We start from the raw sequence: 115,343 nt of genomic DNA, 5'->3' as shown, positions 1-115,343 counted from the left end.
TTGAAATATCTCGATGTTTCGCTACAATCAATCCAACAACATCAAAGCCACCTGTTGAAGAAGCAAATCGGAATATGATTCCGGAAGCTGCTCCGCAGATTACACCACCGAATACAGAAGATAGTAAAATATCGTCTGAAACCTGGTGTACAGGGATAATGTTCATCGCTAACGATGATACAGCTACAAAGTAAGCTGTTAAAAAGGTTGTCTTCTTGCCTAAGTAAAAGTGACTTAAAATAAGAAGAGGAATGTTTAGTAAAAAGATAAGTGCACCGATATTGTAGTGCATTAAATAACCGATAATCATCCCTACACCAGCGAATCCACCGCTAATCATGTTATGCGGGATAAAAAACATATTCATAGAAATTGCATACAAAATAGAAGCTATAAAAATAACAACCAACTGTATCATAAATTCTAAGTGAAATGTTTTAGCTGCTGGGAAGGATAAAAAGGCGGTGTCGGGAACGTAATCGGCGTCTCCTAGTTGACCCATAGTATGTTTCATCTCCATATTCATTTTTGATTACAAGAAGAGAATAAAGGTTTTTTCAAAAACTGGCAATAGTTTTATTATAATGCAAAAATTTTATAAATTTCTAATAAATCAAGCCTATTCATTGATGTGTGTGAATATACTAAAGAAAGCGAATACAACGTTTCTTAATTATTATTTTCTTGAGAAAATATGCAAAATACTTTTTTTGAAAATAAAAGGAAATAGAGAATGTTTGCCTAATGTGCTAAAATGACCTTATTAAGGATGTGAAGCGATGGAATTTTTATTGCAGGATGCAATTCTATATATATCGTTTGTAACGACGGCACTTTGTTTATTAGAAGTTTTCTTCCTTGCTAATGTTTCTCGCTTTGTGCGTCAACAAGCGTCAAGCGGTAGACAAAGAGCTTTTGCGCTAGTTGATACATGTGAAGATAGTGCGGGAAATGTACCGCTATTTTCTATTTTTTATAAATATGGAATGATTCGTTCTGTACGCAGACAAGAATCAAGTGAAGAGAATGACGAGGTCGGTCCGTATACACCAATGTTTCGCTAAATAATTACGAAACATTGGAGGAATGAACATGTTAAAATCATACCGAGCTGTGCTCGTTAGTTTATCATTATTATTTGTTTTTGTTTTATCTGGTTGCAGTAATGCAGCCCCAATTGATGCACATAGTACTGGGATTTGGGATCATTATTTTGTATATCCAATCTCGTTTATGATTCAATTTGTTGCTCATCATATACCTGGAGCTAGCTTTGGGATTGCTATCATTATTATGACGCTCGTTATTCGTTCAGCAATGATTCCATTAGCTGTTTCGCAATATCGCAGCCAAGCGAAAATGAAGAAAATGCAACCTGAACTGCAGAAGCTAAAGAAAAAGTACGGTGATGTAAGCAAAGACCTTGAAAAACAAAAGCAGTATCAAAAAGAAATGTCAGAACTAATGAAATCAGGCGGTTGGAATCCACTTGCTGGTTGCTGGCCATTATTAATACAAATGCCGATTTTCTCTGCTTTGTATTATGCGATTAGCAGAACGGAAGAGATTCGCACATCTTCGTTTTTATGGGTGAACCTAGGACATGCAGATCCATATCATATATTACCGATTATTGCAGCGTTAACGACATTTATTCAGATGAAAGTTTTCCAATCGAATATTACACCTGGAGAACAAGTACAGATGCTAAAGATGCAGCAAATTATGATGCCGGCAATGATTCTATTTATGGGGTTTGCGGCGCCATCAGGACTTGTGTTGTACTGGATAACAGGTAACTTATTTACAATGACACAAACAATTGTATTAAGAAAAATAATGGAACGTGAAGAGTTACAATTACAAAAAGCATAGAGAAACACCGCTCATTACGAGCGGTGTTTTTTTGTTAAGTCGTTAAGGAAATGTTAAGAAACCGACATTACTATAGGCATTGTATACGAAAGTGTACATGCATTAGAAATATGAAGGAGGAAATTTCCTATGAAGAAGAAAACAGTTGGGTATTTAGCGATTGCAGGTGCGTTATCATTCGGAATCATTGGAGGAGTCGGTATTCCGGCATTCGCGGCAACGAATACTCCAGCAGTGGATCAGCCTGCAAAAACGGCGAAAAAGGATTTGGATGACGCTACAAAACAAAAAGTAAAAACAATTATGGACGATACAAAGAAACAGTTAGAGGAACTAGGTGTAAAGCTTCCAGAGAAAGAGAAGCGTAAAGACATGTTTGCAGGATTAGATGAACAGGCGAAAGAAAAAGCGAAGTCCATTTTAGAGCAAGAGAAATCCGGAAAACTAACACGTGAACAAGCAAAAGAGGAATTAACAAAGCTAGGCGTGAAAATGCCGGAGAAAGGTAAGCATGGAGACATGTTTGCAGGATTAGATGAACAGGCGAAAGAAAAAGCGAAGTCCATTTTAGAGCAAGAGAAATCTGGAAAATTAACACGTGAACAAGCGCAAGAGGAATTATCAAAGTTAGGTGTGAAAATGCCAGAGAAAGGTAAGCGTAAAGATATGCTTGCTAATTTAGATGAACAGACGAAAGAAAAAGTGAAGTCAATTTTTGAGCAAGAAAAATCCGGAAAATTAACGCATGAGCAAGCAAAAGAAGAATTAACGAAGTTAGGCGTGAAACTCCCAGAGAAAAAGAAGCATGAAGACATCTTTGCAGGATTAGATGAAGCAACAAAAGCAAAAGCAAAAGCGATTTTAGACAATGAAAAGAAACAATTAGAGGCATTGAATGTTGATTTACCGCACCATAAGTTTTTTATGAAAAAAGAAGATAAATAATTGAATGAAGTCGTATCTTTCGTGTGGGCAACAGGAAGGTACGTGCAAGGGCCGATTTCTATAAGTAGAAATCGGTCCCTTTTAATGAGGCATTGAAATTCTTTTTATTGTTAGTATGTATCCGAAGACGCAGTAGAAGATTGCAAAACCGATAAACACTTCCGTATATTGATATTTACCCAATACGTAGAAGGAAACAGCTGGTATAATAGCTACCGCTAAAATGCTATAACCAGGATACTTGTTTCGATACATGATAGCGAATAGAACAGAGAGAAACGTAGCGATAATACAAAAGACAGCAATCATTATTAGTACACCTCCTAAAAGAATTATACCATTTTTAGGGAATTAGAGAAGTTTTGTATGTTCTGTTATAATATAAGAAGAGAAATATTTCCTATGTTATATAAAAAAATATATTGATTTTTTCTAACAATTCAATATAATGAACAATAACTACAAAATTCGACATCAAGAAGTGATGATGAGGACATGATCAATTTTTTACGATTCTCAGAGAGGGAAGCCTTTGGCTGTGAGCTTCCTAATACGGAAAAATGGATTACCACCTCTGAACTGCAGCAGTGAACGAGCATCTAGTAATTGCTTGCCGGCAAAAACCGTTATTTAGACTTGAGAAATTGGTGAAGTGTGTTACTTTGCGAATTGAAACAAGGGTGGAACCACGAATACAACACTCGTCCCTTTTTTAGGGAGGAGTGTTTTTTTATTTCATTTTTGCATCACACTAGGATTGGAAGGAGGATACGCAGCATGCATCATGATGAGAAGAACAAAATTGGTTTAACAGTAGCACTTTCTATCGTAGTAGGAACGATTATTGGATCTGGTGTGTTTATGAAACCAGGGAGCGTATTAGATTACTCGGGGAGTTCTAATATGGCCATTCTTGCTTGGGTAATTGGTGGTCTGTTGACGCTAGCAAGTGGTTTAACAGTAGCTGAAATTGGAGCGCAAATCCCGAAAAATGGTGGGTTGTATACGTATTTAGAGGAGATTTACGGAAGTTTTTGGGGATATTTATCAGGTTGGATGCAAACAATTGTTTATGGACCTGCTATTATCGGAACATTAGGTTTATACTTTAGTTCTTTAATGATTAATTTTTTCTATTTAGATAAAGTGTGGAATTTACCAATTGCAATTGGAACGGTTGTGTTCCTTGGCGTTATAAATAGTATGGGAACAAAATACGGAGGTATCGTCCAAACAATCACGACAATCGGGAAGATGATTCCGATCATATTAATTGTCGTGCTAGGTTTTTGGAAAGGGAATAGCGATATCTTTAACGTAGTAGTGCCGATATCAGAAAATCAAAGTATCGGTATGGCAATTTTAGCAACGTTATTTGCTTATGACGGATGGATTTTACTTGCTTCGATTGGCGGAGAAATGAAGAATCCAACAAAGTTATTACCGAAAGCAATGACAGTGGGGATTTTAATCGTAACTGCTGCTTACGTATTAATTAACTTGGCGTTATTAAATGTATTACCAGCAGCGAAAATTGTAGACCTTGGAGAAAATGCGACAGCGACAGCTGCGGGTATGTTACTTGGAGAATATGGCGGGAAAATTATTAGTATCGGTATTATCGTTTCTATTTTCGGCTGTTTAAATGGAAAGATTTTAACATTCCCACGTATTCCAATGTCTATGGCGGAACGTGGACAACTTCCATTTTCTAAGTTTATTGCAAAGGAAAGTCCGAGATTTAAAACACCAGCAAATGCGATTACTGTTGAAATCATTTTAGGAATTATTTTAATGATTATTAGTGATCCGAATAAGCTATCTGAGATTTCCGTATTCATTATTTATATTTTCTACGTAATGACGTTTATTGGTGTCTTCATCTTAAGAAAACGTAATAAGAATAAAGAGCGTGCATATAGTGTACCGTTATTCCCAATCGTACCAATCGTAGCGATTTTAGGTTCGTTCTTTGTAATCGGTAGTGCGATTATTAACGATCCGGTAAGTTGTTTCTTATCAATTGGAATTGTCTTTACTGGACTGCCGGTGTATTGGTACTTAAATAAGAAGAAAGAAACAGAATGATGGAAGGGTAGGCGTATAATACGCCTACCTTTTTTACTGTAAAAAAATTATACTTGCGTCCACTTTCTATTTTGGTTACTATAGTCGTAGTAACCAAAATAGAAAGCGTGGGGAAAGACTTGAATTTTCGTGTTTATATTTTAGCTATCGCGGCTTTCGTAGTCGGAACGGTTGAGTTAATTATAGGAGGAACGCTCGATTTAGTTGCCAATGATTTAGGAGTATCTATTAGCGCAGCTGGTCAGCTTATCACAATATTTTCGGTAGTATTTGCTTTGTCAGGTCCAGTTTTATTAGCTTTGACAGGGAAGTTTGAAAGAAAAACATTGTATGTTGGAGCATTATCGATTTTCTTAATCGGAAATATTATTTCCGCATTTAGTGTGAATTACGGAATGCTAATGTTCTCAAGGGTTATTTGTGCGGCGAGTGGTTCATTAATTATTGCACTATCTGTAACACTTGCGTCTAGTGTAGTAGAACCGCATTTTCGTGCGCGTGCAATTGGAATCATTTTTATGGGAATTAGTGGATCACTTGTACTTGGAGTACCGCTTGGTCTTGTACTCGGAAATGCATACGGATGGCGTGCACCATTTGTATTAATTTCTGTATTAACAGTTATGGCAATTGCTTGTATTTCATTGTTCTTAACGAAAGTACCACCGACATCGGTATTATCAATAAAAGAACAACTTGCTACTTTAAAAGATAAAAAAATTGTAAGTGCACAGTTAACATCATTTTTGTTTTTAACGGGTCATTTAACATTGTATGCATATTTAACACCGTTTTTAAAAGATGTTATGCATGTTGAAGCAAACTGGATTAGTGTGTTTTACTTTATTTTTGGAATCGCAGCAGTAATTGGCGGCGGATTCGGTGGATGGCTTGCTGATAAATGGGGATCGAAGAAAAGTATTATCTCGATTATTATCGTATTTGCATGTGCAATCTTCATGTTGCCATTAATGACATTCTCATTCCCGCTCTTCATCATTATGATGGGACTTTGGAGTATGCTGAGCTGGGCGATTTCACCAGCACAGCAAAATTATTTAATTGAAATTGCACCGGAATCAGCTGGTATTCAGCAAGGTTTAAATAACTCTGCGCTTCATTTAGGAATTGCACTTGGTTCAACAGTAGGTGGAGTTGTTATTGAAAAATCATCTGTTATATATAATGCTTGGGTAGGCGGTGGCTTTATTATATTAGCACTGCTTTGCGCTATTTTCTCGATTACGAGAGGACGCTCTACTCAGTTCGTGAAAGAAGAATCTATCGTTTGATAGGTTCTTTTTTATTTGTAAAAAATTGCAGGTTTTAGTAGGTAAATGGAGAAAAGGGTATATAGCGAGGTGAGGTATATGTATTCGAATTTTTCAATTATTGGTCTTCTAATTTCAATGCTCCCTTTGTTTCTTATTATTCTTGCACTTAGATGGATTCGTTTCATCTATCAAAATTCAGAGAAACAGGTAGAGCAAAATGAGAAAATCATTGAGCTGTTGATGGAGATAAAGGAACAAAATAAAAAGGAGTCTAAGTGAAAAACTAGACTCCTTTTTATTATTTAATTAGTATCTTAATTTCATTAACAAACTCTTAATTTCCTCATCTTTCATAAAGAGATCGTGGTGCTTCTGGGTAATCTTTGCAAGTGCAACGTCGTGATAGAAAAATTCTGTAAAGAACTTTACGAAAGGTTGTGACATTGTTTTCATCGCTTGCCATGACTCTTGTTCTACGCCAGCAAATAAAATTTCACGATCGTCAACGATGAGTAGTAAGTAGCGCTCTAATGCATTAGGCTCTTCAGCTGGGATTAGAAAATGCATGTTTTCTAAGTCTGTTTCTACTTCTCCAACAATAAGGGATTCAATTTGAACACCTTGTTTTGCTTTTTGTTCTAGTAAAGGGAGATATTCTAAAAGAGTATCATTCCAAGCTGAAATACGGATTGATTCTTTTGCACTTTCAATGAGTTCTTTACTTTGAACTCGAATAGAAGATTGCATTTTTAAGCTCCACACACGGTCATCTGTAAATGATTTTTTTGATATGTTTGTTTCCAGCTCTTTAATATTTGATTGGAATTCTGTCGTTAATTTTTCAATTGCTAGTTTTAGTGGTAATGCTGTATACAATTTTTTCTTTTCTGAAACAGAATCCATTACCATTCCTTTATCGATTAGGCGTGCTAGTACTTCATATATTTTTGCTTTTGGAACACCTGAATGCTTCACAATTGTTGTAGCATCTAATGGTTCATTGCTTGATACGACAACTTCATAAGCTTGGCTTTCATATTGTGAGAAACCGAATTTTTGTAACATAGTTCCCTCCGAACGAATGAGATTATATTTTAAGGATAATGAACTATTTGTTTTTGCACAAGTGGTAGTCCGTTTTCTAATTGTATTAAGGTGAGAATTAATTTCAATTTTTTAATTTTATCTATTATACTTAATATAATGATTAATAAGATTTTAATTTAATACGAAGGGGATGCTTGGGGGAAAATGTTAAGAAGTTTACGTTTAAAAATTGCGGTAGTGTTTTCAGTACTTATTTCTATGATGTTCGTAATATTGGGTACAGCTGTGTATCAATTACAGAAAGAAAAGGAAGTGCGTTCCTTAGACGAGTATTCTCAAAATGCGATGGATCTTGTGACAGAGCAACTTACGACATTTGTTCAAAGAACGGATGAAGATATGGGGTATTACGCGAACAGTGAGATGATTCGTAATATGCTTCAAGGTGGGGTTACTCCGGAAGAGGAAGCGTTTTTAACGAAAGAGTTTGCGGAGTATAAAAAGAATCATCCTGGTATTTTAGATTTATATATTGGTACGAAAGATAAAAAAACATTAAGTGCCAATCTTGCTGAAGGTGGGCAAGTGCCAGAAGGATACGATCCAACGACAAGACCATGGTATAAAGATTCAGAGGCTGATGTAAAAAAGGTCCATTGGGGACAACCTTCTTATGAAATTGCAACAGGCAAGTTAAGTGTAGGTGTTTCTAAAGCAATTACAGCTCAAGATGGGTCTGTATTAGGCGTTGTTGCGATGGATGTATCGCTTGGGACGATTCAGAAGTTGCTTCACAATATTCAATACAATAATGACGGAGAAATGTTTATTATAAATGATAAAAATATGGCTCTTGTTTATCCAGAAAAGATAGGGAAAGATGTTTCTAAAGAGCCACTTATAAAGAGTTTAAATAAAGAGGTAACCAAATATGCGGTCACTACAATAAAAGGTGAAGATGTAGTTGTTTATAGTCAATCATTTGATACGATGAAATGGACGATAGGAATCTTTTATCCGAAAGAAACGATCGATGGGCTATTAAATAGTACGAGAAATACAGTTATTATAATGGCATGTATTAGTTTATTAGTTGGAATCGTAGCTTCCTACTTGTTCTCAAGAAGATTAGCAAGACCACTGCAACTATTAAAGAATCACGTGCAAAAAGTAGCAGAAGGCGATTTAACGCTGCGAATGAAAGTGACAAGTAAAGATGAAGTTGGAGAGTTGACGAAGCACTTTAATGATATGGTTGAACAAATGAATGAAATGGTAAGTAAAATTAAAAACAGCGTATCAACGGTGCAACAATCAACGAATAGTTTACATTATTTAACGAACGAAACAGTAGCGGCTAGTAGAGAAGTTTCAGGAGCGATGGATGATGTGAGCGGAGGAGCTTCTACTCTTGCGAATAGTGTGGATGAAGTTTCAGCTCAGCTCGAGAATATGGCGGAGTCAGTGGAACAAATGAATAGCTCCGTTGGTGAAATAAAAGGAGTGGCTGGCAAAGCGGAAGAGGCATCTAAGCAAGGATTAAATACAATGAGGAATTTAATCCGTACGAGGGGACAATCATCTTCGATTGTTGTTCATACAGAAGAAGCATCGGATAAGTTAGAACAAAGAGTTGGATCGATTCAAAATGTTGTTGAGCTTATAAAAGGCATTTCGGATCAAACAAATTTACTTGCTTTAAATGCTTCGATTGAAGCTGCCCGTGCAGGTGAGCAAGGTAAGGGATTTGCGGTTGTTGCTGAAGAGGTTCGGAAATTAGCGGAACAATCAAAAGAGGCAACTGGAGAAATCACAACGATGATTGGTGATGTGCAAGTAGAAGTAAAAAGAGTTGTAGAAGTTGTAAGTAAATTGAAAGACATTGCAGATGTGCAAAATAAAGTGACGACAGAGGCAGAAATGGAGTTCCGCACAATTATGTCAGTTGTAAATACGATTAGTACTTCAGTTGAAAAAATTGTAGAAGAGGTACATAACATAGGTTACGAGCAAGGAGAAATTACAGCGGTAATGCACACAATTGCTGGTACGAGTCAAGAAAGTGCAGCTGTTTCCGAAGAGGTACATGCTGCAACGGAATCACAGGTGAATCATTTAGAAAAGGTAGCTCACACGATGGAAAGTTTGACAGAACATATGAGAGATTTAGAAAGATTAGTCGAGCAGTTTAAAGTGGAAGAGTAACATATTAGTAAAATGATGAGGATTTCGGTAAAATAGACAATGGATATATAAGAAACGATTATAGGAGGAAGACTACTATGGCAATTGTTGATGTATCGATTATTCCAGTAGGAACAGGTAATCCAAGTGTTAGTGAATATGTAGCAGAAGTACAAAAGGTACTAGAGAAAAATGCGGATCGCGTGAAGTATCAATTAACACCGATGAATACAATTATTGAAGGAGATCTTCCTGTCATTCTAGAAGTAATTCAACAAATGCATGAAGTGCCTTATACGAAAGGTGCACAGCGTGTTGCAACAACAATTCGTATTGATGATCGTCGTGATAAAGTAAGCACAATGGAGAAGAAATTAAACTCTGTTCGATCAAAATTATAAGAAAAAGCAGCGATTTTCGCTGCTTTTTTCATATAGGAGGTAAATAAGATGAGTGAAAAGTTTAATGAACAATTTGACGGGTTGTTAGAGAAATACACGGAATTATTACTTGGAGAGAGCAATGAAGAGAGAAAAGAGCAGGTGCAGAAGTGGGCACTTTATTCTTACATAGCGAAGACGATGCCAGCTTTAGTGAAGCATTGGAATGAGACATATCCAGATGCGAAAGAAGAGATGGTGCAGTTAATTACGGATATTAAAAGGCTGAATGAAGAGAAGCGAAATGAGCAGTGAGAAAACTTGAGGTGAATGTTACCTCAAGTTTTCTTTATTAATATCCTTATATAATTTACATGGAATATTAAGGGTTTTATAGGCATGTCGAATATTTTCGGTATGCCTATTTTTGCCCTAGTAAACCCGTTTTTTCTAAATGTCGAAAAATATTCCCTTCATATTTACATGCGAGAATATAGGTTTTTAAATGTTTTTATAGTATTTTATAAATTATCTAAATAATTATTTGTATCCAATAATTTTAAACAATGATATAATTTTGAAGAGGGGTAAAAAACAGATAAATTACAGTCATAGGGGTGAATTACATGGAACAATTAATGCGAAATTCGTTTCTTTTCTTATCTAAAAATAAAGCGCTAACAAAACTGGCTAAAAAGTACGGTTTACGCTTTGGTGCAGGTCGCTTCGTCGCAGGGGAGACGATTGAATTAGCGACAGCTGCCATTCAGGCATTAAATAAGCAAGGACTTTGTGTAACAATCGATTATTTAGGTGAATTCGTTGATAATGAAGCGGAAGCAAATGAAATGGCTAACCAATCGATTGAAGCGATCCGTGCAATTGGAAGAGAAGGTCTTGATTCGCAGCTTTCTTTAAAGATGACTTCTATGGGATTAGATATCTCTGATGAAATCGTAATGAACAATATGCGCCGTATTTTAGAAGCGGCAAAAGAAAATGGTGTGTTCGTTACCATTGATATGGAAGACTATACACGCTGCGGGAAAACAATTGATATCTTTAAACAATTAAAATCTGAATACGATAATATTGGTACTGTTATTCAAGCTTACCTATATCGTACAGAAAAAGATATTGAAGATTTAAATGCTTATAATCCTAATTTACGTCTTGTAAAAGGTGCTTATAAAGAACCTGAAGAAGTGGCGTTCCCGGACAAGAAAGATGTAGATGACAATTATAAAAAAATTATTAAAATGCACTTATTAAATGGGAATTATACTGCAATTGCTTCACATGACGAAGCGATTATTGAATATACAAAAAAACTTGCCGAAGAACACAACATTCCAAGGGATCAATTTGAATTCCAAATGTTATATGGTATTCGTAATGAGCGTCAACTTGAGCTAGTAAAAGAAGGTTACAAAATGCGTGTTTACGTACCTTATGGAAACGACTGGTACGGCTACTTCATGCGTCGTCTAGCAGAGCGTCCAGCAAACGTTGCGTTCGTATTAAAAGGTATGGTTAAAAAATAACCAAGGAGAAAATACTCCTTGGTTATTTTAATTGCTGAAATGCGTAATGCGCCATTTTTTTCGTATCAGGATATAGTTGCGCGCGAGTAGAAGATAATACGACGTTAATGACGCGTTTACCGTCTTTTTCATCCACTGTTACGACTGTATATTTGCCGAGTGCTGATAGACCGCTTTTACTTCCAATCGCATATGGATCGTCATATAGTTCTTCTCGTCCATAGTTTGCGATGTTTGGAGAGCGTTCTGAAGTATGTAGAGTTGTACGTGTTGAATTCATATATTCTAAAACAACTGGATACTTTAATGCTTCTTTCGTAATAATAGCAATGTCATATGGTGATACTTTATTCCCAATTGCATCAGCACCACTTGCGTTCTTGAAAGTTGCATGCTTTGTACCAAGTTCCTTTGCTCTAGCATTCATCATTTTCACAAATTCATTTTTTGATCCTGCGATATGTTCTGCAATTGATTCAGCTATTGGATCTGCACTAATGATAAGCATAAGTTTTAATGCCTCATCACGCTTTAATTTTTCTCCAGCACGAAGTTTAATTTTCTTGCTTTGACTTTCTGTTTTAATTGCATTTTCTGTAACCGTAATTTCTTCATCTTCTTTTACATTCTCTAGTAAAAGAAGGGTTGTCATCATTTTGGCTATACTAGCCGGATAAGAACGTTCGTCTTCGCGTTTCCCATACAAAATTTCACCTGTGTTTGCATCGATTGTAACCCCATATTGCCCAGTAATGTTAGGTTGATCAGCTCTTACAGCTTGTTGCCTTTGTGCATAAGAGAAGAAAATCATCCCTGTAAATAGTGTAGCAATCATTACAATCATAACTATTGTTCGTTTCATCATCGTTCCCTCTTTTGTTTTCCATATGTACAAATAAATTGGGCAGAAAAAGTAGCCATTAATCATTATGCCACGTTCTCTGCCCAAAAATATAGCGTTATTTTTCGCCCATATTATGCTTCTTATATTGTTGGTTATTACCTTGGCGTCCTTTTTCAACACCGTGATTATGTGGACCTGCGTTTCCAGTTACACTAGCTGCACTAATTCCAGCCTTTGAAGGGTTCTTCTTAAGTTTTGCCATATATATTCCTCCAGTTTCGTCAGATTATAAAAAGGAAAAGTGCATTTAAACAAAGAAAATACACATGTATAGCATAGCCAAATGAAAGAAAAATATTTATTTCAGAAAATTTTATCAATAAATATATTGCGAAAATTTAAACAGTATCATATATTTATTAGTAGAGGCTCACTCATTGATTGCGACTTATGTCGAAAAATTGAATGAGCATTCATTCAAGAATAGGGGGAGAATTGGATGTTCCAAATTAAAAAGGCTGCTGTTCTAGGTTCAGGCGTAATGGGTTCGGGAATTGCGGCACACTTAGCTAATATTGGTATTCCGACATTATTGCTTGATATTGTACCACCTGCGCTTACGAAAGAAGAGGAAGCGAAGGGACTTACATTAGAACATAAAAGTGTGAGAAATCGTTTTAGTAATACGGCTGTACAGAAACTATTGAAGCAAAAACCAGCTCCTCTGACAGTGAAAGGAAATCTGGCACTGATTGAAGCAGGTAACTTAGAAGATGATCTTGAGCTTCTTGCTGATGTAGATTGGATTATTGAAGTAGTAGTTGAAAACTTAGATATTAAAAAGAAATTATTTGAAAAAGTAGACGCTGTTCGTAAACCAGGTTCTATTGTAAGCTCGAATACGTCAGGTATTTCAGTTGAAAAAATGGCAGAAGGTCGTTCAGACGACTTCCAGAAACACTTCTTAGGCACACACTTTTTTAACCCACCACGATATTTAAAACTTCTAGAGGTAATACCGACGAAAGAAACAGATCCACAAGTATTAAGCTTCATGAAACTATTTGGCGAAGACGTTCTTGGAAAAGGCGTTGTTATCGCAAAAGACACACCAAACTTTATTGGAAACCGCATCGGTACGTACGGTTTATTAGTAACTCTTCAAGAGATGATAAAACGCGGCTACAGCATTGGGGAAGTTGATTCTGTAACAGGTCCATTAATTGGTCGTCCGAAGAGTGCAACGTTCCGTACATTAGATGTTGTCGGTTTAGATACATTCGTACACGTTGCAAATAACGTATATGAAAACGTACAAGAAGAAGAGCGTGATGTATTTAAAGTACCAGCTTTCATGCATGACATGCTTGATAAAAAATGGCTTGGAAGCAAAACAGGTCAAGGCTTCTTCTTAAAACAAGGAAAAGAAATTTTAGAACTAAATCCTGAAACGATGGAATATGAAGCGCGTAAAAAATTAAAAGCTGCATCCGTAGAGTTAAGTAAACAAGAAAAAGGATTAGCGAATAAATTGAAAGCGCTTGTATACGCAAAAGACCGCGCAGGAGAGTTATTATGGAACATCATTACACCAACTCTTTTATACTCTGCAAAACTTCATAAAGAAATTGCTGACGATATCGTTGCAATTGACCAAGCGATGAAGTGGGGCTTCGGCTGGGAGCAAGGACCGTTTGAAGTTTGGGATGCAATCGGCGTTGAAAAATCTGTTCAAAAGATGGAAGAAAACGGCGTAGTCGTTCCTACTTGGGTGAAAGAAATGTTAGAGAAAGGTTTCACTACTTTCTATAAACATGATAACGGCGATAGCTACTATTACGATAATGGCGAATATAAGCTAATCGAGCGTAATAAAAAAGCAATTTCTCTTAAGCAATTAAAAGCGAAAAATGGTGTATTAAAGAAAAATAGCGGAGCGAGCTTAATTGATTTAGGTGACGGCATCCTTTGCTTAGAGTTCCATTCGAAGAGCAATGCAATCGGTATGGATATTACGCAAATGATTAACTACGCTGTTGATGAAGTAGAAAAGAATTATAAAGGTCTTGTTATCGGTAACCAATCGAAGAACTTCTGTGTTGGTGCGAACCTAGCAATGATCTTAATGGAAGCACAAGACGACAATTACTTTGAAATTGAGTTGGTTGTGAAAAACTTCCAAGATGCAATGACGAAAATTAAGTACTCTTCTAAGCCAGTTGTAGCAGCACCATACGGTATGACGCTTGGCGGAGGTACAGAAGTTTGCTTACCAGCAGCTAGCATTCAAGCTTCTAGTGAAACGTATATGGGCTTAGTAGAAGTTGGTGTTGGCTTAATCCCTGGCGGAGGCGGTAATAAAGAGCTATACATTAAACACTTAAATAAAATGCCAAACGGTGTAGAGTTTGATCTGCAAAAAGTTGCGAATAAAGTGTTCGAATCTGTAGCGATGGCGAAAGTTTCTACATCAGCACAAGAAGCTGTATCGAACAACTTCTTAGGCGATAAAGACGGTATTAGTGTGAATGGTGATCACTTACTATATGATGCGAAACAGAAAGCACTTGCTTTATATGAAGCTGGCTATAAAGCACCGATTCGTAAAAAGATACCAGTTGTTGGTGAAACAGGATATGCAACTCTTGTACTTGGTGCAGAAGCAATGCATTTATCAGGTTACATTTCTGAACATGATCTTCACATTGCGAAGAAACTTGCATATGTCATTGCGGGCGGAAAAGTGCCGTACGGAACAGAAGTTGATGAGCAGTATTTATTAGATGTAGAACGTGAAGCATTTATTAGCTTAGTAAGTGAGATGAAATCACAAGCAAGAATGCAGCACATGCTTGTAAAAGGAAAGCCATTACGTAACTAATAACGAGGGGAGATATCGTTCATGAGAGAAGCTGTCATTGTTGCGGGAGCAAGAACACCAATTGGAAAAGCAAAGAGGGGTTCATTAAAAACAGTTCGTCCTGACGATCTAGGGGCGTTAGTAGTAAAGGAAACGTTAAAGCGTGCAAATTATGAAGGACCAATCGATGATTTAATTTTCGGTTGTGCGATGCCAGAAGCAGAACAAGGTTTAAATATGGCTCGTAATATCGGCGGACTAGCAGGACTTTCTTACGATGTTCCAGCTATTACAATTAACCGTTACTGTTCTTCTGGTTTACAAAGTATCGCTTACGGAGCAGAGCGCATTATGCTTGGTCACTCTGAAGCTGTATTATCAGGCGGAGCGGAATCAATGAGTTTAGTTCCAATGATGGGACACGTTGTTCGTCCGAATAGTCGCCTTGTAGAAGCGGCTCCGGAATATTATATGGGTATGGGACATACAGCAGAGCAAGTTGCTGTGAAATATGGAATTTCTCGTGAAGAGCAAGATGCATTTGCAGTAAGAAGTCATCAACGTGCTGCCAAAGCATTAGCGGCAGGAAACTTTGCTGATGAAACAGTATCTGTAGATGTGACGTTACGCTCGGTTGGCTCAAACAATAAACTGCAAGAAGAAACAATCATTTTCGCACAAGATGAAGGTGTAAGAGCAGAGACGACGCTAGACATTTTAGGTAAATTACGTCCAGCATTTAACGTTCGCGGTTCTGTAACAGCTGGTAACTCTTCACAAATGAGTGACGGTGCAGCATCTGTACTATTAATGGATCGTGAAAAAGCAGTGAGCGATGGCATGAAGCCACTTGCGAAATTCCGTTCATTTGCAGTAGCTGGCGTACCACCAGAAGTAATGGGAATCGGCCCAATCGCAGCAATTCCAAAAGCGTTAAAACTAGCTGGGTTAGAGCTATCTGATATTGGCTTATTCGAACTAAACGAAGCATTCGCTTCTCAATCGATCCAAGTTATTCGTGAACTTGGTTTAGATGAAGAAAAAGTAAACGTAAACGGTGGTGCAATCGCACTTGGACATCCACTTGGCTGTACAGGAGCAAAACTAACACTATCTCTTATTCACGAAATGAAACGCCGCAACGAACAATTCGGTATCGTAACAATGTGTATTGGCGGCGGAATGGGAGCAGCGGGAGTATTTGAATTACTATAAAAAGTGGAAACGACCGACTGTTCTAGCCACTGGAACTGGATTATAAAAAAGTGTAAGCGGCTTGCTCAGAACGAGACGACGCTAAAGCAAAGAATGGAAGCAACAAAGGTTTATAAAAAATAAACGGGAGAGCCAGCTTCTTTCAAAAAGAGAGAAGCTGCTCATGAAAATATGAAGGAGGAAATTTTCATGGAAAAAACAGTAGGAAATGCGGTTAAAGGCGGTAGCTTTTTAGTTGATGAGATTACGATTGATCAAGTGTTTACGCCAGAAGATTTTTCATCTGAGCATAAAATGATTGCAAAAACGACAGAGGACTTTATCGTAAATGAAGTTCTTCCAGAGCTTGAATATTTAGAGCAACATGAATTTGATCGTTCAGTTCGTCTTTTAAAAGAAGCTGGGGAGCTTGGTTTATTAGGCGCTGACGTACCAGAAGAGTACGGCGGAATTGGTCTTGATAAAGTAAGTTCAGCGTTAATCGCAGAGAAATTCTCTCGCGCTGGTGGTTTTGCAATCACTCACGGTGCTCACGTAGGTATCGGATCTTTACCAATCGTATTATTCGGTAACGAAGAGCAAAAGAAAAAGTATTTACCATTACTTGCAACTGGTGAAAAATTAGCTGCATACGCATTAACTGAGCCAGGTTCAGGATCTGACGCATTAGGCGCAAAAACAACTGCACGTTTAAATGCAGAAGGTACACATTATGTATTAAACGGTGAAAAACAGTGGATTACAAACTCTGCATTCGCTGACGTATTCGTTGTATATGCAAAAATTGATGGAGAGCATTTCTCAGCATTTATCGTAGAGAAAGAATACGCTGGTGTATCTACAAGCCCTGAAGAGAAGAAAATGGGTATTAAATGTTCTTCAACTCGTACGTTAATTTTAGAAGATGCGTTAGTACCGAAAGAAAACCTACTTGGTGAAATCGGTAAAGGTCATATTATCGCATTCAACATTTTAAATATCGGTCGTTATAAATTAGGTGTTGGTACAGTTGGATCTGCAAAACGTGCAGTAGAAATTTCAGCACAATATGCAAACCAACGTCAACAGTTCAAGCAACCAATCGCTCGCTTCCCATTAATTCAAGAGAAACTTGCGAATATGGCAGCAAAAACATATGCAGCTGAAAGTTCTGTATATCGTACAGTAGGTTTATTCGAAAGCCGCATGAGCACATTATCTGAAGAAGAAGTAAAAGACGGTAAAGCAGTAGCAGCTTCTATCGCTGAATATGCAATCGAGTGCTCTTTAAACAAAGTATTCGGTTCTGAAGTATTAGACTATACAGTAGATGAAGGTGTTCAAATTCACGGTGGTTACGGATTTATGGCAGAATACGAGATTGAAAGAATGTACCGCGATTCTCGTATTAACCGTATTTTCGAAGGAACGAACGAAATTAACCGCCTAATCGTACCAGGTACGTTCTTACGTAAAGCGATGAAAGGTGAATTACCACTTCTTCAAAAAGCACAAAAATTACAAGAAGAGTTAATGATGATGATGCCAGAAGAAGTAGGCGATGAGCCATTAGCACTTCAAAAGTATTTAGTAACTAATGCGAAGAAAATAGGCTTAATGGTAGCTGGATTAGCTGCTCAAAAATACGGTAAAGCATTAGATAAAGAGCAAGAAATTCTTGTGAATATCGCTGACATCGTAAGCAACCTATACGCAATGGAATCAGCTGTTCTTCGTACAGAAAAAGCAATCAAAACAACTGGTCTTGAAAAGAATAAACAAAAAGTGTTATACACTGAAGTATTCTGCCAAGAAGCATTTAACGAAATCGAAGCAGACGCGAAAGAAACACTTATCGCAGTTGAAAACGGCGACATGCTGCGCATGATGTTATCATCATTACGTAAATTAACTCGCCACACACCACTTAACGTAATTCCGAAGAAACGTGAAATCGCTGCGAAAATTTTAGAAGATGAGCGTTACACAGTTTAATATCTTTAAAGAACAGTAGTCGTTTATACGGCTACTGTTCTTTTTTTTTGAAAAAAAGAAATTTTTAGTGACATAAAACTAATACCATTAGTATAATAAAACTAATGGTATTAGTTTTCGTGAAAAGGGAGATGGGACTATGAGGGTGATACATGAAAAAACGTTATATCAATTGTCATTTTTGCCAAGAGCGTTTCCTGTAAATTGTTACTTTGTAGAGGAAGATGATGGTTTAACTTTAATTGACGCGGCTTTGCCATATAGCGCAAAAGGTATTTTACAGGCGGCTGAGAAAATAGGAAAACCAATTACTAAGATTGTATTAACACATGCGCATGATGATCACATCGGTGCATTAGATGCATTAAAGGAAGTACTTCCTCATGTTCCAGTCCATATTTCTAAGCGGGACGCAAAGCTGTTAGAAGGAGATACGACGTTACAAAAGGATGAACCGAATATACCGATAAAAGGCGGTGTACCTAAAAAAGTAAAAACGGTACCTGATGTTTTATTAGAAGATGGCGACCGAGTTGGATCGCTTCTTGCGATTATGACACCGGGACATACACCAGGATCCATGTCGTTTCTTGATATACGAAATAAAGCTCTTATTGTTGGGGATGCATTTCAAACAAGAGGAGGTATGGCTGTTTCGGGACAAATGAAATTTTGGTTTCCGTTTCCAGCGATGGCAACGTGGAGCAAAGAAATATCATTACAAAGTGCACAGAAGCTAAGTGAATATGAACCTTCCTTGCTTGCGGCAGGGCACGGAAAAATGATAAAAAATCCAGGGGCCGTCATAGAGCTTTCTATTAAGGAAGCGAAGCGGAATATAGAAAGTAAGAGAGAGGGGTAATTTATGTCACCGAGAATCGGACTTACATTACAGAAAATTGTAGAAACAGCTGCAGAAATTGCAGATACAAATGGAATACAAGAAGTAACGTTAGCTTCATTAGCGCAAAGGTTAGGGATACGTTCGCCCTCACTATATAATCATGTAAAAGGGTTACAAGATGTACGGAAACATCTTGGTATTTACGGAATACAACAGTTGCATAACAAACTGGAAGAAGCGGCCGAGGATAAACAGATGGATGAAGCAATTCATGCATTAGGAGAAGCATATGTAGCATTTGTCCGAAAACATCCTGGACTATATGAAGCAACTTTTTTACGAGATGAAGAAGTAAGAAAAGCAGGTGACGGAATTGTAAAGCTTTGTCTTCAGGTTTTACAACAGTATGGCTTAGAAGGAGAGAATGCACTTCATGCGACACGTGGATTTAGAAGTATTTGTCATGGGTTTGCGTCAATTGAACAGCAAGGTGGATTTGGTTTGCCGTTAGATTTAGATACAAGTTTACATGTATTATTGGAAACGTTTATTAAAGGATTACGTGAATAAGAAACGAGGCAAACAAAAACCTTAGAAGTGATTCTAAGGTTTTTTAGTGCATATGATTCGAAAAGAGCGGTAGGCTTTTTCTCATTACATGATATTATTTAGCAGGTTTGAAAAATGTGTATATAGCTACGGAAAGGCAAACGAAAATAAAAGCAATAGGATCTTGATATGGACTAGGCTCAGAGCCCTTCTGGATTTCTGTAAGGAAGTCATGTGTTTTCATGTTCATTGCTCCTTTAACTAATAAATTTTATATGATGCGAGGGTTATGGTGGATAGATAAGAAATTTTTGGAATTTCATCTAATAATTATTCTATAGTAATCTAATTCCAAAAACTATATAATACAAAGCTTTCATGATATGTAAAATTGCATATTATTCTTTTTGAAAAAATTGTTATATTATCTATATATTTGTATTAAAGGTTTTTCGTTAAGGTAATGAAAACAAATGGAGGAATAGTATGAGAAAAACAGTATTAGACGCGTATAATGCAGAAAGAGAAGTAGATAACATAACATATAAAAATCTAGTTGTAACGATTGCTAGCATTCTAGGGTTCTCACTCTTAGGGGGATTATTCCTTGCTTTAGCCCTTGGAATTTTTGGAGAAGAGGTATTACGTGCTAATTTAGAGGGATATTATTTACTTCTATTTGATGCAGCTGTTGTTACTATTGTTTTATTTGCGTATAAACCAGTGCTTCATTTTATTAAGAACATATGGGATGTATCTATTTTAAAAAATGGGAAAACCTACTTGTATTTATTAATAGGTTTTATCATCATTGCATTAACTCAGTATGTAATGTTAGAGTTGTTTAGCTTTGAAAGTGCAGAGCAGCAACGAGATCAATTAGGGAGCTTAGGGCTTCAAAATAGTCTACAAAGTATTATATATGTGTTAAGTGTTGCTATAATTACACCAATTAAAGAAGAAATTTTATATAGAGGTATTTTGTATCGATTTTTTGAAAAGAAATATAGTTTTCTAGTTGGTATCATTATTTCTTCCTTTATCTTTGGGATTCTTCATGGTGGTTTTCCGGTTACGGCAATGATTATGGGGATTGTATTTGCTATGTTATACAAAAAGACGCAATCTATTATACCTAGTATTATTTTACACATTATATGGAACTTACTTGTGAGTATAAGTATGATTGTTTCTTTATAAAATTGAATGAATATTCATCTTTTATTTTGTTTATATGTGGGAAAAGTTGATGAATACAATCCAAAAAGAACCAAATACTAATGATGAATGAACAAAGAAAGGCGGGTATGTTATATGCAAAACTTAACAGAGCTTGAAGTAGAAAACTTACGTCATTTAATTGGTGGACATGCAACGATTATTAACAAGTTGGAGCAGTATGCACAGACGTGTACAGATCCACAACTGAAACAAATGCTACAAAAAGATGCGCAAGATGCACGAAATACGAAACAGCAATTAATGACTTTCCTAGGATAGGAGGAAGAGAAAGATGAATGAAAAAGATATGGTAAATGATTATTTAGCAGGATTAAATGCAAGTTTAACAAGCTATGCAAATTATATTGCTCAGTCTGATAATGAACAGTTACATCAAACGTTAATTCAAATTCGTAATCAAGACGAGGCGCGCCAACGTAATATGTATGAGTACGCAAAGCAAAAGAGTTATTACAAACCGGCAGCACCTGCTAATCCGATGATTGTACAGCAATTAAAAAGTCAATTAAGTGCGGAACAATAGGGAAAAGAAAACGAGCGAATCTATTCGTTCGTTTTCTTTTTGTATATGTCAATAAATACATAATAAATATTTTTCCAGTTGTAACAAATATGACGAAAATGGAATATGACAATTCACAAAAAGGACAAAAACTTTGCTCAATATTTCACAAAGTATCCATGGTTTCTATCGTGAGAACCTCTATAATTAGGAGTGTAAAGAACAAAAGAAATAGATTATATGATCACTTAGGAGAGATTGCTATGAAAAGACATACAAGAAAAATTGCAATTATCGGTACTGGATTAGTTGGATCAAGTTGTGCGTATTCTATTGTGAATCAAGGTATTTGCGAAGAGCTATTATTAATTGATATAAATCATGAACGTGCAGTTGGGGAAGCAATGGATTTATCACATTGCATTAACTTTACAAATACAAGAACAAAAGTATATGCAGGAAGCTATGAAGACTGCAAAGATATGGACATTGTTATTATTACAGCAGGGCCAGCACCAAAACCTGGACAAAGTCGCTTAGATACTTTAGGAGCGAGTGCGAAGATTATGGAAAGTGTTGTTGGTGGTGTAATGGCAAGTGGATTTGATGGTATTTTCTTACTTGCATCGAACCCAGTTGATATTATTACATATCAAGTGTGGAAATTATCTGGATTACCTAGAAATCGCGTAATCGGTACTGGTACATCACTAGATTCTTCTCGCTTAAGAACAATTTTATCTGAAATGCTACATGTAGACCCTCGTAGTATTCATGGGTATTCATTAGGAGAACATGGTGATTCTCAAATGGTTGCTTGGTCTCATGTAACTGTTGGTGGAAAGCCAATTCTGCAAATTTTAGAAGAACAAAAAGAACGATTTGGTGAAATAGATTTAGATGAAATCGTTGAGAAGACTGCAAAAGCCGGATGGGAAATTTATAAACGTAAAGGAACTACTTATTACGGAATCGGAAATTCTCTAGCATATATTGCAAGCTCAATCTTTAATGATGATCACCGTGTCATTGCTGTATCAGCCATTTTAGATGGTGAGTACGGTGAATATGATATTTGTACAGGAGTACCCGCTATTATTACTAGAGACGGTATAAGAGAAGTTGTAGAACTCAATTTAACAGAGGATGAAGAATCTCGATTCGCAAAATCAAACGATATTTTACGTGATTATATGAAAACAATTGGTTACTAACTTATAGGAGAAGGTGAAACAAATGAAGGAATATATAATGTCTCGTGTATTTAAAGCATCTGCTGGTATCGCACAAGGTATTTTCGTATCCCTCGGAATTGGTTTACTAATCGAAAATATAGGAAGAATTGTTGATATACCATTACTTATTACAATCGGAGTTGTTGCAAAATCACTAATGGCACCAGCGATTGGTGCCGGCATTGCTTTTATGCTCGGTGCAAACGGTCTTGTAATCTTCTCGGCGATGGTAGCCGGAGCGATTGGTGCCGGATCCATTTCAATTACTGAAGCTGGTCTAATTATTAAAACAGGTGAGCCAATCGGTGCATTATTAACAGCAACTTTAGCTGTATATATTGGTAAACGTTTAAGCGGAAAAACTGCTTTAGATATGATGCTCGTTCCATTTGCGGCCATATTAGGTTCTGGTTTAGTTGGTATTTGGTTATCTCATAATATTACTCCTGTTTTAAATGCAGTTGGAGCGTTCATTAAAGATAGCTCAGCTGGTAGCCCGTTTATCGCTTCTATCGTCATTGCAGTAGTTTGGGGACTATTACTTATCTCTCCAGCTTCATCAGCTGCGTTAGCGATCGCACTTAGCTTAGACGGTGTTGCAGGTGGTGCAGCTCTTGCCGGATGCGTTGCTCAGTTTATCGGATTCTCTGTCATCTCAGCAAAAGAAAACAATTTAGGTGGCATATTAGCTCAAGCTCTTTGTACTCCGAAAGTACAGTTGCCAAATATCACTAAAAATCCAATGATTCTCGTCCCAACTGTCGTCGCCAGTGCTATAGTCGGTCCGGTATCCGCATTAATTTTCCAACTGGAAGCAGGAAAAGAAATTGCAGGTCTTGGATTAAGTTCTCTTATCGCACCAATTAATTTAATTTCCAGCGAAGGATGGGAAGTTCTCCCGGCGATGGTAATTACTTATATCGTCATTCCAGTAGCTGTTTCTTATATACTTTACATTGCTCTTAAAAAAGCAGGTCGTATTCATTCTGGTGATATGACTGTACCGCAATCTTAAATTGAACATCTCCTTAATAATAGATAAAAGCAGACTGAGAAGCCACAGTCTGCTTTTTTTTCATGTTACATTCTATGATTTTGTTTTACTGGAACTCTTATTGATTCTTTGGCCAATAAGAGTTGAACGCCGAAGTATAGTATGCTTGCGAGTGTCATTCCAGAAACGGCATCTACAAAGGCATGTTGCTTCGTAAATAGCGTTGATAAAATAATAAGTGTACCGAAGAAAGTAAGGATGTAATATTCAAAAGCATGTTGCTCTCTACGCTTAAAGGCAGCTAACATAATTACAAATGTAGTAAGAACGTGAATGCTAGGGAAACAGTTTACCGGTTGATCGATACTATAAATATAGCGAACTAGTTCAGAAAATACATCTGTTCCAACGACAGTCGGACGCGGTACAGTTGTTTGCCAAAAATAATAAATAGAAAAACAAGCAAGCTTTCCAAAAATAACACTACTTAAAGTGACATAATATTGCTTTCGGTCAGCGAAGCAGTAATAAATAAGTGCGCCGTATAAGTATGGAAACCAAAGTAAATAAGGAATAATAAATGCTTTTACAAATGGAATCCAATCATCTACTACAGTTGTAACGTCTACTGCGTGAACAGTCGATTTATTTAATACGTCGTAAAGGGGACTTACGAGTACGAGTAGAAGTATATAACTTAACGGAAGAAAAGATGAAAGTTTAAATTTCTTCATGTTGATCTCCTATGTTTAGTAATGTAAGTAAATTCAATTGATTATAATATAGAAACGTGAATTGGGCTATCGATTTTACTTACATTTTCTTGAATTAACCTTACGTTTTTGTCACTTGACTAAAAAGAAGGGTGAGGGTGCTAAATGAAGCGTTTATCATATTTTTTAGTTTTTATATTGTTATGCCTAGTAGGTGCTGGGTGTGCAAAGAATAACGAAGGAGAAAAATTAGAATATAACGGAAGAGCACTCGTAATTGGAGTTGTTGGAGAAAAGCCGAAAGATACGTTTAGGAATGTAAAGTTTGAAAGTATAAAGTTAGAAGAAATGCAGGAGAAATCAGCAAAAGTTGATGGTTTTTTCGTTATGAAAGAATACTTTAAAGAGGCATCAAAGGAGCAGTATACGGACTTATTTTTATCGTTAAAGAAGCCGGTATTTTTTATTGGTTTGCAAGATAGACCGTATTTAATTTTTACTAACAAGGATTTAGATTATGATAATACCCCGAAGGATAAAACGATGACGTATACGCAAGGGTTTGTAAATATGGGGAACCCTGAAGGTCAATATTGGGGTATGGGATTATATAATGATACTGTTTCCGATCGAAATATTCATAATATGTATATAGTCGTATTTCAAACCATTTCGGATTACTTAAGTCGATGATGAAGGAGCCTGTAAAAAAGGCTTCTTATTTTTTAAAAATAAACGTTTGTTTAAGCTGTATGCTCGGTAGAAAGAAACTCATGTAGTTCAAAGGTTAAGAAAGAAAAATAAGAAATTAATCAAACGTTTGTTTAAGCTGTATGTTCGGTAGGAAGAAATCGATGCAGCTCAAAGGTTAACAAAGAAAAATGGAGAATTAATCAAACGTTTGTTTAAGCTGTATGTTCGGTAGAAAGAAACTCATGTAGTTCAAAGGTTAAGAAAGAAAAATAAGAAATTAATCAAACGCTTGTTTAAGATATATGTTTGGTGCAGAATCTAAAAAAATTTATATATTTATTTTTTTCTTAACAAATGGCGGAAAAATAAGAAAAATTCGCAGGATTATTAAAAATTATCACGAAATAAGTAAAAGTTTAGCGAATAATGGTTTGAAATAATAAAACGTTTTCTATATGATAAAGGTAAAGGTTAGTAAAAAAGTAGGTGAATTTATGACAGTAACATTTTATTCATATCCAAAGTGTGGCACATGTCAAAAGGCAAAGAAATGGTTTGAGGCAAACGATGTAGCATATGAGATGATTCATATTGTTGAAAATCCACCATCAAAAGAAGATTTACGTAATTTACATGAAAAAAGTGAATTACCATTAAAAAAATTCTTTAATACAAGTGGAATGCGTTACCGTGAACTTGGTCTGAAAGATAAGTTGAAAGATGCAAGCGAAGACGAAATGTATGAGCTTTTAGCATCTGATGGCATGTTGATCAAACGTCCAATTGTAACAGATGGAACGAATGTAACACTTGGTTTTAACGAAGAGCAGTTTGAAAGTGTGTGGAAAAAGTACCAATAAGGTATTTTTACATAATTAATACATTCACTGGAGGTACAGTCATGAGCATTCCAAATAATTTACGTTACTCTGAAGAACACGAATGGGTAAAAACTGAAGGTAATGAAGTTGTTATCGGTATCACTCACTTTGCACAAGGTGAGCTAGGTGATATCGTATTCGTTGAACTTCCTGAAGTAGGTGCAACAATCGAAGCTGACGAGCCATTCGGAAGCGTAGAATCTGTTAAAACAGTTTCTGAGTTATACGCACCTGTAAGCGGTAAAGTTGTAGCAGTAAACGAAGAATTAAGTGACCAACCAGAACTTGTTAACGAATCTCCATACGAGGGTGCATGGATGGTTAAAGTTGAACTTTCTGATGCAAGCCAAGTTGAGAAGTTATTAACTGCAGAAAAATATGCAGAAATGACAAACCAAGACTAATTATAGTCGACTAAAGGACAGCCTTTGTGCTGTCCTTTTTTATTTTGTGTAAAATAATGAATGTAGAATCATATACTAATTATCGTGTAGGAGAACGTTTTTTGAAAAAACTTTTTCGTTTAATCTTTATGCAGGTCTAGCCGTTTTTGTTTTTCGTTGTCTAGCTCCAGCGACTAGATTGTTCGGTGGCTTCGCTTCTTCCTACAAGGCAAAAAGCGCCTCTACGTCAGAAGCTCCATCCCCCTCACAATCTAAATGAGCCGCTTGCGCTTTTCATTGTCTAGCTCCAACTCCTAGCCCTTCATGTCTAAGAACCTTCCGCACGAGAAGACAAAAAGCGTCTTCTGTACGGAAGAACCTTAGCCAACAGGGCTAAACAGTCGGTTTCGCTTTTCTTTTGCAAAAATAAACAGGAAACAACATGAAAATAACGAATATACTATATACTAAGTTCAAGGTTGTATAGTATATGGTGATCGGGTGATGACATATGATTTATGTGGAAAAAGTCATTATTGTAGAAGGTACATCAGATAGAAGAAAGATTGAATCTATTATTCGTGAACCAGTGGAAATTGTTTGTACAAATGGTACAATTGGTTTGTCGAAAATGGATGAGCTCGTTGATCAGTTTTTTGATAAGGAAGTGTATGTGCTAGTGGATGCTGATGATGCTGGAGAAAAGTTAAGGAAACAATTTCGAAAAGAATTTCCGCAAGCCGAGCATATCTATATTGATCGCTCGTACCGAGAAGTGGCAACTGCGCCATCTACACACTTAGCAAATGTATTATGGGGAGCCGACATTGACGTTTATACAGAATATTTACGGTAAGGAATGATAGAAGTGATCGATTGGACAGGAGCCGAAGCTACAGCCCTAATAGAGAATGAAGAAAAAACAGTGTTATATGTATATACTCCAATGTGTGGAACATGCCAATTAGCAAAAAAGATGTTAACAGTCGTTGAGATGACAATTGAAGGCCTCAAAATTGGGATGTTAGATTTAAATTATGCTCCGCATTTAGCGAAAGAGTATGGGATTGAAAGTGTACCTTGTTTACTTGTTTTTGAAAATGGGACACTGATGAAGAAGATATATGCATTTCATTCGGTTGAATATTTATATACGGAATTAAAGTAGGCGGCAAAATTTTTGCCGCCTCGACATATTTCTTGGGAAATATGTCGAGATGCAGGATGGATACAGTATTTGTCGAGCGAAAATAACAGGATTGCTCTTTAGTGAGAGGGAATGGTATGTAATAGAAAGTGATATGAAGGATGTGATTTAGGGTGAGATTATATTCTTTGCTTCAATCATTTGTAAATTACGCTAATGGTCAATATCATTTAGAGCCACTTTTAAGACAAGAAGAAAAAACTGTTAATTTCCGCTTTAGAGATGAAAGTTGTTCGTTACAAATTTCAAGAGATTATATAGAGCTGGTACATGAGGAAAGAGGAACGGAACAAATCATTTGCTTAGACGAAAAGGATATAGAACAATTGGTGAATGGAAATGTACGATTGCAAATGTTAATGAATGATGGACGTGTACAATATTCAGGAACGTACCGAACGATGTTATTAGTGGAATCGATGTTTCATATATGTAAACCGATGTCAGTAGGTGCTTAAAATTCTGAAGTTTCATTTTTTACGAAAATTTCTGTTGACATGGTGAGTGTATATTGATACAATTCAAGTCATAAAATATAGACAATTTCATAAATTTCAAATCAGACGAAAATTGAATCTGATTTCTCTTATCAAGAGAGGTGGAGGGACTGTGCCCTGTGAAGCCCGGCAACCGTCAACTTATGTTGAAATGGTGCCAATTCCTGCAAAGCGAATGCTTTGAGAGATGAGAGAGAGGGATAATGTTGTTATATACGCATATAAACCTTTCTGCTTCTCTAAAGCAGAAAGGTTTTTTTATTGTTTGAATGTGGAGGACATTCAAATAATAAAAGTAATGATAACAGTGGACTACACGCATTAAAAATAAAAAATTGCGGAGTCGATCTAAACAAAAAAGGGGTGAACATCATGATTCTATTAGAGAATGTAAGGAAAATATATAAGGCGAAAAGCGGTGATGTCACTGCTGTAGATAACGCCAATTTAAAAATAGAAAAAGGCGAAATATTTGGTGTTATCGGATATAGCGGCGCTGGGAAAAGTTCTTTAATCAGATTGTTTAATCAGTTAGAGAAACCGACTTCTGGCCAAATTACAATTGCGAATCGTGTTATATCAGCAATTACAGGAAGTGAACTTCGTAAGGCAAGGCAAGAAATCGGAATGATTTTTCAGCACTTCAACTTACTTTGGTCACGAACTGTACGTGAAAATATAGAGTTTCCACTTGAAATTGCAGGTGTTGATAAAACGAAGAGAAGAAAACGTGTTGATGAATTAATTCATCTTGTTGGATTAGAAGGAAGAGGAGACGCGTACCCATCTCAGCTGAGCGGGGGACAAAAACAACGCGTTGGGATTGCAAGAGCATTAGCTAACAACCCACAAGTACTTTTATGTGATGAGGCAACGTCAGCTCTTGATCCAGAAACGACAGATCAAATTTTGGATTTACTATTAGACATTAATAAGCGCCTTGGTTTAACAATTGTACTCATTACACATGAGATGCACGTAATTCGAAAGATTTGTAATCGAGTGGCGGTAATGGAGAGAGGAAAGATTGTAGAAACGGGTCCAGTACTTGATGTATTCCGTAATCCGAAGCAAGATATTACGAAACGATTTGTACAGCAGTTAACAGATTCTGAAGATACAAATGAAACGATTGAAAGTTTAATTGAAAAATATCCAGATGGAAAAGTGATTCGTTTGCAGTTTATCGGTGAGGCTGTAGAAAGACCAGTGCTTCAACGATTGATGCAACGCAGTGATATAGAAGTTAGCATTTTGCAAGGAAATATCGCACAAACGAATAACGGTTCTTACGGTAGTTTAGTTGTTCATTTAAATGGTGAGGAAACAGCGATCCAGCAAGCAATAGAAGGAATTCATCAAGATCAAGTAGAGCTGGAGGTGATTGCACATGGATAAGTTACTCGCAAATGTTGATTGGAATCAAATGTTAGAAGCAACTGGTGAAACGTTATATATGACGGCAATCGCAGCTCTTGCGACATTTGTTTTAGGACTAATTTTAGGATTGTTACTCTTCATGACAGCGAAAGATAATTTATGGGAAAACAAATCAATTAATACGGTGATTGGAGCATTCGTAAACATATTCCGTTCTATACCGTTCATCATTTTAATTATTTTATTAATCCCATTCACAAAGATTCTTCTTGGAACAATTCTTGGAGCAAGTGCAGCGCTGCCAGCTTTAATTATTGGAGCGGCACCATTCTACGCGAGAATGGTTGAAATCGCACTTCGCGAAATTGATAAAGGTGTAATTGAAGCTTCAAAAGCAATGGGAGCAAAAACAAGCACAATTATTTTAAAAGTATTGATTCCAGAATCGTTACCAGCATTAGTATCTGGTATTACAGTTACGACAATTGCTTTAGTAGGCTATACAGCAATGGCGGGAGTTGTTGGTGCTGGTGGTCTTGGAACACTTGCTTACTTAGAAGGATTCCAGAGAGGGAATAACGATGTAACAATCGTTGCGACAATTTGTGTATTACTAGTTGTATTTTTAATTCAGTGGATTGGTGATAGTTTAACGACTCGAATAGATAAACGATAATAAAAAACGGGAGGATGTTTCAAATGAAAAAATTATTACTTACGGCACTTATTTCAACTTCAATTTTTGGTTTAGCTGCTTGTGGCGGGAAAGATAAAGATGAAAAGAAACTTGTTGTTGGTGCTTCTAACGTACCGCACGCTGAAATTTTAGAAAAGGCAAAACCGTTACTTGAGAAAAAAGGAATTGAGTTAGAAATTAAAAAATTCCAAGACTACGTATTACCAAATAAATCGTTAGCGGATAAGGATTTAGATGCAAACTACTTCCAACACATTCCGTATTTAGAAAAAGAAATTAAAGATAAAAAATATGACTTTGAAGTAGCAGGAAAAATTCATTTAGAGCCAATTGGTGTATATTCTCAAAAATATAAGAGCTTAAAAGAACTTCCGGACGGTGCAACAATCATTATGAGTAATTCAGTTGCTGATCATGGACGTGGTTTAGCGATTTTACAAAAAGAAGGCATTTTAAAGATTAAAGACGGAATAGATCCAGTTAAAGCAACTCCAAAAGATATTGCAGATAATCCGAAAAATCTAAAATTCAAAACGGATATCGAGCCTGGTTTATTGCCACAAGTGTATAACAATAAAGAAGGCGATGCTGTTTTAATTAACTCTAACTATGCAATTGATGCAAAGTTAAATCCGGAAAAAGATGCCATTGCAATTGAAGGAAATGATTCACCGTACGCAAACATAGTAGCTGTTCGTAAAGGCGATAAAGATAAGAAAGAGATTAAAGCTCTTGTAGAAGTATTACATTCTAAAGAAATTGAAGACTTCATTAATAAAGAATATAAAGGGGCAGTTGTTCCTGTAAAAGAATAATTGCTGAAAAGGGCTGGTCTGATGCCAGCTCTTTTTCATAACTACATAACTATTGGGGAGAAGGGGACATCATATGAAAAAGATTCTATTGTCAGTTGTTACAGCGCTGTCTGTATTTACATTAGCTGCTTGCGGAGGGAAAGATGAGAATAAGCTTGTTGTTGGAGCTTCTAACGTGCCACACGCTGTTATTTTAGAAAAGGCACAGCCGATATTAGAGAAAAAGGGTATTAAATTAGAAATTAAAAAATTCCAAGATTATGTGTTGCCGAATAAAGCGTTAGCGGATAAGGAAATTGATGCGAACTACTTCCAACACATTCCTTACTTAGATAAAGAAATCCAAGAAAAAGGATATAAAATTGTAAACGCAGGAAAAATCCATTTAGAGCCAATGGGCATTTATTCTAAGAAATATAAAAGCTTAAAAGACTTACCAGATGGCGGGACAGTGATTATGAGTAATAACGTAGCGGAGCGTGGCCGTATGTTAGCATTGTTACAAAAAGGCGGCGTGATTAAGCTTAAAGATGGTGTAGATGTGGTTAAGGCGACAGTAAAAGATGTAGTCGAAAATCCGAAAAACTTAAAATTTAAAACAGATGTTGAACCTGGACTTTCACCGAAGTTGTATGAAAATAATGAGGGAGATGCTTTATTCATTAATTCGAACTATGCAATTGATGCAAAATTAAATCCAACGAAGGATGCAATTGCGATTGAAGGAGCAGACTCTCCGTATGCAAACATCATTGCAGTTCGTAAAGGTGATGAGAAGAAAAAAGAAATTAAAGAGCTAGTAGAAGTGTTACATTCAAAAGAAATTCAAGATTTTATTAATAAAGAATATAAAGGTGCTGTACTTCCGGTAAGTGAATAAATATAAGGAAAGGACTGGGAAATTACCAGTCCTTTTTTCTTTATATAAATAAGAAGAAAGGTGTATCATAGAAAGATGTAAAGGAAATACTTATATACATTTGTGAAAAAACGGTTACTTTTTTTCGTCGTTTGCGATATCATTTTATTTGATATAAAATTAGAATGAGAATAAAATGAGAATATGAACGTTTTAGGAATTTTTAAAATGTATATATAGGATTAATGGAGGTATTGAGATGGCTGGTTCTACATTAACGGTTAAAGACTTACACGTATCAATTGACGGCAAAGAAATTTTAAAGGGTGTAAACCTTGAAGTAAAAGGTGGAGAAATCCACGCAATTATGGGACCTAACGGAACAGGTAAATCAACTTTATCTTCTGCAATTATGGGTCACCCAAAGTATGAAGTAACAGAAGGTAGCATCATCATTGACGGTGAAGATGTATTAGAAATGGAAGTAGACGAGCGCGCACAAGCGGGTCTATTCCTAGCAATGCAATATCCAAGTGAAATTAGCGGAGTAACAAACGCTGACTTCTTACGTTCTGCAATTAACGCACGTCGTGAAGAAGGCGATGAAATTTCTCTTATGAAATTTATCCGTACATTAGATAAAAACATGGAATTCCTAGAAATGGATCCAGAAATGGCACAACGTTACTTAAACGAAGGTTTCTCTGGTGGAGAGAAAAAGCGTAACGAAATTCTTCAATTAATGATGATTGAGCCAAAAATCGCAATCTTAGATGAAATCGACTCAGGTCTTGATATCGATGCATTAAAAGTTGTATCTAAAGGTATTAACCAAATGCGCGGCGAAGAGTTCGGTTGCCTAATGATTACGCATTACCAACGCTTATTAAACTACATCACTCCAGACTTCGTTCACGTTATGATGAACGGTCGTATCGTTAAATCTGGTGGCCCTGAGCTTGCACAACGTCTAGAAGCTGAAGGTTACGACTGGATTAAAAAAGAATTAGGTATTGAAGACGAAACAACAGAGCAAGAAGCGTAAGAGAGGAGCATAAACATGACAATCGGTACATTACCTTTCGATCAAGAAACAATCCGTCAACGCGCAAGCGAAGTAAACGAAGCTGCTTGGTTGACTGAGTTCCGCTTACAAGCTCTTGCACAAGCAACAGAACTTCCAATGCCAACGCCTGATAAAACGAAAATTGAAAAATGGGACTTTATCGGAAAAGGCGACGCTGCTAAGCAAGAGCCTGTAAGTTCTTTAACAGAGCTTCCAGAAGCAGTGAAAAACTTAATCGATGAAAATAACAGCGTATTAGTGCAACGTACTGGTACAACTGCGTTCGTTTCTTTAGCAGACGAAGCAAAAGACAAAGGTGTTATTTTCACAGATATCGTAACAGCTGCAACAGAGCATGCTGAACTACTACAAAAGTATTTAATGAAAGACGGCGTGAAAGTAGACGAGCATCGTCTAACTGCACTTCATGCTGCATTAATCAACGGCGGTGCATTCGTATATGTTCCGAAAAACGTTGTTCTTGAAACTCCACTTCAAGCTGTATTCTTAGTAGACGGCGAAGAAGCTAACGTATATAACCATGTATTATTCGTAGCTGATGCGAACAGTACTGCAACTTATGTAGAAAACTATGTTGCAAATGAAAATGCTAAAGGTATTGCAAATATCGTAGCAGAAGTAATTGTGGAACAAGGCGCACAAGTGAAATTCGGTGCGGTTGATCTATTAGCAAAAGACGTAACAACTTACGTTAACCGCCGCGGTGTTGTTGGACGCGACGGCCGCATTGATTGGGCTCTAGGCCTTATGAATGATGGAAACACAATTTCAGAGAACGTTACGAACTTAATGGGCGACGGTTCATATGCTGATACGAAAACAGTAACAATTGGCCGTGGTAACCAAACACAAAACTTTACAACTAAAGTTGTTCACTTCGGTAAACACTCTGAAGGTTGGATTTTAAAACACGGTGTACAAAAAGATAGTGCAACATCTATCTTTAATGGAATTGGTAAGATTGAACACGGTGCATCTAAATCAAATGCACAACAATCTTCTCGCGTTCTTATGCTAGACGAAAAAGCTCGCGGTGATGCGAACCCAATTCTTTTAATTGATGAAGATGATGTTATGGCAGGTCACGCAGCTTCAGTAGGCCGCGTAGATCCGTACCAATTATACTACTTGATGAGCCGTGGTATTCCAAAACGCGAAGCAGAACGTTTAGTCATCCATGGATTCTTAGCACCTGTAGTTAATGAGCTTCCAATTGAAGGAGTAAAAGCACAGCTTGTTGAGGTAATTGAAAGGAAAGTTCGCTAATGAATATTCATGAAATACGCAAACAGTTTCCAATTCTTGATCAAAAAGTGAACGGCAAACAACTTGTTTATTTCGATAGTGCAGCAACTTCTCAAAAACCAATTCAAGTCATTGAAACGTTAGAACGTTACTATAAAGAATATAATTCTAACGTGCATCGCGGTGTTCATACGCTCGGTACGAAAGCTACCGACGCGTATGAAGGTGCACGTGAGAAAGTTCGCAAGTTTATTAACGCGAAATCAATGGAAGAGATTATTTTCACGCGCGGAACGACAACTGCATTAAATACAGTAGCAGCTAGCTATGGTCTTGAAAATGTAAAAGAGGGCGATGAAATCGTTATTTCTTACATGGAGCACCATAGTAACATCATTCCGTGGCAACAAGTTGCGAAGAAAACTGGTGCAACTTTGAAATACCTTCCGCTTCAACCAGACGGTACAATTTCTTTAGAAGATGTTCGTCAAACTGTTACACCGAATACAAAAATCGTTTCTATTATGCAAGTATCAAACGTACTTGGAACGATTAACCCTGTAAAAGAAATCGGAGCAATCGCACACGAAAACGGAGCAATTATGGTCGTTGATGGTGCACAAAGTACACCTCACATGAAAGTGGATGTACAAGATTTAAACTGTGATTTCTACGCATTATCTGCTCATAAGATGTGCGGACCTACAGGTATCGGCGTATTATATGGTAAGAAAGAATTGCTAAACAATATGGAGCCAATTGAATTTGGTGGTGAAATGATTGATTTCGTAGATTTACAAGAATCTACTTGGAAAGAGCTTCCGTGGAAGTTTGAAGCAGGTACACCGATTATCGGTAATGCAATCGGACTTGGTGCGGCAATTGATTTCCTAGAAGAAATCGGTCTTGATAATATTGAAAAGCATGAGCATGAATTAGCGCAATACGCTTTAGAAAGACTATCAGAAGTAGATGGCGTTACAATTTATGGTCCAAAGCATCGCGCTGGTCTTGTTACATTTAATATTGAAGACGTACATCCTCACGATGTAGCGACTGTATTAGATGTAGAAGGCATTGCAGTTCGCGCAGGACATCACTGTGCACAACCGCTTATGAAGTGGCTAAAAGCTTCTTCAACAGCACGTGCGAGCTTCTATTTATATAATACAAAAGAAGAAATTGATACATTTGTTGAATCGCTAATCAAGACAAAGGAGTATTTCACAAATGTCATTTAATAATTTAGATACGTTATATCGTCAAGTTATTATGGATCATTACAAAAATCCTCGTAACCATGGCGTGTTAGAAGATAGTGTTACCGTTAACTTGAACAATCCAACTTGCGGCGATCGTATTCAACTTACGATGAAAGTAGAAGAAGGTATTGTGCAAGAGGCGAAGTTTGAAGGCGAAGGATGTTCAATCTCAATGTCTTCAGCTTCAATGATGACACAAGCAGTAAAAGGTAAGAAAATTGAAGAAGCACTTCAGCTTTCGAAAATTTTCTCTGACATGATGCTAGGAAAAGAGTACGATGACAGCATCGATTTAGGAGATATTGAAGCATTACAAGGCGTATGCAAGTTCCCTGCACGTATTAAATGTGCAACATTAGCGTGGAAAGCGTTAGAAAAGGGCTTAAACGAAGATAAGTAATGTTAAAGGTTCCTAAAAATGAGGTTATCTAAGGAGGGACACACCAACATGGCGAAGCAACTGCCAGATATCGGCGATTACAAATATGGTTTCAAAGACAAAGACGTTTCGATTTTCCGTGCTGGACGCGGTTTAACAAAAGAGATCGTTGAAGAGATTTCACGTATGAAAGAAGAACCACAGTGGATGTTAGACTTCCGTTTAAAATCACTGGATAAGTTCTATGAAATGCCAATGCCACAATGGGGCGGCGACTTAAACGACTTAGATTTCGATGAAATTACGTACTACGTAAAACCATCTGAGAAATCTGAGAAGTCTTGGGATGAAGTACCTGATGAAATTAAAGCAACATTTGATAAATTAGGTATTCCAGAAGCTGAGCAAAAATATTTAGCTGGTGTATCTGCACAGTACGAATCTGAAGTTGTATACCACAACATGAAAGAAGACCTAGAAGCTCTAGGAATCGTCTTCAAAGATACAGATAGCGCATTAAAAGAGAACGAAGATATTTTCCGTGAGCATTTCGGAAAAGTAATTCCACCAACAGACAACAAATTCTCTGCATTAAACTCTGCAGTTTGGTCTGGTGGATCATTCATCTACGTTCCAAAAGGTATTAAAGTTGATACACCACTTCAAGCGTATTTCCGTATTAACTCTGAAAATATGGGACAATTCGAGCGTACGCTTATCATCGTAGACGAAGGCGCACACGTACACTACGTAGAAGGTTGTACAGCACCTGTTTACACTACTAACTCACTTCACAGTGCGGTAGTAGAAATCATCATTAAAAAAGATGCGTATTGCCGTTATACAACAATCCAAAACTGGGCGAACAACGTATACAACCTAGTTACAAAACGTGCGGTTTGTGAAGAAAACGCAACGATGGAATGGATTGATGGTAACATCGGTTCTAAATTAACGATGAAATACCCAGCAGTTATCTTAAAAGGCGAAGGCGCTCGTGGTTTAACATTATCAATCGCGATTGCTGGTAAAGGCCAACACCAAGATGCTGGTGCGAAAATGATTCACTTAGCACCAAACACGTCTTCAACAATCGTTTCTAAATCGATTGCGAAGCATGGTGGTAAAGTAACTTACCGTGGTATCGTACACTTCGGACCAAAAGCGAAAAACTCTCGCTCTAACATCGAGTGTGACACGTTAATCATGGATAACCAATCTACATCTGATACAATTCCTTACAACGAAATCAAAAACGATTACGTTTCACTTGAGCACGAAGCGAAAGTATCGAAAGTATCAGAAGAACAATTATTCTACCTAATGAGCCGCGGTATTTCTGAGCAAGAAGCTACAGAAATGATCGTAATGGGCTTCATCGAGCCATTCACTCGCGAACTTCCAATGGAATACGCAGTTGAAATGAACCGTCTAATCAAGTTTGAGATGGAAGGTTCTATTGGTTAATAGATAAAGTAGAAGCGCCCTGCTGTGCAGGGCGCTTTTTTGTTTTGCGGATTTGTCGTGGCTTGGGAGAGGATACCCGGGTGGGTGTTCAGCTAAATATATCAACGATTTTTCAAATATATCGATCATAAACGGGAATATATCAACGATTATTTCAATATATCAACGTTTCGACAAGGAATATCGATTTGTCGACAAGATAAGACAAAAGAAAATCCTCACATACCCCAAACATTTTATAAGAACAGAGAACGACTAGGTTTAAGACAAAGATACTGACAAATCCACTTGAACAACCACCCACTGAATTCTCTATTAAACTTTTTGACAAATCCACCCCTCCCTCCACTATCTGGAATTCTTTCCTGCATTAGCAAAAGTTTCTCATATGAAAAGGACAATCTTTTGCTTTTTCTCACAATGCGAGTACAATGTAAAATAGCAAGAAAAGACGAAAAGTATTTACAGGATTATTGTGTGCGCATAGCGTAAATGGCAGTAAGGAACTGAGAGGAGGTTTTTTCTCTGAATACAAATAAAGAAACAATCATCCACCTTTATCATACAAACGATATACATAGTCATTTTGAAAATTGGCCGCAAATTTCTCGGTTTGTTCTAGGGGAGAAAAAGCGAAGACAGGAAGCGGGAGAGACTGTTTTGACGGTTGATATCGGTGATCATGTGGATCGTTTTCATAGTATTTCGGAAGCGACAAATGGCCTTGGGAATACGAAGCTTTTAAATGAGGCGTTATATGATTATGTAACGATCGGCAATAATGAAGGCATTACGTTAGCGAAGGAGCATTTGAATCGTCTATATGATGATGCTGGATTTGAGGTGCTCGTTGCGAATTTATTTGAAAAAGAAGGGGTACGTCCAGCGTGGGCGAAACCTTATAAATTACATACGACGACAGATGGGATTATCATTGCTTTTATCGGATTAACGGTAGCTTATCCAGAGTTTTATCATATGCTCGATTGGCATATTGAAGATCCGCTTATCCATTTAGAGTCTATTTTAGAAGAAGTGAAAGATGAGGCGCATATTACCGTTGTCCTATCTCACCTTGGAAAAAGTATGGATGAGTATATGGCAGAGCATTATGATATAGATGTTATTTTAGGTGCACATACGCATCATTTATTTGAGCGTGGTGTTCTACTGAACAATACTTTACTTTGCTGTTGTGAAAAGTGGGGACGTTACGTTGGCCACGTTCAGCTTACTGTGGATAAAGAGACGAAGAAGCTGTTGAAAAAAGACGGTAGAGCGATTAAGACGGAACGGTTAGGTGCTTATAGCGAGCCGTTATCCACAATTGAAATACTGCAGGAAGAAAGTAATCATATAATGGCAGAGCCTGTCGTTCATTTAAAAGAGTCATTACCGGTTGATTGGTTTCAGGAGACGCCGTTTTCTCATATGTTAGCAAGTGCGCTGAAAACATGGTGCGATGCAGAGATTGGCATGGTGAACGCCGGTGTACTTCTTGAAGGGCTAGAAGAGGGTTTTGTAACGCGCGGAGATATTCACAGAATTTGTCCACATCCAATTAATCCGTGTGCTTTGAAAGTTCCAGGAAAGATATTAAGAGAAGTTATTTTGAAAGCACGTAAACCGAACATGGAGAAGCTTGAGGTGAAAGGATTCGGATTTCGGGGGAAAGTGATGGGGAAAATGATTTATGCTGGTGTAGAAGTCATTCCAGATACGATTCCTGGCAATAAAATTTTATTAGAAGATGTATTGATTAACGGCGAATCGCTGGAGTTAGACCGTATATATACGGTAGGAACAATCGATATGTTTACGTTTGGATACTTATACCCAGAGCTATCCACACTTTCTGGCAAACAATATTATATGCCAGAACTACTTAGAGATGTGTTAACGGATATGTTAATAACTCATACAACTTCCGTTAAACTATAGGCTAGTTAACTTGTAACACTCATTTTTCTCTTGTCATACAGATAAGAAAGAGAGGAGTGTGAACTATGGTTAATGTGGAGCCAATTATAATTGATAATTATACGTTTATTGCGGTTAGCGTGAAACTTCCAAAGACGAATTTGCTAGCTGTAATGAGCGATAAAGGATATATTATGTGTGGTGCATTAGATGTAGGTCTTTTAAATGAGAAATTAGGTGATCGAGGAATTATTGCTGGCCGTGCGGTTGGTGTAAGAACGATTGAACAACTTCTTGAAGCGCCACTAGAATCGGTAACGACTGGAGCTGAAGCGTTAGGCATTCCAGTAGGAACGATTGGAAAAGAAGCATTATTAAAAATGAGATAAGCATATATCGTCCCTCCTTCTTGCATAGAAATGATATAAGAAGGAGGTTTTTTTATGAGTATATTTCGCTCGAAAAACTCGCGGTTTCGAAGGGGACCTATTGCCTTTCGGTATATACTGCTTATGTCGTTTATTCTTTTTGTTATATTACTTACGCAAGGGTTGTGGATTGTGAATAATAGTATTCAGCCGACCTTAATTAAATATGGGGAAGTAGAGACACATAAAATGGCGACAGCAATTATGACGAAGGCGGTAAAGGATAGAATTAATGAAGGGTTCGATGTCGATTCATTAATGAAAGTACAGAATGATAAAAACGGAAAAGTATCCACAATTAATTTAAATACGAAGCAAGTAAATGAAATCGTAACGTCAACGACCACGTACATAGAAAAATATTTGCAACAAGTAGAACAAGGAAAGTTGAAGGAGCTAGGTATTTCTGAAAAAAACGGGGCGACTATGGCAGTTCCTTTTGGACGTGTAACTGATAATGCACTTCTTGGTAATATAGGACCAGATATTCCGATTCATTTCACGCCAATTGGGCATGTGAATACAGATATTAAACAAAAAATTGAGCCGCATGGAATTAATACTACAGCGATTCAAATTGTTATGGAAATGGAAGTAACATTGCAAGTAATTATTCCATTTCATACGAAAGAGATAACTGTGAAACAAAATGTTCCGATTGCGACGCGTATCGTTCAAGGGGAAGTGCCTACGTATTATGGAAGCGGAAGTGTTGCTGTACCTGATAAAAAGAAAACAGATAGTTAGTTGCATATAAAGTAAAACTCGGCTGAGCCGGGCTTTTACTGGATAAAAAATAACCGTAGCAATGCAGCTACGGTTATCTTTTTGTATTTGCTCGTTCTTTGCGTTCCCAAAGGCTTAAATGCATGTATGGATCGAAGGCCCATTCTGTATAGCCATTGTCTTTATATATGCCAAAATGTAAGTGGGGTGGGAATTTTCCGGCTGTACCAGGAGGTCCATAACCAGTGCTACCAACAAATCCAATTACTTTTCCTGGCTCAACAATTTGTCCAAGCTGTATTTCTTTTGAGAACCCGCCTAAATGAGCGTAATAATGGTAATTATTATGAAGGTCACGAATACCAATGCGCCATCCACCAAGGCGGTTCCAGCCTTTTGTTTCAATAATGCCATAGCAAGTCGATCTTACTGGCACGCCATATCCGGCGAAAATATCGGTTCCTTCATGAATTCGTCTTCCGCCAAAACTTCTTCCAGCGCCGAAAGTACTACGGTAGCTATGGTCACTACGAATCGGAAGAGGAAAAGCATTTCCTTCTAAATTAATACGTCCATAATGTTTATAAATTTGGGCGTACTCGCTAATTAAATCAACTGTTTTTGCACGTCTATAATATTCCCAAAGCATAATTTTAATACGGTCTTCTGACGTTCCTTGTTTCCTTAAAATAGTCGCTGCAGTATGCAGAAGATCACGGTCGCTATTTGCATTTGCAAATCCATCTTTGTCACCATCTAAACCTATTCCGCCAAATAGAGAAATTGTATGGGGGAGAGTATCGTTACTATTAACAGGTCCAGCCCATATTTCTGGTTTGAAATAAAGGGAAATGATGGCATCTGGTTTTTTTGGAATATCTTTTCTTACGCTCCGTATATTTCTTTCATATTGATCCATTGCAGCTAAGTAATACCATGGAATGCCTGAAGATTGCTCGGTTTCTTTATATAGTGCCATGCGCTTTTCGTATATGCTTTGCTGATTATCTTCACCGTAAGCGATGTTTTGGTGGAGAAGAAAACAAATAGAAAGCAAAAGAGAAATTTTTCGAAGCATGAAATAGACTCCTTTCACAACATCACTCTTTTTAGTGTGGGATATACGGAGTATTTCATTATAGGGAACGATTGGAAAAAATCTTAGAATCTTCATTTGAGCAAATCGCTTTCATACGTTAGAATAGATATGTTACATTGAAAGAAGCGAACACGGTAAACTATTTCATATTGTGCGGAGTTGATAACCATGACAAAACAAACAGAATATAAGCGCAAGCCCGAATGGTTGAAAATTAAGTTAAACACGAATGAAAACTATACAGGCTTAAAGAAAATGATGCGTTCTAAGAATCTTCATACCGTTTGTGAAGAGGCAAAATGTCCGAATATTCATGAATGCTGGGCTGTAAGAAAAACAGCAACATTTATGATTTTAGGTGCGGTTTGTACACGTGCTTGTCGTTTTTGTGCGGTTAAAACAGGCTTACCAACTGAGCTTGATTTACAAGAACCAGAACGCGTAGCAGATTCAGTAGTACAAATGGGCTTAAAGCACGTTGTTATAACAGCGGTTGCACGTGATGATTTAAAGGACGGCGGAGCAGCTGTTTTTGCTGAAACAGTACGAGCAGTACGTCGTAAAAACCCATTCACGTCTATCGAAGTATTACCATCTGATATGGCTGGGGTAGAAGAAAACTTAAAAATGTTAATGGATGCAAAACCAGATATTTTAAACCATAACATTGAAACAGTACGTCGATTATCTAACCGAGTTCGCGCTAGAGCAAAGTATGACCGTTCATTAGAGTTTTTACGTCGAGCAAAAGAAATGCAGCCTGATATTCCAACTAAATCGAGCATTATGGTCGGCTTAGGTGAAACAAGAGAAGATTTAATTGAAGCAATGGATGACTTACGTGCAAACAATGTGGATATTTTAACTCTTGGACAATATCTACAACCATCTAAGAAGCATTTACCAGTTATTAAATATTATCCACCAGCAGAATTTGCAGAGCTTAAAGAAATTGCACTTAGCAAAGGATTTAGCCACTGTGAAGCTGGCCCGCTTGTGCGTTCTTCTTACCATGCGGACGAGCAAGTACGTTCTGCAAAAGAAAAAACAGCAGAAGCTAAATAATGAAAAAAGAGAGCTAACGATCAGCTCTCTTTTTGTTTGTACTCTAAAACGGTATTTGTACATGTTAATAAAATCTTTTTTAATTCTTCTGTGGATAATTCAATTGTAAATTCAGGTACACCAGGTGTAATTAAAATTTTATCGTACGTATAAACGGAACTGTCCACAATAATTGTTACTTCTTGTGAATAACCAAAAGGAGCTACACATCCTGGAGTACAGCCAGTTTCCATTCTTAGTTCATCAGGAGAACAGAGCGATAAGCGTTCTCCCGTTATTTCTTTCATCTCTCCGCGATTAAGCCGATTTCCTTCTAACGTAAAAAACACATAAAAATTTCCAGATGTTGATTTTAAAAATAAGCTTTTACTTGGAGTGCCTTGTAAGCCAAGTCTCTCGCGTACGATCCGATCCGTCTCATAATCGAGTACTGGTTCGTGTTCGAATTTTTCATAAGAAACATTTGTTTTATGTAGTAAAGCAAGTACGTCTTCGTACATATGAAATAATACCCCTTTCTATTGTTAGAACAGTCTCTTCTCGTGGCGTCAACTGAATGTTTTGGAAAGGGATATTACTTGGACGATGCTTCCCATAAGCGTGTTATGATACATTGTTCGTCGATTGTAATTTCGTAAATATCAGGATTCGTTAAATTTCTCCATTCATTAAAACCAATCGTATGATCAAAATGCTTTAAAATGAGTGTAAGTAAATTGCCATGTGTAACAAGTAGTGTTGTCGTATGGTTTAATTGTAAAACGTCTTGAATAAGCGATATGGCACGGTCTGTTGCTTGTTTTGTGGACTCTCCGCCTAAGAAGGCAATATCTATGTTCGTAAAAGTGGATTCTAGTTTTTGCATCCAATCATCCATTGGAACGTTGCTCAATATGCGTTCAGTTAATCGTTCATCTTCTTGGATAGATAAGTTAGCTTGGAGCGCATAGGGCCGAATGGAATCGATAGCTCGGACAAATGGGCTTGAAATAATATGATCGATTTGTAGAGTATTTTCTAAGAGGAATGTAGCAAGGGTATTTGCTTGGTCTTTTCCATCGGTCGTTAATTCAGCATCACATTCTTGCCCAATTGCTGAACAATGTCGTATTAAAATAATTTTCTTCATAATTCATCCCCATCTTTCAAGTTGACGCTATATACTTCGACAAATGTGGAAATAATTCCTTTTTATTGGAAACAGCATATGGATTTAAATATGTGGAAAAGTAATGTGGATAATAAAAAATTGAGGTGCAATGATGAAAAAAATGATATGTATCGTATTCATTATTTGTTTTCTTGCGCAATTGTCCACAACATATGCAGAATCCAACCGAAAACTAAATTATCCAAGCAATCAAAATAAGTCATTTGTGAGTGAGGATGTTTTTTATAAACAGTTAGATAAGAAGATCTATAAAGAATACAAAAATGCAGCATATAGTGTTCGGAAAAAAATCTTATTTAAAGAAGTGCCTGATGAAGAATTTTCTTTCCTACAAAAAACAGCTGTCGGTTGTCGAGGTAGAGTGGTACTTCAAGATTTTTTTGTTCACTCTGATCGCCAAGTATACTTTTTCGCTTCTTTTATTCAAAATGAAGTAGGAGAGTTTCATAAGTACATCGTTATAGATGCAGAAACAAAGAGGGAGTTGCGAGAGGGTAAAAGTTATCATCAGTGTGGTAATCCATATAAAAAATAAACCACCAATTTTGGTGGTTTATTTTTTACTCCGGTACACTCATTAATTTCTCTTTCATTTTGCGAATAAGAACGACAGCGCCAATTGTACACAGAAGTGTAATTCCTTCGGCAACGAAGATGTTGATTGTTTTTGTTTGGTAAAGTGCCGCGAAAAAGTCTACAAATGCGTGGAATAGTATAGCGTATACTAGGAAGATGTATTTCTTCTGTTTGACTGCGTATAAAACAAGCATTGTAAAGGCGATTTGAAGCACGAGTGCCATAATTCTTTCTAAGCTACCAAGGAAGTATAAGTAGGCAGGTTGCTGAATTAACATGTCCTGTAAAATGCTAAGCTCGGGTTTTTGTTCAATCAGTCGAGCGAAGCTACCATCGTTAATAGAATTAGCAAAGATTAATGCTTGTAATGCAGAAAAACCGCCAATTAAAATAGATTCAATTCCGCCGTGACCAATTCCATAAGCGAAGCCATCTTTATATTCTAGATATTTTTTTAGTAAGAAGAAGAAGGCAACGAAGCGTCCTAATTCTTCAAAAATACCAGCAGTCAATCCGCCATAAATTGCGAAGACAAACGGATTTTCTAAAAATGGAGCGATTGTTGAATTACCGCGCATAAATAGGTGGAATGGTGTTTCAAGAATTTGGGTGAATCCGATAAAGATAAGAACACCAATGCCGACCACTTTCCAATTAATATTATATTTTTTACGGAAATAAACGAGTACGATAATTGGGACCAGAATCGAGACAATGAGTTGAAAGATGATGCTGGCAATTACAGTATTTGAAACCATACTTTCACCGCTTTCTAATATATGTACATATCTATTATGCATGAAATAGGGGAGAGATGAAACTTTTAGAAAGAAAATGAATTTACTTATTGACTCTAACGTTGCGTCATACTTTATCGTATGTACTAAGGGGGAGATACAAATGACAATGAGAGTAAAAGAAGTAGCTGATTTAGTTGGAATTAGTGTGCGCACACTGCATCATTACGATGAAATTGGGTTGTTAACCCCAGATGAGACGACAGAGTCTGGATATCGTCTGTATTCCAATAAAAATTTAGAGACATTGCAGCAAATTTTGTTTTTTAAAGAGCTTGGCTTCCCTTTGAAGAAAATTAAAGAGATTATCATGAGTCCATCATTTGATCGCGAAGAGGCACTACAGCTTCATAAGAAGATGCTTCTTGAAAAGCGTGCCAGATTAGATAAGGTGATTGCGACGATTGATAAAACAATTCAGCATACAAAAGGAGAGATTGAAATGACGAACAAAGAGAAGTTTGAAGGATTCGATTTCAGCCATAACCCATATGAAGAAGAAGCACGTGAAAAATGGGGAAACGCAGCTGTAGATAAAGCGAACGAATATGCAAAAGGTATGTCAAAAGAGAACCAAGAGGAGTTTAATACTATTTATAGAAATTTAGCAACGCTTAGACACGATGCACCAGATTCTAAAGAGGCGCAGGCAGCTATTAAAGTATGGTACGATTACTTGCAAAACTTCGGTGAATATTCGTTAGATGCTTTTAAAGGACTCGGTCAAATGTACGTCGCTGATGAGCGCTTCACGAAAAATATCGATAAGTTTGGTGAGGGGTTAGCGCAGTTTATGTGTGATGCGATGGAGGTTTATGCGGATCGTAATAAAAAATAAAAAGTAAAACAGGTGGAGGTTCTCTCCACCTGTTTTACTTTTTAATCATATTATTTAAAGTCTGATCCCCCGTATTGTTCAAATGAGGATTTTTACTCATTTCACGTTTTAGCATATCGAGGCTTTGCGTATATTCTGTATCATTTAATGCGCCAGATTGAAGCCCTTGAATTTGAGAAATCAACTTTTGGTCTGTTGATACATATGCTTTATAATAGCGAGGGACGATGGACAAAGCGGTTTTATATACTTGATCTGCTACGAGTTTTGGATCCGTTGTGTTTGCACGGTATACAACGAACACTTCATCATCAGTAACGAGTGTAGCAGCGTTTGTAACGTCAGGAAGTTTGACTGTCATGCTTGTAATCATTTCAGCGACCTTCTCGCGATTAATGGCCCCTACTTGTTTGTTAGATACTTCATGTTTTTGTTTAGATGAATAACCGACTCTCGTGAGCCTTGTATTTGTATTTTCTGTATGATACATGTCGTTTTTATTGGAAACAAGAACACGGCTTCCTTCTTCGCGCTCCATTTCGGCTTTATTATTTGTTTGGCAGCCTGCAAATAAGGAAAGAGTGAGAAGGGAAAGTAAAATTTGTTTTTTCACGATGTATCACCTCCTTCTCCATAGCATGTACTAATTTGCAATTTTTTGTATTTGAAATTGTTGGTTGTTATGCTTTGTGATACGATAAAAAGAAGAATGCTTAGAGAGGAAGTTAATGATGGAGCAAAAGCAAGAGCAAGAGATTCATGCTACGGTGAGCATTAATAATGTTCAGTACGAAGTAATTAAAAACTTTCGTGACGGTTTTAGTGAAGAAGCATTTAAAGAGCGCTATGCAGAAATTTTAAATAAATATGATTATATCGTTGGAGACTGGGGATATGAGCAACTTAGACTGCGAGGATTCTTTGATGATAGTAACCAACGTGCGACATATGATACGAAAATTAGTACGTTAACGGAGTATTTATACGAGTACTGTAACTTCGGTTGTGCACACTTCGTATTACGAAAAGTGAAGAAATAAAAAAATCCTCTTACAATTGTAAGAGGATTTTTTACATATTCTCGCTTATAAACAAATCGAGATATGATCGCCTTCAGAAAGTATTGCATTTGGTTTCATTTGTTGTCCATTTAATTGAATATCCCCATTTTTAATTTTATCCACAATGCGTGTACGGCTCCAGTCGGAAATATATGTGGATAAGGCTTTATCAATGCGGTGGGAACCGAAAACGATATCTAATACGATCGTGATTTCAGCTACGCCACTTTCTTTATGTTGCGTAATAGAAATAGTAGTACTTGTTTCTGTTTGATCTTGCTGAGTCATATCGATCGTTTCAACGTGATCAGTAAATGATTTATAAATACGCAGTTTTTGATTCCACGTATGATCTTTCGAACATTTATAAATGGCAAAGCGGTATATGTTTTTTCCATTGGCGTTATGCCTACGAATATTCGTATCAGTAAATAGGGTAGTACGTCCGCAATTTTTACAATATTTTTCGATTGTGTGTTGCTGATTTTCATATAAACTCCAAGAAAGTTGTACTTTCTGCATTTTCCTTCACCTCTTATAGTAGTGGCAAAGAAACGTAATACAGCTATTTGGATGTCTTGTAGTATGAAGACATGAGAAAAAGACAAAAATAAAAGGAGGTTCCCCAAAGAGGAACCTCCGTAAACATCATACTACAGATGCAATACGTTCCTTTGTAATGGGAATGGGCAGACTACTCCCTTGAAAAAGCGTGGTGCTTTTTTGAGAGTAATGCTATCCAATTGCTGGTCCATTACAAAGTAAATGTTGGCATACGTAGATAACGTCCTTTCTATCCAAATAGATTTATTCTTCATTATAACATATAATACTGAAAATTCGAAATAATAAAGGCGAAAAAACACCAGCTAAAATAGCTGGTGCATACGATAAATTATATAAGTTCAAATAAAAATGAGCGTAATTCTTCTGCAATTTCTTCAGTCATAGAAAATGCGTGCTCTAAGTAGCCTGGTTCGTTTAAATCGTCAGCACCGATAATTGCAAATTTATTACTTTGCATATCAAGTACAATTGTTTTACCGTAATGACGATCGGAGTATAAAAGCGCTAAATCGTGACGCTCATTTTCTCCCATAAAGCTAACGAAACGAGTTTTTGTAGCGACAGTGTCGTCGTACAGAAAGAAACGTTCTTCCATACACATGGCTCCTTTATTAAATATCTAAGTTTAAGTGTGGTTTATGATCTAAATGGTGATGTGTTTTAATGAATCGTACTGTTCTTGTTTTGTAACGCATTACGATAGAGTATGTTTCAGCTAAATCTCCGCCAAGGAATTTAACACCGTCTAATAACTCACCAGCAGATACACCAGTTGCTGAGAAGATTGCATCATCCCCAGATACTAAGTCATCTAACATAAGAAGTTGACGAGGGTCTTCTAATCCCATTTCACGACAACGAGCTTCTTCTTCTTCGTTCATTGGAACTAAGCGAGCTTGCATTTCACCTTCAAGGCACTTTAATGCTGCTGCAGAAATAACACCTTCTGGAGCTCCGCCAATACCTACGAATAAGTCGATACCCGTTCCAGGTAGTGCTGTTGCGATTGACGCACCAACATCACCGTCACCAAATAATTTTACGCGTGCACCTTTTGCACGAACACGGTCAATAATATCTTGATGACGTTCACGTTCTTGAACGATAACCGTTAGGTCACGAATCTTTTTATTGTTAGCTTCTGCTACAATTTCAATTGTTTTTTCAATTGGATCATCTAAGCTAATTTTACCAGCTGCTTTTGGACCAACCGCGATTTTTTCCATGTACATATCAGGAGCATGAAGAAGGTTCCCTTTGTCTGCGATTGCAATAACTGCCATTGCATTTGCAAGACCTTTTGCAACGATGTTTGTACCTTCTAATGGATCAACGGCGATGTCTACTTCCGGACCGTTACCTGTTCCTAGTTCTTCACCAATATACAACATCGGTGCTTCATCAAGTTCTCCCTCACCAATTACAACTGTACCTGCCATGTTTACTGAATCGAACATATCACGCATTGCTGTAGTTGCTGCATCATCTGCTTCATTTTTCTTTCCGCGGCCCATCCACTGTGCGGATGCTAAGGCTGCTGCTTCTGTTACACGGACAATTTCTAGTGCGAGTTCACGTTCCAAGATTCCATTCCTCCAATTTCAAAAATCATACAAATATAACTATAACAAATAACGGAGAAAAGGTGAATTCGAAAAATTGTCGATTTTTTCAGAAGAAAGCGTTACAATTAAAATGTAAATGCTTTAATTTCCAGGTAGGTGACATTCATGTATTTTGTAGACAGAAAGAAAATAGAACAAATGCTAGTATGTTTAGAACGAGCAACAAGTACATTTCAAGAGAAAAAGATATATGAAACCGAGTTTGAATTTTACGCATTAGAGCGCATAGCCCATCTGATTATTGATACTGTATTAGATGTAGGAAATGCGATGATTGATGGATTTATTATGCGCGATCCAGGAAGCTATGAAGATATTATTGATATTTTAATGGACGAGCGAGTGATAAGTGAAGAAGATGGCCAAGGGATGAAAGAAATTATCCTTCTTCGAAAAATGCTTACGCAAGATTATATTCAAATGAATCATGATGAATTATATAAGACGATTCAAAAACATATTGCAGTGGTGGAAAAGTACCCAGCAAATATTCGCAGTTATTTAGAAAAGGAATTAGGACCTGTATCTGCATTTGTACCAGAATAATTATGCTTATAAGATCCCCAGAGAATACCTTTTGGGGATCTTATATTGTATGTGAGAAAGAAAAGGGAGAAGGGTGAAGTATGGGGGAAGCACGTACTACGAAAGACGAGATTGTACAATTGTTGAAAGTAAAGGGAGAGCACACAGTAGCTGAACTAGCTGACGTTTTAGAGATTACAGAAATGGCAATCAGAAGACATTTAAGTAATCTTGAGAAAGACGGACTCATTTATTCTAAGATGGTAAGGCAACATGTCGGAAGACCAACTTATTTGTATGGATTAAGTGAAAAGGGAGAAGATACATTCCCGAAAGAGTATAAGCAATTTGCGATTGATATGCTAGAAGATTTAGCTCGAATGGGCGATGAAAAAATACTTCGTTACGTTTTAAAAGAGAGAACGAAGCGAATGGAAGAACAGTTGCAAAAGAGAGTAAGTAATCAAAAGAATTTAGCATATAAAGTGCAAGAGATAGCAGCTATGCAAGAGAAAAATGGTTATATGGTTCAAATAAAGAGAGATGGAGAGAACTCTTTCGTAATTGAAAAACAAAACTGTCCGTTAAAAGAAATTGCAGAGAGATTCCCACAAGTATGTGAAGATGAAAAAGAGATGTATAAGCGTTTATTTACGAACGCAGATGTGAAAACGCTAGCAAACATGTGCGAGGGCGATTGTAGTTGTTCTTACCAAATAAAAGAGAAAAAATGAACGTTATGGGGCGCTTTAAGGTAAAGCGTTTTTTTCTTTGGAAAAAGCGGGTAATATAAGAGTGGTATGATAGGTGAGAACGTTAGCATAGAAGGAGAGACATAATGATGTATAAAGGTTACTTAATTGACTTAGACGGTACGATGTATCGCGGAGAAGAACAAATTGAAGAAGCGAGCGACTTCGTAAAAGCTTTAGGAGAGCGCGGCATTCCTTATTTATTCGTTACGAATAACTCAACGCGTAAACCAGAACAAGTGGCAGAAAAACTTGTTCGTTTCGATATTCCAGCGAAAGCAGAGCAAGTATTCACAACGAGTATGGCGACTGCGAACTTCATTTATGAACGTAAACAAGATGCAACTGTATATATGATTGGTGAAGAAGGCTTACACGATGCACTTGTGGAAAAAGGATTTGAACTTGTGGATGAAAATCCTGATTTCGTTGTTGTTGGTTTAGATCGTGACATCACATATGAAAAGTTAGCAAAAGCGTGTCTTGCTGTGCGTAACGGCGCAACGTTTATTTCCACAAATGGGGACATTGCCATCCCAACTGAGCGCGGGTTATTACCAGGTAACGGTTCATTAACATCGGTTGTAGCAGTATCGACAGGTGTGGATCCAATCTTTATCGGAAAACCAGAATCAATCATTATGGAACAAGCTTTAAAAGTTCTTGGTATAGGAAAAGATGAAGCATTAATGGTTGGGGATAACTATGATACAGACATTTTAGCAGGAGTAAATGCTGGTATGCATACGCTTCTTGTCCACACTGGAGTCACAACTGTGGAGAAGTTAACAGAATACGAAGTTCAACCGACGCAAGTTGTGCATAACTTGACGGAGTGGATTGAGAAGATGTAATGAAAAAAGCTGTTCCAAACTTTGGAACAGCTTTTTTTATTTCGTTGTGACTAGTGTCGATTTTTGTCGGTAAGTCGATATATTTGAAAAATCGCCGATATAATCTGAGTTACGCCGATATATTTAGAAAATCGCTGATATAATCTGAGTTGCGCTGATATATTAAAAAAATCGCTGATATAATTTTATTAGAATGCACGATTCACAACGTCTTTTACTTCTTCAAGATATTGTTTACGCACATCATTATCCACAGAAGGGACACTTGTATAGAATGTATGCTCAAGTGTTTCAATACCTGTGAATTCAAAAATACCAACATCCGCTGTTTTCTTCATTGCGTCAAACATGCCGCCTGCTGTGTATGCTTCTTTCGTATTTCCCATTGTAGATAATAACAATCCTTTTTTACCGCGTAATAACTTTTCAATACCGTTTTCACCGTAAGCATAAGCGAATCCGTGGCTAAATACACGGTCAACGTATCCTTTTAAAATAGCAGGAAGTCCCGCCCACCACACTGGATAAATAAATGTAATGCTATCCGCCCAAGAGATATGCTCTTGCTCTTCTTTAATATCTTCTGGTGTATTTCCTTGAGAAAATGAGATGAAATCGGAAGCGCCTAATACTGGATTGAAGTTTAATTCGTATAGATCGCGAACGCGTAATTCATGACCTTTTTCTTCTAATTCACGTTTTACCGTTTCTAAAATCGCATGGTTGAAGCTTTCTGTATTTGGGTGTGCATAAACGATTACATGTTTCATTGTTCTTCCTCCTATTTGTGGATATGTGAATAGCTATTTATATATCTGTAACTATTATGGTTACTACTTTTATAGAAGTCAAGTAATACATATGTATGTATAAAAAGACGCTCGAAAATCGCCTTTTTATACCCCGCTCATACAAAGTACAAAGAAGACGAATAAAATGATAACAATACCAATGCCAAAGTTAAATACGAGAGTACTATCCATATATGTAGCCTCCTTGTTTGAAAGTAAAAAGCACTCTAGTTAAGAGTGCTTTTTTATTTTGAATCTACTTTATAACTTTTAGAAAGTTATTCATGCGTGTAATGATTTACATTATTTTATGTATTTATACTTTGAAATGAGTAAGTCCTTGTTGGATATAGAAAAAAAGACACTCGTTCGAGTGTCTTTTAAGATGACAAAATGTGCCAATTGCTTGAGGTTGATAAGACGCTAATTTCCGTGTTAACGCCTTTTCTTTAATCAAGAAGTGTAGCAACAGCGATTCAAATAAATTGTACCATCTGTTTAATCGCGGTGCGTATGCAATTGTGCATATTATGATCATGAGGTAGGTAATGAACTGTGAATAATTTGAAGTGATTTATTTACGATTTCTTCTGCGGCATATATGCCGATTGCGTCTGTTTTTAAAATATGGGGTTGTAAGTTATCATGCATTGCCCCTAACTCACCATGAAGTGGTGCGAAGGCATGGTTCGCCTTTTCAAGCATGCATAAATCAAGTAAAGAATCCCCAGCTGTAATAATCGTATCTATTTGCAAAATTTCTTTTATATATTGCACGGCGTCCCATTTATTAATTGGTTTTGGTACAAAGTATAGCTTTCTACCTTGAAGTGAATGATTCCAGCCTTGTTTGTCTAACCAGGAAGTGAAGGATGATAATTCATCATAAGGAATGTTCTCCCGTTTAATAATGCAATAATGGAATAGATCATCAGCTGTTTTTTGTGATATAACCCAATCTTTATGAGCTATTTGTCCAAATTCCTTTAGTATGTCGTTTCTCTCTATACATTCAACCGATAGTCTTTCTTTTACTGTCCTGTTCCAAGTACCATCTTGTTTCCCGTTATGAAGGATATTGCCGCCGTTACTTGTAATGGCGTATTCGGGAATGATTTCGTTTTGGAATAAAGCAATACGCTGAAACTGCTCAATAGTTCTTGTTGTAACTGGGATGAAATGTGAGTGCAGTTGTAATTTTTTTAGTAGTGAAATGGTTTTATGTGATATGAAAGAAATTTCTTTTCCATCTAAAGTTTCAATGAGTTGAATTGATTCATCTTCTATAGGGGCACGAAACGATTTCCGGGAATAAATAAGCGTTTGATCAAGATCACTGGCGAAAATCATATTGTTTCCCTCCTAAGAGGCTTAATGAGCCCACAACATGAATAAGCCATATTCTCATAGATTTCAATAGGGACATTCTTTTCTTTAGCGAGAAGTAAAATATGCTTTAAATCGGGATTGTTTTGCTGGCGTATTAAAATTTTCCACGGTATTCTCCGGAGTAATACGCGAGTTGTTTCACCGACTCCTGGCTTAATTAAGTTAATATCGTCAATTTTAAAGTGATTTTGGATAGACTGTATATCTTTTAATCCTTGCCAAGATGGATCAGTGTAAGTTGAAGTAATATAACGTAATTGATTATCTATATGAGAATGAACAGAAGGGAATAAATCTGTTACCTCATCAACGAAGAAATTTGATAAATCTTCTTGCTCTAGCTCTTTATAATATTTAACACCATGAAAATCTTTTGGACCGATATAGGTGTCATTTAGTACAGTGCGGCTAATTAGTCCAGAGACTGTTGCATTTAAGCAAGCGCTAGGAATAAGAAAATCTTCACGTGTACCGTAAATTGAAGTACAGTAACCGGGATCAGCAAGCACAGCCATACAATGAGAAATGTGTGTATTATTTCGTTCGTTAAATGTGTGTACTGCATATTCTAATTCTTTTTTTATTGCACCTTTTCCAGTCCACCCATCAATGAATTGAATTGTTTCTTTAGGGTGATGTTCCAAAATATAATGGAGTGCATTTTCATCAATACCGCGTCCGCGAACAATAGAAATACAATAGTGAGGTACATCAAGGTTGTATTGATAGCGTATGTAGCGTTTGATAAGAATGCCAATAGGTGTACCAGCACGAGCTAATGAAATGAGGACAAGGTTAGTTCCTTTAGTTTGTATAATCTGTTCGGCGACAACTCCAACAGCAATGGCTAGTTTGTGTTTGTATTGTTGCAGGGAAGAAAAGAATAAATCCATATACGCTTTAGATGGTTTATATTCCATTGGTAACATTTCGGAATAATGTGTGCCAGCTTGAATTGCTTGTTCTCTAGTTTCCGTGGAACTTTCTTTCATTAAATCACTAATATCTTTTAATAGAAAAATAGCATCATTTGGATTGTAACTACTAATATGAGAATTTACTTTTACCATAATTATCAACCTTCCTTTTCTATGCTATTTGAAAATGAGACGATATGAATAAAGGGAATAACTGTTTGTAACTGCTGTAGAAGAGGAAACAGGGCTTCTTCTCCTAAATCACGCTCAATAAAAACAAATACTTCATCGTAATCATGAGGTGAAATATTATAAAAGTAATTTGTAATAGTAGAATCTTCAGGACTTGGATATGAGAAATGATTATGAATGGCATAGTTCACATCATTTGAAACAGGATGGATAGGGCTTCTTGTTGTAGATTGATATAAAATATTTTCACCCATTTCAGCAGCAATTTTCATTGGGATATACATAAATTCACCTGTTCCGAGACAGAGTGTTCGTTTTCCAATTCTTTCTCTTTTTAAAGTTTTTCCCGCTTCTTTAGCGAAAGAAAGAATGGGCTTTTGTTCATATGCTGAAATGCCAAATCGCCCAGTATATTTTATATAATTTGATGTATAGGGTGATTTTGGGCAGGTAAGGGTATGCTTTTTGAAATCAGGTTTTGTTTCTTTAATTTGAATATCTGTTTTTGCAATATTTAATGGTTGGCCAGTTGTATGAATACTGCCTTCTAATAAAGAAATAACATGAATCTTAATTTGAAGTTCTTCTTCTAATTGTTTAAATTGTTTTCTATTAGTATGAGAACGCCAGTCTAATAAAGAAGCAATTATATATTCTTCTCTTGGGAATTTATTTTGAATAGATCTAATAATATTTAATGCTGTTTTTCCTGTTGTCATCTCATCATCTACGAGAACAATTGGATTGTTGTTTTGAAAAAAACTTTCATCTACATAACAACGGTGCGATGTTGCATGAGAATGTTCTTCCTCAAATGTAATGACAGATTCTAGGTGGGGTATCGATTCCCTAGTTGTATGCACATACTTTGCATTTTGAAAGCATTGAAACATAGAATGACCAAGTGCTGTCGCTGTTTCAGCGAATCCGATGAACAAAACTTCTTCTTGCAGAGGATATTGATAACGAAATACTTCCTCTGGGATTTCATGAATTTCTAATGAAATGAGATTTAAAATTTCTTTTTGAAATGGATGAGAAGTATTATGTAGCATTTCCATATATCTTGCAGCGAGAGCAAATCCACTTGATAGAGAGACTGCAGGTTTAATAGGAAGATGCTTTCCAAGGATTGTACTCACAAATAAAAAACTACGTTTCTTATTTATTCTCGCAGCCATTTGAAACAGATTGTCTAGCGCTAAATTATATGGATTATCACGTACTTCTACATGAACTTGTATATTATTTAAAACGTTATACGTGTTGCTTTGCGTTTGTAATAAGGAGATCGGTGAATTGTTTGTTTTCATGTAGCACCCCGTAAATATTAGATTTTAAAATGGTTTTGCGAGCCCAGCCATAATGAGGTTTTACTTCATTCATTTTGTTAGAAAAGCTGCTTTTTAGCACTCCATTATACGTATCTGCATTTTGTAAAATGGATCTCGCATCTAAATAATCTTCCATTGTGACAATATGCATTGCCTGTACAACTTTAATATGAGATGGGTGAATAACTGTCTTACCGATTAATCCATTTGCATGGTCGAGTGATACCTCTTGGATGAGCCCTTCTTCATAATCATTAGAAAAATATTCCCATACACATCCTGAAATAATATATTCATTTGTTGCCCTTGAGAAAACGTTAATAATGTCCGAAATACAATCACGAACAACAGTAATATGATAGATAGGTGTGTATTTATTACGCCGAATACTAAATATACTTGAAAAGTCAGTAGCACCAATACGTACATTTAAGATGTGATCACGATAGGAGTCTAGTAAATCCTTTATTTGTAATAATGATTCTATCCGTGTTTCTTTATACATAATTTCTGGTGATTCTAAAATCGGCATTCCATAAAGTGATAATGAGTATAACTCGTTTATATATGCAAGCTGATTGATATAAGCCTTTCCATTAATCGGTGTGAATTTTGGAAAGACAAAACCACATAAACAATGAACAGCGCTACCTAATTCAGTAACAATTGTCTTCATTTGACTTGGCTGTCGAACTCTAATAAAAAGAAGTGGGATGTCTGCTTGATTTAGTATGTTGGCACTGACTAAGTTGGCGATTTGCTGTATTTGAACGACGATGTTTTGCTCTGCAAGTTTTACTTCTTCATCGCTGATAGCGTCCTCTAGACAAAGAATAATTGAGGTAGCATCCACATGTTTCTTTCTAATTATATCTTCCGCAATCGTTTCTTTCGTGCCAGGAGTATATAGTGTGGCGCCTAGTGCGTAAGCTAGTTGTTCTTTCCCTATATTTTTTGAAAAACTAAGAGGTTCTTTATAGAAAAAATTTTGCCGTTCTTCTAAGGAGAGGTAAGAAAAGTAATTCAAATTGTCACCACCTTATTTGTAATGATTCTGTTTAATCGTAACATAATAAGAAAAATCTTCCATAAAAATGAAGCGAGAAATTAAAAAAATATATTGAGAAAGATGAATTATAAGATGAATATCGAATATTGTTAATAGAAATATAATAGGGGGAAAGAGAAAGTGGATATACATAAGTTAACAGAGGAAGAAGCAAATGAGATAAATACGTGGACGTACGAGGAACCATATAGTTTATATAGTTTTTCAGGCGAGAAAGAAGTAATAGAAGAGCTATTAGATGGAACGTATTATGGCTGTTGTGTCGATCAAGGAGAGTTCATCGGCTATTTTTGTTTTGGAGAAAATGCACAAGTACCAGGTGGAAGAGATGCTAATTTATATGGTGGAGAAGATGTGATTGATATCGGACTTGGTATGAAGCCGGCGTTAACTGGGAAAGGAATGGGGAAAGAATTTTTCCAAGCTGGAATAGCGTTTGCCACGAAAGAGTTTAACGCAAAAATGTTTCGATTAAGCGTAGCAACATTTAATACAAGAGCGATTACGCTATATAAAAATATCGGATTTAAGCAAGGGCCTATTTTTTTGAGTCGCGGAAGAGAATTTATGCTTATGGAATACGAAAGACCGTCAGCATGAAACTGACGGTCTAGAAAACATTATTATTCCGAGTGATCAGCTCGGTGCGCTAAACGGCTTGAGGCAGCGGCAGCAATTCCGCCAACGATATCGTCAAGGAACGTGTGCACCTTTCCGGTTGATTTATCATTTAAGTATTCTAAAATACCAGGTTTTAATTTATCAATATATCCAAAGTTTGTGAAACCGATAGAGCCGTATACATTCACGATAGAAAGTGCTATAACTTCATCAATTCCGTATAAGCCTTCATCACGTTTTACAATATCTTGTAACGGTTCACTTAGCATTCCTTTTTCAGCAAGGACATCAAGTTCGATACCTGTAATCAGTGCGTTTTGTACTTCACGTTTTGATAGTACACGTTCTACATTGTAACGGCATTCTGACATCTCTAAATTTGGATGGTATTTTTTTTGAAGAAAATGAACAAGTTCAGCAATATCGTCAATTGTTACACCGCGTTCTTGTAATAGTTGTAATGCTCTTTCTTGTAGTTGATTTGATTCTTTCATGTTTATCACCTTTTTTTCTTTTTAGTATTTGTATACGTTTCGTTGCTTTATCATGTGCATAGGAATGAAAGGCGAGCACAAGCTCATATATATAAAGAAAAACCATAGGTGGCGACTGCGATGATTCAGCATATTTATGAGCATTATCACATGCATGTTAAAGAATTAATCCCCCTTGGCCCCTATAAAAGCTTTTGGATTCGCAACAAAATTTATGTACTTGTTCCAATTGGAGAAATGGAGGAAGAAGTACTTGTAGAGATGAAAAAGCTCAGTGATTATATGAACCAGCAAGGGGATATAACTGTAGCGACTTTCGTTCCGACTATACACGGCTACTATGTAAGTGAGATAGAAGAACAAAATTACTGCTTATTAAAAGGTATGCGCACGTTAGAACGACATGCTATGTCATTAGGAAGTGAACTTTCTATATTCCATAAACGAGGTGCATTCTTTCCAGAAGAAATCGAGCAATTAAGCCGCATTGGTGAATGGAAAGCGTTATGGGAAAAGAGACTCGATCAGTTAGAAAAGTTTTGGCAATCGCAAGTGATGAACCACCCTACAGACGTATTCGATCAATTGTTTATTGAATCCTTCCCGTATTACTTAGGAGTTGCAGAAAATGCCATTCAATATGTTGTTGATACAGAAATGGATGATACGCCGCAACTAACGGATGCAGCGACAATTTGCCAAGAACGATTCACACCTTTATTATGGCATCAAACGAAGCGTCTCAAACTCCCTTTTGATTGGGTGTATGATCACCCAACTCGAGATATAGCAGAATGGATTCGCTATATGATGATTGAAAAAAAGAAAGACTGGGATCAAACAATCGTTCAATTTGTTACAGATTATGAACGAAATTACTCGCTGTCCTCATTTGGTTGGCGCTTATTATTTGCAAGGCTCCTGTTCCCGCTTCACTATTTTGAAACGGTTGAACGATATTACCAAACTGGAAACGAAGAACAAAAAAGCATATATAGAGATCGCTTAGAAGCCATTTTACACGATGTGAACCGCTCAGAGCAATTTATGAAGCATTTTTATGGCTCACTTCGTTTACCAGTAGATAAGCTCGGGATTAGAAAATTAGATTGGCTATCCTAAAAATATAAAAAAGAGACCGAGTGAGGTCTCTTTTTTATATACCACAATTTTATGTAATACATTATGCCCCTACCTGCTGATCTGTACATATATTTAAAACGAATTGATGCCTTTCGAGCTTTTCATTTACTTTACCTAATAATTCTTGCTGGATTTCTTTAAATAAAAATTGATAGCTTGTATTCCATGTTGGTATAACGGATGAAAGGCCTAATAAATACTCTTTTTTCTTTTCTAGTTCTTGAATTGTTACAAAAGTGTTCCCCATTTTTGGCATCTGTCGTCCCCCTATGTTTTTTTACTGTATATGTGTGAACGATTCACTATATAGTATTAATTATCGCATTTTTTGAGAGGGATTTCCAATTTTGTTTTATGATGTTAACGGATAAATGTGATTTGAATAAAAAAAGGAGACCAAATTTGGTCTCCTTTTAGCAAGTGACTTTGAACGAGCCGCTTCCGCTTTTAGATTAATATCTAGCTCCAGCGGCTAGAACAGTCGGCCATTTCGCGCCTTCCTGTGAGGCAAAAAGCGCCTCTTCGTCAGGAGCTCCAATGACCTCCTGTTCTGAACGAGCCGCTTCCGCTTTTAATTAAAATACTTGTTCTACTTCGATAACGCCTGGTACTTCTTCAAGTAACGCGCGCTCGATCCCAGCTTTTAGTGTGATTGTAGAACTTGGGCAGCTTCCGCATGCACCCATAAGGCGTAGTTTTACGATACCTTCTTCAATGTCTACTAATTCAACGTCTCCGCCATCGCGAAGTAAGAATGGACGTAATTTATCTAATACTTCTAATACTTGTTCTTGCATATGTGGGTTTTCCATTTTTATCGACTCCTTTCATCAGTTTTATTATAATCAAGATAGAGGGGAAAATCTATTTTTTCTCTTCTTGTTTTATTGTCGAAATATTGTATCGTGTTTTTTCAGTATAGGGGTATGGAATAAGTTTGTAAAATGATGTGCTTATGTAATAAGACATCTGAATATACTGTTGGGACAAGAAGTGGGGGAGAAGAAATGGTTAATGTTCAAGTGTATGGGACGAAAGTAATTTGTGCGAGCTGCGTCGGAATGCCATCTTCAACAGAAACGTTTGAATGGTTACAAGCGGCAATTGGTCGTAAATATGAAGGACAAGAAAATAAATTTAATTTCGAGTATATTGATTTCCAAGAAGAACAAGAAGATGCAGATAAAAAAGCATTCGCAGAGCGCGTAGTGGAAGAAGATTTATTTTATCCGGTCGTTCTTGTAAATGGAGAAATTGTTGGAGAAGGAAATCCTCGTTTGAAGGATGTTTATGAAGAAATCGAGAAATATTTATAAAACAAGAAGTCTTTGCGAATTTGCAAAGGCTTTTTTTATTGGAGGGATAGATATGAAAAATGGAGTGAAGCATGCGTTACCAACGGAAGTACAACAGTTAATGGAGCGGTACACAGTAGAATTAAAAGAAATTTTTTTAGATGAAAAAATAGTAGGGGTATATATTTACGGCTCCATCGCACTTGGTGCATTTTATGCAGAAACGAGCGATGTTGATTTTGTTACAGTGATAAGTGATTCCGTGAATGAAGCTGAAAAACAGCAGCTTGTGGAACTACATAAGAAACTTAGTGATAATACGCTAGGTAAAAGAATGGACGGTATGTATATTCCGCTTGCTGACTTAGGGAAATACAATGATGAAATGAACGAGTACGTGTATTGTGCAGATGGTAAAGCTAATGTTGGTCATTGGGACATTAATGCGGTCACATGGTGGACGTTGAAAAATCAAGGCATTACAGTTACAGGAAAAGAAGCAGAAGATCTTCCGCTGCAAATACAATGGAATGATGTAGTAAATACGATGAAATACAACGTAGAACAGTACTGGAGTGAAAAGGTGAAGAAGCCATATTTATTTTTTATAGAAGAGTGGGTAGAATCAGCTGTCGTTACGATGGGACGCATTTTATATACACTAGATTATAAAACAATCGTTTCAAAAGATAGAGGATTGCAATACTTGTCAGAACGTTCAGCGGAAGAATGGGAGCTCTTATTAAAAGAAGTAGCGAGAATACGGCACAATCCAAAAGAAAAGCGAATGCTCTCAAGGTGGAGAAGAGCAGATATGACGAAGAGGTACTTACTGCATTTAATTGAGACGTGTAGAGAGAAATGGTAGGGAAGAAAATGGACAATACAGTGGGGGGTATTGTCTTTTTTATGTTCGATTTGGTATATAATGGTTTAAAAGGTTTAATTATACTGGAGGGGATAGGATGAATATAGAATTAGCTACATATGAAGAAAAGAATGAACAAATGAGTATGCGCCAAGTAATTAGCATTCTATTAATTATTTTTGGGGTCATGCATGGAATTGGTTTTTTGAACCTTTTATATGATTCTTCCTTATATCCATGGTATGTAAATCATCTTATTCCACCTTTCACGTTTTGTATGATTATCGTAATGTATGCACCGGCAAGAAATTGCTGCTTACATTTAATAAAATCATTACAATTCAATAATTTTAAACACTATGTAACGATAGTAATGACAGCGATTGTAATGCTTATATATCTTGCAATATTAAATTTAGTTTTACCACATGGGATTGGTGTGGACGAGTCTAGTATAGTAATAAAGCCTACTAAAAATGAAATCATTTTATATGTAGTTGTGCTCACCATTTTTGCACCGATTTGGGAAGAACTTTTATTTCGGGGGATGTTTTTTACGAAATTATCCCAGCGCTTTTCTGCACTTACTAGTGCTGTTATAAGTGCTTTCATATTTACTTTTGGCCATCCCCTTACAGTAGGTAGTATTTTATATATTTTTGGTATGGGTATATGTTTAGCATACACATATAAGAAAACGAAGAATTTACTCGTTCCAATTGGGATTCATTTATTAAATAATTCGTTTTATTTATTATTGAATTTTCAACTATAAAAAGACGCCTTTTTGAAAAGGGCGTCTTTCGTATTTTGTAGTAAGTAGAAAGGGCTTTACACGCATTGTGTAGAGGCAAGGTAATACAAAATATAAATAGTTTCATGTGAAACATTTTTATTATCAAATATACAAAATGATTAACTTAGTGTATTAAACGTATCATTCATAAGTATTCTAATATATTTAAAAGTAAAATGAAATAAGAAACGGATAATTGTCGGAATATATTCGATTTCCGTTCATTTTTATGAAATATGTGTACTTTTTGTTAGATTCCTTCATTTTGTCCATATACAATAAATGTATATAGAAATAAGAAAAGGATGATGTACGTGAAGGACACTGTTTTACAAGAAACGATTTCTCCACAAGAATTACATAAAGTTGTTCAAAAGAATACAGCTTATTATGATTTTAAGTGGGGTAAAGTAGAAAACCCTGCGCAAGGGAATACATGGAATTGGGTAGCCTTTTTCTTCCCAACCTTTTGGTTAGCTTATCGCAAAATGTATAAGTTATTTATTATATTTGCGTTATTGGCTATACCTAGTATAGTTATAACCCCTTTTATAGATATTCCAGAGGGGATTTATGTAACATTTAGTTTAGCTCTTCAATTAGGAATGATGATATTTACTGGATGGCAAGGAAACCGTTTATATTATAAGCAGGCTGTTCGTGTTTTTCGTAAGGGAGAAGATGCGTCTGATCATGAGAAGGCGTATTTCTTACAATCTAAGGGTGGCGCTAGTGTAGCTGGTATGATTGGTTTACAAGTTATAGTCGGGATTGTGTTTGGCGGAGCTATGCTCGGACTTTCTCTTTTACCAACTGAGCCGAATATTAAAAACGTTGTTCGTTCAACTGGTGAAGGGGTTACTTTAGAGATTATGACTGATAATCCAACCTGGAAGTTTGTGAAGAAAGAAAAAGATTATGATGTAGTAGAGTTTACTGGTTATGATTATACAGAGAAGAAAAACGTTAAAATTAAATTTGCTGTTTATTTCGATGAAGATTATTTCGAGTGGCAAGAGGTATATGAAAATAATAAGAAGTTAAGTGAAGAAGAAGTAGAAGAATATCAAATTTATATTGAAGAAAATAATTGGGGTTTCTAGAGGGAACTCGTTCATTTTGAAAAGAAGAATCTTGTGAAGGTTCTTCTTTTATTTATTAGGGGGAGAGAAATAATTTCAGCATTAATAGAAGCTCTAATAGGATCTATTAGTTTAAGTACGGGTTTACACACGAAAAAGATTGATGCTAACATACTTTACTTGCAGCAGTATGAATGGTTTCGAATGATATATGAAGACGAAAAGTATCGAAAGTTATTTATTACGAACTACAAAGTTCGCTCATATTTACAAAGTAAGTTAAGAGTTCGATTGCTCGTAAAAAATAAAAATGCACAACGAAGATTTTTAAAATTAGTAGAAGAACAAATAGAAAAAAGGCATACGAATTGAAATTTTGTAAAATACAATAAAAAATGAGAATTTGAGGTAGGCTTGTCAATAACGTGAGACTATGGCACTATAAAGAAATGCTATACAAATTTTATTTATCGAGATGTAAACATCAATTTTGATTTTTACGTATAAATAATGAACGGAGGAAATGAATTTATGGCTACTTTACCAAATTGTCCAAAATGTAATTCAGAATATACGTATGAGGATGGCGTTCTTTTCGTATGTCCAGAATGTGCTCATGAGTGGGGCCAAGACGCAGAAGCTGAAAATAATGATGGTGCAAAAGTTGTAAAAGATGCGAACGGAAACGTTCTTCAAGATGGCGATGCAGTTACTGTTATTAAAGACTTAAAAGTAAAAGGAACTTCTTCAGTTGTGAAGATCGGTACGAAAGTAAAAAGTATCCGTCTAGTTGATGGCGATCACGATATCGATTGCAAAATCGACGGTTTCGGAGCTATGAAGTTAAAATCACAGTTCGTTAAGAAGGCGTAGTACAAATAAAAAGAGGAGGCGAATAGCCTCCTCTTTTTATTATGTCACTTTTGTCGGTAAATCGATATTTCGTACAAAATCGTTGATATATTCTGAGTTATGATAGATATATTTGAAAAATCGTTGATATATTGCAAGTTATGATAGATATATTGAAAAAATCGTTAATATAATTTCATTCATCGTGAACTACGCACGATTCACCGTGCACCATAGTCAATTTCTTTCAACTGACATCGCTTATTAAAGAACGTTTTATATCCAAGCTGTAAAAAGATAATGACAGCAAAGGCAGTACTTCCTGAAATACCGAGTATGATAGCGATTTGATATTGAATGGCTGTGAATGGTGATACACCGGATAATATTTGACCAGTCATCATGCCTGGTAAGCTTATAATCCCCATTCCGACCATAGAATTAATTGTTGGTAAAATAGCAGAATCAAAAGCGTCTCGAATGAGCGGAGCAGCAGCTTCTTTCGGTGTTGCTCCGAGCATAAGTGCACCTTCAATTTGACCTCTTTGCGACTTCATATTGTTTAAGAACGTATTCGCGCCGAGAGAAACACCAGTCATGGCATTCCCAACTAACATTCCTGTAATAGGGACGATATATTGCGGAGCATACCAAGGGTCATGACCGATAATAACGAAGATAAATAGTAGAAGTGGCCCAATTGATCCGGCGACCATGGAAAGGGCGGCTACTCGTTTTAATTCTTTAGACATCGGGATGTTAACTCGTTTATAAATATTAAAAATTGCAAAGGTAGTAATAGAAGTAATGAGAGCAATTGTATAAAATGGATTACTGTTTTCAAATACGTATGTAAGGACATATGCAACAAGTACGAGCTGAATGGTCATACGGAATGTTGCGAGCGCGATTTGTTTTTCGCGAGGTATTCCTTTTAATTTTACAAGTCCAATTAAAATAAGAATAAAAATATAGGCAGCTGCAAGTTGCCAAATTTGGAGTTCAATAACGCCCTTCAACAGAGAGCACTTCCTTTCTAGTTGCACCGTTTGCTTTACTAATCTCAATAATGTCGTCTGCAATTTCTTCTGGAAGTTGTTGTGAGTGTGTGATGAAGATAATTGTTTTTTTCTTTTTTCGTGCTAGTTCAGTAAATTGTTTCATAACGCGGCGTTCTGTATCACTGTCTAATGCTGAAGTTGGTTCATCTAATAAATAGACAGGCGGATCCATAAGTACGATACGTGCAAAGGCAAGTCTTTGTTTTTCACCGCCGGATAATGAGGAGGCGCTATCTTCTAATTGCTTGTCTAAGCTAACGGTTTGTAGTGCGCTCCGCAGGGCATCATCATTTGGAAATGGTTTTTCAGAAAGACGAAGTCCCATTAATAGATTTTCTTTAACGGTTCCATCAAAAAGAGGTGGAGTTTGCCCAAGCATAACTACGTCACGACGTAATTGAATAGGCGGATAATCAGAAATTAACTTTCCGTTATATTCAATTGTGCCGGATGTTGGAGATTGTAAATCGTTTAACATGCGAAGCAATGTGCTTTTTCCGCTTCCGCTTTCACCGATAATGCAAGTGATCTTTTCTTTTTGAATCTGTAAATAAGGAATGTGTAGTATATCTTTATATATAACGTCTTTTAATATAAACATAAATCGCTCCTTTCTGATTCTAGTTATATCGTATCAAAAAAGAGGGGGAAATGGTTATAACGAACAACGTTTTTTCTGCGTCTTGAGTTTTATTAATAAGTTAAGTAAACGATCTAATTCTTGGCTGAAAGAAATCACTTTATCATGAGTGAATCCGTATCGTTCAACGAGATAGATTAACTCTTTCTTTTTCGCTTCTATTCGATTGTTTAGTTTCGATAAGTTCATAAGTGGAATGTAATGCCTCCTACAAAAGTATTTATAACATAAAAAATAAGACCGAATGAATTCGGTCTTCAAGGAAATAATAAAACAACTTACAAATAGCATACACTGTTTATCAATAGTTTTTAATATAAAAATGAAAAATAAATCATTATACATATTGAGAAAGATGTGTCTGATAATTTTTAAAAACTGATGCAAAGAAGCTGCCTACATAGTAGACAGCCTGTAAAGTATTAACCTTTATGATATTTGTACATCCAAAGAAGGCCGGATTTTAATAATCTTGGTACACGTCCCATTAACGGTTGATTTGCGAGTAAACCGAATCCATGCTTCTTACCAAGAGATCCTAGAACACCTTTTAATTTAATAACAGGTAGTTCATCAGGGAGTGGTTCATTATTCCAACGTTTTAATAATATTTGGACAATTTGTTCTCCTTGACCTTCAGCAAGTTGGGCAGATGGTGCATGTGGAAGTGCTGCGCAATCTCCTACAACGTAAACGTGCTCGTTGTTTGGAATATTGTGATATTTCGTTAAGACAACCCGTCCGCTACCATCTTGTTCAACTGGAAGGTTTCGAACAACTTCATTTGCTTGAATACCAGCTGTCCAGACAATTGCATCACATTCAAGTGGTTCATCGTGATTATACACAATATTTGGTTCCACTTTTGTAATGTTAGAGTTTCTTATAATATTAACTTTATGTTTTACGAACCATTCTTCTACGTATCTACTTAATTTCTCTGGATACGGGAATAAAATTCTATCTTTTCGATCAAATAAATAGATTTTTAAATCAGAACGGCTTTCGCGAAGTTCACTTGCAACTTCCACACCACTTAAGCCAGCACCAACGACAGCTACTGTTGCATTTGGTTCTAGACTATTTAATTGTTCATATGTTTTACGTGTTTGTTCAATTGATTGTAGACTATGTGTATATTCCTTCGCCCCAGGAACGTTATGATATTTATCTTCACAGCCAAGTCCGATAATTAAATCATCATATTGGATTGCTTCGCCGCCATCGAGATGAACCGCTTTTTCTTCGAGGTCAATATTTGTTATTGTGCCGTATTGAATATTGAGGCGTGGGTGCTCAGGAAACGGTATACGAATATGCGTTTCTGAAATAGTACCCGCAACTAATGCATAATATTCAGTTTTGAAGCAATGATATGGTACTTTGTCGATTAATGTCACTTGTACATCATCTGGAAGTTGGTTGCTTGGAAGTAGCCTTTGTAGAATTCTCATTCCACCGTAGCCGCCACCTAGTATTACGAGGTGTTTCATGATGGATTACCCCTTTTCTGTTGAAATATCCCCTAATCATAAAATTTTATATTAATAAAATATTTTGACTTTACTCAATCAAATTATATCGAATTTGTGAACAAATAACAATGCATGAATGAATACTCTGTTGTACAATAAGAAGAAAAGTAAAGTAAACTGTTTTGCCCTTTTAGTTACTATTTCATTGCAAGTAGCATGTTATATAAAATAAAATCATCTACTTTGAAGTGAAATAGTGAAGTAACTAAATAGTTTAGGATGTATAACGAAAACAACAAGAGACAGCTTAGTTTTCTTCTTATAGATGAAGTCAGAAGGTAATTTGTTTTGTAGTACAGGGGGGAGAATTTTGATTAAACCATTAATTGAATTTTGTGTAGGTAACCTTGCAAGTGGTTCACAAGCAGCTCTAGAAAAGTTAGAAAAAGATCCAAATTTAGATGTAATGGAGTATGGTTGTCTAGGATATTGTGGTATTTGTTTTGAAGGACCGTTTGCACTTGTAAATGGTGAAGTTGTACAAGGTGCAACAGTAGAAGAGCTTGTTAATAATGTATATGAGTATTTGGATGAAAATCCAATGTTTTAAGGTGTTGCGAATGAGCAACGCCTTTTTCATTTTATTTTAGATAAAACGTTATTTTGGAGGGTAGTTTAATACTATAGATAAATAAAAAAAGGCCCTTTTTAGAAGGGCTTTTTTCTTACACAATGTGTGTAAGAGTGGCTCATCGCCAAACGTTGTCAAATATGAGAAACGGGGGACATTCATATTGTGTTCTAAAAGCATGCATTCTATACTTAAAATAACAAATTATTTTTGGAGTGAATACAAATGAGCCAATTTTCTTTTACAAAAATGCATGGTCTTGGCAATAGTTATATATATGTAAATATGTTTGAAGAGCAAATTCCCGAAGAAGATTTAGCTCTTGTGGCGGAAAAGGTTTCAAATATTAATACTGGTATTGGAGCAGACGGAATGATTTTAATTTGTCCGTCTGATGTAGCTCCGGTGAAAATGCGTATGTTTAATAATGATGGATCAGAAGGAAAGAGCTGTGGTAATGGTTTGCGCTGCGTAGCGAAATATGCGTATGAGCATAAACTAGTAGAGGAAACAGTTTTCACAATTGAAACGTTAGCTGGCATTGTAACGGCTGAAGTAACAGTAGAAGATGGTTTCGTGACATTAGCGAAAATCGATATGGGAGCACCGCGTCTAACACGTGCAGAAATACCGATGCTCGGTGAAGGTGAAACACCATTTATTCGTGAAAACTTCTTATATAATAATCATCGTTATGCATTTACGGCTGTTTCAATGGGGAACCCGCACGCGGTTATTTTTGTTGAGGATGTAGAGAAGGCACCTCTTACAACACTTGGTCCAGTTCTTGAGACACATGAAATGTTCCCAGAGCGAGTGAATGTTGAATTTATCGAGATTTTAAACGATGAAGAAATGAATTTCCGCGTTTGGGAACGTGGTTCTGGTGTAACGCAAGCTTGCGGAACAGGGGCATGCGCTGCCGTTGTAGCTGCTATTTTGAATGGCAAGATGGAACGTGGTAAAGAAATTACAGTCCATTTAGCTGGCGGCGATTTAATGATTGCGTGGACAGAAGAAGGAAACGTGTTAATGAAAGGACCTGCGGAAGTAATTTGCCGCGGAGTGTATGAGTACAAGATAGAAGCGTAAAGATGTATAATAGAATGAGAACAGAAAGGATGGTGTATTTCATGATTGAAGTAACAGAACAAGCAGCTTTTCAAATTAAAGATATGTTAAAAGATGCTGAAGATGGAGAGAAGTATGTGCGCCTTGCTGTACATGGCGGCGGATGTACTGGCCTTTCTTACGGCTTAGGATTTGAAGTAGAACCAAAAGAAGACGACACAGTTCTTGAGTTTTTCGGTGTTGAATTTGTTATCGATACAGAAAGTGCTCCAATTGTTAAAGGAGTAAAAATTGATTATAAACAATCTATGCTTGGTGGCGGATTCACAATCGACAATCCAAACGCAATCGCATCATGCGGATGTGGATCATCTTTCCGTACAGCGACGAATGCTGGTACGCCAGAAGAGTGCTAAGGTTTTAGCCGAAATAGAAAAAGACCTTTTTAGCGATGGAATAAAATCGTTAAGGAGGTCTTTTCTTTTGCCGTAAAAGCCCGATTACCAAGGTTAATCAATATTTCACTTTATTTTTGCATAGATGCAAGTATCAGTTAGTTGTTTGCCGTCAGCTGAAAAATCTTCATTACGTAATATCCCTTCAAGTTCAAAGCCTAGTTTTTCAGGGAGTGCACGACTTTTCGTGTTATTACATTCACATCGTATTTCAATCCTTCTAAATTTGAATAACTGAAATCCAAGGTTTGTTAACGCACTTACTGTTTCTGTCATATATCCACTGCCACTAAATTGCGTGTTAATCCAGTATCCAATTTCACATTTAGAAACCTTCCAATCAATTCGATGAAGGCTAGCTGTTCCAACAAAATCATTCGTCTCTTTATGATAGATAAGATAGCGAAAGCTTTCTCTTTTCAAAAAATCTATATGTGCATTTCTCAGAAGAATTTCCGTTTCTTCAACAGTAGGAATGGACTGAAATAAAGACAACCATTGCTTTAATTCATTAATGGAATCTTTAATAGCTTGTTGTACTATATCCCCTTCACCAGCTTGAAGTGGTGCTCGAAGAATGAGTCTGTCTGTTTCTATTTGTAACGGAACATCTAATAAAATAGAGTTCATATCATTTCTCCTCTCGAAAACTTTAAATTAGGACAGAATGAAACTTATATCATAAAAAAACTTTCACCCAAAAGAAATAATTCTGGAGGACGAGAGTTGCAATTTATAATAAATGAATTGAAAAATACTTTATCTCACTAATAGAAAATCACGTCACAGCATCACCATTAGTTATTATAGAACTGTGCGAAGTACAGGAATATAGTAAAGCTTATCTCCCATAAAGGAACCTCTCAAAAACGCGTAAACAATAAATATATATTCAATTCATTATTTAGAAATCCCTTTTCACATATTGAAAACTAAACTATCAGTTGGTACAGCAACATTAGGTTGTTAAACTAATGAATAGGTTAATTGAATAAGAAATTATTATTTTTTAACCTGCTTTAAATTGAACGCATAATTCACGATTGATTATCTAAACGCAATCGCATCATGCAGATTTGGATCACTTTTCCGTACAGCGATGAATGCTGGTAAGCCAGAAGAGTGCTAAGTTTTTAGCCAAAATAGAAAAGACCTTTTTAGCGATAGAATAAAATCGTTAGAAAGGTCTTTTCTTTTGGCGTTAAAACAGAAAATGCATGTAAAGTTACTTTAGAATTTAATTTGAATGTTATTATATAGAGAATATATGATAATTGTTGTGAATTCGACTTTCATATTGTTCGTTTAAGACAAGATTATGCAACAGAAATGTAAATGAATAGAAGAAATATACTATTTATTAGTTATATTTAATGTTAATATTTGTAACGAAGATGATTGGTGAGGGCTGATTAAAGTTTCACTTTATATAAAAAAGGTGCATGAGAGAGAAGGCTATAGCAAATTGTATAGAACTGAATAGTTCCGTATTAATTAAAATACGTTGATTACTAGATATTAAAAAATACCGGGGGGATTAGAGTGAAGTCATTTAAGAGAGTACTTATAGTAGGGATGGCGTTGACTACAGTATCGATTTTGGGAGCTTGTTCTAGCGATACAGACGTATTAACAAAAGTAGGAGCAAAGCAACCAGCGAAGGCGGAAGGTGACGTACTAAAAGATCAGAAGAAAACACCTATGACTACGAGTAAACGTGAAAGTATTAAAAATGAGGACGCTTCATCATCACAGAAGCGTTATATTTCTCATGATGAATCTCAAAAAATTGAGGAAGGTATGACGTATACGGATATTCTTAATACGATTGACTACGGTGGTGAGAACATAAAATATTATAATAACAATGAAAAACGCGTATTTTATACTGAAAAAGATACGGATGGTACATATGAAATTATGGTTGAATTAAATACATATGGTTACGTTGTGAATATTGAACGTACTGCTATAAAAGATACAGATACAGATAAAGATAAAGATAAAGGTAAGGAGAATCGGGTATCTACGAAACGTATTGAAGAGCCTGTAAAGGAATATGAAGAAAAAAACGATCGTGTACCGTGGTATAAAGATGTAAATAACAATTCGGCAGCAGTAAGTTACAATCAATATTTGAAAATAAAAAAAGGTATGCCCGCGAATCAGGTAAAAGCTGCAATTGGACAGCCACATGTGATTGAGAAATATAAATCTTATTCAGTATATGACTATACTGGTTATGGTGGAGAAGGATCATTACGTGTAATCTTTGAACCGAATGGAACTGTTACGGATGTAGTGGAAGACGGTTTACCACGATAATAAATTAGTTACGGGAAGAGTTGTAGTAAAGTTGTCTTTGATTTTATAAAGTTTTTGGGAGCACCCCCAAATATAGATGAAAAAATAATTCTCTTAGCCATGTTATAGTATTAGTATTTACCGAAGTTTCTTCCAAATTCAATAGCGTTATTGTGGATGTTGTTGTCGTATTATTTTTGCTGATATATACCGCAGTAGGGCAGCAATTGTAATTGGACGTAAAAGGACGCGGAGGAGTAGCAGTTTCCTTTTTGAAAAAAGGAGGGAAATATGGTGGAGGATATTCTTGAATTCATAAGGAGATACGTAATTAAACCTATTATTAATTTAGTAAGATATCTTGTAATAGAGATTATAATTGAGGGCATAATAGAAGGCGTAATAAACGGTATAAGGAAATTACGTGATAAGTGGCGAAATTGGCGTGAAAGACGTTATTGGCGGTAGTGTAGCTGATGAGAGTGTGAAACAAAAACGTTATACAGAAGTTATGAAGAAGTTTAATGAAATGATAGCAAACCACCCGCATTTAGAATCTGTACTCGTTCCAATTGGTGATGGAATGACAATTTCTAAAGTGAAGAAATAATTATTATCTTACAAAAGTGTAATGTTCATGTCATGTTTTTGAATTTCTTCTTTAAGCTCTGGGCTTTAAGATAAGAATATAAGAAAAAACATATGAGGTGAAGGAAATGAAAAGATACATTGCACTATTTAGTATTTTAGTTGTATTCGCAAGCTTGTTAGTTGGTTGTGATTTAAACCGTATGGGTAAAGATGAGTACTACGTTCAAATTACAGTAGATGGAAAAGAAGTTCATAGTAAAGCTGATAATGGTCAAAAATTTAAAGATTATGAATATAAGTTGACTGGCTTTGATAAAGACGGTAAAGAGAAAGAATTAGAATTTACAGCTCAAAAAAATCTTCGTAAAGAAGCATTCCTACGCGTATATCACTCAGATAAAAAAGGTGTATCAGCTTGGGAAGAAGTAAAGAAAGACGAGCTTCCAGCGAAAGTGAAAGAAAAATTAGGCGTGAAATAAGACAGATAGAAAAGGAATTGACGAACAGGGTCAATTCCTTTTTTTGTTTTCAAATTCTTCTTCTGAAATGACTTTAAATCCGTGTCTTTTAAATAAAGCAGTAGTTACCCCGTAACCAGTTTGCTTATTGCCATTAAATTCACCAGTGTAAATCGTAGAACTGCCACAAGATGGACTACGTTCCTTTAAAATAATATATTCTGGGTGTAAATTTTTAATTTGTCCTAATGCTTTATAAGCACCATTTACGAAAGCTTCTGTGACATCTTCACCATCTTTTGTCATCACTTTCGCTTTTCCGTCCAAAACGTCGTCGCCATTCCCGCCAATAATTTCAGCAGAAGGACGAGGTGTTGGCAGTCCTCCTAATACTTCAGGACAAATGAGGACTGTATCTTCTTTTTGTAGTAGCTCCTCTATTTTTGAAACGAGATTGTCATTTCCGTCATATCGACAAGCTATACCACCTAAACAAGCGCTAATTACGATCATATTTTCATCTCCATTAAAAAAATATTAAATTCCACGCCAAATTCTCTTCCTGCCTCTTACTTATAAATGAGGTGATATAAATGGGAAGCTTATATAATTTAATGAAACCATACAGTGAATTTCGAAGTAAAGAAGAGTTTAATACATATCAAAAACAAGTTTTGAAGTGCTATCGATTTCAATTGAATAAAACGGATGCTACCATTATTCATTTTTTAGGAAAATATGCGGTGAATGAGAAACAAAAAACAGTAGGGGTCGCCTGTCCGTTAATGGAGACGATTGCGAAGAATGTTGGAAAGAGTATTCGTACAGTACGCCGTTCAATTGCAAAGTTAGAGGAACTAGGAATTATAAAGCGTGTTGCAACAAAAGAAAGACATAAGCGCGGCGGGTATAGTGCGAACTTATATATTTTTCTTATATCTGCAATTGACCGCATGGATGACCGTATGAAAATGTCCGCATGTGAAAGTGAGGATTATACAGCTGGCTGTAGCGGAAAGGAGCAAAAAAGCGAAAGGGAAACAATTCTTTCTAAAAACATTCCACAAATAAAAGAGAAAAGAAAAATAACGTACGAGCTTGATGAGACATATTGCCGTCATGATATACCGAAGCCTTTTATATACGCACTGGTACCGATGACGAGTAATCCGCAGAAAATTAATATATTTTGGAGTAAGGTCGAGCTTGCGTATAAAAAGAGCGGGTTACTAGAACAAGGTGTTTTACTAGAGCAAATATTAGCTGATGAAGAAGTGTATGGAAATTTCATTTGGCGAGTGAAGAGTGTTGTGAGAGCTTATAAATATGGGGAAATCCGTAAAAATGTGAAGGCACTTTTATATAGTACAGTGCGAGATCTATTTTTAGAGGTTGGATTAGAGTGGGGAGCTGCATTAAGGAGAAGTAAGGGGATAGTGCTGTTTGACCCATTTAAAAAAGAGCCATGCGTATAATACATGACTCCAAGTAGCTAGTCGAACTTTCTTACAACTGGAACACGAATCGCTACAAATAGTACGAAGACGATAACAGCAATTGCACCGCTTTTCATAACGGTTACGATTGGAATTCCCATTGCAAGTGCGATTGATGTGAATGCATAAGAGAGCGGGATAAAGCCCATTGATGATAGCATAAGTAAGCTCATTACGCGTCCCATCATTTCCTCTTTTACTGTCGATTGAATCATCGCCATAAGCGGAACGATAGCCATTGCGATTGTAATACCGTAAAACATGCCGGCTAATAATGCTTGCCAAAGTACGGTGCTAAAGTTGATGGATAAGAAGAATACACCAGACAGTAGCATCATGATAATGCAAAATAGTCCGCGTCTACGATTAATATTTTTTAAACCGACAATGACAGCGCCTATTGCCATTCCGCCGCCTACAGATGCTTCTAAGTAACTGAAATGGAGCGAGTCACCGTGCAGAACATTTTTAACGAAAAGCGGGAAACCGACTTGCATCGGACCAATTAAAAATAAATTTAAAAAGGCGCTACAAAGAAGGAAAGTTGAAAGGAATGGCGATTCCTTTACATATAAGATTCCTTCTTTAATGGAAGTGAACATACCTTTATCTGTATCTTTTAGTTCTGGCATCGTAAATTGTATTTTTTGAACGAGTATGGCTGCGACAATCAGTAATAAAATTGTAATAGAAAATATTGTCTCGTAGTTTGTAAATTTGATCAGAATTCCGCCAAGTACAGGGCCTAAGATGACCGATGCTTGGTTCGTCATTTGTGTAAGTGAATTCGCTTGTGTTAACCGGCTTTTTTCTACCAATTCAGGTAAGATAGATCCATCTGCTGACCAGAAAAAAGCATCAGCAAGTCCAAAGAATAAAGCGAATAAAGCAAATGTATATAGTGTTACATCACCAACGATAAACCATGTGAGAATGGTTGCGACAAGAATCGCTCGAATAATATTGGAGTAAAACATAATGTTTTTTTTCGGGAATTTATCAGCTACAGCGCCGCCGATAATCATAAAAATAAGCCTTGGAACACTAAGAGCTACGAAAACAACACCGAGTGAAGCTTCAAGGTTTAATGTTTTTGCTATGTACCACGTTTGTGAAAAAGTAAAAAAGGCTAAAGCAAAGCTTGAAAAAAGAGTAGCTGCCCAAAGAAAAAGGAAATTCGTATTTTTTAATAACGGTTTTCCGCTTCCTTCTAAAGCAGTTTTATTTTGTTGTAGTTCCTCCATATTGCTTCCTTTCTATGTGACAAATTTAAACTAAAAAAACAGTAAACGCCCGATTGGTGAGGGCTAATACTCAATGGGAGATGTCCCTCACTGATTATAGTTTCACTTTATACAGTTTCTAATATTTCTATACTGCACTTTCTCATTGTAGACAATAATAATGAATTTGCCCAGTAGCTATTTAACGACAAAAAAAAGATGCCGAATGGGCATCTTTTTTTAGGTTAACGCAATATAAATATCCAATTGTGCATGATTTGGGTCTAATGCTCTTTCGTCGTAAAGCTCGAAGTCTGTTGTGAAGGCACGTTTATTTTCTTTCGACCATTGCCAAATATATTCCCAAGCTTCGCAAACGACTTCAACAACTGGTCCCTTTCTCGTTGTAAATACAGCATATGTAGCAGCAGGTATTGTTAAAGTTGTCATATTTTCAGGAACGTCTTCTAATGAAGAAACGGGCGTACCGATTGTAAATGTATATGTACCAGTTTCATCTGACTCGTAGTTTGAGTAGAAAGCGAATGTTTCTTTCGTTTTTTGATTTGGGATGTGATGCATCATTTGTTCTTGAAAGTATCGGTTCCAGAGCTCGGGAATTTTTCCTTCAGTAGATGCCTCTATTTCGTTAGTCGTCGTAATCGAAACGCCGATTGCTTGGAAAGCTTCTTTTTTTACGATAATGGGTTCGTTTATCATTACAAATTCCTCCTTCAAAATAAGAACATATGTTCTTTAATAATATAACATATTTTTACATGTAACGGTTATTGTTTTTTGAAAATTTTAATCATAAACAACAAACTGAAATAACTAAAAAATGGTAAAAATTCTATTGTATGTATGAATAGGTTAGGGAGTATGTTAAGATTTTTATGTATCCTTTAACTGTTATATAAACCTATACAGTAGAGCGTTTTTACTATATTAAAAAATGGTAAAGGTTTGTATAAGTGTCCGATATATATGCTATTTTTGATAAATTAAAATAGTAATATTCTATGAGATTTATATTGTTGAAATTGGGATTTCAACGATACATTTTCGTAGGGCGGATTGTTGCGAGTGGATATATATTGCTATGTATACGGCTACGAAATTAAGTAGACGGATAGCAAGTATATAGAAAGGAGAAAGGTAGAAAATATGAAGCAAGTATTGAAGTGTTTTAATGTCGTAACGATGATCACACTTCTCCTATCCATCATATTGCCTTCACCCAGTGCTTTTGCTACAGAGATAAATAAAAAAAGCTGGGATGAGTTACAAGGAAATGATGTGAAAATTAAGGCAGAGCAAGTAAATGCTGAAATATATAAGGGAGAAGTAGCGGAGAGGGAGCACGTATTTCAATATACGATTGAAAATACGGGAGCTACACCAATTCAAGAATTGGTGCTTAAACAAAATAATGAAAATGAAATTACGTTCCCTTCGCAATCTGTGAAAGTAAACGGAGAGAAGTTACCTGAAAATAAGGTAGCGGATTTCTATGTAGAGGAAAAAGATAAGGGAGGAAAGGTTCTTTCTTCTAATCTTAAAATTAAAGATTTAAAATCACATGAAAAAATGACTGTGTTAATAAAAGCTCGTCGTGCACAACATTTTAATAAAGAGTATAAGCAAAAAATTAGTGTGCAAAAGGATCAACTACAAATAGGAAACATGTCTGTAGATGTTGAAGGGATTCCTTCTGAAGACAAGGTTGAAGCTAATACCGATGATGAGGCTGACAGTAGTAAGAAAGAAATCGGATCACCAGCTGATGCTAAATCAAAAGAAGTGGATGGAAAATTAAAAGTATCTGCAGGAGATAAAAATAAACCTACAGCGAACACGGAACTAGTGAAGCAGCCAGTAGATAAAGATGAGAAGAAACTAGAAAAAGAAGCGGAAAATCAGAGCGATGCAAAAGTACAAGCTGCATCAGAGAATGCTTCGAAGGTTCAAATGCAAACAGGGGATAAGCAAGGATTTGGAGATCCACTGTATTCTACAATTACTGCTGGTAATTTAGTACAGACTGGCAATGTAACACTTGGTTTGACGACTGATCATTATGGCAGACAAAGTATGGGTTATAAAACGAATAAAATGACTGTGGACGTTGATAACGATGATAGTACTTTTAATTCGTCAACAGGTGCATTTCCTAATATTCCTGCCGGAAGTAAAGTGAAAAAGGCTTACTTATTCTGGACAGCAGCAATGGGGTTACCAGGAAATATTGCTGATAGAAAGGTTACCGAGGATCAAGTAAGACAACCAGTCAAAATGAAAATGGGAAATAAAGAATATGCAGATGTAACTGCTGATAGCATACGAAAAGCGGATTACCTACCTTATATTTCTAATTACTCAGGTAGTGGCGCAGGATATGTTGCGTATGCAGATGTAACAAATGTAATTGCACAGCAAGGGATTTCACAAACGTTGACAGTTGCAAATGTGCCACAAATTAAAGATGTAACAGGTGGCGGCTATTACTGGGGTAACTGGAATCTTATATTAGTTTATGAAAACTATAAAGAAACAGTAAAAGACATGAAGATTTGGGAAGGGCTAGTCTCTCAAAAAAGTACAGCCTGGACAGATATTAGTGTTAATAAAATAAACACACCAAAAGAAGGTGCTTTTAAGGCGAAATTTAGTTATTTTTCATCGCAAGGTGACCCAGCTGAGAAAGATGGATATGCATATGATTATGGAGAATATGATTTTGGTGCTGGATATATAAAGATAAAAAATATTAACGGTAAAGACAATGATGCGAATGATTCGTCTATGACAGAAGTACAAGTAGACGGTACTAACGAGTTTGTTACAAAAAAATATCCAGGATATAACCCGGATTGGACAAATTCATTCAGTACTGACATTCATACGTATCATCTTGAAGGACCGACTCAAGTAAAAAATGATTTAAAAGAAGCAAAAATGCGTTTTAGAGCAAATGGTGGCGGTGGTGATATTTACGTATTAAATAACGCTACATTCGTTACAGAACATAATGCTCCAAACTTACAAGTTGATAAAAAGGCATTAGATAGTGCCGGTAAAGAAGTTAAGGAAATTAAATCTGGTGAAGAGTTTACGTATCAAATTGAAGTGAAAAATGATACGAAAAATAACCAAGCACCTGTATCTAATGTAAAAGGTTTTGATAAATTAGATAATCGTTTAGAGTATGTTCCGGGGTCTATACAATATATTTCTGGAAGTAATAAAGGAAATAAAACAGATAATGCAAGCGATGATGAAGCAGAGTTTGTAAATAATCAAATTGATTTCCGTATTGGTGAAGGGGCAGATGCTAAAGACGGCGGTGTTTTAAAACCTGGTGAAAGTGCCATTATTACATTTAAAGTAAAAGTGAAAGCTTCTGTACAATCAGATACAACAATAAAAAATATCGTTGCTGTAAAGGGAAAAGATAGTACCGAGGTAAATTATGAAACTACAGATGATGCAAATGTTACGGTTACGCTTCCGAAAGAAGTTCCGGGAGAAATAGAGGCAAGAAAAATAGCTTCTAATAAAACACCGAAGCTAGGTGACGAGGTAGAGTATCGTATTACATTTAAAAATAAGACAAAAGATGGACGTCTAGATGTATTGACAATTGAAGACGAATTACCAAGTAGTCTTGAATACGTGAAAGATAGCTTGAAAGCAGAAGGTGCAAAACCAGAGCCAGTAGAGCTGAAGTTTGAAAATGGTAAAGTAATGGCAAAGTATCCAGAAATTATGGATATGGAAGAAAGAAGTATCGTCTTTAAAACAAAAGTAAAAGAAACTGCAAAAATTGGTGAAGAAATTGTTAATAAAGCAACCGTTAGTGATAAAACAAATCCACCACAGGATTTAGAAGAGAAGATTACACCACACCATAAGGCCGGTAAAATTGCTGCAAAGAAAAAAGCAACAAATAAAAAGCCGAAGCTAGGAGAAGAAGTTGAATATCAAATTAGCTTCAAAAATACGGTGGAAAACGGAAAACTAGATGCAGTTACAATAGAAGATGAAATTCCATCTAACTTAGAATTTGTTCAAGGTAGTGAGAGAGCTGAAGGTGCTGAACCAAATCCAGTAGAGTTAAAAGTAGAAAATGGTAAGGTAATCGCAAAATATCCAGAGATTACGGATACAAAAGAGCGAAGCATTTCCTTTAAAGTGAAAGTAAAAGAAGAGGCAAAAGCCGGAGAAACGATTGTTAATAAAGCGGTTGTGAGTGAGCCAAATGGACAAACTGAGCATCCAGAAGAAAAGATTACGCCGGATTATAAATACGGTAAAGTGGATGTTGAAAAAAGCGTAACGAATCAAACACCAAAACTAGGAGAAGAAGTGGAATACCGAATTACATTTTATAATACGGTAGAAAACGGAAAACTAGAAAAGGTGCTAGTAGAAGATACACTACCTAAAGGTGTTGAATACGTGAAAGATAGTTTGAAAGCTGAAGGTATAAAACCAGAGCCAGTAGAACTAAAAGTGGAAGACGGCAAAGTAATGGCAAAGTATCCAGAAATTACGGATACAGAAAAAAGAAGTATTGTCTTTAAAGTGAAAGTAAAAGATTCGGCAAAAGTAGGGGAGGCGATTGTAAATAAAGCAATTGCAAAAGATCCGAAAAATGAGCCTGCTGAATCGAAGGTTGTTATTACACCACAAAGTAAAAAAGGTGAAATTGCTGCTACAAAGGTAGTTAATAATAAGAAACCGAAGCTAGGCGAGGAAATCGAGTACCGCATTAGTTTTCATAATACGGTTGAGAACGGAAAACTAGAAGAGGTGCGAGTGGAAGATACAATTCCAAAAGGTCTTGAATATGTAGAAAATAGTATCAAGGCCGAAGGAGAAGCACCTGAACCAGTAGAATTAGCTGTTGAAAATGGAATAGTCAAAGCTAAGTATATCGATATTATGGATATGAAAGAAAGAAGTATCGTCTTTAAAGTAAAGGTGAAGGAAGAAGCAAAAGTAGATAAAGAGATTGTCAATAAAGCAATTGTTGATGATACGAAAAATCCACCGATTGAGCCGGAAGAAAGAATTACTCCGCAATATAAGGGTGGAATAATTGATTCGAAGAAGACAGTAGATAATCCATCACCAAAACTAGGAGAAGAAGTAGAATACCGAATTAGCTTTAAAAATACGGTAGAAAACGGAAAACTAGAAAAGGTAACGATAGAGGATACAATTCCTAACGGTTTAGAGTATGTAAAAGGCAGTGAAAAGGCTGAAGGTGATAAACCAGCTCCATTAAAGTTAAGTGTGAAAGATGGAAAAGTCATTGCTGAATACGACAATATTACAGATATGAAAGAAAGAAGTATTGTCTTTAAGGTAAAGGTGAAGGAAGAAGCGGAAGTAGGTAAGGAAATCATCAATAAAGCAATTGTTGATGATATGAAGCATCCGAAAGAACCAGAAGCAAAAATCACACCATTACACAAAGATGGAAAAATTAAAGCGAAGAAAATCGTAAATAATGAAACACCGAAGTTAGGAGAAGAAGTAGAATACCGAATTAGTATGAAAAATACGGTTAAGTACGGAAAGCTAACAGACGTGATAATAGAGGATACTCTACCAGAAGGTTTAGAGTATGTAGAAAATAGTTTGAAAGCAGAAGGTGCCGGAACAGATTCAGTAGAGCTGAAATTTGAAAACGGTAAGGTAATGGCAAAATATCCAGAAATTATGGATACAGAAGAAAGAAGTATCGTTTTTAAAGTGAAAGTAAAAGAAGAAGTAACAGTTGGTAAAAAAATCATTAATAAAGCAACTATTGATGATTCACAAAACAAGCCAGTTAATCCGACAGCGGAAATTATTCCTCAGTATAAAGATGGAAAACTTGAAGCGAAAAAGATGGTAAATAATGAAACGCCGAAGTTAGGAGAAGAAGTGGAATACCGAATCAGCTTTAAAAATACGGTAGAACATGGAAAGCTAACAGAGGTAAAAATAGAAGATGATTTACCTAATGGATTAGAGTATGTGAAAGATAGTGTAAAAGCAGAAGGTTCTAAGCCAGATCCAGTGGAATTGAAATTTGAAAACGGTAAGGTAATGGCAAAGTATCCTGAGATTACAGATACAAAAGAGAGAAGTATTACCTTTAAAGTGAAAGTAAAAGGTAAAGTGAGCGATTCAATTGTTAATGAAGCGATTGTGAGCGATACGAAACATCCGCCAGAAACACCGACAGCAGAAATTATTCCGCAACATAAAGACGGAAAAGTGAAAGCGAAGAAGACGGTAAATAATAAAACGCCGAAGTTAGGAGAAGAAGTAGAATACCGAATTAGTTTTAAAAACACGGTAGAAGATGGAAAACTAGCAGAGGTGAAAATAGAAGATACTTTACCCGAAGGTTTAGAGTACGTAGAAAGCAGTGTGAAAGCAGAAGGTTCTAAGCCGGATCCAGTAGAATTGAAAGTGGAAAATGGTAAGGTAATGGCGAAGTATCCAGAGATTACGGATACAGAAGAAAGAAGTATCACTTTTAAAGTGAAAGTAAAAGATGAAGTGAAAGTCGGTAAAAAAATCGTCAATAAAGCAATTATTGATGATACGAAAAATGAGCCAGAAACACCGACGGCAGAAATTACTCCACAGCATAAAGACGGAAAAGTGGAAGCGAAGAAGACGGTAAATAATGAAACGCCGAAGTTAGGAGAAGAAGTGGAATACCGAATTAGCTTTAAAAATACGGTAGAAAACGGAAAGCTAGCAGAGTTAAAAATAGAAGACGATTTACCAAATGGATTAGAGTATGTGAAAGATAGTTTACGAGCAGAAGGTTCTAAGCCAAATCCGGTAGAACTGAAAGTGAAAGATGGAAAAGTAATCGCAAAATATCCAGAAATTACGGATACAGAAGAAAGAAGTATCGTCTTTAAAGCGAAAGTAAAAGAAGAATTTAAGGTTGGTGAAGGCATTGTCAATAAAGTAGTTGTTGATGATACAAAAGATCCAACAACTTCAGAAGTAACAATTACGCCAGAATATAAAGACGGTAAGCTTAAAGCAGAGAAATTTGTAAACAATAAAAAACCGAAATTAGGAGAAGAAGTAGAATACCGAATTAGTTTTAAAAACACGGTAGAAAACGGAAAACTAGTAGAGGTTAAAGTAGAAGATGAAATTCCAGCTGGATTAGAGTACGTGGAGAACAGTTTACAAGCAGAAGGATCTAAGCCTAGTCCAGTAGAATTGAAATTTGAAAACGGTAAGGTAATGGCAAAGTATCTAGAAATTACCGATACAAAAGAAAGAAGTATTATCTTTAAAGTGAAAGTAAAAGAAGAGGTAGAAATAGGTAAGGAGATTGTTAATAAAGCAATCGTAGTAGATACAAAAAATAAGCCAGAAGAGCCTCATGTGGAAATTACTCCGCAATATAAAGATGGTAAAATTGCTGCGCAGAAAGTGGCAAATAATCATAAACCGAAACTAGGAGAAGAAGTAGAATATCGAATTAGTTTTAAAAATACGATAGAAAACGGGAAACTAGCAGAGGTAAATATAAAGGATGCCTTACCAAATGGTTTAGAGTATGTAGAAGGCAGCATCACAGCAGAAGGTTCTAAACCGAAACCAGTAGAGCTACAGGTGAAAAATAATAAAGTAATGGCAAAGTATCCAGAAATTACAGATACAGAGGAAAGAAGTATTGTCTTTAAAGCGAAGGTAAAAGAAAGCGCAAAAGTGGGAGAAGAAATCGTAAATGAGGCAATTGTAGATGATACAAAGAATCTACCAGAAGAGCCTTATGTACCGATTACACCACAATATAAAGATGGAAAAATTGAGGCCAGAAAAGAAGTAAGTAATCGTGAACCGAAGTTAGGTGAGGAAATCGAATATCGAATTATTTTTAATAATACGGTGAAAGATGGAAAACTAGTAGAGGTAAAGATAGAAGATAAAATTCCAGCTGGATTAGAGTTTGTAGAAGGAAGCGAAAAGGCTGAAGGTGAAGAGCCAAAACCAGTGGAGTTGAAAGTAGAAAATGGTAAGGTAATGGCAAAGTATTCAGAGATTATGGATACGAAAGAAAGAAGTATCGTCTTTAAAGTGAAGGTGAAAGATTCGGTTACAATAGGTAAGGACATTACAAATAAAGCGATTATCCACGTTGATGATCCGAACCACCCTATAACTGAACCGACAGCGAAAATTACACCGCAATATAAAGACGGTAAAATTGCTGCTCATAAAAAGGTGAATAATCATAAACCGAAGCTAGGTGAGGAAATCGAATACCGAATTTCATTTAATAATACGGTGAAAGATGGACAGCTGGCAGAAGTGAAAATTGAGGATGAAATTCCGTCTGGTTTAGAGTATGTGAAAAATAGTCTAAAAGCAGAAGGTGATAAGCCAGCCCCAGTAGAGTTGAAAGAAGAAGCTGGTAAGGTTAGTGCGAAGTATGAAAATATCACTGACATGAAAGAAAGAAGTATTATCTTTAAAGTGAAGGTGAAAGATTCTGTTGAAGTGGACAAAGCAATTGTAAATAAAGCAATTGTTGATGATACAAAAAATCCACCAGAGCGACCGGAAGTAGATATTACACCGCAGCATAAAGCTGGTAAATTTAAAGCTGATAAAAAGGTAAGCAAAAAAGATCCAAAGCTAGGAGAAGAAGTAGAGTACCGAATTAGTTTTAAAAATACGGTAGAAAACGGAAAACTAGCAGAAGTGAAAATTGAGGATCAATTACCAACTGGCTTAGAGTATGTGAAGGATAGTTTAAAATCAGAAGGTAATGAGCCAGCGCCAGTAGAGTTAAAAGAAGAAGCTGGTAAGGTTAGTGCGAAGTATGAAAATATTACTGATACAGCTGAGCGTAGTATTCGCTTTAAGGTAAAAGTAACGGAAGCAGTAAAAGTCGGTAAGAAAATCGTGAATACGGCAATTGTGGATGATGATAATCCGAAGAATCCGCCGCAAAAACCAGAAGCGATTATTACGCCGGAGTATAAGGACGGAAAACTAAAAGCTGAGAAAACAGTAAATAATCCAGCTCCAAAATTAGGAGAAGAAGTAGAGTATCGAATTACTTTCCGTAACGTAGTAGAGCATGGAAAAGTAGCGAAGGTGAAGATTAAGGATGAATTACCAACTGGCTTAGAGTTTGTAGAAGGTAGTGAAAGAGCCGAGGGAGAGAATCCGAAACCGTTGTATGTGAAAGTGAAAAACGGCACAGTACTCGCAGAATATCCAGAAATTACGGACATGAAAGAAAGAAGCATCGTCTTTAAAGTAAAAGTGAAAGATAAAGCTAAAATTGGCGAAGCGATTGTGAATACGGCGGTTGTGGATGATACAATAAACCCACCAGAGAAACCGAATGTCGCTATACAGCCTCAACATAAAGATGGTGCATTACAAGCAGAAAAAACAGTAAGTAATCATGAACCGAAGTTAGGAGAAGAAGTAGAATATCGAATTAGCTTTGAAAATACGGTAGAGAACGGAAAACTAACTGAGGTAAAGGTAGAAGATGAAATTCCAGCCGGTTTAGAATACGTACAGGATAGTATAAAGTCTGATGGGCCGGAACCAAATCCAGTAGAACTTAAAGTTGAGAATGGAAAAGTAACAGCAAAGTATCCAGAAATTACGGATACGAAAAAAAGAAGTATCATCTTTAAAGCGAAAGTACAAGAAACGGTACAAGTAGGAAAAGAAATTATAAACAAGGCGGCTGTGGATGATAATAATCCGACAAATCCACCGGTTGAGTCACTTGTACCAATTACACCGCAATATAAAGATGGGAAACTAGAGGCAAGGAAAGAAGTAAGTAATCATGAACCAAAGCTAGGGGAAGAAATCGAATATCGAATTACTTTTAACGGCATAGTAGATGGCGGGAAGTTAGTTGATGTAAAGATTGAAGATGAAATTCCGTCTGGTTTAGAGTATGTGAAAGATAGTCTGAAGGCTGTAGGTGATAAGCCTGTACCAACAGAACTTAAAGTTGAGAATGGAAAAGTAACAGTAAAGTATCCAGAAATTACGGATACGAAAGAAAGAAGTATCATCTTTAAAGTAAAGGTAAAAGAATCAGTAAAAGTTGGAGAGGAAATAACAAATAAAGCGATTATTCACGTAGATGATCCAAATCATCCAGTTATGGAACCGACAGCGACAATAAAGCCAGAATATAAAGATGGTAAGGTAAAAGCAACGAAGACAGTAAGTAATAAAGAACCGAAGCTAGGAGAAGAAATCGAATACCGAATTAGCTTTGAAAATACGGTAGAAAACGGAAAATTAGCTGAGGTAAAGATAGAAGATGAAATTCCAGCCGGTTTAGAGTACGTGCAAGATAGTATTCGATTTGAAGGGGCTGAACCAAATCCAGTAGAGTTAAAAATGGAGTTTGGAAAAGTAATAGCGAAGTATCTAGAAATTACAGATACGAAAGAACGTAGTATTATTTTTAAAGCGAAGGTAAAAGCAGCACCAAGTAAAGGGATAACAAATAGAGCGATAGTGGACGATAGAATAAATACACCACTTGAGCCTACAGTTACAATTTTACCGAAAACAAAAGAAGATTTTAAGATACCGGAAGATCCGAAAGAACCAGAAGTGAAACCGGAAGAGCCGAAAGAGCCGAAGGAGCCAGAAGTGAAACCGGAAGACCCGAAAGAGCCGAAGGAGCCAGAAGTGAAACCGGAAGATCCGAAAGAACCGAAGGAGCCAGAAGTGAAACCGGAAGATCCGAAAGAGCCGAAGGAGCCAGAAGTGAAACCGGAGGATCCGAAAGAACCGAAGGAGCCAGAAGTGAAACCGGAGGATCCGAAAGAACCAGAAGTGAAACCGGAAGATCCGAAAGAACCGAAGGAGCCAGAAGTGAAACCGGAAGAGCCGAAAGAGCCGAAGGAGCCAGAAGTGAAACCGGAAGATCCGAAAGAACCGAAGGAGCCAGAAGTGAAACCAGAGGATCCGAAAGAACCGAAGGAGCCAGAAGTGAAACCGGAGGATCCGAAAGAACCGAAGGAGCCAGAAGTGAAACCGGAGGATCCGAAAGAACCGAAGGAGCCAGAAGTGAAACCGGAAGAGCCGAAAGAGCCGAAGGAGCCAGAAGTGAAACCGGAAGATCCGAAAGATCTGAAGAAACCGGAAGTAAGACTGGAAAAGTTAAATAAAGACTCGCAAGTAAAAGTAGAAAAAGAATTACCGAAAACAGGGGCAGCACATCCATGGATGATGTCAGTTGGTGCGGGAATTTCATTCTTAGTTGGCGGAGTATTATTCGTATTAGGTAGAAGAAGAAAACAATAATTTTTGTAGACGAAAAGCACACTGAGTTCGATAGTTTATAGAATTCAGTGTGCTTTCGTGGTATATAAAATAAAAGCTCCTTCCGCGTATGGAAGGAGCTTTTATTTTTACATATTAAAACATGCTTGAGCTATGCATTGGTTGAAGTTTTGCATTTGGATCGAAGTAAGCTTTTGCATTGTTTACTGCTGTCGGTGCTTCGCCAAATCCACAAGCGATAAGTTTTACTTTTCCTTCATATGTACAAATGTCACCAGCAGCGTAAATGCCAGGAATATTTGTTTCCATTTTTGAATTCACAAGGATGCTATTTTTTTGTATATCTAAGCCCCAGTTTTTAATTGGGCCAAGAGAGGAAACGAAGCCGTAGTTTACAATTACATCATCAACATCGATGATAACTTTTTCTTCAGTTTTTACGTGCTGAAGAACGACTTGTTCAATTTTGTCATCACCAATGAGTTCAACTGGAACATACGGTGTACTTACTTCTGCACGAGAATTCATTAAGTTTTCGACGCTATGTTCATGTGCGCGGAATTTATCACGGCGATGAACGATTGTAACTTTGTCAGCAATCGGTTCTAACATCATCGTCCAGTCTACTGCTGAGTCGCCACCGCCAAATACTACGACGCGCTTGCCAGCAAATTTATTCATATCATCAACGAAATAATGTAAGTTTTTCTTTTCGTATTTTGCTGTACCTTCTAATTCTAAGCGGCGTGGTTGGAAAGCACCATTGCCGGCAGTAATAATGACTGATTTAGAATAGTGAGTTTGTTTATTCGTAACAAGTTTAAATATACCATCAGCTTGTTTTTCAAGCGTATCAACAGCTTCTTCTAAGCAAATGGTTGGATCAAATTTCTTCATTTGCTCTCTTAAGTTATCAACTAATTCTTGTGCGCGCACTTTTGGAAATCCAGCTACATCATAAATGTATTTTTCAGGGTAGAGTGCGGATAATTGTCCTCCAAGTTGAGGTAAGCTTTCAATGATTTTTACACTTGCTTGTCTCATCCCGCCATAAAATGCTGTGAATAGTCCTGTTGGACCACCACCAATAATTGTTATGTCGTAAACTTTTTGATTTTCTGCCACTTTCATTCCCCCTATAGATGGAATTTTGATATTGATTTCATATATTGTTCATATGTACACGAAAATCCTGCAAATGATGACACTTTCAAATAAATGATAGCATATTTGAGTTCATAATACTTCTGAAAACGACTGAATTGTGTGTAAGTTTTCGCATAGATGCTTTTTGTATTGTATAAAATATACAGAAAGGAAAATACATGAAAAAAAGGCTGAAAAACCCTTGAAAACGCTATGTTATTTTAAAATATTGATAATTCTCCAGAAGCTTGAATTCTGGAATAAAACCGACTAATATAGGGAAGTATTATGTTAAATTTCTATGACAAAATTCGTACGATTTTTTGACTGCGTTTTGTTATGATATAGAATGTGATAAATTCCACATTCTTGACAAATAGAGTTTTTAGTACTTGGTATTATTTCTCATTACTATTATATAAAGAAAAGGGTTGTGATTTGGTGAAGACTCCAAAAATCGTAGTTTTAGGTGCAGGTTATGGCGGGATGATTACGACTGTTCGTCTGCAAAAAGCATTATCTGTAAATGAAGCTGAAATTACGTTAGTAAACAACAACAGCTATCACTACCAAGCGACTTGGTTACACGAGAGCGCAGCTGGTACATTACAAGATGAAAAAATCTGTCTAGATATTCAAGACGTTATTGATACAAATAAAGTGAACTTTGTACAAGACACAGTAGTAGAAATTAAAGCTGCTGAAAAACGTATTATCTTAAAAGACGGCGAGTTAGAGTATGACTACTTAGTAATCGGTCTTGGTTTCGAATCAGAAACATTCGGAATTACAGGATTAAAAGAGCATGCATTCTCAATCGCTAACATTAATGCAACTCGTGAAATTCGTGAGCATATGGAAGCTAGTTTCGCTAAATATGCAGCTGAAAAGCGCGATGAGTTAGTAACAATCGTTGTTGGTGGTGCTGGATTTACTGGTATCGAGTACGTAGGTGAGCTTGCAAACCGTGTTCCTGAACTTTGCAAACAGTACAATGTACCACGTGAAAAAGCACGTATCATCTGTGTAGAAGCTGCTCCAACAGCACTTCCAGGTTTCGATCCAGCATTAGTAGAATATGCTGTAAAACAACTTGAGAAAAAAGGCGTAGAATTCCGCATCGGTACAGCAATTAAAGAAGCAACTGAAGAAGGTATTATTGTTGCAAATGGTGATGATACTGAATTAATTAAGTCTGAAACAGTAGTTTGGGCTGCAGGTGTTCGTGGTAATGGTATTGTGGAAGAGTCTGGCTTTGAAGCAATGCGCGGACGTGTAAAAGTTGATGAGTACATGCACGCTCCAGGATACGAAGAGGTATTCATGGTTGGTGATGCAGCGTTAATCATTAACGAAGAAATTAACCGTCCTTACCCACCAACAGCACAAATTGCAATTCAACAAGGTTACAATATTGCACACAACTTAACTGTATTAGTTCGTGGCAAGGGCGAAATGAAAAAATTCGCATTCGATAATAAAGGATCTGTATGTTCTTTAGGTCATGACGATGCAATGGGCGTTGTTATGGGTAAAAAGTTAACAGGTTGGAAAGCTTCCTTCATGAAGAAAGTAATCGATAACCGCTACTTATTCTTATTAGGTGGACCTTTATTAGTTCTTAAAAAAGGTAAATTAAAGTTCTTTTAATATATAGTAGAAAAAGCAGAAACGGCGAAGCGCCGTTTCTGCTTTTTTTTCATATAATACATGTTTTCGATATAACAATAGAAAGATGGGAGAAATGTTTTATTTGAACATTGCCTTATCATGAAATGGATGAATCCAATGTTTTATTTTCTTCATAATTACATTTCTGCATCTTGATATTTTTTTGTTAACAGTATATCGACAAAATGGGTTTTTTCACTTTTTGAAAAAAGGAAATTTCACAGCGAATTAAAAAGTATAGTATAATATATAGAAAAGAAAGAATATTCTGTCCGTTCGGATGGAGGAGGATGCATCATGGGGAAGCGCGGGAAAGTATGGTTAGCTGTTAGTGGCTTAGTAGCTACAAAAGATGGCAGGTGGCTATTCGTTAAGAAGAAATACAGTGGATTAAAAGGGAAATGGTCTTTACCGGCTGGTTTTGTAAATGAAGGTGAGACAGTTGATGAAGCTGTGAAACGCGAAGTGTTAGAAGAGACAGGCATTGTCGCTCATGTGAAGGGGATCATTGGTGTTCGATCGGGTGTTATTCGTGATGAAATTAGTGATAATATGATTATTTTCCTTTTGGAGCCTGAAGGAGAAAATATTATTGTACAGGAGAAAGAATTGTCTGAAGTGGCGTTCTTACATCCAGATAAGATTGCGGACGATCCGAATACGTCTGTACTTATTAAATATTTGTTAGAAGGAAGATCAGAACTACATCTTGAAGTGGACAAAACATTAAATCCAGGAGAACCATTTGGTTATACAGCCTATCACGTATTTACGGCACGTGCGAAGGAGAGGGAGAAAGAGTGAGTATACCGGTACTACTTATTTCAATGATGTTATTTTTTATTTTGTTCTTTGGAATTGGATTTTTACTCAACATGATTTTGCGAGCTACTTGGGTAATGGTTATTGTGTATCCGATTGTTTGTATGCTTATTATTAATAAAGCGAGTATGTGGGATTATTTTTCAAAACCGAAAGAAACATTTTCTTCATTTGGGACAAGTGTATCGCACTTAGGACAAGCAGACGTGTTTATTCTATCTACTGGATTAGTAGGGGCTGCTTTAGCAGGAGTCGTGATCAAGAAACTTCGGAAAAGCGGATATCAAATGTTTTAATCTCCAACTAAGTTGGAGATTATTTTTTGCATATTCCTTCATCGTATAGGGAATGATTAACGATGAAGGAGTGTGGAATATAAAAATGTTAAAACGATATTGTATTCGCATTATGATGACTTGTTTACTTGCATTTGCATTATGCGTAACATGGAAGGCTTTCACTGGAGTTTCTTTATTAGAGATTGTAAAGACATATGAAGGAATGAGTGCAAAAGAAGTACATGCAGCAGAAGTTAAGAGAAATGTTGCTCCGAGTAAAGAAGTGATAAATGCTTTAGAGCAGGCAAACGACTGGTCTAAATATCGTTCAATTGAAATGACTGCAACAGGTTATACATCGGGGATTGAGTCAACAGGTAAGAGGCCAGGGCATCCAGAGTATGGTATTACATATTCAGGTGTTAAAGTGAAAAGGGATTTATATTCCACAATTGCTGCGGACTTACGCGTATTCCCGATTGGAACGATTCTCTTCGTGCCAGGTTACGGGTATGGTGTAGTAGCTGATAAGGGCGGAGCAATAAAAGGAAACCGTCTTGATTTATATTATGATACGGTGAAAGATGTTTATAGCCAATGGGGTAAGAAAAAAGTAAATGTGTATGTAGTAAAAGTAGGAAAAGGTAAGTTTACAGAAGAAGAGTTAACGATGTTAAATCAAGACGAAACGATGCAAGTGTTTCGTGGTCAATATTTAAAGCAAAGATAGTCTAGTCGTAATTACGCTAGACTTTTTTTCTTGGCTTATTTCATAATAGAGGAGATTTTACACGTCATATAACTGTAGTTAGAATTGTCGCATTTTATCGAAAATAAAGTTATAATGGTGGTAGAGAAATTTAGGGGGTCTGAACATGTTTCAAGTACAAAAAGAATTAGCAGGTCACGAAGCAGTAATTGTCGCTTTATTTGAAGAAGAGAAAATGAGTAGTTTTGTACAAGAACTGGACAAAGCGTTTGAAGGACAATTACAAGTTTTACTAGAAGAGAAAGAATTATCTACGAAGAAAAAGGCCATTTCGAAAGTACATAGCTTAGGAAAAACAAATGTGAAACGGTATTACTTTGTTGGTTTAGGCAAGAAAGATTCTTGCACGACAGAAACGTTACGTGCGGCTCTTGGTAAGGCATTTAAAACACTACAAGCAGCAAAAGTACAAGATGCAGCAATCTTACTTGATTCTTTCGTAACAGAGAAATTAGACGCGATTGATGTCGCTCATATTGCAGCAGAGGTACAAGGCCTTGGTACATATGAATTACAAACGTATAAATCAGATAAAAAGGATCGTGTAGAGTTAGAGAAGTTCACGGCTATTACAGCGGAAGATGCACAAGAAATTGAAGCCGCATTAACAGTTGGCTACGTACATGGACGTGCAACAAATTCAGCTCGTACACTTGTAAATATGCCGCCAAACGTATTAACAGCGACAAAGCTTGCTGAGTATGCTGTTGAGTTAGCGGAGAAGTATGATATGGACTATAAAGTTCTTGAAAAAGAAGAGATGGAAGATCTTGGTATGGGTGCGTTACTTGCAGTAAACCAAGGTAGTACAGAGCCACCCAAAATGATTGCTCTTATTTATAAAGGAAAAGAAGAGTGGACAGATGTCATTGGATTCGTTGGAAAAGGTATTACATACGATACAGGTGGTTATTCTTTAAAACCACGTGAAGGCATGGTTGGTATGAAAGGTGATATGGGCGGTGCAGCTGCTGTATTAGGTGCGATGGAAATTATCGGAGAACTGCGCCCAGAACAAAATGTGATCGCTGTTATTCCTTCAACAGATAACGTTGTAAGTGGTACGGCATTTAAGCCAGACGATGTAATCACATCTATGAGTGGAAAAACAATTGAAGTATTAAATACGGATGCAGAAGGTCGTCTAGCTTTAGCTGATGGTATTACGTATGCGAAAAAACTTGGCGCAAACTACCTTGTTGATGTTGCAACATTAACAGGCGGTGTAATTGTTGCACTTGGAAACCATACGACAGGCGCAATGACAAATAATGAAGAGTTGTTTGAGCAAGTACTAGAGGCTTCTATGGAAACAGATGAACCAATTTGGCAACTACCGATTTTTGATCGTGATAAAGAACGTGTGAGAAACAGTAAGTTTGCTGATTTAAATAACTCACCAGGCCGTGAAGGACATGCGGTTATGGCAGGTACATTCCTAGGCGAATTCGCTGAAGATACACCGTGGGTACACTTAGATATCGCTGGAACATCAGAAACAAAAGGCGCGCACGACTTAGGTCCAGCTGGAGCAACTGGTGCAATGGTACGTACACTTGCAACACTTGTGGAGCGTTTCGGAGAAGAATAAGAGTATAAGTGAAGACTGTTCCAATATTTTGGAACAGTCTTCTTTTTTATAGGTTTGTTTATCCCGCTATTTGCCGGACAGTAAGACCCTAACCTCAAAATTTAGTGGAAGCAAAGAAGTGAGGTGGGGTTGCCCGTAAACGCTCAATTGGTGAGGGCTGATTAAAGTTTCACTTTATAAAGAAATTGTATACAAAATCCCATTTAAAGCAAAAGAAGTACGGCCCGTTTCTTCAGAGACAACTAATATAAGTGCATCACTCTTTTCTGATAAGCCTATTGCAGCTCTGTGACGCGTTCCTAGCTCAGAATCAACTTCTGTACTTTTCGTTAAAGGAAGAATATTAGCAGCTGAGACTATATGATTATTTTTTACGAGAACGGCACCGTCATGAAGAGGGTTACCTGGGTAAAATATTGATTCGAGTAATGGCGCAGTTAAATGAGCGTTTAATGTCGTTCCAGTTTGAATGAAAGCTTCAAGCGTTTCATTTCGTTCCACAACGATAAGAGCACCATGTTTTCTAGCGCTTAAATGTTGGATAGCTGTCGTAATAAAAGATGAACTTTCCGTATAAGGTGATAAATATGCCTGAATATAGTATGTAGCTGCCAATGTTTGTACATTTGCCAACATATGATGAATATCTTCCATTTTGCATAAAATACATTCATCTTCTTTATCGATTGCGTTTCTCATAATCGATAGTTCTCTTTCAGCAATTTCAATCATTTGCTTTGTTTGTATTTTGAGCTCTTCTGACAAGCCCCATTCTTGCATAATCCTCATTCCCTTTAGTGGAGTATTTAACAATAGTGTATACAAATATTCCTAGTAAAATCCTGCTAGATTTTATAAAATATTGAGATACAGCATATTTTTTTCATATAATAAAGATATGACAAGCGGGAGGAGAGAGAAGAATGAATTGGAAACAAGAATTTAGTCGCTGGCTTTCTTACGCACAATTAGATGCAGAATTAAAAGAACAGCTAGAAAATATGAAGCAAGATGAGAAGAAAATCGAGGATAGCTTTTATAAAAATCTAGAGTTTGGCACAGGTGGTATGCGTGGTGAACTTGGTGCTGGTACGAACCGTTTAAACGTATATACAGTTCGTAAAGCAACAAAAGGATTAGCAAGCTTTATTGAAAAGTTAGGTGAGGAAGCGAAAAAACGAGGTGTTGTTGTAGCCTATGATTCTCGACATAAATCACCTGAATTCGCAATGGAGGTCGCTGCAACACTTGGCGCACGCGGTATCACAACATATGTGTTTGAAAGCTTACGTCCAACGCCAGTGCTTTCTTTCGCAGTTCGTCATTTACATACAGTAAGTGGAATCGTCCTTACGGCAAGCCATAATCCGCCTGAATATAACGGATATAAAGTATACGGTGAAGACGGTGGACAGTTGCCTCCAAAAGAGGCAGATGAGTTAATTAGCTACGTAAACGCAGTAGAAGATGAATTAACAGTTGAAGTCGCTGATTTAGAGCAATTAAAAGCTGACGGTTTATTACATATTATTGGACAAGAAGTAGATGATGCATATGCTGCAGAATTGAACAATGTTATCATTAATAAAGAAATGGTACAAAAGGTTGGTAAAGACTTAAAAATCGTCTTTACACCATTACACGGAACATCAAATATTTCTGTACGCCGTGGTTTAAAAGAAGTTGGATTTACAGATGTAACAGTTGTAAAAGAGCAAGAGTTACCAGATCCAAACTTCTCTACAGTAAAATCACCGAACCCAGAAGAGCACGCAGCGTTTGAGTATGCAATTCGTGACGGTGAAAAGGTAGGCGCAGATGTATTAATCGCAACTGATCCTGACGCAGATCGCCTTGGTGTAGCAGTTCGTAATCATAATGGTGAGTTCCAAGTATTAACAGGTAACCAAACAGGTGCATTAATGCTTGATTACTTACTATCTCAAAAGAAAGAAAACGGAACGCTTCCAGAGAACGGTGTCGTATTAAAAACAATCGTAACGTCTGAAATTGGTCGTACAATTGCAAAAGCATACGGTTTAGATACAATTGATACGTTAACTGGATTTAAATTTATCGGTGAGAAAATTAGACAGTATGAAGAAAGCGGACAATACGAATTCCAATTCGGTTATGAGGAAAGCTATGGTTATTTAATCCGTCCATTCTGCCGTGATAAAGATGCAGTACAATCTGTCCTATTTGCATGTGAAGTAGCTGCATACTACAAATCACAAGGGAAAACGTTATATGATGGTCTATTAGAAGTATTTGAGAAATACGGATTCTTCCGTGAAGACCTTGTATCGTTAACGTTAAAAGGAAAAGATGGAGCGGAACAAATCCAAGAGATGATGGCGACGTTCCGTGAGAATCCTCCGAAAGAAGTAGCGGGCTTAACAGTCGTAGCAGTTGAAGACTATAAAGCAAGCATTGTTACATCTTTACAAGATGGACATAAAGAAGAGATTCACTTACCGAAATCAAATGTGTTAAAATATCAATTAGAGGATGGTTCATGGTTCTGCCTACGTCCATCTGGAACTGAACCGAAGATTAAGTTCTACTTTGGTGTAAAAGATAGTTCTTTACAAAATAGTGAACAAAAGTTACTTACTATTAAAGAAGATATTATGAATCGTTTATAATATAAAGTAATTTTAAGTAGTAGGGAACAAAAGGGAGCGAAATCTCCCTTTTGTTTTATGTAAGGAAATGATCGTTATTGATTCTGACAGAAGAGAGGGTATTTTGTGATGAAAAAAGTAAGAAAAGCCATAATCCCAGCAGCTGGATTGGGAACACGTTTTTTACCAGCAACAAAAGCAATGCCGAAAGAAATGTTGCCGATAGTAGATAAACCAACTATCCAATACATCGTAGAAGAAGCAATACAATCAGGAATCGAAGACATTATTATCGTTACTGGTAAAACAAAGCGCTCTATTGAAGATCATTTTGATAATGCATTTGAGTTAGAGCAAAACTTATTAGAAAAGAAAAAGTATGAGTTACTTGAAAAAGTACAGGCTTCTTCAAAAATGGTAGATATTCATTATATTCGTCAAAAAGAACCAAGAGGATTAGGACACGCTGTTTGGTGTGCACGTAAATTCATCGGTGATGAGCCATTTGCTGTTTTATTAGGCGATGATATCGTTCAAGCTGAAAAACCATGCTTACGTCAATTAATCGAAGAATATGATAAAACGCTTTCTTCTGTTATTGGTGTACAAACGGTTCCAGAAAATGAAACACACCGCTACGGAATTATTGATCCATTAGAACAAGAAGGTCGTCGTTACCAAGTTCGCAATTTCGTTGAGAAACCAGCACAAGGTACAGCACCTTCAAACTTAGCGATTATGGGCCGTTACATTTTAACGCCTGAAATCTTTATGTTCTTAGAGCAGCAACATGTCGGTGCTGGTGGTGAAATTCAGTTAACAGATGCAATCCAAAGCTTAAATGAAATCCAACGTGTATTTGCTTACGATTTCGAAGGAAAGCGCTACGACGTAGGTGAAAAGCTAGGATTTGTTCAAACGACAATCGAAATGGCCCTGCAACACCCAGAATTACGTGATGACATGGTTGTAATGATGAAGAAAATTTTAGAAGAACAAGTGAATCAAGAGTCTTAATATAAAAAAAGAGTTATTGCAGCAAGCTGCAATAACTCTTTTTTATTATGAAATCGTCGAATGAGAATGCTGATAAGCAGAACGACGCACAGCATAGTATATGCGAGGGGCGATAATAGCACCGATAATTGTAAATACAATATCTTTTACTGCAAACCACATCATAATCATCCAAGCAGCTTTATAGCTCATATTACCGCCCATAAAGAGATTGACTGCCCCGTACATGTAAGTAGTACCGATTATATAAGTTAAAATAATTCCTGTGAAAGAGGCAATCGCGAATGTAATGAATGTTGGTCTTTCTTTTTGTTCTACTAGTTTCCCCGATACGTAAGCAACGATAATAAATGCGATAATAAAACCACCAGTAGGATCTAAAAGTGCTCCAAATCCAGCCTTGAAGTTAGCGAAAATTGGTGCGCCGGCTACGCCAACGAGCATATAAACAGTCATGGATAAAGCACCAAGTCTACTTCCAAGAAGAAGACCTGCTAAAATTGCGAAAAATGGTTGCATAGATAATGGGATACCTGCTACTTGAAGGAATGGTGCCCAAGATACAATATTTGCACCGATGGCCATAAGAGCAACGAACATGGCAGCTAATGCTAAATCTAAAACATGTAATCTTCTCATAATGTTAACCTCCTGTTGTTTTTAGGTTAACATTATCGTAGCTAAAATATTTACTTGTTGTCAATCAAAATATTTTGATAAGAAGGCTTTAAATAGTCTCTTAGCAACGTATATGGAATACGAAATTGCGGAATTCCACTTGAATACGGAGCAATCTCATATAAAGGGAAATAAATGATGAGATTGTCTGGCTCTAAAAAGAAGTGAAACTTTTTCATACTCATTACCTTTTCAGTTGCATCAGGAAAATAAATACTTTCATTTTGTTTAATTTGTCTTACAATCTCTGCACGGATTACATCTTTATATTTATCTTTTTGTTGAAATAAATCGTCTAAGTGCAGTAGCTTTTTTTCTTTTAAATCAAATGTATTTGCCTTCCACGTATAAAGACCGTGTGCTCCGCCAGTATATTGATAGTAATTCACATATAGGCTAAGAAAAGGTGGTTTGTTTAAAGAGACTTTATAATCAACATTTGCTACGTACGGATGAAATGGTGTACTAGATCCTTCTGTCTCTTTATAGTATTTTTTTGCTTCTTTTTCTAATTTGTTTTTAAATTTGTCAGTGGACTTTTTGTAGTATAAATTGAGCTTATTTTGAAATGTAGAGTCAGAAAAGTTGTGAAAAGAAGGCCTATTTATTTGATATTCTATATAAGGTTTCTTACCTTTTTGCGTTACAGTATTAACATCGATTGTCAGGTTAGATGCTTTGGCTGTTATTGCACAATTTGGTACAATAGTCAGCAAGGAGAACATAAGCAGTAATATACAAAATTTCTGTTTCATTTAGGTGAAGCCTCCTTATATAAGTGTTATAAGTAGTTTGAAAATAAATAGGTAAAATTATACATTTAATTAAAGCAAGAGAAGGAGGAAGCGATATGGCAAAAACTTTAATGGATTCACTTGGAATTGAGTTGTTAGAGATGACAGAAGATAAGGTGGTTGCTACGATGCCTGTTGATGAGCGTACGCATCAGCCATTTGGATTTTTACATGGCGGTGCATCGGTTGCATTGGCAGAAACAGTGGCAAGTGTTGGTTCATACAATTTAATTGATCAAGAAAAATGTATTTGTTTCGGATTAGAAATTAATGCAAACCACATTCGCTCAAAGAAAGATGGAATTGTAACAGCGATCGGAACACCGATACATAGAGGACAATCGACAATGGTTTGGGATGTTCGTATTATTGATGAAAATGATGATTTACTATGTATATCAAGATGTACAGTAGCAATTAAAGAAAAACGTGAAAAGTAAAAAAGAGGCGCTCTTATGAGCAGCCTCTTTTTCTTATAATTAGAACTGGATTTTCTTCTCTAAGAAACCTTTTAGTTCGCTAATTGGCATACGAACTTGTTCCATTGTATCACGGTCACGTACTGTAACAGCTTTGTCTTCAACTGAGTCGAAGTCGTATGTGATACAGAATGGTGTACCGATTTCGTCTTGACGACGGTAACGTTTACCGATAGAACCAGTTTCATCAAAGTCTACCATGAAGTCTTTAGCTAATTCTGCGAATACTTCAGTAGCACCTTCAGATAGCTTTTTAGATAATGGTAAGATAGCTGCTTTGTATGGTGCTAAAGCAGGGTGGAAACGAAGAACTGTACGAGAATCGTTTTCTAATTGCTCTTCTTCATATGCATCACATAAGAATGCTAATGTTACACGGTCTGCGCCTAAAGATGGCTCGATGCAGTATGGTACGTAACGCTCATTCGTTTGTGGATCGATATAATTAAAGTCTTCGTTTGAGTGTTCCATGTGACGTTTTAAGTCGAAGTCTGTACGAGATGCAACGCCCCAAAGTTCGCCCCAACCGAATGGGAATTTGAATTCAATGTCAGTTGTTGCATTACTATAGTGAGATAACTCTTCTTCACCGTGGTCACGAAGACGCATGCTCTCTTCAGTCATACCAAGTGAAAGTAACCAGTTTTTACAAGTTTCACGCCAGAATGCGAACCACTCTAAATCTTCACCAGGCTTACAGAAGAATTCAAGTTCCATTTGTTCGAATTCACGTGTACGGAATGTGAAGTTACCAGGCGTGATTTCGTTACGGAAACTCTTACCGATTTGGCCAATACCAAATGGAAGCTTTTTACGCATAGAGCGTTGAACGTTTTTGAAGTTTACGAAAATACCTTGTGCTGTTTCAGGACGAAGGAAGATTTCGTTTGTGCTAGACTCTGTAACACCTTGGAATGTTTTGAACATTAAGTTGAACTGACGGATTTCAGTGAATTCTTCACTACCGCAATCAGGACATTTTACTTCATGTTCTTTCATTAAGTCAGCCATTTGGTCGAAAGTAAGACCATCAACAACCATTTCGATGCCTTTTGCATCTAAAGCATCCTCAATTAATTTGTCAGCACGGTGACGAGCTTTACATTTTTTACAGTCGATCATTGGATCGTTGAAGTTACCAACGTGACCAGAAGCGATCCAAGTTTTAGGGTTCATTAAAATAGCTGCGTCTAAACCAACGTTGTATGGAGATTCTTGAATGAATTTTTTCCACCAAGCTTTTTTAACGTTATTTTTTAATTCGATTCCAAGTGGACCGTAATCCCAAGTGTTTGCAAGACCACCGTAAATTTCAGAACCAGGGAAAACAAAACCGCGATGTTTCGCTAAGTTTACAACTTGTTCCATTGAATACATAAGAAAATCCTCCTTTTGAAAGTTAACGTATTGGCGATGACATACTCTGATACTTTGGAAACGAGCAGTATAGCTAAAAAGAACATAAAAAAACGCTCATCCCAAGGCTTATTTGCCTAGGGACGAGCGTTTGCCCGCGGTTCCACCCTAGTTGATACACAAAGGTGCATCCACTTTATCATGTATTGCTCGGGACTGCCGTTTCCTTGCGGCTTCAGGCTTTCACTATCCCTGAATCGCTTTTTATGCAAGTACTTATAAGTCCGTCATCGCTACTTATATTAGTAATAATGAACATATTCTAACACGTTCTTTTTTAAATCTCAATAGAGGAACGCGTCTATCTATGATAGAGTCTCGCCTATTTTTTCATTATTTATTCCGTAATTTTCTTTAATATGCTTAATTGCTTCACGCTTACTTAATGGAGCGAGCTCGTTGTTTTGCACGTATTCCCAAACTACATCCGGATTTGTTTTTGCATATTCACGAAGGACCCAGCCAATCGCTTTTTGAATGAAAAATTCTTTTGAAGAATGTAGTTGTCCAATAATCCAGAAAAGAAGTTCCTCATCCATCTTTTGTTTATATTTCAGTTGGAATAAAATAGCGGCGCGTTGTAACCATATGTTATCTGATGCAATCCATTTTGGAATATAAGCAGAAATCAATTCTGGGTGTTTTAAAAAGATAGTACCTAAGAATGTAGGGACGATGCTATCGACAGAGTCCCACCAAGATTTTGTGACAATAAGTTCTTCTAAGAAGGGGATATGAGTTTCGTTTATATGCTTTTTATATTTTTGCATAATATCAAGTGCGGCCGCTTGGAATTCACGTTCTGGTAAGTCCCAAAGCTCACGTACGATAATTTGGAAGTCTTTTTTATCTGGGAGAGTATGTATTTGAATGACGTCTTTTAATAATTGGCGTCTTTCCGGTGTTTGAATACCTAGAAATGGGAAGTGATTTTTCATATAACGAGCCATAGGTTCTGCTTTTTCAGGATTTTTATGAGCTGTGAAATGCTCTTGTAATGCTTTTACAAATGGATGCATAAGTGTTTCTCCTCTCTTATTCTCTTTCTTCTCTTATTATACAAAGAGTTTGGATAAATTTTAAAACATAACTTGCAATGTAATGAAATATGTTGAAAGTAGAGAGGAGAGGATAAGATGGAGGATCAAGGCGTACTAGCAGGTTTCTTTGCTCTTAGTTTTGCGTTTATTCTTGTTATATTGATTTGGGCAATTATTTCATATTTGTTAACGGCTTTTGCACTTTATTCGATGGCGAAAAATGATGGTGCAACAGACGGGGTGCTTGCGTTTATTCCGTTTTTGAATAGTAAGACGTGGGGTGACTTAGCGAAAGATAAATTACCAGATTTTTTGAAAGAAGAAGCAGGGTGGAAAGTATTCGGTATATATGTTGCATGTTTCATTTTTAATTTCGTACCAATTATAAGTTTACTAGCAACAGCTGTATCGATTGTATTGTCTATTTATCTTATCTACGCTATTTTAGACAGATATGGAACGAACTCTATATTATTTACGATTATTCATGTAATCACATTTTCGGTGTTCTTACCGATTCATTTATTTATTATTCGAAATGAACCGGTGAGATATAAAGAGTAGATTTTTCGTTTTTGTTGATAAGTCGATATATTTTAGATATAAGTAAAAAAGCGCCCTGATTATCAGAGCGCTCTTTTTACTACATAAGGTAGCGTAAATAAATATAAATGTGAGAAATGATTAATGAAACGATCATAATTGGGAAACCGACTTTTAGGAATTCCATGTAACTAAATTTATGTCCTTCGCGGCTCGCAATACCTGCAACGATTACGTTAGCAGAAGCTCCGATTAATGTTCCGTTTCCACCGAGACAAGCACCTAGTGCTAATGCCCACCATAATACATCGATTTGTGCGTCAGATGGTGATAAGCCTAGCCCGACTGCCATATCGTTAATAAGTGGAATCATTGTTGCGACGAATGGGATGTTATCAATTGTTGCAGAGGCGATACCAGATACCCATAAAATAAGGATGGATGCGTAAGAAATATCTCCGCCTGTTATACCAATTACTTTTTGAGCTAACATTTTGATAAGACCGATATCGATAAGTCCTCCAACAAGTACGAATAGCCCTGCGAAGAAGAAGATTGTTACCCACTCTACGCTTGCAAATACTTCTTCAATTTCATGCTCTTTCACACCAATTAACATAAGTACAGTAGCACCAGTTAAGGCAATGATAGCCGCATCAATATGGAAAATAGAATGAGTCATGAAACCTACAATCGTAAGTCCAAGCACCGTTAAAGATTTTTTCATTAATACTGGATCTTTAATGTATTGTTTTTCATCTAAGCTCATTAATTTTTTAACCTGTACAGGATCGGCAATTAATTGTTTACGGTACATGAAGTAAAGTATTGTTGCTGTAACTCCAATAATAATAATTACGATTGGTGCTAGATTCAATAGGAAAGCATTGAAGTCTAAATGCTTATTGGCAGAACCAATCATAATGTTAGGTGGATCACCAATTAATGTTGCCGTTCCCCCAATGTTTGAAAAAATAATTTCAGAAAGTAAATATGGAACAGGATTTACTTGCAGTATGCGCGTAATAGATAAAGTAACTGGAACAACAAGAAGTACAGTTGTAACGTTATCTAAAAATGCGGAGCCAAGCGCGGTAAGTAGGGAAAGGGAAATTAAAATTTTAATTGGATTTCCTTGTGCCCCTTTTGCTGCTTTAATGGCAACGTATTGGAAAACACCTGATTTACTCGTAATGTTCACCAAAATCATCATACCGATGAGTAGCGTAATCGTTCCCCATTCAATATGTTTCGTAAAGGCGTTATGTAAATCGACGACCCCCACAATTACCATGAATGCTGCACCAAGAAGTGCGATGACAGCGCGATTAATTTTTTCAGAAATAATAATGGCATATGTAATTAAAAAGACTGCGATAGCAAAATAATACTGCCAGTTAGCGAGTTCTTGCGTTGTTTCGTGCAAAAATCTCATCTCCTTTCATTCATTTTTCTTAGTGTGTCAAATATTAACTAGATGAAACACACATAACGTCATTATAAAGTAGAAAAACTGCGGATGTAAATGCAAGGAGGGATTTTGTCATATTTTCTGCATAGGTCATTTTTTCTTATTTTTTAAAATATTTGTGGGCATTTGACATATATATAAGATACATCCAATCTGAATATTTAAAATGGAATTAGCATTCGAGCTTGTTCGTGTAGGAGTGTCAAATAGAAAGGAATGATAAAAATGATAAGGAAGGGATCGTATGGATGAACAACGATTTTTATTTTTAGACTTTGAGTTTACGATGCCCCAGCATAGAAAGAAACCGAAAGGATTTTTTCCGGAAATTATTGAGGTAGGACTCGTTTCAGTTGCTGGCTGTAAGGTGGAAGATACGTATTCATCACATGTCAGGCCGAAAACATTTCCCTCTTTAACGGATCGATGTAAGAAGTTTTTAGGAATAAAACAAGAAGTCGTGGATAAAGGGATTTCATTTCCTGAACTCGTTAAGAAGCTTGCGGAATACGAAACGAAATGTAAACCGACAATTGTAACGTGGGGAAATATGGATATGAAAGTGCTGAAGCATAATTGTGAAATGGCAGGGATAGCTTTTCCATTCTTCGGACAGTGTCGTGATTTATCGCTTGAGTATAAGAAGTTTTTTGGAGAAAGAAATCAAACAGGATTATGGAAAGCAATTGAGGCGTACGGAAAAGTAGGGACAGGGAAGCATCATTGTGCGCTTGATGATGCGATGACGACGTACAATATTTTTAAACTAGTAGAAAAAGATAAAGAGTATTTAGTAAAACCAGCACCTCCAACATTAGGAGAACTCGTTGATTTTTCAAAAGTGTTAAAGAAAGTGAGCACACAGTAACGACCAAATTGCACATTATGTAATTTGGTCGTTTTGTTTTTTAAAGTTTGTAGTCTTTCTTTAACTGTTCTAATGTTTCTAGACTACGCTCTGCAAAAGGTGAATCATCTTCAGAAAATGAATTCATTTGGGTTTCTAATGCTAATTTTAGTGACTCGGTATAATCCGGAATTTCTCCTTCATATTTTTTCACCATTTGCTCTGGAATGTTCGTCTGTTCACGGAAAGCTAAAGCGCGTCTTTCATGGAAAAATGGTACGGCAGCTTGTTTTACGTTATGTAAGTCACCTTGCACCGGATGTTTTAAAACAGCTAATACTTTTACGACGTAACTGCCAGGGCGGCTATTTGTAACTTCGCCGATGTATTTGCCAGTTTTATAAATGCCAGTAACGATTTCACCAATTTCAAATGTTTCTCTCATATTTTTCACCTCAAGTTTATAGTAAGGAAAGTAGGAGAAGGAGTCAAAGAAATCATTCGCTTTCGGAACGCCCCCTTGAGAATATGGATAGGTTCCACTATAATTTAAAGTTATATAACAGAAAATTCTGATGTTTTACAAATCCTATAATAAGGAGTGTTCTATATGATGCCTTTATATTTTCCGGAAGATAAAACAGAATATATTATTCCAGGGATTGTTTGCGTGCTATTTATCATTGGTGCCGTTGCTACGTGGCGTATGTTCATTCGTGTATCAAAACGCGAAGCAGAGCGATTACAGAAAGTTGAAGAAAAACTATTAGCTGAAAAGAAACAGTAACGCATTTTTGTATGTTTCCCTCTATGCTCGGACAATCTAAGGGCAGAATATATTTTGGAGGGAATGGAATGAAGAAACGGCTTTTTTTCAGTTGTTGTTTATTATTTCTGATGGCAGGTTGTGACCAAGGAAAGCCGAAAGAAATTGAAGTGAAATTACATAATGCTTCAGGAGATGAAGTAGGGACTGCGAAAGTAGTGCAGCAAACAAGTGGCGTGAAAATTACGATTAAAGGAGAAGGTTTCACGCCAGGACCACACGGACTACATGTACATGAAATCGGAGAGTGTAAGGCACCTCGTTTTGAATCATCCGGGAATCATTTTAATCCTGATGATAAAAAACATGGTCTTCTTAATCCGAAGGGTGCAGAAAACGGTGATTTACCGAACGTAGTTGCAGATGTTTCTGGGAAGATTAAAGCGGAAATCGATGCACCTCACATCACACTTGAAGAAGGAAAAACGACGATTCATAGAAAAGATGGAGCGTCTATTATTATTACAGAAAACCCTGATGATGGTATGACACAACCGACAGGTAAATCAGGCGATCGAATTGCTTGTGGTGTAATTGTAAAAAAAGCAGCGGATATGAAGAAAAAGTAAAAGCTACCGTGCTGGTAGCTTTTTTTTGTGTAGTATAAGTGAAAATATATCAGCGATTATTGGAATATATTGACCGTAACTTGAAATATATCAACTTACCGACAAAATATGACAAAGGAGTCTGTCCCAGAATGATTAGGGGACAGACTCCTCTATTATTATGAAAACGTATGACGCAGTCTGTTCAAAATTTCTTCTAAAACAGATCGTGGACAGCCGATGTTAATTCGAATATGTTCTTCGCCACCTAACCCGTATTTCTCACCAGGTTCAACGATGATTTTTCCTTTTTCCTCAAGTAATGCAGTACGCTCGTTTTGAGAAAGCTTTAGACGAGAACAATCAATCCATAATAAAAAGCTACCTTCTGGCTTCGTTACGGAAAGAGCAGGTATGTGAGTTTTAATATATTCACAAGCAAATTGAGCATTATCTTCTATATATAATCGAATTTCGTTTAACCAATCATTACATTCTGTATAGGCACTTTGCATCGCTGTGTAGGCAAAGATATTTAACCCGTGGAAGCCTTGTCTATATTGGATAGCTGTAAAGGCGTGACGGAGTTTTTCGTTTGGAATGATAATAATCGAAGCTTGTAATCCAGCGATATTAAATGTTTTACTTGGAGCCATACAAGTGATAGTGCGCTCTGCTAATTCTTCAGATAAGGAAGCGAACGGCGTATGTGTATGGTCTGCATAAATGATATCGGAATGAATTTCATCCGCGACAACGATAACGTCATATTTAGTACATAACAATCCGAGCTGCACAAGTTCCTCTTTCGTCCAAACGCGTCCGATTGGGTTATGAGGGCTACAAAGAAGCATGAGTTTGACACCTTGCTGAAACTGCTTTTCTAAATGCTCGAAGTCTATCACATATGTATCATTTTGTTTCTGTAATGGACTCACGCATAACTGCCTGTTGTTTGTTGTGACCATTTCGAAAAATGGAGGATAAATAGGTGGTTGTACGAGAACGGATTCGTTTTCTTTTGTGAAAGCCTGTATGCTCGTACTAAGAGCTGGAACGATCCCCGCGCTAAAAACAATCCATTCTTTTTGAATATCCCAGTTATATTGTTTTTTTGTCCAGTTACAAATAATATCTCCAATATTTTCGGGAGGAAGTGTATAGCCGAAAATAGGATGCTCAATACGTTTCTTTAAAGCAGTTTGAATTTGTGTTGGTACTTCAAAATCCATATCAGCAATCCAAGCATGGATAAGTTCTTCGTTTTTATATGTATCCCATTTTATACTATGCGTTCCACGTCGATTGATTGCTTTATGAAATAGTTGCATACGTTTGCCCCCTTCTTCTGTAAAACCAATAAGTTATGAAAGTTCTCTCTCTTCTTATAGAATAGCTGATGTGATAGGATAAAGAAAAGTATTAAAAAGTGAAAAGGCGGGAAGCGAATGGGTACATATGAAAAGATGATAGAGGTTGTGAAGAATTGGGATCCGTTTCAAATGGGACCGGAGTTTTATGAAACAGAAGCGAGCGATGTTGTGAACGTCATAAGTGTGTTTGATGATCCAAAATACATCGCAAAGAAGATTCAACATATATACTTTATGTCTTTTGAGGAAGTACCTGCGCTTGAAAAATGTGAGAAATTAGCTGTGGAATTACTTGTAATAAAAGAAGGCGGAAGCTGTTCATTATAGGCTGTCGGAATTTCCGACGGCCTTTTTTATATTATCCCGCTATTTGCCGGGCAGTAAGACCCCCACCTCAAAATTCAGCAGAAGCAAAGAAGTTAGGTGGGGGCTAATTAAAGTTTCACTTTATTGCGCAGAAAAAGCGATAATTTCTTCATAAACATGTTCAGGCTTTTCTTCAGGTAGTAAATGTCCTGTATTTTCGTAAGAAATAAATTTTGAATTCGGTAAATCTTTGTGTAGACGATGACCTACATGTACAGGGACGACGCGGTCTTTTTCACCCCAAATGAGTAGTGTAGGTGTTTCGATTTTTTGTAATTCAGTTGAAGATAAGTCACCTTCACGGTCTCGTATCATGCGAGTTAAAGCGGGAAATATACGGTCGTCATAAAAAGGAGCGGAGTAACCTTTTTTCATTTCATCGTCAATTAATGAGTGATCATGAACGACATTCATTAAGTTATGAACAATACCGCGTCTAATAATCCAGTTCTTTACGTATAAATGAAAGAACGGTAAATAAGAAGAGTATAGTAAAGGTAAGGTTGCGCGTGCTAAATAGCTAGAGCTGCATAGTAAAATCGTTTTTGAAATGAGTTCAGGACGTATACGGTTTACATAGAGAGAAATTTGCCCACCCATAGAGTGCCCAACTAATACAATGTTTGAGAGAGATAAATGTTCAATTAAATCAATAATAATCGTTGCTAAATTGTGATAAGAATACTTAAACAGATGAGACTTATCACTTTTTCCGAACGGTGGTAAATCAAGAGCAATCACTGTTCCTGCTTTCGATAGTAAGGGAATGAGACGACGGTAACTGAATGAGGAAGATAAAAAGCCGTGAACGAGTACGAAAGTAGGACGTTCTGTTTTGTTATCGTGTTCATACAATTCGTAATGAATAGTAGTGCCGCGAGTGGAAAAAGTGAAATAAGGACAAGTATATTCGTGATTCATTTTTTGTCACTCCATTGATTTTTGTTCATATCATCTCCAAGGAAGAAGAAAATATGTTAACAAAAAAAGGCAAGATGACGACGTCATCTTGCCTTTCGTTTATTCAGTATTACCCGCGAACAATATTAGGCGGTGTTTTTCCTTGTAATCCTGCAACTAAATTTTCAGCGGCGGTCATAGCCATTTGCTGCCTAGTTTTTAATGTTGCAGATCCGATGTGTGGTAAAGTCACAACATTTTGTAATGATAAGAGTGGATTATCTTTTTGAATCGGCTCTTGTGTAAATGTATCAATACCTGCTGCAAAGATTTTCTTTTCTGTTAAAGCATGGATTAACGCTTCTTCATCTACTGTTTTCCCGCGAGAAGCATTAATGAAGATTGCTGTTTCTTTCATTAATGAAAATTCCTTTTCTCCGATAAGGTGATATGTTTCATCTGTTAATGGAGTAAGAAGAACAATAAAGTCAGACTGCTTCAGTAGCGTCTGTAAATCACAATATGTAGCATCGAATTTTTGTTCAGCTTCTTCTTTACGACGGCGGTTATAGTAAAGAACATTCATATCAAATCCGAATTTTGCTCGTTTTGCAACGGCTTCTCCAATTCGGCCCATACCGATAATACCAATTGTGCTATGGTGTACATCTAGTCCGAAGTGTTCTTTTCCGATTTCAGCGTTCCATTCACCATTTTTCACGTAAGAATCGAGTTCGCAAACGCGGCGCCCAGCTGATAGCATAAGGGCGAAAACGAGATCAGCTACTGTATCATCTAATACGTATGGTGTATTCGTTCCGATAACATTTCGGCTTTTCATCGCTTGTAAATCAAAATTATCGTAACCGACAGAAATGTTGCTCACTACTTTTAAGTTAGGAGCCACTGTCAGTAATTCTTCATTAATAGCAGATCCGAAATTTAATAACCCATCTTTATCTTGTATTTTCTCTAATAGAACATCACGAGGTACTTTCTCATTTTGATCCCATTTTTCATAATCACAGTGTTCTGATAAATAGTTTTCTACAAATGTTGGAACTGGTTCAGCAATATAAACTTTTGGTTTCACGGTTCCATCCCCTTTCGCTTTATCACGCATTTTTCCGCTGATTAAAGTTTCACTTTATTTTGACATAATTCAATAGAAAAATCTTCTTTTCAAACTGGAAAGGGTATTTGTATAATTTAAACACAAACGAAAAGGAAGGATGATTTATATGGTGACAGAAAAAGAATTAGAATTATTAGCTTGTCTTGAAAAGAGTAGTCGATTATCTGTAGATACATTAGCGAAGCTGTTAAATATAGAGGTAGAAGAAGTAAAGAAGATGGTTGCGAGGTTAGAAAATGAAAAGATTATTGTGGATTATGTAACACATATTGATTGGACGAAGGTGAAAGAACATACAGGTTTAACGGCAATGATCGATGTGAAAGTTACGCCAAAGCATGGCGTTGGGTTTGATGCGGTTGCTGAACAAATTTATCGTTATTCAGAAGTGAAATCCGTTTATTTAATGTCAGGGACATATGATCTTTCTATTACATTAGAAGGGAAAACGATGGGAGAAGTAGCGATGTTTGTTTCTGAGAAATTAGCAACAATTGAATCTGTTGTTTCTACAACTACTCATTTCATTTTGAAGAAGTATAAACATGAGGGCGTTATTTATGAAAAAGACGATGATGATAAGCGAATTGTGGTGACACCATGAAGCAATTTGAACTATCTAGATCAGCAGAATCTTTAAAACCATCTGGTATTCGAAAATTTTTTGATTTAGCAGCAAATATGAAAGGTGTTATTTCCCTCGGGGTAGGAGAGCCAGATTTTGTTACACCTTGGAATGTAAGGCAAGCATGTATTCGTTCTTTGGAACAAGGGTATACGTCATATACAGCAAATGCAGGATTATTGGAGCTCCGTCAAGAAATAGCAAAGTATCTAAAAAAACAATTTGCAGTATCTTATGATCCAAGTGATGAAATCATTGTTACAGTTGGAGCGAGCCAGGCGTTAGATGTAGCGATGCGCGCCATTATAAATCCTGATGATGAAGTGCTCATTATTGAACCGAGCTTCGTTTCTTATGCACCACTTGTGACATTAGCTGGAGGAGTTCCGGTTCCTGTGGCGACTACGTTAGAAAACGAGTTTAAAGTACAACCAGAACAAATTGAAGCAGCTATTACAGCGAAAACAAAGGCAATTTTGCTTTGTTCACCAAATAACCCGACAGGTGCAATGCTAAATAAATCCGAGCTTGATGAAATAGCAGTGATTGTTGAGAAGTACAATTTAATCGTATTATCTGATGAAATTTATGCAGAACTTGTATACGACGAAGTATATACAAGTTTCGCCAGTATTAAAAATATGCGTGAGCATACGATTTTAATTTCAGGATTTTCAAAAGGATTTGCGATGACAGGATGGCGCCTCGGTATGATTGCAGCTCCTGTTCAATTTTCAGAATTAATGCTCAAAATCCATCAGTATTCAATGATGTGTGCACCGACGATGTCTCAGTTTGCAGCACTTGAGGCGTTACGCGCAGGGAACGATGAAGTAATTCGAATGAGAGATAGCTATAAGAAGCGTCGTAACTTCATGACGACATCTTTCAATGAAATGGGCTTAACGTGTCATGTGCCGGGCGGAGCATTTTATGTTTTTCCTTCTATATCTTCAACCGGATTATCTTCAGCGGAATTTGCAGAACAGTTATTGTTGGAAGAAAAAGTGGCCGTTGTCCCTGGTAGCGTATTTGGCGAAAGTGGTGAAGGATTTATTCGTTGTTCATATGCGACGTCGCTTGAACAACTTATGGAAGCGATGAAGAGAATGGAACGATTTGTAGAAAATAAAAAAAGGACAAAACGTAATACGTTTTGTCCATAAAAGGGGGGGAATACTAGAAAGCCATGTGTTAGTAGTCTATCCCAATATTGGAGAATTATACTTCTTTAAGGGAAATTTTTCATGAATTTTGAATGAGTTCTGTCATAGTGGTATAATTTACTAATATAAGGTATACGCATTCTAGATATCATTATCTAGAATGCGTACTAACCAATCGGATATTTAAAATAAATATATCTGCTTTGCTCTCTATAATTGTAGAGAGAATGGTAAACGTATGGGAGTGTTTCATATGTCAGAACAATATACAACAGGAGTGGTTGTAACAGGGAAAGTGACTGGAATTCAAGATTACGGTGCATTTGTAGCGTTAGATGCAGAAACACAAGGACTTGTGCATATATCTGAAATTACAAATGGATATGTAAAGGATATTCATGACTTTTTAAAAGTCGGCGATACAGTAGAAGTAAAGGTACTTTCAATTGATGAAGAGCACAGAAAAATGAGTTTATCGTTAAAAGCGGCGAAAAGAAAACAAGGAAGGATTCTTATACCGAACCCATCTGAAAACGGATTTAATACGCTGCGAGAAAAGTTGGCAGAATGGATTGAAGAGTCCGAGTTAACAAAGTAAAAGAGGAACGCATATGAGCGTTCCTCTTTTACTTTATCTTATGATATATATTTGCAAATATGATTGCATGCAATCATATTCGTATGTCGGAGGTGAAAGGACATACTGATTATCGAATTTCGTTTGTTTCTGGGTGCGTACCAAGATTTTCAGATGGTTTAAACAGTAAACCAAGGTTGATAAGCCCAGATATACCAACGATGCCGTAAATAATACGTGCAAGAGCTGAATTTTGTCCGCCGAAAATGGCTGCTACTAAGTCAAACTGGAAAAATCCGATTAGTCCCCAGTTCACAGCGCCAATTACAGTAAAGACTAATGCGATACGTTGCAAAGTACTCATGAAAAAGCCCCCCTTAATTGTGAAGCATGAGCAAGCGATGAGTTAATTAACTCTTTTATAGAATGGGGTAGTTATGTTGTTTTTATACATAAAAAATGTTCGAAAGATGATGTATATACATCTATACCGAAAAATGCGAATTTTTATGCAAAAAATGAACTTTTTCTAAAAAATATATATTGGTTACGTTTACAATGGTTGAATCGCTTGATTTACAACTTCAGTTTCGCTAAAGTGAATACAGAAATACATATCCATAATTGGAGGGAAAAAGATGAGTACACATGTAACGTTCGACTATTCTAAAGCGTTATCCTTCATCGGTGAACATGAAATCACTTATTTACGTGATGCAGTGAAAGTAACACATCATGCAATCCACGAAAAAACTGGAGCTGGGAACGATTTCCTTGGGTGGGTAGACCTTCCGCTTCAATATGACAAAGAAGAATTCGCTCGCATTCAAAAATGCGCAGAAAAAATTAAAAACGACTCTGACATTTTACTTGTTGTAGGTATTGGTGGTTCTTACCTAGGAGCACGCGCAGCAATCGAAATGTTAAGCCATTCTTTCTACAACACGCTATCTAAAGAACAACGTAAAACTCCACAAGTGCTATTTGTTGGACAAAACATTAGCTCCACTTACATGAAAGATTTAATGGACGTATTAGAAGGTAAAGACTTCTCTATTAACGTTATTTCCAAATCAGGTACAACAACAGAGCCAGCACTAGCATTCCGTATTTTCCGTAAGTTATTAGAAGAGAAGTATGGAAAAGAAGAAGCTCGCAAACGTATTTATGCAACTACAGATAAAGCACGTGGTGCATTAAAAACATTAGCTGATAACGAAGGTTACGAAACATTCGTTATTCCAGATGATGTTGGAGGACGTTTCTCTGTATTAACGCCAGTTGGTTTATTACCAATCGCAGTAAGTGGCTTAAATATTGAAGAGATGATGAAAGGTGCAGCTGCTGGTCATGATGACTTCGGAACATCAGAACTAGAAGAAAACCCAGCTTACCAATACGCAGTAGTTCGTAACGCTTTATACAATAAAGGAAAAACAATTGAAATGCTTGTTAACTATGAGCCAGCACTTCAATACTTCGCTGAGTGGTGGAAACAGTTATTTGGTGAAAGTGAAGGAAAAGATCAAAAAGGTATTTTCCCATCTTCAGCAAACTTCTCAACTGACTTACACTCATTAGGTCAATACGTTCAAGAAGGTCGTCGTGACTTATTTGAAACAGTTCTTAAAGTAGGTAAATCTACACATGAACTAACAATCGAATTAGAAGACAACGATTTAGACGGATTAAACTACCTTGCTGGTGAAACTGTAGACTTCGTAAACACAAAAGCATACGAAGGTACATTACTTGCACATAGCGACGGGGGAGTACCAAATTTAATCGTAAATATTCCTGAATTAAATGAGTACACATTCGGTTACCTTGTATACTTCTTCGAAAAAGCATGTGCGATGAGCGGCTACTTATTAGGCGTAAATCCATTTGACCAACCTGGCGTAGAAGCATACAAGAAAAACATGTTTGCTTTACTTGGTAAACCAGGATTTGAAGAATTAAAAGCAGAATTAGAAGAGCGTTTAAAATAATAAAAAGCGACCGGATTCCGGTCGCTTTTTATTATTTTATCGAAAAGTCCATCAGTATATTCAAACTAGAGTGGGTATGCTAAAGGAAAAGTCTTGGAGGGATGGGCTTGATTCCGATTCAATCAAATTTAGAAGGACGTACATATGCGTTATATAAATTAGAAGAGGTTATGAAACCACTTGGATATAGTATTGGTGGTAATTGGGATTATGATAAAGGATGCTTCGATTACAAAATCGATGAAGAAGATGGGTATCAATTTTTACGAGTGCCGTTTACAGCAGTAGATGGTGAACTAGATGTACCTGGTGTAGTAGTCCGTCTTGAAACGCCGTATATTCTTTCGCACGTATATCAAGACGAACTAGATGATAATGTGAATACTTTAACCGCGGGAACGAGTGGGATGGATCAATTTGCTGAACCGAAAGATCCAGATGCAGAAGTGAAAAGAAAATATATCAATATTGGAAAAGTGCTCATGCGGGAACTAGAAAAACATTTTCTTAATGGTGAATAACAATGAGTACGTCGCTTTCGATAAGAATGAAGGTATGGACTGGGTTAATCATATATTGATCGTCGCGCTTTATACCTAGTAAGAGAATGTTTTGTTTTAAAAGGGTATAGCTACAATTTGCAAAGGTTTGTCCGGTGCAGGACGGAGAAAGCTCCATCAGTTGTAATTTATTATCAGAGATTTCATCGTAAAGTGAGAATAGTACACCTGAAATAGAAGGGAATAAAAGAGAAGCGGTAAATACATAACTCGTTAATTTATTTCCTTCTATAATTTCTGACGCGCCAGCTCTCGTTGCATTTTGAATTTGTTCAGTAGTAAGTAGTTCTGCGATGCAGTGAATGTTTGGATTGAGTCCTTTTGCAGTTAAAATATTTAAAATGGATTGTGTATCTGCTAAGCTTTCGTTCTTTTCTTTATCCGCTGTTATTAATATGGTGTGTGCCGTTTTAATATTAGCTTTTAATAAAGTTTGATCGTGGTGCGGACAACCTTTTATAAATTCTAAATGATGAAATGGTTTTGGGAGTAAAGAAAGTGTTTCATCAATTAAAACGATATCAAGGTTTGGTTGTAATACATGCATTTGCTTTACAACATGTTTTGCACGCTCATTCCAGCCAACGATAATCATATGACCGTTAGAGGTAGCGGCTTCTTCACCTTTAATTTTCATATATTGTTTACTGATCATCTCAGTAGCGAATAGAACCATATAATAAGAACAAAAGCCAGTTCCTAATAAAATAATACTTATACCTATTAGTTTTCCTATCGTTGTATGGGGAGCAAAGTCGCCATATCCAACTGTAAAAATGGTAACGATTGACCACCAAATTCCGTCAAACCATGTAGTGAAATGAGAGGGTTCTAATCTATGTATAAGAAAACCAGAAAAAGCAGTGAATACAATAATAAAACAAATTAAACGAAAAATAATGGAATCACGAAATGTATCTACTAAATTCGGACGGGATTTCAATAGTAAATTCCTCCTTGTTTTGCAGGACTACATTCATTGTTACCATTATAGAAAAAAGAAAAACTCTCTAATTAAAGAGAGTTTGTTTTATGCTACATACTTTCCACTTCAGTTTGTTGGACACTTTCAAGATGTTGAAGAGCATAGTAAACATCAGCAGTAGGTCTTTTTTGATCAATGGACAGTTTAAGATGTAAATAGTGAGAACCGTTTTCTAATGTTTTAAGCTTCATATTCTTAACTTTTATATCCATTTCCTTTATTTCTTCAATTACGATTGGGATATTGTCCATATTTCGTACAACAAGTTTCACAGCGATATCACGTTGACGAAATGACCTAGGGCCTACATATTTCATCGCGAGTGGTATAAGTTCGACACTAATCATAAGGAAACACATTCCGAAAATCGCCT

General features: G+C 36.5%; 123 protein-coding genes, 1 pseudogene, 1 riboswitch and 1 other annotated feature (2 of these 126 running past the window's edge). Of the genes and pseudogenes, 80 read left to right on the top strand and 44 right to left on the bottom strand.

Annotation, left to right across the window (positions count from 1 at the left end):
* On the bottom strand, positions 1-502 hold the 5' portion of the coding sequence (locus N2V79_RS24700) for a YitT family protein (RefSeq protein ID WP_000530043.1). It extends 392 nt beyond the left edge of the window; the window shows 502 of its 894 coding nt (coding positions 1-502); it begins with the start codon at positions 500-502; its stop codon lies off the left edge, out of view.
* 277 nt (positions 503-779) lie between these two features.
* On the opposite strand from N2V79_RS24700, the gene N2V79_RS24695 reads away from it, so the two are divergent.
* The 3 genes from N2V79_RS24695 (at position 780) to N2V79_RS24685 (ending at position 2,820) form a co-directional block, all read left to right on the top strand.
* Positions 780-1,064 (top strand): hypothetical protein, encoded by a 285-nt coding sequence (locus N2V79_RS24695; RefSeq protein WP_000394930.1) that lies wholly within the window; start codon positions 780-782, stop codon positions 1,062-1,064.
* 28 nt (positions 1,065-1,092) lie between these two features.
* Positions 1,093-1,875: a membrane protein insertase YidC gene (gene yidC, locus N2V79_RS24690; RefSeq protein ID WP_000920524.1), complete on the top strand. Its 783-nt coding sequence runs from the start codon at positions 1,093-1,095 to the stop codon at positions 1,873-1,875.
* 129 nt (positions 1,876-2,004) lie between these two features.
* The gene (locus N2V79_RS24685; protein WP_340720281.1) at positions 2,005-2,820 is read left to right on the top strand and encodes a hypothetical protein; all 816 of its coding nucleotides are present in this window, start codon (positions 2,005-2,007) and stop codon (positions 2,818-2,820) included.
* Positions 2,821-2,901: 81 nt separating this feature from the next.
* Here N2V79_RS24685 and N2V79_RS24680 read toward each other — a convergent pair whose 3' ends face one another.
* Entirely contained in the window at positions 2,902-3,129 is a 228-nt protein-coding gene (locus N2V79_RS24680; RefSeq protein WP_053563416.1) for a hypothetical protein, read from the bottom strand.
* Between the two features lie 166 nt (positions 3,130-3,295).
* Positions 3,296-3,532, top strand: a binding site (T-box leader).
* 65 nt (positions 3,533-3,597) lie between these two features.
* On the opposite strand from N2V79_RS24680, the gene N2V79_RS24675 reads away from it, so the two are divergent.
* The 3 genes from N2V79_RS24675 to N2V79_RS24665 all read left to right on the top strand — a co-directional run bounded on the left by N2V79_RS24675 (position 3,598) and on the right by N2V79_RS24665 (position 6,461).
* On the top strand, positions 3,598-4,908 hold the full coding sequence (locus tag N2V79_RS24675; RefSeq protein WP_023523356.1) for an APC family permease: 1,311 nt from the start codon (positions 3,598-3,600) through the stop codon (positions 4,906-4,908).
* A gap of 53 nt (positions 4,909-4,961) precedes the next feature.
* A complete protein-coding gene (locus N2V79_RS24670) occupies positions 4,962-6,200 on the top strand; it encodes an MFS transporter (RefSeq protein ID WP_140155578.1) in 1,239 nt (412 codons plus the stop codon).
* 78 nt (positions 6,201-6,278) lie between these two features.
* Positions 6,279-6,461: a hypothetical protein gene (locus tag N2V79_RS24665; protein WP_069356427.1), complete on the top strand. Its 183-nt coding sequence runs from the start codon at positions 6,279-6,281 to the stop codon at positions 6,459-6,461.
* A 27-nt stretch (positions 6,462-6,488) separates the two neighbouring features.
* Here N2V79_RS24665 and N2V79_RS24660 read toward each other — a convergent pair whose 3' ends face one another.
* A complete protein-coding gene (locus N2V79_RS24660; RefSeq protein WP_069356426.1) occupies positions 6,489-7,247 on the bottom strand; it encodes a TrmB family transcriptional regulator in 759 nt (252 codons plus the stop codon).
* Positions 7,248-7,433: 186 nt separating this feature from the next.
* Between N2V79_RS24660 and N2V79_RS24655 the strand changes: the two genes are divergently transcribed.
* From N2V79_RS24655 to N2V79_RS24640, 4 genes are all read left to right on the top strand, one after another.
* Positions 7,434-9,434, top strand: coding sequence for a methyl-accepting chemotaxis protein (locus N2V79_RS24655; protein WP_071731081.1), 2,001 nt, complete (start codon positions 7,434-7,436; stop codon positions 9,432-9,434).
* A 77-nt stretch (positions 9,435-9,511) separates the two neighbouring features.
* Positions 9,512-9,814 carry an MTH1187 family thiamine-binding protein gene (locus tag N2V79_RS24650; protein ID WP_001018860.1) on the top strand — a complete coding sequence of 101 codons (303 nt, stop codon included), beginning with the start codon at positions 9,512-9,514 and terminating at the stop codon, positions 9,812-9,814.
* Positions 9,815-9,862: 48 nt separating this feature from the next.
* Positions 9,863-10,108, top strand: a complete 246-nt coding sequence (locus tag N2V79_RS24645) for a YusU family protein (RefSeq protein WP_001290594.1) — start codon at positions 9,863-9,865, stop codon at positions 10,106-10,108.
* 311 nt (positions 10,109-10,419) lie between these two features.
* Positions 10,420-11,337 carry a proline dehydrogenase family protein gene (locus tag N2V79_RS24640; RefSeq protein ID WP_000436780.1) on the top strand — a complete coding sequence of 306 codons (918 nt, stop codon included), beginning with the start codon at positions 10,420-10,422 and terminating at the stop codon, positions 11,335-11,337.
* Between the two features lie 22 nt (positions 11,338-11,359).
* Here N2V79_RS24640 and N2V79_RS24635 read toward each other — a convergent pair whose 3' ends face one another.
* Both N2V79_RS24635 and N2V79_RS24630 read right to left on the bottom strand, forming a co-directional pair.
* On the bottom strand, positions 11,360-12,199 hold the full coding sequence (locus N2V79_RS24635; RefSeq protein ID WP_023523353.1) for a D-alanyl-D-alanine carboxypeptidase family protein: 840 nt from the start codon (positions 12,197-12,199) through the stop codon (positions 11,360-11,362).
* Positions 12,200-12,296: 97 nt separating this feature from the next.
* Positions 12,297-12,443: a YuzL family protein gene (locus N2V79_RS24630; protein ID WP_001096344.1), complete on the bottom strand. Its 147-nt coding sequence runs from the start codon at positions 12,441-12,443 to the stop codon at positions 12,297-12,299.
* Positions 12,444-12,680: 237 nt separating this feature from the next.
* Here N2V79_RS24630 and N2V79_RS24625 point away from each other — a divergent pair, with 237 nt between their 5' ends.
* From N2V79_RS24625 to N2V79_RS24580, 10 genes are all read left to right on the top strand, one after another.
* Positions 12,681-15,062, top strand: a complete 2,382-nt coding sequence (locus N2V79_RS24625) for a 3-hydroxyacyl-CoA dehydrogenase/enoyl-CoA hydratase family protein (protein WP_000486359.1) — start codon at positions 12,681-12,683, stop codon at positions 15,060-15,062.
* A 21-nt stretch (positions 15,063-15,083) separates the two neighbouring features.
* Positions 15,084-16,256: an acetyl-CoA C-acetyltransferase gene (locus tag N2V79_RS24620; RefSeq protein WP_001206331.1), complete on the top strand. Its 1,173-nt coding sequence runs from the start codon at positions 15,084-15,086 to the stop codon at positions 16,254-16,256.
* A 189-nt stretch (positions 16,257-16,445) separates the two neighbouring features.
* Complete coding sequence (locus tag N2V79_RS24615) at positions 16,446-18,230, top strand: acyl-CoA dehydrogenase family protein (protein WP_000416293.1); 1,785 nt, start codon at positions 16,446-16,448, stop codon at positions 18,228-18,230.
* A gap of 139 nt (positions 18,231-18,369) precedes the next feature.
* Positions 18,370-19,092, top strand: coding sequence for an MBL fold metallo-hydrolase (locus N2V79_RS24610; RefSeq protein WP_098976067.1), 723 nt, complete (start codon positions 18,370-18,372; stop codon positions 19,090-19,092).
* 3 nt (positions 19,093-19,095) lie between these two features.
* Positions 19,096-19,644 carry a TetR/AcrR family transcriptional regulator gene (locus N2V79_RS24605; protein ID WP_029443535.1) on the top strand — a complete coding sequence of 183 codons (549 nt, stop codon included), beginning with the start codon at positions 19,096-19,098 and terminating at the stop codon, positions 19,642-19,644.
* A gap of 465 nt (positions 19,645-20,109) precedes the next feature.
* Positions 20,110-20,823 (top strand): CPBP family intramembrane glutamic endopeptidase, encoded by a 714-nt coding sequence (locus tag N2V79_RS24600; protein ID WP_065224353.1) that lies wholly within the window; start codon positions 20,110-20,112, stop codon positions 20,821-20,823.
* A 114-nt stretch (positions 20,824-20,937) separates the two neighbouring features.
* Entirely contained in the window at positions 20,938-21,123 is a 186-nt protein-coding gene (locus N2V79_RS24595; RefSeq protein ID WP_001180555.1) for a hypothetical protein, read from the top strand.
* A 13-nt stretch (positions 21,124-21,136) separates the two neighbouring features.
* Positions 21,137-21,388, top strand: coding sequence for a spore coat protein (locus N2V79_RS24590; protein ID WP_001002982.1), 252 nt, complete (start codon positions 21,137-21,139; stop codon positions 21,386-21,388).
* Positions 21,389-21,630: 242 nt separating this feature from the next.
* Positions 21,631-22,581: an L-lactate dehydrogenase gene (locus tag N2V79_RS24585; protein ID WP_000820649.1), complete on the top strand. Its 951-nt coding sequence runs from the start codon at positions 21,631-21,633 to the stop codon at positions 22,579-22,581.
* 22 nt (positions 22,582-22,603) lie between these two features.
* A complete protein-coding gene (locus N2V79_RS24580) occupies positions 22,604-23,617 on the top strand; it encodes a PTS transporter subunit IIC (protein WP_000666168.1) in 1,014 nt (337 codons plus the stop codon).
* Between the two features lie 65 nt (positions 23,618-23,682).
* Here the strand turns inward: N2V79_RS24580 and N2V79_RS24575 are convergent, their stop codons facing one another.
* Complete coding sequence (locus N2V79_RS24575) at positions 23,683-24,330, bottom strand: phosphatase PAP2 family protein (RefSeq protein ID WP_000713773.1); 648 nt, start codon at positions 24,328-24,330, stop codon at positions 23,683-23,685.
* Positions 24,331-24,474: 144 nt separating this feature from the next.
* Here N2V79_RS24575 and N2V79_RS24570 point away from each other — a divergent pair, with 144 nt between their 5' ends.
* The 18 genes from N2V79_RS24570 (at position 24,475) to yunB (ending at position 40,256) form a co-directional block, all read left to right on the top strand.
* On the top strand, positions 24,475-25,002 hold the full coding sequence (locus N2V79_RS24570) for a hypothetical protein (protein WP_000826910.1): 528 nt from the start codon (positions 24,475-24,477) through the stop codon (positions 25,000-25,002).
* 494 nt (positions 25,003-25,496) lie between these two features.
* The gene (locus N2V79_RS24565; protein ID WP_000218968.1) at positions 25,497-25,862 is read left to right on the top strand and encodes an arsenate reductase family protein; all 366 of its coding nucleotides are present in this window, start codon (positions 25,497-25,499) and stop codon (positions 25,860-25,862) included.
* A gap of 41 nt (positions 25,863-25,903) precedes the next feature.
* Entirely contained in the window at positions 25,904-26,287 is a 384-nt protein-coding gene (gene gcvH / locus N2V79_RS24560) for a glycine cleavage system protein GcvH (RefSeq protein WP_000026896.1), read from the top strand.
* Positions 26,288-26,777: 490 nt separating this feature from the next.
* Positions 26,778-27,122, top strand: a complete 345-nt coding sequence (locus N2V79_RS24555) for a toprim domain-containing protein (RefSeq protein WP_000640870.1) — start codon at positions 26,778-26,780, stop codon at positions 27,120-27,122.
* Positions 27,123-27,125: 3 nt separating this feature from the next.
* Complete coding sequence (locus N2V79_RS24550) at positions 27,126-27,434, top strand: thioredoxin family protein (RefSeq protein ID WP_002025020.1); 309 nt, start codon at positions 27,126-27,128, stop codon at positions 27,432-27,434.
* A 152-nt stretch (positions 27,435-27,586) separates the two neighbouring features.
* On the top strand, positions 27,587-27,931 hold the full coding sequence (locus N2V79_RS24545) for a hypothetical protein (protein WP_001242140.1): 345 nt from the start codon (positions 27,587-27,589) through the stop codon (positions 27,929-27,931).
* Between the two features lie 125 nt (positions 27,932-28,056).
* Positions 28,057-28,164, top strand: a riboswitch (SAM riboswitch).
* A gap of 178 nt (positions 28,165-28,342) precedes the next feature.
* The gene (locus N2V79_RS24540; RefSeq protein ID WP_000601791.1) at positions 28,343-29,368 is read left to right on the top strand and encodes a methionine ABC transporter ATP-binding protein; all 1,026 of its coding nucleotides are present in this window, start codon (positions 28,343-28,345) and stop codon (positions 29,366-29,368) included.
* Positions 29,361-30,026, top strand: a complete 666-nt coding sequence (locus tag N2V79_RS24535) for a methionine ABC transporter permease (protein WP_000359401.1) — start codon at positions 29,361-29,363, stop codon at positions 30,024-30,026. The genes N2V79_RS24540 and N2V79_RS24535 overlap by 8 nt, the downstream gene beginning before the upstream one ends.
* Before the next feature lie 23 nt (positions 30,027-30,049).
* Positions 30,050-30,862: a methionine ABC transporter substrate-binding lipoprotein MetQ gene (gene metQ, locus N2V79_RS24530; protein ID WP_053563423.1), complete on the top strand. Its 813-nt coding sequence runs from the start codon at positions 30,050-30,052 to the stop codon at positions 30,860-30,862.
* A 73-nt stretch (positions 30,863-30,935) separates the two neighbouring features.
* Positions 30,936-31,742, top strand: coding sequence for a methionine ABC transporter substrate-binding lipoprotein MetQ (gene metQ / locus N2V79_RS24525; RefSeq protein WP_000722397.1), 807 nt, complete (start codon positions 30,936-30,938; stop codon positions 31,740-31,742).
* Between the two features lie 238 nt (positions 31,743-31,980).
* Positions 31,981-32,766 (top strand): Fe-S cluster assembly ATPase SufC, encoded by a 786-nt coding sequence (sufC, locus tag N2V79_RS24520; protein ID WP_000929163.1) that lies wholly within the window; start codon positions 31,981-31,983, stop codon positions 32,764-32,766.
* A gap of 15 nt (positions 32,767-32,781) precedes the next feature.
* Positions 32,782-34,074, top strand: coding sequence for a Fe-S cluster assembly protein SufD (gene sufD / locus N2V79_RS24515; protein WP_000152173.1), 1,293 nt, complete (start codon positions 32,782-32,784; stop codon positions 34,072-34,074).
* Complete coding sequence (gene sufS, locus N2V79_RS24510; protein ID WP_001020767.1) at positions 34,074-35,294, top strand: cysteine desulfurase SufS; 1,221 nt, start codon at positions 34,074-34,076, stop codon at positions 35,292-35,294. The genes sufD and sufS overlap by 1 nt, the downstream gene beginning before the upstream one ends.
* The gene (sufU, locus tag N2V79_RS24505) at positions 35,284-35,715 is read left to right on the top strand and encodes a Fe-S cluster assembly sulfur transfer protein SufU (protein ID WP_000009523.1); all 432 of its coding nucleotides are present in this window, start codon (positions 35,284-35,286) and stop codon (positions 35,713-35,715) included. Before sufS ends, sufU begins: the two co-directional genes overlap by 11 nt.
* A 48-nt stretch (positions 35,716-35,763) precedes the next feature.
* Positions 35,764-37,161, top strand: coding sequence for a Fe-S cluster assembly protein SufB (gene sufB, locus N2V79_RS24500; protein WP_001118824.1), 1,398 nt, complete (start codon positions 35,764-35,766; stop codon positions 37,159-37,161).
* A 525-nt stretch (positions 37,162-37,686) separates the two neighbouring features.
* Positions 37,687-39,102, top strand: coding sequence for a bifunctional metallophosphatase/5'-nucleotidase (locus tag N2V79_RS24495; RefSeq protein WP_340720349.1), 1,416 nt, complete (start codon positions 37,687-37,689; stop codon positions 39,100-39,102).
* Between the two features lie 65 nt (positions 39,103-39,167).
* The gene (locus N2V79_RS24490; protein WP_000248467.1) at positions 39,168-39,470 is read left to right on the top strand and encodes a YunC family protein; all 303 of its coding nucleotides are present in this window, start codon (positions 39,168-39,170) and stop codon (positions 39,468-39,470) included.
* A 54-nt stretch (positions 39,471-39,524) separates the two neighbouring features.
* Positions 39,525-40,256 carry a sporulation protein YunB gene (gene yunB / locus N2V79_RS24485; protein WP_000021807.1) on the top strand — a complete coding sequence of 244 codons (732 nt, stop codon included), beginning with the start codon at positions 39,525-39,527 and terminating at the stop codon, positions 40,254-40,256.
* 73 nt (positions 40,257-40,329) lie between these two features.
* Here yunB and N2V79_RS24480 read toward each other — a convergent pair whose 3' ends face one another.
* Entirely contained in the window at positions 40,330-41,313 is a 984-nt protein-coding gene (locus tag N2V79_RS24480) for a M23 family metallopeptidase (RefSeq protein ID WP_000944681.1), read from the bottom strand.
* A 189-nt stretch (positions 41,314-41,502) separates the two neighbouring features.
* Here N2V79_RS24480 and lipA point away from each other — a divergent pair, with 189 nt between their 5' ends.
* Entirely contained in the window at positions 41,503-42,399 is an 897-nt protein-coding gene (lipA, locus tag N2V79_RS24475) for a lipoyl synthase (RefSeq protein WP_000166367.1), read from the top strand.
* 20 nt (positions 42,400-42,419) lie between these two features.
* Here the strand turns inward: lipA and N2V79_RS24470 are convergent, their stop codons facing one another.
* Together N2V79_RS24470 and N2V79_RS24465 are read right to left on the bottom strand one after the other, a co-directional pair.
* Positions 42,420-42,899, bottom strand: coding sequence for a YbaK/EbsC family protein (locus N2V79_RS24470; protein ID WP_000272751.1), 480 nt, complete (start codon positions 42,897-42,899; stop codon positions 42,420-42,422).
* 74 nt (positions 42,900-42,973) lie between these two features.
* Positions 42,974-43,528 carry a histidine phosphatase family protein gene (locus N2V79_RS24465; protein ID WP_053563427.1) on the bottom strand — a complete coding sequence of 185 codons (555 nt, stop codon included), beginning with the start codon at positions 43,526-43,528 and terminating at the stop codon, positions 42,974-42,976.
* 142 nt (positions 43,529-43,670) lie between these two features.
* Here N2V79_RS24465 and N2V79_RS24460 point away from each other — a divergent pair, with 142 nt between their 5' ends.
* Positions 43,671-44,105, top strand: a complete 435-nt coding sequence (locus N2V79_RS24460) for a hypothetical protein (protein WP_071730771.1) — start codon at positions 43,671-43,673, stop codon at positions 44,103-44,105.
* Positions 44,106-44,130: 25 nt separating this feature from the next.
* On the opposite strand, the gene N2V79_RS24455 is transcribed toward N2V79_RS24460, so the two are convergent.
* The gene (locus N2V79_RS24455; protein ID WP_142340462.1) at positions 44,131-44,946 is read right to left on the bottom strand and encodes a YhfC family intramembrane metalloprotease; all 816 of its coding nucleotides are present in this window, start codon (positions 44,944-44,946) and stop codon (positions 44,131-44,133) included.
* Positions 44,947-45,046: 100 nt separating this feature from the next.
* Between N2V79_RS24455 and N2V79_RS24450 the strand changes: the two genes are divergently transcribed.
* Entirely contained in the window at positions 45,047-45,781 is a 735-nt protein-coding gene (locus N2V79_RS24450; RefSeq protein WP_340720280.1) for a MerR family transcriptional regulator, read from the top strand.
* Between the two features lie 34 nt (positions 45,782-45,815).
* On the opposite strand, the gene N2V79_RS24445 is transcribed toward N2V79_RS24450, so the two are convergent.
* A complete protein-coding gene (locus tag N2V79_RS24445; RefSeq protein WP_089171934.1) occupies positions 45,816-46,394 on the bottom strand; it encodes a YhcN/YlaJ family sporulation lipoprotein in 579 nt (192 codons plus the stop codon).
* A gap of 115 nt (positions 46,395-46,509) precedes the next feature.
* Between N2V79_RS24445 and N2V79_RS24440 the strand changes: the two genes are divergently transcribed.
* Positions 46,510-46,821 (top strand): YutD family protein, encoded by a 312-nt coding sequence (locus N2V79_RS24440; RefSeq protein WP_000970508.1) that lies wholly within the window; start codon positions 46,510-46,512, stop codon positions 46,819-46,821.
* 45 nt (positions 46,822-46,866) lie between these two features.
* Here N2V79_RS24440 and N2V79_RS24435 read toward each other — a convergent pair whose 3' ends face one another.
* The 3 genes from N2V79_RS24435 to glpX all read right to left on the bottom strand — a co-directional run bounded on the left by N2V79_RS24435 (position 46,867) and on the right by glpX (position 48,992).
* Positions 46,867-47,364, bottom strand: a complete 498-nt coding sequence (locus tag N2V79_RS24435) for a hypothetical protein (protein WP_001174588.1) — start codon at positions 47,362-47,364, stop codon at positions 46,867-46,869.
* Between the two features lie 373 nt (positions 47,365-47,737).
* Complete coding sequence (locus N2V79_RS24430) at positions 47,738-48,004, bottom strand: DUF3055 domain-containing protein (protein ID WP_000392611.1); 267 nt, start codon at positions 48,002-48,004, stop codon at positions 47,738-47,740.
* A 16-nt stretch (positions 48,005-48,020) separates the two neighbouring features.
* Positions 48,021-48,992 (bottom strand): class II fructose-bisphosphatase, encoded by a 972-nt coding sequence (gene glpX / locus N2V79_RS24425; RefSeq protein ID WP_000439090.1) that lies wholly within the window; start codon positions 48,990-48,992, stop codon positions 48,021-48,023.
* 147 nt (positions 48,993-49,139) lie between these two features.
* On the opposite strand from glpX, the gene N2V79_RS24420 reads away from it, so the two are divergent.
* From N2V79_RS24420 to N2V79_RS24410, 3 genes are all read left to right on the top strand, one after another.
* A complete protein-coding gene (locus tag N2V79_RS24420; protein ID WP_000274010.1) occupies positions 49,140-49,580 on the top strand; it encodes a DUF86 domain-containing protein in 441 nt (146 codons plus the stop codon).
* 80 nt (positions 49,581-49,660) lie between these two features.
* Entirely contained in the window at positions 49,661-50,293 is a 633-nt protein-coding gene (locus tag N2V79_RS24415) for a helix-turn-helix transcriptional regulator (protein WP_000503347.1), read from the top strand.
* A 107-nt stretch (positions 50,294-50,400) separates the two neighbouring features.
* Complete coding sequence (locus tag N2V79_RS24410) at positions 50,401-51,165, top strand: TIGR01457 family HAD-type hydrolase (protein WP_000276470.1); 765 nt, start codon at positions 50,401-50,403, stop codon at positions 51,163-51,165.
* 188 nt (positions 51,166-51,353) lie between these two features.
* On the opposite strand, the gene N2V79_RS24405 is transcribed toward N2V79_RS24410, so the two are convergent.
* The 5 genes from N2V79_RS24405 to N2V79_RS24385 form a co-directional block, all read right to left on the bottom strand.
* Positions 51,354-51,935 carry an NAD(P)H-dependent oxidoreductase gene (locus tag N2V79_RS24405; RefSeq protein WP_340720279.1) on the bottom strand — a complete coding sequence of 194 codons (582 nt, stop codon included), beginning with the start codon at positions 51,933-51,935 and terminating at the stop codon, positions 51,354-51,356.
* Positions 51,936-52,490: 555 nt separating this feature from the next.
* Entirely contained in the window at positions 52,491-53,306 is an 816-nt protein-coding gene (locus N2V79_RS24400; RefSeq protein WP_000575380.1) for an HAD family hydrolase, read from the bottom strand.
* The gene (locus N2V79_RS24395; RefSeq protein WP_098125866.1) at positions 53,303-54,415 is read right to left on the bottom strand and encodes a cysteine protease StiP family protein; all 1,113 of its coding nucleotides are present in this window, start codon (positions 54,413-54,415) and stop codon (positions 53,303-53,305) included. The genes N2V79_RS24400 and N2V79_RS24395 overlap by 4 nt, the downstream gene beginning before the upstream one ends.
* A 5-nt stretch (positions 54,416-54,420) precedes the next feature.
* Positions 54,421-55,767, bottom strand: coding sequence for a phosphoribosyltransferase family protein (locus N2V79_RS24390; RefSeq protein WP_340720278.1), 1,347 nt, complete (start codon positions 55,765-55,767; stop codon positions 54,421-54,423).
* The gene (locus N2V79_RS24385) at positions 55,712-56,815 is read right to left on the bottom strand and encodes an HpcH/HpaI aldolase/citrate lyase family protein (RefSeq protein ID WP_078401278.1); all 1,104 of its coding nucleotides are present in this window, start codon (positions 56,813-56,815) and stop codon (positions 55,712-55,714) included. The genes N2V79_RS24390 and N2V79_RS24385 overlap by 56 nt, the downstream gene beginning before the upstream one ends.
* 162 nt (positions 56,816-56,977) lie before the next feature.
* Between N2V79_RS24385 and N2V79_RS24380 the strand changes: the two genes are divergently transcribed.
* Positions 56,978-57,457 (top strand): GNAT family N-acetyltransferase, encoded by a 480-nt coding sequence (locus N2V79_RS24380; RefSeq protein ID WP_088025373.1) that lies wholly within the window; start codon positions 56,978-56,980, stop codon positions 57,455-57,457.
* A 23-nt stretch (positions 57,458-57,480) separates the two neighbouring features.
* On the opposite strand, the gene N2V79_RS24375 is transcribed toward N2V79_RS24380, so the two are convergent.
* A complete protein-coding gene (locus N2V79_RS24375; RefSeq protein ID WP_000665102.1) occupies positions 57,481-57,972 on the bottom strand; it encodes a phosphatidylglycerophosphatase A family protein in 492 nt (163 codons plus the stop codon).
* Positions 57,973-58,092: 120 nt separating this feature from the next.
* On the opposite strand from N2V79_RS24375, the gene yutH reads away from it, so the two are divergent.
* Positions 58,093-59,094 (top strand): spore coat putative kinase YutH, encoded by a 1,002-nt coding sequence (gene yutH, locus N2V79_RS24370; protein WP_088025375.1) that lies wholly within the window; start codon positions 58,093-58,095, stop codon positions 59,092-59,094.
* Positions 59,095-59,155: 61 nt separating this feature from the next.
* Here yutH and N2V79_RS24365 read toward each other — a convergent pair whose 3' ends face one another.
* A complete protein-coding gene (locus N2V79_RS24365) occupies positions 59,156-59,371 on the bottom strand; it encodes a hypothetical protein (RefSeq protein WP_001125507.1) in 216 nt (71 codons plus the stop codon).
* A 319-nt stretch (positions 59,372-59,690) separates the two neighbouring features.
* On the bottom strand, positions 59,691-59,927 hold the full coding sequence (locus tag N2V79_RS24360; protein WP_000431159.1) for a NifU family protein: 237 nt from the start codon (positions 59,925-59,927) through the stop codon (positions 59,691-59,693).
* Between the two features lie 195 nt (positions 59,928-60,122).
* Here N2V79_RS24360 and N2V79_RS24355 point away from each other — a divergent pair, with 195 nt between their 5' ends.
* The 6 genes from N2V79_RS24355 (at position 60,123) to phnA (ending at position 64,029) form a co-directional block, all read left to right on the top strand.
* Positions 60,123-60,431, top strand: a complete 309-nt coding sequence (locus tag N2V79_RS24355) for a YuzD family protein (RefSeq protein WP_000248588.1) — start codon at positions 60,123-60,125, stop codon at positions 60,429-60,431.
* 52 nt (positions 60,432-60,483) lie between these two features.
* On the top strand, positions 60,484-61,278 hold the full coding sequence (locus tag N2V79_RS24350; RefSeq protein WP_003272363.1) for a nucleotidyltransferase domain-containing protein: 795 nt from the start codon (positions 60,484-60,486) through the stop codon (positions 61,276-61,278).
* Positions 61,279-61,375: 97 nt separating this feature from the next.
* Positions 61,376-62,053 carry a CPBP family intramembrane glutamic endopeptidase gene (locus N2V79_RS24345; RefSeq protein WP_340720277.1) on the top strand — a complete coding sequence of 226 codons (678 nt, stop codon included), beginning with the start codon at positions 61,376-61,378 and terminating at the stop codon, positions 62,051-62,053.
* Positions 62,054-62,379: 326 nt separating this feature from the next.
* On the top strand, positions 62,380-63,177 hold the full coding sequence (locus tag N2V79_RS24340; RefSeq protein ID WP_072940842.1) for a DUF2628 domain-containing protein: 798 nt from the start codon (positions 62,380-62,382) through the stop codon (positions 63,175-63,177).
* 69 nt (positions 63,178-63,246) lie between these two features.
* Complete coding sequence (locus tag N2V79_RS24335; protein ID WP_065229545.1) at positions 63,247-63,528, top strand: hypothetical protein; 282 nt, start codon at positions 63,247-63,249, stop codon at positions 63,526-63,528.
* A gap of 159 nt (positions 63,529-63,687) precedes the next feature.
* Positions 63,688-64,029, top strand: coding sequence for an alkylphosphonate utilization operon protein PhnA (gene phnA, locus N2V79_RS24330; protein WP_000212735.1), 342 nt, complete (start codon positions 63,688-63,690; stop codon positions 64,027-64,029).
* A 200-nt stretch (positions 64,030-64,229) separates the two neighbouring features.
* Here the strand turns inward: phnA and N2V79_RS24325 are convergent, their stop codons facing one another.
* The 4 genes from N2V79_RS24325 to N2V79_RS24310 form a co-directional block, all read right to left on the bottom strand.
* Complete coding sequence (locus tag N2V79_RS24325; RefSeq protein ID WP_000679254.1) at positions 64,230-65,027, bottom strand: ABC transporter permease; 798 nt, start codon at positions 65,025-65,027, stop codon at positions 64,230-64,232.
* Positions 65,011-65,670, bottom strand: a complete 660-nt coding sequence (locus tag N2V79_RS24320) for an ABC transporter ATP-binding protein (protein ID WP_000470263.1) — start codon at positions 65,668-65,670, stop codon at positions 65,011-65,013. The genes N2V79_RS24325 and N2V79_RS24320 overlap by 17 nt, the downstream gene beginning before the upstream one ends.
* A gap of 54 nt (positions 65,671-65,724) precedes the next feature.
* Positions 65,725-65,898, bottom strand: coding sequence for an aspartyl-phosphate phosphatase Spo0E family protein (locus tag N2V79_RS24315; protein WP_001054090.1), 174 nt, complete (start codon positions 65,896-65,898; stop codon positions 65,725-65,727).
* A 233-nt stretch (positions 65,899-66,131) separates the two neighbouring features.
* Positions 66,132-67,202 (bottom strand): NAD(P)/FAD-dependent oxidoreductase, encoded by a 1,071-nt coding sequence (locus N2V79_RS24310; protein ID WP_000682065.1) that lies wholly within the window; start codon positions 67,200-67,202, stop codon positions 66,132-66,134.
* A 352-nt stretch (positions 67,203-67,554) separates the two neighbouring features.
* On the opposite strand from N2V79_RS24310, the gene N2V79_RS24305 reads away from it, so the two are divergent.
* From N2V79_RS24305 to N2V79_RS24295, 3 genes are all read left to right on the top strand, one after another.
* Complete coding sequence (locus tag N2V79_RS24305; protein ID WP_000595026.1) at positions 67,555-67,794, top strand: YuzB family protein; 240 nt, start codon at positions 67,555-67,557, stop codon at positions 67,792-67,794.
* A 246-nt stretch (positions 67,795-68,040) separates the two neighbouring features.
* A complete protein-coding gene (gene dapF, locus N2V79_RS24300) occupies positions 68,041-68,907 on the top strand; it encodes a diaminopimelate epimerase (protein ID WP_000077392.1) in 867 nt (288 codons plus the stop codon).
* Between the two features lie 41 nt (positions 68,908-68,948).
* Positions 68,949-69,302, top strand: coding sequence for a HesB/IscA family protein (locus N2V79_RS24295; RefSeq protein WP_053563443.1), 354 nt, complete (start codon positions 68,949-68,951; stop codon positions 69,300-69,302).
* 105 nt (positions 69,303-69,407) lie between these two features.
* On the opposite strand, the gene N2V79_RS24290 is transcribed toward N2V79_RS24295, so the two are convergent.
* Positions 69,408-69,971, bottom strand: coding sequence for a GNAT family N-acetyltransferase (locus N2V79_RS24290; protein ID WP_001084691.1), 564 nt, complete (start codon positions 69,969-69,971; stop codon positions 69,408-69,410).
* Positions 69,972-70,377: 406 nt separating this feature from the next.
* On the opposite strand from N2V79_RS24290, the pseudogene N2V79_RS24285 reads away from it, so the two are divergent.
* From N2V79_RS24285 to N2V79_RS24270, 4 genes and pseudogenes are all read left to right on the top strand, one after another.
* Positions 70,378-70,470 (top strand): annotated as a pseudogene (locus N2V79_RS24285) (iron-sulfur cluster assembly accessory protein); the annotation flags it as partial.
* A 413-nt stretch (positions 70,471-70,883) separates the two neighbouring features.
* A complete protein-coding gene (locus N2V79_RS24280; protein WP_069356401.1) occupies positions 70,884-71,666 on the top strand; it encodes a hypothetical protein in 783 nt (260 codons plus the stop codon).
* Positions 71,667-72,069: 403 nt separating this feature from the next.
* Positions 72,070-72,255 carry a methyltransferase gene (locus tag N2V79_RS24275; protein ID WP_003272374.1) on the top strand — a complete coding sequence of 62 codons (186 nt, stop codon included), beginning with the start codon at positions 72,070-72,072 and terminating at the stop codon, positions 72,253-72,255.
* Positions 72,256-72,361: 106 nt separating this feature from the next.
* Positions 72,362-72,715, top strand: coding sequence for a YxeA family protein (locus N2V79_RS24270; protein WP_000833148.1), 354 nt, complete (start codon positions 72,362-72,364; stop codon positions 72,713-72,715).
* A 30-nt stretch (positions 72,716-72,745) separates the two neighbouring features.
* Here the strand turns inward: N2V79_RS24270 and N2V79_RS24265 are convergent, their stop codons facing one another.
* Positions 72,746-73,207 (bottom strand): DUF523 domain-containing protein, encoded by a 462-nt coding sequence (locus N2V79_RS24265; protein ID WP_340720276.1) that lies wholly within the window; start codon positions 73,205-73,207, stop codon positions 72,746-72,748.
* An 80-nt stretch (positions 73,208-73,287) separates the two neighbouring features.
* On the opposite strand from N2V79_RS24265, the gene N2V79_RS24260 reads away from it, so the two are divergent.
* Positions 73,288-74,169, top strand: a complete 882-nt coding sequence (locus N2V79_RS24260; RefSeq protein WP_000535246.1) for a helix-turn-helix domain-containing protein — start codon at positions 73,288-73,290, stop codon at positions 74,167-74,169.
* 17 nt (positions 74,170-74,186) lie between these two features.
* Here N2V79_RS24260 and N2V79_RS24255 read toward each other — a convergent pair whose 3' ends face one another.
* Positions 74,187-75,434, bottom strand: a complete 1,248-nt coding sequence (locus N2V79_RS24255) for an MFS transporter (protein WP_000391931.1) — start codon at positions 75,432-75,434, stop codon at positions 74,187-74,189.
* A gap of 219 nt (positions 75,435-75,653) precedes the next feature.
* Positions 75,654-76,133: a GyrI-like domain-containing protein gene (locus N2V79_RS24250; RefSeq protein WP_340720275.1), complete on the bottom strand. Its 480-nt coding sequence runs from the start codon at positions 76,131-76,133 to the stop codon at positions 75,654-75,656.
* A 447-nt stretch (positions 76,134-76,580) separates the two neighbouring features.
* Here N2V79_RS24250 and N2V79_RS24245 point away from each other — a divergent pair, with 447 nt between their 5' ends.
* A complete protein-coding gene (locus tag N2V79_RS24245; protein WP_340720274.1) occupies positions 76,581-86,750 on the top strand; it encodes an isopeptide-forming domain-containing fimbrial protein in 10,170 nt (3,389 codons plus the stop codon).
* A 114-nt stretch (positions 86,751-86,864) separates the two neighbouring features.
* Here N2V79_RS24245 and N2V79_RS24240 read toward each other — a convergent pair whose 3' ends face one another.
* Positions 86,865-87,854 (bottom strand): NAD(P)/FAD-dependent oxidoreductase, encoded by a 990-nt coding sequence (locus N2V79_RS24240; protein ID WP_340720273.1) that lies wholly within the window; start codon positions 87,852-87,854, stop codon positions 86,865-86,867.
* Positions 87,855-88,316: 462 nt separating this feature from the next.
* On the opposite strand from N2V79_RS24240, the gene N2V79_RS24235 reads away from it, so the two are divergent.
* The 5 genes from N2V79_RS24235 to pepA all read left to right on the top strand — a co-directional run bounded on the left by N2V79_RS24235 (position 88,317) and on the right by pepA (position 93,006).
* The gene (locus N2V79_RS24235) at positions 88,317-89,525 is read left to right on the top strand and encodes an NAD(P)/FAD-dependent oxidoreductase (protein WP_139213308.1); all 1,209 of its coding nucleotides are present in this window, start codon (positions 88,317-88,319) and stop codon (positions 89,523-89,525) included.
* A gap of 318 nt (positions 89,526-89,843) precedes the next feature.
* Positions 89,844-90,350 carry an NUDIX hydrolase gene (locus N2V79_RS24230; protein WP_000517993.1) on the top strand — a complete coding sequence of 169 codons (507 nt, stop codon included), beginning with the start codon at positions 89,844-89,846 and terminating at the stop codon, positions 90,348-90,350.
* Positions 90,347-90,664, top strand: coding sequence for a YuiB family protein (locus N2V79_RS24225; RefSeq protein WP_000027016.1), 318 nt, complete (start codon positions 90,347-90,349; stop codon positions 90,662-90,664). The genes N2V79_RS24230 and N2V79_RS24225 overlap by 4 nt, the downstream gene beginning before the upstream one ends.
* A gap of 85 nt (positions 90,665-90,749) precedes the next feature.
* On the top strand, positions 90,750-91,376 hold the full coding sequence (locus tag N2V79_RS24220) for a 3D domain-containing protein (protein ID WP_002094181.1): 627 nt from the start codon (positions 90,750-90,752) through the stop codon (positions 91,374-91,376).
* Positions 91,377-91,521: 145 nt separating this feature from the next.
* Positions 91,522-93,006: a cytosol aminopeptidase gene (gene pepA, locus N2V79_RS24215; RefSeq protein ID WP_053563448.1), complete on the top strand. Its 1,485-nt coding sequence runs from the start codon at positions 91,522-91,524 to the stop codon at positions 93,004-93,006.
* 174 nt (positions 93,007-93,180) lie between these two features.
* Here pepA and cdaS read toward each other — a convergent pair whose 3' ends face one another.
* Positions 93,181-93,786, bottom strand: coding sequence for a sporulation-specific diadenylate cyclase CdaS (cdaS, locus tag N2V79_RS24210; protein ID WP_001158743.1), 606 nt, complete (start codon positions 93,784-93,786; stop codon positions 93,181-93,183).
* A gap of 143 nt (positions 93,787-93,929) precedes the next feature.
* Here cdaS and N2V79_RS24205 point away from each other — a divergent pair, with 143 nt between their 5' ends.
* Positions 93,930-95,654, top strand: coding sequence for a phospho-sugar mutase (locus tag N2V79_RS24205; RefSeq protein WP_340720272.1), 1,725 nt, complete (start codon positions 93,930-93,932; stop codon positions 95,652-95,654).
* Between the two features lie 108 nt (positions 95,655-95,762).
* Entirely contained in the window at positions 95,763-96,650 is an 888-nt protein-coding gene (galU, locus tag N2V79_RS24200) for a UTP--glucose-1-phosphate uridylyltransferase GalU (protein ID WP_000757815.1), read from the top strand.
* Positions 96,651-96,695: 45 nt separating this feature from the next.
* Here the strand turns inward: galU and N2V79_RS24195 are convergent, their stop codons facing one another.
* Entirely contained in the window at positions 96,696-97,289 is a 594-nt protein-coding gene (locus N2V79_RS24195) for a biotin transporter BioY (RefSeq protein ID WP_001253381.1), read from the bottom strand.
* A gap of 50 nt (positions 97,290-97,339) precedes the next feature.
* The gene (locus N2V79_RS24190; protein ID WP_340720271.1) at positions 97,340-98,083 is read right to left on the bottom strand and encodes a DUF3298 and DUF4163 domain-containing protein; all 744 of its coding nucleotides are present in this window, start codon (positions 98,081-98,083) and stop codon (positions 97,340-97,342) included.
* A gap of 95 nt (positions 98,084-98,178) precedes the next feature.
* On the opposite strand from N2V79_RS24190, the gene N2V79_RS24185 reads away from it, so the two are divergent.
* Positions 98,179-98,562, top strand: a complete 384-nt coding sequence (locus tag N2V79_RS24185; RefSeq protein WP_001140612.1) for a hotdog fold thioesterase — start codon at positions 98,179-98,181, stop codon at positions 98,560-98,562.
* 39 nt (positions 98,563-98,601) lie between these two features.
* On the opposite strand, the gene N2V79_RS24180 is transcribed toward N2V79_RS24185, so the two are convergent.
* Both N2V79_RS24180 and N2V79_RS24175 read right to left on the bottom strand, forming a co-directional pair.
* Positions 98,602-99,978, bottom strand: coding sequence for a glycine--tRNA ligase (locus N2V79_RS24180; RefSeq protein ID WP_000287154.1), 1,377 nt, complete (start codon positions 99,976-99,978; stop codon positions 98,602-98,604).
* Positions 99,979-100,322: 344 nt separating this feature from the next.
* Positions 100,323-101,036 (bottom strand): DNA alkylation repair protein, encoded by a 714-nt coding sequence (locus N2V79_RS24175; RefSeq protein WP_023523268.1) that lies wholly within the window; start codon positions 101,034-101,036, stop codon positions 100,323-100,325.
* Positions 101,037-101,153: 117 nt separating this feature from the next.
* Here N2V79_RS24175 and N2V79_RS24170 point away from each other — a divergent pair, with 117 nt between their 5' ends.
* Positions 101,154-101,621: a hypothetical protein gene (locus tag N2V79_RS24170; RefSeq protein ID WP_000390061.1), complete on the top strand. Its 468-nt coding sequence runs from the start codon at positions 101,154-101,156 to the stop codon at positions 101,619-101,621.
* 79 nt (positions 101,622-101,700) lie between these two features.
* Here the strand turns inward: N2V79_RS24170 and N2V79_RS24165 are convergent, their stop codons facing one another.
* Positions 101,701-103,026: an ArsB/NhaD family transporter gene (locus N2V79_RS24165; protein WP_000545210.1), complete on the bottom strand. Its 1,326-nt coding sequence runs from the start codon at positions 103,024-103,026 to the stop codon at positions 101,701-101,703.
* A gap of 289 nt (positions 103,027-103,315) precedes the next feature.
* Between N2V79_RS24165 and kapD the strand changes: the two genes are divergently transcribed.
* On the top strand, positions 103,316-103,939 hold the full coding sequence (gene kapD / locus N2V79_RS24160; RefSeq protein WP_000344356.1) for a 3'-5' exonuclease KapD: 624 nt from the start codon (positions 103,316-103,318) through the stop codon (positions 103,937-103,939).
* A gap of 40 nt (positions 103,940-103,979) precedes the next feature.
* On the opposite strand, the gene N2V79_RS24155 is transcribed toward kapD, so the two are convergent.
* On the bottom strand, positions 103,980-104,363 hold the full coding sequence (locus N2V79_RS24155) for a kinase-associated lipoprotein B (protein WP_340720270.1): 384 nt from the start codon (positions 104,361-104,363) through the stop codon (positions 103,980-103,982).
* Between the two features lie 165 nt (positions 104,364-104,528).
* On the opposite strand from N2V79_RS24155, the gene N2V79_RS24150 reads away from it, so the two are divergent.
* Together N2V79_RS24150 and sodC are read left to right on the top strand one after the other, a co-directional pair.
* Positions 104,529-104,705, top strand: coding sequence for a hypothetical protein (locus tag N2V79_RS24150; RefSeq protein ID WP_000982763.1), 177 nt, complete (start codon positions 104,529-104,531; stop codon positions 104,703-104,705).
* 68 nt (positions 104,706-104,773) lie between these two features.
* Entirely contained in the window at positions 104,774-105,313 is a 540-nt protein-coding gene (gene sodC / locus N2V79_RS24145) for a superoxide dismutase [Cu-Zn] (RefSeq protein ID WP_340720269.1), read from the top strand.
* 158 nt (positions 105,314-105,471) lie between these two features.
* On the opposite strand, the gene N2V79_RS24140 is transcribed toward sodC, so the two are convergent.
* Entirely contained in the window at positions 105,472-106,623 is a 1,152-nt protein-coding gene (locus N2V79_RS24140) for a MalY/PatB family protein (protein WP_001175830.1), read from the bottom strand.
* A 117-nt stretch (positions 106,624-106,740) separates the two neighbouring features.
* Here N2V79_RS24140 and N2V79_RS24135 point away from each other — a divergent pair, with 117 nt between their 5' ends.
* A complete protein-coding gene (locus N2V79_RS24135; protein ID WP_000537641.1) occupies positions 106,741-106,992 on the top strand; it encodes a YugE family protein in 252 nt (83 codons plus the stop codon).
* Positions 106,993-107,112: 120 nt separating this feature from the next.
* Here the strand turns inward: N2V79_RS24135 and N2V79_RS24130 are convergent, their stop codons facing one another.
* The gene (locus N2V79_RS24130) at positions 107,113-107,952 is read right to left on the bottom strand and encodes an alpha/beta fold hydrolase (RefSeq protein ID WP_001015204.1); all 840 of its coding nucleotides are present in this window, start codon (positions 107,950-107,952) and stop codon (positions 107,113-107,115) included.
* A 109-nt stretch (positions 107,953-108,061) separates the two neighbouring features.
* Entirely contained in the window at positions 108,062-109,054 is a 993-nt protein-coding gene (locus N2V79_RS24125; protein WP_069356394.1) for a 2-hydroxyacid dehydrogenase, read from the bottom strand.
* 118 nt (positions 109,055-109,172) lie between these two features.
* On the opposite strand from N2V79_RS24125, the gene N2V79_RS24120 reads away from it, so the two are divergent.
* The 3 genes from N2V79_RS24120 to yugI all read left to right on the top strand — a co-directional run bounded on the left by N2V79_RS24120 (position 109,173) and on the right by yugI (position 111,455).
* On the top strand, positions 109,173-109,670 hold the full coding sequence (locus N2V79_RS24120) for an Lrp/AsnC family transcriptional regulator (RefSeq protein WP_000255696.1): 498 nt from the start codon (positions 109,173-109,175) through the stop codon (positions 109,668-109,670).
* Entirely contained in the window at positions 109,667-110,857 is a 1,191-nt protein-coding gene (locus N2V79_RS24115; RefSeq protein WP_000808528.1) for an aminotransferase, read from the top strand. The genes N2V79_RS24120 and N2V79_RS24115 overlap by 4 nt, the downstream gene beginning before the upstream one ends.
* 253 nt (positions 110,858-111,110) lie before the next feature.
* A complete protein-coding gene (gene yugI, locus N2V79_RS24110; RefSeq protein ID WP_000003764.1) occupies positions 111,111-111,455 on the top strand; it encodes a S1 domain-containing post-transcriptional regulator GSP13 in 345 nt (114 codons plus the stop codon).
* A 109-nt stretch (positions 111,456-111,564) separates the two neighbouring features.
* On the opposite strand, the gene N2V79_RS24105 is transcribed toward yugI, so the two are convergent.
* Positions 111,565-111,798 (bottom strand): DUF378 domain-containing protein, encoded by a 234-nt coding sequence (locus tag N2V79_RS24105; RefSeq protein WP_000105788.1) that lies wholly within the window; start codon positions 111,796-111,798, stop codon positions 111,565-111,567.
* Positions 111,799-112,072: 274 nt separating this feature from the next.
* On the opposite strand from N2V79_RS24105, the gene N2V79_RS24100 reads away from it, so the two are divergent.
* Complete coding sequence (locus N2V79_RS24100; protein ID WP_000103664.1) at positions 112,073-113,425, top strand: glucose-6-phosphate isomerase; 1,353 nt, start codon at positions 112,073-112,075, stop codon at positions 113,423-113,425.
* Between the two features lie 107 nt (positions 113,426-113,532).
* The gene (locus tag N2V79_RS24095) at positions 113,533-113,946 is read left to right on the top strand and encodes a YugN-like family protein (protein WP_000612347.1); all 414 of its coding nucleotides are present in this window, start codon (positions 113,533-113,535) and stop codon (positions 113,944-113,946) included.
* Here the strand turns inward: N2V79_RS24095 and N2V79_RS24090 are convergent.
* Positions 113,933-114,928 (bottom strand): potassium channel family protein, encoded by a 996-nt coding sequence (locus tag N2V79_RS24090; protein ID WP_000842316.1) that lies wholly within the window; start codon positions 114,926-114,928, stop codon positions 113,933-113,935. The two genes, N2V79_RS24095 and N2V79_RS24090, sit on opposite strands and share 14 nt — an antisense overlap.
* A 92-nt stretch (positions 114,929-115,020) precedes the next feature.
* Positions 115,021-115,343: the end of an MgtC/SapB family protein gene (locus N2V79_RS24085; RefSeq protein ID WP_000386677.1), read on the bottom strand. The gene runs 358 nt beyond the window's last position; 323 of the gene's 681 nt are visible here — the last part of the coding sequence; its start codon lies beyond the right edge, outside the window — the gene reads right to left on this strand; it ends in the stop codon at positions 115,021-115,023.

It is taken from the genome of Bacillus sp. CH_70, assembly GCF_038007045.1.
GTDB classification, from domain to species: domain Bacteria; phylum Bacillota; class Bacilli; order Bacillales; family Bacillaceae_G; genus Bacillus_A; species Bacillus_A cereus.
Note: the sequence above shows the minus strand (reverse complement) of the source record. Positions and strands in the feature narration are given on the sequence as shown.

Excerpts from the sequence above, each read along its gene's own strand:
- N2V79_RS24695 (WP_000394930.1), top strand. The coding sequence starts at position 780 with ATGGAATTTTTATTGCAGGATGCAATTCTATATATATCGTTTGTAACG.
- yidC (WP_000920524.1), top strand. The coding sequence starts at position 1,093 with ATGTTAAAATCATACCGAGCTGTGCTCGTTAGTTTATCATTATTATTT.
- N2V79_RS24685 (WP_340720281.1), top strand. The coding sequence starts at position 2,005 with ATGAAGAAGAAAACAGTTGGGTATTTAGCGATTGCAGGTGCGTTATCA.
- N2V79_RS24680 (WP_053563416.1), bottom strand. The coding sequence starts at position 3,129 with ATGATTGCTGTCTTTTGTATTATCGCTACGTTTCTCTCTGTTCTATTC.
- N2V79_RS24675 (WP_023523356.1), top strand. The coding sequence starts at position 3,598 with ATGCATCATGATGAGAAGAACAAAATTGGTTTAACAGTAGCACTTTCT.
- N2V79_RS24665 (WP_069356427.1), top strand. The coding sequence starts at position 6,279 with ATGTATTCGAATTTTTCAATTATTGGTCTTCTAATTTCAATGCTCCCT.
- N2V79_RS24660 (WP_069356426.1), bottom strand. The coding sequence starts at position 7,247 with ATGTTACAAAAATTCGGTTTCTCACAATATGAAAGCCAAGCTTATGAA.
- N2V79_RS24655 (WP_071731081.1), top strand. The coding sequence starts at position 7,434 with ATGTTAAGAAGTTTACGTTTAAAAATTGCGGTAGTGTTTTCAGTACTT.
- N2V79_RS24650 (WP_001018860.1), top strand. The coding sequence starts at position 9,512 with ATGGCAATTGTTGATGTATCGATTATTCCAGTAGGAACAGGTAATCCA.
- N2V79_RS24645 (WP_001290594.1), top strand. The coding sequence starts at position 9,863 with ATGAGTGAAAAGTTTAATGAACAATTTGACGGGTTGTTAGAGAAATAC.
- N2V79_RS24640 (WP_000436780.1), top strand. The coding sequence starts at position 10,420 with ATGGAACAATTAATGCGAAATTCGTTTCTTTTCTTATCTAAAAATAAA.
- N2V79_RS24635 (WP_023523353.1), bottom strand. The coding sequence starts at position 12,199 with ATGAAACGAACAATAGTTATGATTGTAATGATTGCTACACTATTTACA.
- N2V79_RS24630 (WP_001096344.1), bottom strand. The coding sequence starts at position 12,443 with ATGGCAAAACTTAAGAAGAACCCTTCAAAGGCTGGAATTAGTGCAGCT.
- N2V79_RS24625 (WP_000486359.1), top strand. The coding sequence starts at position 12,681 with ATGTTCCAAATTAAAAAGGCTGCTGTTCTAGGTTCAGGCGTAATGGGT.
- N2V79_RS24620 (WP_001206331.1), top strand. The coding sequence starts at position 15,084 with ATGAGAGAAGCTGTCATTGTTGCGGGAGCAAGAACACCAATTGGAAAA.
- N2V79_RS24615 (WP_000416293.1), top strand. The coding sequence starts at position 16,446 with ATGGAAAAAACAGTAGGAAATGCGGTTAAAGGCGGTAGCTTTTTAGTT.
- N2V79_RS24610 (WP_098976067.1), top strand. The coding sequence starts at position 18,370 with ATGAGGGTGATACATGAAAAAACGTTATATCAATTGTCATTTTTGCCA.
- N2V79_RS24605 (WP_029443535.1), top strand. The coding sequence starts at position 19,096 with ATGTCACCGAGAATCGGACTTACATTACAGAAAATTGTAGAAACAGCT.
- N2V79_RS24600 (WP_065224353.1), top strand. The coding sequence starts at position 20,110 with ATGAGAAAAACAGTATTAGACGCGTATAATGCAGAAAGAGAAGTAGAT.
- N2V79_RS24595 (WP_001180555.1), top strand. The coding sequence starts at position 20,938 with ATGCAAAACTTAACAGAGCTTGAAGTAGAAAACTTACGTCATTTAATT.
- N2V79_RS24590 (WP_001002982.1), top strand. The coding sequence starts at position 21,137 with ATGAATGAAAAAGATATGGTAAATGATTATTTAGCAGGATTAAATGCA.
- N2V79_RS24585 (WP_000820649.1), top strand. The coding sequence starts at position 21,631 with ATGAAAAGACATACAAGAAAAATTGCAATTATCGGTACTGGATTAGTT.
- N2V79_RS24580 (WP_000666168.1), top strand. The coding sequence starts at position 22,604 with ATGAAGGAATATATAATGTCTCGTGTATTTAAAGCATCTGCTGGTATC.
- N2V79_RS24575 (WP_000713773.1), bottom strand. The coding sequence starts at position 24,330 with ATGAAGAAATTTAAACTTTCATCTTTTCTTCCGTTAAGTTATATACTT.
- N2V79_RS24570 (WP_000826910.1), top strand. The coding sequence starts at position 24,475 with ATGAAGCGTTTATCATATTTTTTAGTTTTTATATTGTTATGCCTAGTA.
- N2V79_RS24565 (WP_000218968.1), top strand. The coding sequence starts at position 25,497 with ATGACAGTAACATTTTATTCATATCCAAAGTGTGGCACATGTCAAAAG.
- gcvH (WP_000026896.1), top strand. The coding sequence starts at position 25,904 with ATGAGCATTCCAAATAATTTACGTTACTCTGAAGAACACGAATGGGTA.
- N2V79_RS24555 (WP_000640870.1), top strand. The coding sequence starts at position 26,778 with ATGATTTATGTGGAAAAAGTCATTATTGTAGAAGGTACATCAGATAGA.
- N2V79_RS24550 (WP_002025020.1), top strand. The coding sequence starts at position 27,126 with ATGATAGAAGTGATCGATTGGACAGGAGCCGAAGCTACAGCCCTAATA.
- N2V79_RS24540 (WP_000601791.1), top strand. The coding sequence starts at position 28,343 with ATGATTCTATTAGAGAATGTAAGGAAAATATATAAGGCGAAAAGCGGT.
- N2V79_RS24535 (WP_000359401.1), top strand. The coding sequence starts at position 29,361 with ATGGATAAGTTACTCGCAAATGTTGATTGGAATCAAATGTTAGAAGCA.
- metQ (WP_053563423.1), top strand. The coding sequence starts at position 30,050 with ATGAAAAAATTATTACTTACGGCACTTATTTCAACTTCAATTTTTGGT.
- metQ (WP_000722397.1), top strand. The coding sequence starts at position 30,936 with ATGAAAAAGATTCTATTGTCAGTTGTTACAGCGCTGTCTGTATTTACA.
- sufC (WP_000929163.1), top strand. The coding sequence starts at position 31,981 with ATGGCTGGTTCTACATTAACGGTTAAAGACTTACACGTATCAATTGAC.
- sufD (WP_000152173.1), top strand. The coding sequence starts at position 32,782 with ATGACAATCGGTACATTACCTTTCGATCAAGAAACAATCCGTCAACGC.
- sufS (WP_001020767.1), top strand. The coding sequence starts at position 34,074 with ATGAATATTCATGAAATACGCAAACAGTTTCCAATTCTTGATCAAAAA.
- sufU (WP_000009523.1), top strand. The coding sequence starts at position 35,284 with ATGTCATTTAATAATTTAGATACGTTATATCGTCAAGTTATTATGGAT.
- sufB (WP_001118824.1), top strand. The coding sequence starts at position 35,764 with ATGGCGAAGCAACTGCCAGATATCGGCGATTACAAATATGGTTTCAAA.
- N2V79_RS24490 (WP_000248467.1), top strand. The coding sequence starts at position 39,168 with ATGGTTAATGTGGAGCCAATTATAATTGATAATTATACGTTTATTGCG.
- yunB (WP_000021807.1), top strand. The coding sequence starts at position 39,525 with ATGAGTATATTTCGCTCGAAAAACTCGCGGTTTCGAAGGGGACCTATT.
- N2V79_RS24480 (WP_000944681.1), bottom strand. The coding sequence starts at position 41,313 with ATGCTTCGAAAAATTTCTCTTTTGCTTTCTATTTGTTTTCTTCTCCAC.
- lipA (WP_000166367.1), top strand. The coding sequence starts at position 41,503 with ATGACAAAACAAACAGAATATAAGCGCAAGCCCGAATGGTTGAAAATT.
- N2V79_RS24470 (WP_000272751.1), bottom strand. The coding sequence starts at position 42,899 with ATGTACGAAGACGTACTTGCTTTACTACATAAAACAAATGTTTCTTAT.
- N2V79_RS24465 (WP_053563427.1), bottom strand. The coding sequence starts at position 43,528 with ATGAAGAAAATTATTTTAATACGACATTGTTCAGCAATTGGGCAAGAA.
- N2V79_RS24460 (WP_071730771.1), top strand. The coding sequence starts at position 43,671 with ATGATATGTATCGTATTCATTATTTGTTTTCTTGCGCAATTGTCCACA.
- N2V79_RS24455 (WP_142340462.1), bottom strand. The coding sequence starts at position 44,946 with ATGCATAATAGATATGTACATATATTAGAAAGCGGTGAAAGTATGGTT.
- N2V79_RS24450 (WP_340720280.1), top strand. The coding sequence starts at position 45,047 with ATGACAATGAGAGTAAAAGAAGTAGCTGATTTAGTTGGAATTAGTGTG.
- N2V79_RS24440 (WP_000970508.1), top strand. The coding sequence starts at position 46,510 with ATGATGGAGCAAAAGCAAGAGCAAGAGATTCATGCTACGGTGAGCATT.
- N2V79_RS24435 (WP_001174588.1), bottom strand. The coding sequence starts at position 47,364 with ATGCAGAAAGTACAACTTTCTTGGAGTTTATATGAAAATCAGCAACAC.
- N2V79_RS24430 (WP_000392611.1), bottom strand. The coding sequence starts at position 48,004 with ATGGAAGAACGTTTCTTTCTGTACGACGACACTGTCGCTACAAAAACT.
- N2V79_RS24420 (WP_000274010.1), top strand. The coding sequence starts at position 49,140 with ATGTATTTTGTAGACAGAAAGAAAATAGAACAAATGCTAGTATGTTTA.
- N2V79_RS24415 (WP_000503347.1), top strand. The coding sequence starts at position 49,661 with ATGGGGGAAGCACGTACTACGAAAGACGAGATTGTACAATTGTTGAAA.
- N2V79_RS24410 (WP_000276470.1), top strand. The coding sequence starts at position 50,401 with ATGTATAAAGGTTACTTAATTGACTTAGACGGTACGATGTATCGCGGA.
- N2V79_RS24405 (WP_340720279.1), bottom strand. The coding sequence starts at position 51,935 with ATGAAACATGTAATCGTTTATGCACACCCAAATACAGAAAGCTTCAAC.
- N2V79_RS24400 (WP_000575380.1), bottom strand. The coding sequence starts at position 53,306 with ATGATTTTCGCCAGTGATCTTGATCAAACGCTTATTTATTCCCGGAAA.
- N2V79_RS24395 (WP_098125866.1), bottom strand. The coding sequence starts at position 54,415 with ATGGTAAAAGTAAATTCTCATATTAGTAGTTACAATCCAAATGATGCT.
- N2V79_RS24390 (WP_340720278.1), bottom strand. The coding sequence starts at position 55,767 with ATGAAAACAAACAATTCACCGATCTCCTTATTACAAACGCAAAGCAAC.
- N2V79_RS24375 (WP_000665102.1), bottom strand. The coding sequence starts at position 57,972 with ATGAAAGAATCAAATCAACTACAAGAAAGAGCATTACAACTATTACAA.
- yutH (WP_088025375.1), top strand. The coding sequence starts at position 58,093 with ATGATTCAGCATATTTATGAGCATTATCACATGCATGTTAAAGAATTA.
- N2V79_RS24365 (WP_001125507.1), bottom strand. The coding sequence starts at position 59,371 with ATGCCAAAAATGGGGAACACTTTTGTAACAATTCAAGAACTAGAAAAG.
- N2V79_RS24360 (WP_000431159.1), bottom strand. The coding sequence starts at position 59,927 with ATGGAAAACCCACATATGCAAGAACAAGTATTAGAAGTATTAGATAAA.
- N2V79_RS24355 (WP_000248588.1), top strand. The coding sequence starts at position 60,123 with ATGGTTAATGTTCAAGTGTATGGGACGAAAGTAATTTGTGCGAGCTGC.
- N2V79_RS24350 (WP_003272363.1), top strand. The coding sequence starts at position 60,484 with ATGAAAAATGGAGTGAAGCATGCGTTACCAACGGAAGTACAACAGTTA.
- N2V79_RS24345 (WP_340720277.1), top strand. The coding sequence starts at position 61,376 with ATGAATATAGAATTAGCTACATATGAAGAAAAGAATGAACAAATGAGT.
- N2V79_RS24340 (WP_072940842.1), top strand. The coding sequence starts at position 62,380 with ATGATGTACGTGAAGGACACTGTTTTACAAGAAACGATTTCTCCACAA.
- phnA (WP_000212735.1), top strand. The coding sequence starts at position 63,688 with ATGGCTACTTTACCAAATTGTCCAAAATGTAATTCAGAATATACGTAT.
- N2V79_RS24320 (WP_000470263.1), bottom strand. The coding sequence starts at position 65,670 with ATGTTTATATTAAAAGACGTTATATATAAAGATATACTACACATTCCT.
- N2V79_RS24315 (WP_001054090.1), bottom strand. The coding sequence starts at position 65,898 with ATGAACTTATCGAAACTAAACAATCGAATAGAAGCGAAAAAGAAAGAG.
- N2V79_RS24310 (WP_000682065.1), bottom strand. The coding sequence starts at position 67,202 with ATGAAACACCTCGTAATACTAGGTGGCGGCTACGGTGGAATGAGAATT.
- dapF (WP_000077392.1), top strand. The coding sequence starts at position 68,041 with ATGAGCCAATTTTCTTTTACAAAAATGCATGGTCTTGGCAATAGTTAT.
- N2V79_RS24295 (WP_053563443.1), top strand. The coding sequence starts at position 68,949 with ATGATTGAAGTAACAGAACAAGCAGCTTTTCAAATTAAAGATATGTTA.
- N2V79_RS24290 (WP_001084691.1), bottom strand. The coding sequence starts at position 69,971 with ATGAACTCTATTTTATTAGATGTTCCGTTACAAATAGAAACAGACAGA.
- N2V79_RS24270 (WP_000833148.1), top strand. The coding sequence starts at position 72,362 with ATGAAAAGATACATTGCACTATTTAGTATTTTAGTTGTATTCGCAAGC.
- N2V79_RS24265 (WP_340720276.1), bottom strand. The coding sequence starts at position 73,207 with ATGATCGTAATTAGCGCTTGTTTAGGTGGTATAGCTTGTCGATATGAC.
- N2V79_RS24260 (WP_000535246.1), top strand. The coding sequence starts at position 73,288 with ATGGGAAGCTTATATAATTTAATGAAACCATACAGTGAATTTCGAAGT.
- N2V79_RS24255 (WP_000391931.1), bottom strand. The coding sequence starts at position 75,434 with ATGGAGGAACTACAACAAAATAAAACTGCTTTAGAAGGAAGCGGAAAA.
- N2V79_RS24250 (WP_340720275.1), bottom strand. The coding sequence starts at position 76,133 with ATGATAAACGAACCCATTATCGTAAAAAAAGAAGCTTTCCAAGCAATC.
- N2V79_RS24245 (WP_340720274.1), top strand. The coding sequence starts at position 76,581 with ATGAAGCAAGTATTGAAGTGTTTTAATGTCGTAACGATGATCACACTT.
- N2V79_RS24230 (WP_000517993.1), top strand. The coding sequence starts at position 89,844 with ATGGGGAAGCGCGGGAAAGTATGGTTAGCTGTTAGTGGCTTAGTAGCT.
- N2V79_RS24220 (WP_002094181.1), top strand. The coding sequence starts at position 90,750 with ATGTTAAAACGATATTGTATTCGCATTATGATGACTTGTTTACTTGCA.
- pepA (WP_053563448.1), top strand. The coding sequence starts at position 91,522 with ATGTTTCAAGTACAAAAAGAATTAGCAGGTCACGAAGCAGTAATTGTC.
- cdaS (WP_001158743.1), bottom strand. The coding sequence starts at position 93,786 with ATGCAAGAATGGGGCTTGTCAGAAGAGCTCAAAATACAAACAAAGCAA.
- N2V79_RS24205 (WP_340720272.1), top strand. The coding sequence starts at position 93,930 with ATGAATTGGAAACAAGAATTTAGTCGCTGGCTTTCTTACGCACAATTA.
- galU (WP_000757815.1), top strand. The coding sequence starts at position 95,763 with ATGAAAAAAGTAAGAAAAGCCATAATCCCAGCAGCTGGATTGGGAACA.
- N2V79_RS24195 (WP_001253381.1), bottom strand. The coding sequence starts at position 97,289 with ATGAGAAGATTACATGTTTTAGATTTAGCATTAGCTGCCATGTTCGTT.
- N2V79_RS24190 (WP_340720271.1), bottom strand. The coding sequence starts at position 98,083 with ATGAAACAGAAATTTTGTATATTACTGCTTATGTTCTCCTTGCTGACT.
- N2V79_RS24185 (WP_001140612.1), top strand. The coding sequence starts at position 98,179 with ATGGCAAAAACTTTAATGGATTCACTTGGAATTGAGTTGTTAGAGATG.
- N2V79_RS24180 (WP_000287154.1), bottom strand. The coding sequence starts at position 99,978 with ATGTATTCAATGGAACAAGTTGTAAACTTAGCGAAACATCGCGGTTTT.
- N2V79_RS24175 (WP_023523268.1), bottom strand. The coding sequence starts at position 101,036 with ATGCATCCATTTGTAAAAGCATTACAAGAGCATTTCACAGCTCATAAA.
- N2V79_RS24170 (WP_000390061.1), top strand. The coding sequence starts at position 101,154 with ATGGAGGATCAAGGCGTACTAGCAGGTTTCTTTGCTCTTAGTTTTGCG.
- kapD (WP_000344356.1), top strand. The coding sequence starts at position 103,316 with ATGGATGAACAACGATTTTTATTTTTAGACTTTGAGTTTACGATGCCC.
- N2V79_RS24155 (WP_340720270.1), bottom strand. The coding sequence starts at position 104,363 with ATGAGAGAAACATTTGAAATTGGTGAAATCGTTACTGGCATTTATAAA.
- N2V79_RS24150 (WP_000982763.1), top strand. The coding sequence starts at position 104,529 with ATGATGCCTTTATATTTTCCGGAAGATAAAACAGAATATATTATTCCA.
- sodC (WP_340720269.1), top strand. The coding sequence starts at position 104,774 with ATGAAGAAACGGCTTTTTTTCAGTTGTTGTTTATTATTTCTGATGGCA.
- N2V79_RS24140 (WP_001175830.1), bottom strand. The coding sequence starts at position 106,623 with ATGCAACTATTTCATAAAGCAATCAATCGACGTGGAACGCATAGTATA.
- N2V79_RS24135 (WP_000537641.1), top strand. The coding sequence starts at position 106,741 with ATGGGTACATATGAAAAGATGATAGAGGTTGTGAAGAATTGGGATCCG.
- N2V79_RS24130 (WP_001015204.1), bottom strand. The coding sequence starts at position 107,952 with ATGAATCACGAATATACTTGTCCTTATTTCACTTTTTCCACTCGCGGC.
- N2V79_RS24125 (WP_069356394.1), bottom strand. The coding sequence starts at position 109,054 with ATGCGTGATAAAGCGAAAGGGGATGGAACCGTGAAACCAAAAGTTTAT.
- N2V79_RS24120 (WP_000255696.1), top strand. The coding sequence starts at position 109,173 with ATGGTGACAGAAAAAGAATTAGAATTATTAGCTTGTCTTGAAAAGAGT.
- N2V79_RS24115 (WP_000808528.1), top strand. The coding sequence starts at position 109,667 with ATGAAGCAATTTGAACTATCTAGATCAGCAGAATCTTTAAAACCATCT.
- yugI (WP_000003764.1), top strand. The coding sequence starts at position 111,111 with ATGTCAGAACAATATACAACAGGAGTGGTTGTAACAGGGAAAGTGACT.
- N2V79_RS24105 (WP_000105788.1), bottom strand. The coding sequence starts at position 111,798 with ATGAGTACTTTGCAACGTATCGCATTAGTCTTTACTGTAATTGGCGCT.
- N2V79_RS24100 (WP_000103664.1), top strand. The coding sequence starts at position 112,073 with ATGAGTACACATGTAACGTTCGACTATTCTAAAGCGTTATCCTTCATC.